This window comes from Rhizobium sp. AAP116 (assembly GCF_001295785.1).
Taxonomy (GTDB): Bacteria; Pseudomonadota; Alphaproteobacteria; order Rhizobiales; family Rhizobiaceae; genus Allorhizobium.
On sequence record NZ_LJIB01000002.1, the window covers coordinates 113966 to 229308 of the forward strand.

Below are 115343 nucleotides of genomic sequence, written 5' to 3' on the forward strand. Positions count from 1 at the left end.
GCTGGCTCGATTTTCTCTTCGCGCTCGCTGTCGCGGGCGGCACCCTTGCCTTTACCATGCTGGTTGGCCTCGAGCCGATCGTCGGAATGGTTCTCGCTGGGCTTGTCGCCGGTTCCGCTCGCGACCATATCGCGGAGGGCCTCGATCGCCTGGAAAAACTGGCCGGCACTTTCAGCGCCCCGGTCTATTTCATCTGCGTCGGTTTCAGCATCAACCTGACAACAACGCCCGATTTCGCGATGATCGTCGTCTTCCTGCTTTGGACCTCCGCGATCAAGATCGGGTCTGTCGCCGTCACGACAGGTTTCCTGCGCCAGCCAAGCTGGTCCAGTTTAGGCTTTGGCATCGCCATGAATACCCGGGGCGGACCGGGGCTGGTCCTTGCGGCCGCATCCTATTCCGCCGGCCTTGTCAGCATCACGGGTTTCATGGCGCTGACGCTGACCTCGATTCTCACCGCCGTGATGACGGATCTGTATCTCCGGTCGGAGCTGCGGAACGGTCGAGTGCCATTGCCCCACCAAGGGAACAAACTCTGAATACTAGGGCAGCAAAACCGCGATCGCCGCTCCGTCTGGATCAATCGACCCAGGGCAGAGTGCCCCGCGGCAGACGGTGGGCGGCGGCCGTGGCGATAGCGGCGAGGATGAGGACCAGAAGCGTCGACAGGACGGCGACCGCGGCTGCTGCGGTGGAGTTGCCTTCGTATTGCAGGGCAAAGATCATGACCCCGATCGTTTCGTTGCCGGACGACCAGAGCAGGGCCGAGAGCGTCAGTTCGTTCAACGCCGTCATCACCACGAGGATCGCGCCGGCCGCCGCGGCGGGCAATACACCCGGCAGGAAGATCGCCAGGATGCGGCGCAACAGCCCGGCGCCTGTCACGCGGGCGACTTCGTCAAGCGACGGATCGGCTGACTGTGCCGCGGCAGCAACCGGCCGCAGGACCAGTGGCAGGAAGCGCGCCAAGTAGGCGATGACGAGGATCATCATCGTTCCATAGATCGAGATCCCGACAAGCGGCAGAGGCTTCAGGAAGGCGAGGATCATGCCAAGGGCGACGACTGTTCCGGGAACAACCCAGGGAGCTTCGATGATGATGTCCAGCAGTCGCAATACCGGGTTCTGCCGCCGCCTGGACACAAACGCCAGCGGCACGGCGACGAGCATTGAGATGGCAGCCGTGATCAACGCGAGCAAAAGCGAATTGGCAAAGGCGCGTCTTACAGTCTGATTGTCGAGGACAGCGTGGAACTGATCGAGGCTGATCGTATCTGGCCCGAATGCCACGCCTATGGCCGGCAAGAACGCGGTCATCGTGAGGGCCGCCAGTGGGACCAGAGACAGGATCAGCACAAGGATCCAGATCAGGATCTCGATCACGGGTGCGCTGCGTCGCGCGACGAAGGGGGCGCCCGCCGGCAATGGCACGGCGAGACGGGTTGCAACGACATTGCGCATGACGATCGCGATCGCCGCCATTGCGGTGAGCACGAGGGCCAGCGTTGCCACCTGGCCAGCCGCTGCCGGACCAAAGCCGTTGAGGCGCTGGTAAATCAGAGTCGTCAGGACAGAAATGCGGCCGGGAATGCCGAGCAGTGCCGGCACGCCGAAATTGCCGATCGCGGCGGTAAAGGCGATCAGGCTGCCGGCCAGCACCGAGGGCATGACGATCGGGAGCACGATGCCGGTTCCGATACGCCGTGGCGGGATGCCGAGAATCCGCGCGGCCTCGATCAGGTCGGATGGCAGAGCCCGCAAGGCGGCCCGCACCGCGATGAAGACGAGCGGCATGTGCTCGATGCCCATCACCAGTGCTATTCCGCCCACTGAATAGAGTGGATTGGTAGAACCCGGCGCTGCGGCAAGGCCAAGTGGTTTGAGGATCGGTGATTGTGCGCCGAAGAGTTCGATCCAGGCGAGCGCCATGGTTTGCGACGGCACGATCAGCGGCATCAGGATGAGGAAGGTCAGCGCTGCGCGTGTCCTGAGCTTGAGCAGGCTGACGGCAAAGGCAAGCGCCACGCCGATGAGCGTCGAGACGACGACAGACAGAAGGGCCGTCTGCAGCGTGCCGCAAAGCGCCCTGAGCGTCGAGCGACTGGACAAGGTGGCAAGCATCAACCCGAGCGGTGTACCGTCCTCGCCGGGCTGGAAGGCGCTGGCAAACAGCCGGGCGAGCGGCCAGAGCGTTGTTGCGGCGACGTAGAGAACGAGAAGGGAGACGAGCAGATGCTCGCCTCCCCAAACCGGCATAGCCTTTCGGGTCTTGCCCCAGGCGGTGTTACGCATGGCGGGATCAGCCGCCGAAGAGCTCGGCGAACTTTTCCTTGTTCTCGGTGTCGGCCTTCAGCATGGCGTCGCTGTCGGCAGGTAGGATCTTCAGCGTCGTGAGAGCCGGATAGCCTTCGGGCTGGGTGACGCCGGGCAGGATCGGGAAGTAACCCTGGGCGGTCGCCTGTTCCTGCGCGGTCTTCGACAGCTGCCAGGCGACGAAGGTCTTGGCAGCGTCCACTGCATCCGAGCCCTTCAATACGGCAACCGGCTGGGTGATCGAGCTCACGCCTTCGGCCGGGAAGACGAAGTCGACGGGCGAGCCCTTCTTCTTTGCATTGAGCGCCATGTATTCGATAATGATGCCATAGGCCTTCTCGCCGCGCGCAACGGCCTCGATGACCGTGCCATTGCCCTGACCGGCAACGGCGCCGGCCTCTGCCAGCTTCTCATAGTATGCCCAGCCGAATTCCGGTTGCTGCGTCATGGTGCCGACATGGATGACGGCGGCACCCGAATAAAGCGGGCTCGGCATGATCAGGCTCTTGGCAGCGTCAGCCGCGAGCAGGTCGTTCCAGCTCGTCGGGGCCGTCTTCACGAGGTCGGTGTTGTAAACGATGCCCGTGGTGATCACCTTGGTGCCGAAGAAAGTCTTGTCGGCATCGATGAAGGCAGGATCGATGCCCTCGACCGCAGCGTCGGTGAAGGCGAGCAGGCGGTCGTCGTTCTTCAGCTGGGTCATCGCGACAGTGTCGGCGATCAGAATGACGTCGGCGGGGCTATTGCCGGCGGCATATTCGGCCTGCAGCTTGGCCATGACTTCGGTGGTGCCGGAGCGGAAGAGCTCCACTTTGATTTCCGGGTGGTCGGCGTTGAAGGCTTCGATGACCTGGGTCATCTGATCCTGCGGCTGCGAGGTATAGACGGTGATCGTGTCCTGGGCCTGTGCGGTGAAGGCGAGACCGGCAAGGATCGTCGTGGTGGTGAGGAGCGTGCGGATAAACATGGAAACCTCATTGAAGGGGGCGGAGCAGGCCCGGAAACTGTCGAATGCCGGCCCTTGGGCGGCAGGAGTTGTCGCCTAGCGCAGCGAGATGACGCCCGGACGACAGGTCGATGATCTTCGTGTGACATCGCCGTTGCTGGGCGTGCCCCCGCCTTCGCCGATCACCCAGCCGTCCGTGATGACAAGTTCGATCGGCGTGCCCGGCGCGATCCGCTCGTCGAGTGGCAGGCTGACGACGTCGCCGTCGATCTCGGTCGGCAGGCAATGGCTGAGAAGGCTGCCGTTCTGAAAGACCTGGCCGACGAGTTCGGTCTTCAGATGTCCGCCCTCGTTGACGCGCTTGAGATCCGAGGCATGAAAGCAGAGCCAGCCATAGCCGACGGGTGCATTTCCCGGCATGTCGAGAAGTTGCTGGCCAAGCATCACCCGGGTCCGGCCGCCTTCCGATTTGAGCACCCGGACCGGCAGTGTGCGACCGCGCCCGATGAAGCGGGCGACCATCGGCGAGGCCGGCTTCCGGTAGAGCTCCTCCGGCGTTGCCAATTGCTCCAGCCGACCGTGGTCCATGACGGCTACATGGGTCGCGACCGCCATGGCCTCGTCCTGGTCATGGGTGACGAAGACGAAGGTGGAGCCGGTCAGGCTGTGGATGCGACGGAATTCGGCAAGCATCGCCTCGCGTAGATGCGCGTCGAGGTTGGCGAGCGGCTCGTCGAGGAGGATCAGATTTGGTCGGGTCGCAAGCGAGCGGGCCAGCGCCACGCGCTGACGCTGTCCGCCGGACAGCTCGTGCGGGCGTCTGTCGCCGAGACCCGCGAGGCCGACGACCTTCAGCACCTCCTCGATCCGTGCGGCGCGTTCCCGGGGTTTCAATCCGCCGACCTTCAGGCCAAATTCGATGTTGCCGCGCACGGTCATCGTCGGCCACAGCGCATAGGACTGAAATACCATGCCGATCCCACGCTTCTCTGGAGGAAGGAAGGTACCATCACCGGCGACGATCGTCTCGTTGAAGCGAATTTCGCCCCCGTCAGGCGCCTCCAGCCCCGCGATCAGCCGCAGCACGGTGGTCTTGCCTGAGCCCGAAGGACCGAGCAGGGCGAGAAATGCACCGTCGGGGATTGTGAGCGAGACGCCGTCGACAGCCTGAAAATCGTCGAATCGCTTGGTGACGGTGGAAAGAGTAAGACGCGGCAAGGCTTTGGGCTCCCGAGTTTCCCTCGTCCTTTGCCACGTTCAGATGACGTCTGGATGAAGCCGCTGGCTTAGCTCCTCGGTGGTGAGCTTGTGGCAATCAATTTCAGGGCCTGTCATCCGTGTATTCAAGCAGACGTTTCGCCTGTTTGAGATGCGGTGCGTCGATCATTCGGCCAGCGAAACGGAGCGCGCCTGAATTGGGATTGGCGGCAAATGCGTCGACGATCGCCTGGGCCTCGGCCAATTCCTTTGCGGAAGGCGTGAATGCCTGGTTGATGACGGGCACCTGCGCGGGATGGATCGCCATCATGCCATTGAAGCCGTCGAAGCGGGCGCGCCGCGCATAGGCCGCAAGCCCGTCCGCATCGGCAAGCGCGGGGTAAACGGTCTCGATCGCAGCCACGCCGGCCGCGTGGGCGCCAAACAAGGTCAGGGAGCGGGCGAGTTCGTAAGGGGCGGTGTAGCGGCCCGTCTCGTCGCGTGCGCCAAGCGCCCCGATGGCCGCCGGCAGGTCTTCCGCGCCCCAGGTCAGGCCGACAAGCCGGTCGCTGACGGATGTGTAGGAGCCCAGCTGGAAGATCGCGGCCGGTGTCTCGGTCGCGATCGGCAGGATGGGGATGCCGGGCGCTTTTGCGCTCAGGGCTTCTACCGTTGAAGCCCCCTCCGCCTTCGGCAGCACCAGCCCGTCCGGCGGCACTTCAAGGATCGCTGCGAGATCATCGTCCAGAAGGCCGCTGTCGAGCGGGTTGATACGGACGAGAAGCGGGATCCTGCCTTTGGTCAGGCGGAGGAAGTCCGCCGCCGCCCGCCGGGCCGCAGGCTTGGCGTCCAGCGTCACGGAATCCTCGAGGTCCAGGATCAGGGCATCGGCGCCGCAGCCGAGTGCCTTCTCCATGCGATTGGGTCTGTCGCCCGGCACGAAGAGCAGCGAGCGCAGCCTCATTGCGGTCTCCGCGAGACGAGTGCGGAGCGCAGGCACTGGCAGACCAGCTCGTTGCGCTGGTTGAAGAGCTCATGCCGGAAGGTGACGATGCCAGCGGTCGGGCGTGATCGACTTTCTCTGAGGTCTGCGATCTCGGTTTCTGCCCGCATCGTGTCGCCGATGAAGACCGGCTTCGGCATGACGACCTTTTCGTAGCCCAGATTGGCAACCAGTGTGCCGAGCGTGGTATCGCCGACCGACAGGCCGACCATCAGCGAAAAGGTGAAGGTGCCGTTGACGAGGATCTGGCCGAATTCGCTCGCCTTCGCCGCTTCGACATCGAGATGCAGCGGCTGCGGATTGTGGGTCATCAGCGTGAACATCAGGTTGTCCGTTTCGGTCACAGTGCGCCGGATCTCGTGAGAGATCCTGTCGCCCAGTTTCCAGTCTTCGAAATAGCGTCCGGCCATCATCCGTCTCCCTCGATCCTGACGAGCAGGCTGCCCTCGACCACCTGGTTCCCCAGGCAGGCTTTCAGTTCGGCAACTGTGCCATCGAAAGGCGCATGCAGCACCTGCTCCATTTTCATGGCCTCGATGGCGATCAGCGGCTGGCCGCGTTTGACGAGGTCACCCTTGGCAACGGAAACGGCGATGATGATACCCGGCATTGGCGCGATGATGGCGCCGTCGCTGGGGCCTCCGCCATGACCAGCATGCCCGGCCCGCGGTGTTCCGAACTCCCACGCCTCGCCATCATGGAAAAGAACCCCGTTTTCCATTCGGACCGTCGTTTGAGCGCCATTCACCTGAACCAGATAAGGCCTCTTTCCAATGTCGACGGCGACCTGCCGGTCGATCTCGGCATTGAGGCGAAACCCCGTCAGAGCCGTCCAGACATCCTGCGATTGTTTCGGCAACAGGGCCGTTGCAGCGGCCTGCAAAACCGCTTCAGCCGGTCCACCTGGTGGCACAAGGTCTTCGACATGTCGCTCGATGAAGCCAGTGTCGACGGCACCTGCCAGGAAGTCGGGATGGCGGAGCGTGCGGACGAGGAAACCGGCATTGCTGTGCACCGGCCAGACCTCAACCTTGCCCGTACCTTCGCAAAGCTTGCGGATCGCCTCTTGCCGGCTGGCGCCGTGGCTGATGAGTTTGGCCAGCATCGGGTCGTAATAGGCGGTGATCTCGTCGCCTTGTTCCACGCCACTGTCGATCCGAAGCGTATCCGGCAGTCGCAGATGGTCGAGCATGCCGATCGACGGCAGGAAACCGGTTGCCGGATTTTCCGCATAGAGCCTGGCTTCCATGGCCCAGCCGGTGATGGAAAGCTGATCCTGATTCAATGGCAGAGGCTCGCCAGATGCGATGCGCAATTGCCATTCGACCAGATCCTGTCCGGTGATCGCCTCGGTCACGGGATGCTCGACCTGGAGACGCGTGTTCATTTCCATGAACCAGATGCGATCAGCACGCAGGCCCTCGGAGGCGTCGGCGATGAACTCGATCGTACCTGCGCCGACATAATTGACCGCGCGGGCGGCCTTGACAGCCGCCTGGCAGACCGCATGCCGGGTCACGGCATCCATACCGGGCGCCGGTGCTTCCTCGATCACCTTCTGGTGGCGGCGTTGCAGCGAGCAGTCGCGTTCGAAGAGATGTACGACATTGCCCTTGGTGTCGCCAAAAACCTGCACCTCGATATGACGCGGTGAGAGGATGTATTTCTCGATCAGCACGCGGTCATCGCCGAAGGAGGACGCCGCCTCGCGCCGGCAACTGGCGAGCGCTGTTGCAAAATCCTCCGTCCGCTCGACGCGGCGCATGCCCTTGCCACCGCCGCCGGCCACCGCCTTGATCAGCACCGGATAGCCGATGGTATCGGCTTCGCGCTGCAGTCGTTCCGGGCTCTGGTCTTCTCCGAGATAACCGGGTGTGACCGGCACGCCGGCTGCGATCATCCGCTGTTTGGCGGCATCTTTCAGGCCCATGGCCCGGATGGCCGCCGGTGGCGCCCCGACCCAGACCAGACCCTCGGCCATCGCGGCTTCGGCAAACTCGGCATTTTCCGACAGGAAGCCATATCCGGGATGGATCGCCTGAGCGCCGCTCCTGCTCGCCGCTTCGAGAATGCGGTCCTGCCGCAGGTAGCTGTCGCGGGCCGGCGCCGGACCGATCGGCAGCGCCTCATCGGCCTCGCGCACGAACGCCATGCCAGCATCCACATCCGAATGCACCGCAATCGTTCGGATGCCGAGCCGTTTTGCCGTGCGAATGATCCGCCTTGCGATTTCACCGCGATTGGCAATCAAGAGGCTTTCCATCATCTTCGCCTCACATCCGGAAAATGCCGAACTGCGCCCGTTCTGGGATCGGGGCGTTCAGCGTTGCGGAAAGGGCGACGCCAAGCACGTCGCGGGTCTGGGCGGGGTCGATTATGCCGTCGTCCCACATCCGGGCCGTCGCGTAATAGGGGTTGCCTTCGTCCTCGTATTTCTGGCGGATCGGCGCCTTGAAGGCCTCGGCCTGCTCAGCCGTCCAGCCTTCGGCGTCGCGATGGACGGTCGCCAGCACAGAGGCGGCCTGCTCGCCTCCCATCACCGAAATGCGCGCATTGGGCCAGGAAAACAGGAAGCGTGGCTGAAAGGCGCGGCCGCACATGCCGTAATTGCCGGCCCCGAAACTGCCGCCGATCAGCACGGTGACTTTCGGCACCTGTGCGCCCGCGACTGCGGTCACCAGCTTGGCGCCGTGTTTGGCGATGCCTTCCGCCTCGTATTTCCCGCCGACCATGAAGCCAGAAATGTTCTGCAGGAAGAGCAGCGGAATGCGCCTCTGGCAGGCGAGTTCGATGAAGTGGGCGCCCTTCAGGGCACTTTCGGAAAACAGGACGCCATTGTTGGCGAGGATGGCGATGGGCATGCCCCAGAGACGGGCAAAACCGCAGACAAGGCTTGCCCCGTAGAGCGGCTTGAACTCCTGCAGTTCGGACCCATCGACGAGACGGGCGATCACCTCGCGCACGTCATAGGGTGTGCGCAGGTCCTGCGGGACCACCCCGTAGAGCTCACTCGGGTCGAACAGGGGAGGGCGCGGCTTGGCAAGCTCGATGTCCACCGTCTTTGGCCGGTTCAGTGTCGCCACGACGTCGCGCACGATCAGAAGCGCGTGTTCGTCGTTCTCGGCGACATGGTCGACAAGGCCGGACTTGCGGGCGTGGACATCAGCACCACCCAGATCTTCGGCCGAGATCACCTCGCCGGTTGCGGCCTTGACCAGAGGTGGGCCGGCGAGAAAGATGGTGCCCTGGTTGCGGACGATCACCGTCTCATCGGACATGGCAGGCACATAGGCGCCGCCCGCGGTGCAGCTTCCCATAACGCAGGCGATCTGCGGAATCCCGGCGGCAGACATCTGCGCCTGATTGTAGAAGATCCGGCCGAAATGATCGCGGTCGGGGAAGACCTCGGCCTGATGCGGCAGGTTGGCGCCGCCGGAATCCACCAGATAGATGCAGGGCAGGCGGTTTTCAGAGGCGATCTCCTGGGCTCTCAGGTGCTTCTTTACCGTCATCGGGAAATAGGCGCCGCCCTTCACCGTCGGATCATGGGCGACGATCATGCATTCGCGACCGGAGACACGGCCTATGCCCGTGATCATGCCCGCGCCCGGCGCCTCGTCACCATACATGCCGCCTGCCGCCAGTTGCCCGATCTCCAGGAAAGGGGAGCCGGGGTCGAGGAGCCGCAACACGCGGTCGCGGGGCAGAAGCTTGCCACGCGCGACATGACGTTGGCGATGGCTTTCAGCCCCGCCCAATGCGGCGGTGGCCACCTTCGACCGCAGTTCTTCGGCAAGCGCGGCGTTGCGGGCCGCATTGGCCTTGAAGCCTTCGCTGTCGCGGTCGAGCATGGTCGAGAGTATCGGCATCAGCTTGTCTCTCCCGCGCCGATGACCTCCCGGCCGATCAGCATCCGGCGCACCTCGTTGGTGCCCGCGCCGATATCGAGGAGTTTTGCATCGCGCCAGTAGCGTTCGACCGGCCAATCCTTCGTGTAGCCCGCGCCACCCAGGGCCTGGATCGCCTGTTCGGCGACCTTCACCGCGCTTTCCGAGGCATAGAGAATTGCGCCGGCGGCGTCCTGGCGCGTCGTCTGGCCGGCATCGCAGGCCCGCGCCACGGCATAGACATAGGCGCGGGCGGAGTTCAGCGCCACGACCATGTCGGCGATCTTGGCCTGCATCAGCTGGAAGCTTCCGATCGCTCGGCCAAACTGCCGGCGCTCCCTGACATAGGGCAGGACGACGTCGAGGCAGGCCTGCATGATGCCGAGCTGGATTCCCGAAAGCACGACCCGCTCGTAGTCGAGGCCGGACATCAGCACCTTCACGCCGCCGTTCAGCGGACCCATGATGTTTTCATGTGGGACAAAGCAGTCCTCGAAAACAAGTTCCGCCGTGGGAGAACCACGCATACCGACCTTGTCGATCTTCTGGCCGATCGAGAAGCCGGTGAAATCCTTTTCGATGAGAAAGGCCGTGATGCCTTTCGATCCAGCCTGCGGCTCAGTCTTCGCATAGACCACGAGCGTTTGGGCATAGGGGGCATTGGTGATCCAAAATTTGGTGCCGTTCAGGCGGAAGCCGCCCTCGACTCTGTCGGCGCGCAGCCGCATGGAGACAACGTCGGATCCGGCGCCGGCTTCGGACATGGCGAGACTGCCGACATGGTCGCCGGATATCAGGCCGGGCAGATACTTCGCTTTCTGCTCATCCGAACCCCAGCGTGCGATCTGGTTGATGCAGAGATTGGAATGTGCGCCATAGGACAGGCCCACTGAGGCCGAAGCGCGACTGATTTCCTCGCAGGCAACGACATGGTCGAGATAGCCAAGGCCAAGGCCGCCGTCCGCTTCTGCAACAGTCATGCCATGCAGGCCGAGCGCGCCCATGGCCGGCCAGAGTTCGACCGGGAAACGATCATGCTTATCGACGTCCGTAGCGATCGGAGCGATGCGCTCGCGGGCAAAGCGCGCGGTCGTGTCGCGGATCATCTCCGCTGTTTCGCCAAGCCTGAAGTCCAATTCGGTCATGGGGCTTCCTCTGCGATTTTAGATCATGCGAACCGGAAGGCCGGTCATATGTGCAGTGCGTGTCCCAGCGCCTTGAGTGCTGCTTCCTGCAGGGCTTCGCCGCGTGTGGGATGGGCATGGATGGTGGCGGCTATGTCCTCCAGCCGAGCACCCATTTCGATGGCGATCGCAAAGGTCGAGGCAAATTCGGAGACACCCGCCCCGACGGCCTGCAGACCCAGCACGGCGTGGCTATCAGCGCGCGCCACGACACGAACGAAGCCGTCTTCATCCTCCACCGTCATCGCCCGTCCATTGGCGGTGAAAGGGAACTGGCCGATTTTCACATCGAAGCCATGGCTGCGGGCTTCCTCCGGCAAGAGGCCGGCGCTGACGATTTCAGGGGCGGTGAAGCAGATGGCGGGTATGCAGCGCTTGTCCCAGGCGCGCTTGCGCCCGGCGACGATCTCGGCGACCATTTCGCCCTGCGCCATGGCCCGATGTGCCAGCATCGGCTCGCCGGTCACGTCGCCGATCGCATAGACCCCGCGCATGGATGTGTGGCAGCGGTCATCGACTTGCAGGAACGAGCCGATCCGGTCGAGATCGAGTTCTTCGAGGCCTGAGCCCGTGGTGCGCGGCCGCCGACCGACGGCCACGAGAATGCGGTCTGCTGGCAGTTCGCGCCGTCCCTCGGCGGTCTCGACGACCAGTGCCTCGCCCGTGTCGGATAGCCCCACGGCCCTTGCGTCCGTCAGCACCTTGATGCCGCGTTCGCCAAGCCTGCGCAGAACCGGCTTGACCAGATCGGCATCGTAGAGCGGCAGGATCTGCGATGTCGCCTCGACCACGGTGACTTCAGATCCCATGCGGGCGAAGGCGGTTCCGAGTTCCAGTCCGATATAGCCGCCGCCCACGACGACGAGCTTTTTGGGCAGTTCGGTCAGTGACAGCGCCTCGGTGGAGGAAATGACCTTGCCGCCGAAAGGAAGGGCCGGGAGCTCGACGGGATCGGAGCCGGTCGCGATCACAATGGTTTCTGCGCGGATGACCTGCAGGCCGGTCTCGGTTTCCACCTCCACCGTCTTGCCGTCCCGAAAACGGGCGCGGCCGTGAACGATCTTGACCCGCGCCTTCTGCAGGAGGCCGGAGACGCCACCGGTCAGCCGGCCGACGATGGCGTCCTTCCAGGCCATGGTCTTGGACAGATCGATGGAAGCGCCTTCGACGCGGATGCCAAGCGCGTTCTCGCCGGCGGACAGCGCCCGCGCCTTGTCGAAGGTCTCTGCGGCATGGATCAGCGCCTTGGACGGGATACAGCCGATCGTCAGGCAGGTGCCGCCAGGACGGCCCTCTTCAACGATGACGGTATCGATGCCGAGCTGTCCTGCCTTGATGGCGCAGACATAGCCACCTGGACCGGCGCCGATGACGAGGAGCTTGCAAAAAATCTCTTTCATGGCTCAGCCCTCTATAAAGATCAGCGCCGGGGTCTCCATCAGCACCCGCAGGCGCTGGACGAAGGTCGCAGCATTCCAGCCATCGACGATGCGGTGATCGAAGCTGGAAGACAGGTTCATCATCTTGCGCGGCACAAACTGCGTGCCGTCCCAGATGGGGCGTATGGCGATCTTGTTGACGCCCACGATGGCGACTTCCGGGTGGTTGATCACAGGGGTCGAGACAATGCCGCCAAGCGCTCCGAGCGAGGTGATGGTGATGGTCGAGCCGGTCAGCTCGTCCCGCGTCGCCGTGCCGGCGCGGGTGGCTTCTGCAAGCCGGTTCATCTCGCTTGCGCAATCCCATATGCCGCGCGCCTCGGCATGCTTGACCACCGGCACGGCAAGACCGGCGGCGGTCTGGGTGGCGATGCCGATATGCACCGCGCCGAAACGGGTGAGAACGCCGGCATCGTCGTCGAAGGTGGCGTTGACATCAGGTTGCTCGACGACCGCCTTGGCCATTGCGCGCATCAGGAAGGGCAGGAGCGTGAGCTTTGGCTGGTCAGGCCGGCGTTCGGCATTCATCTTGGCGCGCAGTTCTTCAAGCGCTGTGACGTCCACTTCCTCCACATAGGTGATGTGGGGAATGCGCGAGGTGGAGACGACCATTTTCTCGGCGATCCGGCGCCGAAGGCCGGTCAGTTTGATCTCCTCCCGCGCGGTCTTCTTGGCGAGCCCGGAGACCGCAGGGGCTGGATCGGCACCGCGAGCGAGATAGTGCTCGACATCCTCGCGCAGAATGCGTCCGGCCGGACCCGATCCGCGCAACAGGCGCAGGTCGATGCCGTTCTCGCGCGCCAGCAGGCGGACCGAGGGGGCGGCGAGCGGCTTGTCGAATTCGGGTGAGGGTTGTCGGGCCGGAGGTGTGGCTGGTGCTGCCGGCGTGGCAGACTTGGGCGGCATGAGTGCCGGTTCGTTGGTTGTCGTTGCCTGTTGCGGCTCGGTTGTCGCGTCCACCGTCTCCGGTGTCGCCGGCTTCTCGTCTGCACCATCCGTTGCGATCCGGATGAGGGGCGCCTTGACCGCGATCGTGTCTCCCACTTCGCCGCCAAGCCAGAGCACTGTGCCGCTGACGGGTGTGGGGATCTCCACGGTCGCCTTGTCGGTCATCACGGCGGCGACCATCATGTCCTCGCGCACGGGATCACCGATCTTCACCATCCACTCGACAAGCTCAGCCTCCGCCACGCCTTCGCCGACATCGGGCATCTTGATCGTGAATTCGCCCATGGCTCAGGCCTCCATGACGTCGATGAGCGCGCGGCCGACCCGCGCAGGTCCCGGGAAATAGTCCCATTCCTGCGCATGCGGATAAGGCGTATCCCAACCGGCCACGCGCATGACCGGCGCTTCCAGATGGTAGAAGCAATGCTCCTGCACCAGCGACACGATTTCGCCGCCGAAACCGGAGGTCAGTGTCGCCTCATGCACCACGACGCATCGGCCCGTTTTGGTGACCGACTTGACGATCGTGTCGAGATCGAGCGGCATCAGGCTTCTGAGATCGATGACTTCAGCGTCGATGCCGGTCTCCTCAGCTGCGGCCAGCGCCACATGCACCATGGTCCCGTAGGTGATCACGGTAACGGCGGAACCCTCGCGGCGGATATCCGCCTTGCCGATCGGGATGGTGTAATAGCCTTCCGGCACCTCGCCCAGTTCATGGCGGGACCAGGGCGTCACGGGCCGGTCGTGATGGCCGTCGAAGGGGCCGTTATAGAGGCGCTTGGGCTCCAGAAAGATGACCGGATCCGGATCCGCAATCGCAGCGGTCAGCAGGCCCTTGGCGTCATAGGGATTGGACGGGACAACCACTTTCAGGCCGCAGACATGGGTGAACAGTGCTTCCGGGCTCTGGCTGTGGGTCTGTCCGCCGAAAATGCCGCCGCCGGTTGGCATGCGCACCACGATCGGGCAGGTAAAGTCGCCATTCGACCGATAGCGGATGCGGGCCGCCTCCTGGGTCAGCTGGTCATAGGCGGGATACATGTAGTCTGCGAACTGGATCTCGACGCAGGGCTTCAGGCCATAGGCCGCCATGCCGATTGCGGCTCCCACGATGCCGGATTCGTTGATCGGCGTGTCGAAGCAGCGGGTCTTTCCATATTTTGCCTGCAGACCTTGGGTGCAGCGGAACACACCGCCGAAATAACCGACGTCCTCACCAAACACGACCACGTCGTCGTCGCGCTCCATGGAGACGTCCATGGCGCTGCGGACCGCTTCGATCATCGTCATTCTGGCCATGTCAGTATCCTGCCTTCTGACGCTGGCGGCGCAGGTGCGGCGGCATTTCGGCATAGACACCTTCGAAGATGTCCCGCACCGAAGGTTTGCCGCCGGCATGCAGCGTGCCGTTTTCCTCGGCCTTGCGCTGGGCCGTGATCACCTCGTCCATGATCTCGGCTTCGGCCTGCACATGCCGTTCCTCCGACCATGCGCCTCTGTTGATCAGGTGTTTCTTCAGCCGCAGCACCGGATCCCCGAGAGGCCAGGCTTCGGATTCCGTTTTCGGGCGGTAAGCGCCCGGATCGTCGGATGTGGAATGCGCGCCGACCCGATATGTTACGTATTCGACAAGCGTCGGGCCGAGATTGCGCCTGGCCCTCTCGGCGGCCCAGCATGCGACCGCATAGACTGCGAGATAGTCGTTCCCATCGACCCTGAGCGCCGGAATGCCAAAGCCCAGCCCACGGGCGGCAAAAGTGCCCGAACCGCCGCGGGCAATGCCCTGAAAAGTGGAGATGGCCCACTGATTGTTGACGACGTTAAGGACCACGGGCGCCCGGTAGGTCGAGGCGAAAACCAGAGCCGAGTGAAAATCCGACTCGGCTGTCGAACCGTCGCCGATCCAGGCGGCGGCAATGCGGCTGTCGTTCTTGATCGCCGATGCCATGGCCCAGCCGACAGCCTGGACATACTGGGTGGCGAGATTGCCGGAAATGGTGAAGAAGCCATGTTCCTTGGAGGAGTACATGATCGGCAACTGTCGCCCGCGCAGGGGATCGGCCTCGTTCGAGAAGATCTGGTTCATCATCTCGACCATTGGATAGTCGTCCGCGATCAGAAGTCCGGCCTGCCGATAGGTCGGGAAGTTCATGTCGCCCTTCTGAAGTGCCTTGCGAAAGGCGCAGCTGACGGCTTCCTCACCGAGATGCTGCATGTAGAAAGAGGTCTTGCCCTGCCGCTGTGCCATCAGCATCCGAGCGTCGAAGGCTCGGAGCGTCATCATGTGGCGCAGGCCGGTTCGCAGTTCGTCGTCCGTCAGCAGGCCTGCCCAAGGGCCGACGGCCTCGCCATCGCGGTTCAGAACGCGAATGATCGAATAGGCGAGGTCCCGGATGTCCTCGGCGGCCGCATCGACCGGAGGCCTCGGCACCGATCCGGCCTTGGCAATCTTGACGTTGGAAAAATCGGGCTGGCCGCCCGGCCGAACGGCAGGTTCGGGGACATGCAGGCTCAGATGCGCAGGTTGCACCATCAGTCTCCTCCCGTGAAACCTGCTCCTCTCCCCAGGAGCAGATCAATCGAAGTGAATGGTAAGCGTCTTGTGAGTGGCAAGCCATGACAAAACTGCATCCAATTCTTTGGCCAGTTTTGCCATATGTCTTATGGGACAGCAGATGCCGGCTTCTGGCGTCTAAAGAGATCTGGAACTCTTGCGGAAAGCCTCGGGGCTCACACCCATCCATTTCTTGAAGGCCCGATAGAAGGCGCTCGGTTCCGAATACCCCAGGCGGGCGGCAATATCGCTAACGGTATCATGGGTGTTCATCAGCATGTCCCTGGCAAGATCACGGCGAATGTCGTCCTTGATGCTGGCATAGCTTTGTCCTTCGTCATGCAGGCGGTGGCGCAGCGTCGAAGATGACATGCGCATATCGCGGGCCAGATCTGAAAAGCTGCCCCAATCCGCAGGCCCCTTCTGGTTCAGTCGGCGCCTGACGGCGGCAGCCGTGCCGGCGTCATAGCGATAGCGGATCAGGATATTGGCCGGCGCTCCCCGAAGGAATTGCCGCAATGCCTGCTCGTTGCGCGCGATCGGCAAGGCCAGCATGGAGGAATCGAAGCCGAGGCGGCTCACCGGTTGCGAGAAGCGAATGGGAGCGCCGAAGAAAAGCCGGTGTTCGGCACTCAGTTTCGGTTCGCTGCAGCGAAAATCCACAAGGCGGATCGGAATGCGTCTTCCCACCAGCCAGCAGGTCAATCCATGCAGGATGATCCAGTAGCTGCGATAGGCGAAGGCGGAGCGGGGTTTTCCTGTTTCGCAAAGCTCGATCACTGCGGTGCCGTCGCGGACCTCAAGCCGACCTGTCGGTTCCCCCAGGACGACATTCAGAAAACGCAAGGCCCGCCGCAGGGCTCGCTCCAGCGTTGGCGCATGCAGCACGCAATGGCACAGGAGCGTGAAGCTGCCGCGTGGCATCGTTCGTTCGCCGAGACCGAAACACTCGTCATTCAGCTCCTCGGCAATTGCGAGCCAGAGGCGCCCGAAAGTCTGGGTCGAAACCGGTTGGTCGACGACAGGCGGAAGACCGAGCCGGGACAGAAGCGGCTCTGTGGGCCTGCCTGCGCGTCTGAGGCTGTCGAGTGCCTCCTCGACGAAACCCGTCGAGATCATATGTCGTTCGGTCTCAGCCATGGTCGTCGTTCGACCTCAAGTGCGTCAGTGGCAAAAGTGGCCTCAAGAATGGATCAATTTCGTCATCGGTTGCAACTGTGAAACGCAGTAGAGTTTGCGCCATCGGCAGCTTCAGGCGAGGACTGAAGGGGAGGAGGGTCGATGCGCATCGAGAATGGCTGTTTCATCGTGACCGGCGGTTGCTCCGGACTTGGCGCGGCGACGGTGCGCATGATCAGCGAGGCGGGCGGTCGTGTCTTGATTGCCGATCGTGATCGCGATCGGGGGCCATCGCTTGCGCGGGAGATCGGCGACAACGTTGCTTTTCTTGAAACAGACGTGACGCGTGCGCAGGATGGCGCTGCGGCAATCGAGGCTGCGACGAAAGCTTTCGGCAATGTGCGGGGATTGATCAATTGCGCCGGTGTGGCGCCTGCGGAGAAGGTTGTCGGCCGCGACGGGCCGCATGGGCTGGAGAGCTTCGAACGCACGATCGGGATCAACCTTGTCGGCACCTTCAACATGGTCCGGCTCGCCGCTGCCGCGATCCAGACGAACGAACCCGATGCGGAGGGTGAACGTGGCGTCATCATCAATACTGCTTCCGTGGCCGCCTTTGACGGCCAGGTCGGCCAGGCCGCCTACGCAGCGTCCAAAGGCGGGATCGCCGCCATGACCCTGCCGATCGCCCGTGAACTCGCACGGTTCGGCATTCGCGTCATGGCGATTGCGCCGGGTGTGTTCGAAACGCCGATGATGGCGGGCATGCCGGAGCAGGTGCGCGAAGGTCTCGCGTCCAGCGTGCCCTTTCCGCCCCGCCTCGGCAGGCCGGTCGAATTCGCAGCCCTCGCCCGCCATATCATTGAAAACACGATGCTCAACGGGGAGGTCATCCGCCTCGATGGAGCCATCCGCATGGGCGCGCGCTGATCGCTGCTGAAGGAGAAGAGATGGGAGTTCAGGATCCAATCGTCATTGTCGGTTCTGCCCGAACCCCGATCGGGGGCTTTCAGGGCGAGCTGATGGAGATGACCGCAGCCGCGCTAGGCGCTGCCGCCATCCGGGCGGCGCTCGACCGCAGCGGGCTTCCAGCCGAGGCCGTCGAAGAGATCCTGTTCGGCTGTGTCCTGCCGGCAGGCCAGGGCCAGGCGCCTGCAAGACAGGCCGCGATCGGTGCCGGTCTGCCTTTCTCGGCGGGGGCTACGACCGTCAACAAGATGTGCGGTTCGGGCATGAAGGCCGCCATGCTCGCCCATGACTTGCTCGTCGCCGGGAGCGCCTCTGTCGCGGTTGCCGGCGGCATGGAGAGCATGACCAATGCGCCCTATCTGCTTGACCGCGCCCGCGCCGGCTACCGGCTTGGACATGGGCGTGTGCTCGATCACATGTTTCTCGATGGCCTTGAGGATGCCTATGACAAGGGCCGGCTGATGGGCACCTTCGCGGAAGATTGCGCCGAGGCCTACCAGTTTACCCGTGAGGCGCAGGACGCCTATGCCATCGCCTCGCTCACGCGGGCAACAAAGGCTATCGCCGATGGCAGCTTCGAGCGCGAAGTCGTGCCGGTTAACGTCAAGGCCGGCAAGGCGGAACAGGAGATCAGCCGCGACGAGCAGCCGGGCAAGGCAAAGCCGGAGAAGATCCCGACGCTGAAGCCCGCCTTCCGCGATGGCGGTACGGTGACGGCTGCCAATTCCAGCTCGATTTCCGATGGTGCGGCTGCACTCGTCCTGATGCGCCGCTCGGAAGCGGAGCGGCGCGGTCTTGTCCCGCTTGCCACGATCCTCGGGCACGCCACGCATTCGCAGGCGCCTGGCCTGTTTGCCACCGCGCCGATCGGTGCCCTGCAGAAGCTCTCCGATCGCATCGGCCTGCCGCTATCTGAGGTCGATCTGTTCGAAATCAACGAAGCCTTTGCGGTCGTCGCCATGGCCGCGATGCGCGACCTCGATCTGCCGCATGACAAGGTCAATATTCATGGCGGTGCCTGCGCGCTGGGCCATCCGATCGGCGCCTCGGGCGCGCGGATCCTGGTGACGCTGATCGCCGCACTCGAACGGTACGATCTGAAACGCGGCATGGCGGCTCTCTGCATTGGCGGTGGCGAAGCCACGGCGATTGCCATCGAGCGGGCGTGATTGGAGGAAGACGGGATGGTTCTTTCAGAGCTTCAACAGCAGATCCTCGAGATGACGCGCAGCTTTGCCCGGGAGCGGCTTGCCCCAGGTGCCGCCGAACGCGACCGGCAACACCGTTTCCCACGCGAGGAACTGACCGAAATGGGTGAGCTTGGGCTGCTTGGCATGCTTGTGCCGGAAGCCTATGGGGGCTCGGACACCGGTGTGCTCGGCTATGCGATCGCGGTCGAGGAAATTGCCGCGGGCGACGGCGCCTGCTCGACGATCATGAGCGTCCACAGCTCGGTGGGGTGTGTGCCGATCCTGAAGTTCGGCACGGAAGAGCAGCGGCAGCGCTTCCTGCCGAAACTGGCTTCGGGAGAATGGATCGGCGGCTTTGCCCTGACCGAGCCACAGGCCGGATCGGATGCCTCCAACCTCAAAACCCGCGCACGGCGCGAGGGTGATCATTACATCATCGACGGTGCCAAGCAGTTCATCACCTCGGGCAAGAATGGTCATGTCATCATCGTGTTTGCCGTGACTGATCCCAGTGCGGCCAAGAACGGGATCACGGCCTTTATCGTGCCGACGGATACACCGGGCTACGAGGTCGTGCGCGTCGAGGAGAAGCTCGGTCTCAACGCGTCAGACACCTGCCAGATTGCCTTTAACGGGATGAAGATTCCCGTCGAGAACAGGCTCGGCGAGGAAGGGGAAGGTTATCGTATTGCGCTTTCCAATCTGGAGGGAGGGCGCATCGGGATTGCGGCCCAATCGGTCGGCATGGCGCAGGCGGCCTTCGAGGCGGCGCGCGATTATGCAGGTGAGCGAAAGGCTTTCGGCAAAGCAATCGCCGAGCATCAGGCGGTTGCCTTCCGCCTCGCCGATATGGCGACACAGATCGAGGCCGCACGACAGCTCGTCTGGCATGCAGCTTCGCTGCGCGAGGCCGGCATTCCCTGCATTTCGCAAGCCTCGATGGCCAAACTCTTCGCGTCCGAGATGGTCGAGCGCGTCTGCTCGGATGCGATCCAGATCCACGGTGGCTATGGCTATATGCGGGATTATCCGGTTGAGCGGATCTACCGGGATGCGCGCATCTGCCAGATCTACGAAGGGACCAGCGACGTTCAGCGCATGGTGATTGCGCGAAACCTGTAGGATGCCACATTGGGAGCGCTCGGGGACGGACGTGAAAACAGGGAGGAAATGCTATGCTTGAGACGATAGCCTTCATTGGTCTTGGCAATATGGGTGGGCCGATGGCTGCCAATCTCGTCAAGGCGGGGTATCCGGTCCGGGGCTTCGATCTTTCTGAAACAGCGAAGCTCGCCGCGAGAGAAAGCGGCATCACGCTCTGCAATACAGCGGCAGAAACCCTGAGTGGCGCTACGATCGTCATCACCATGCTGCCTGCCGGTCATCATGTCCTGTCGGTCTGGAGCGAACTCGTCGCGGTCGTCGATCAGGGGACACTGATGATCGACTGCTCGACGATCGATGTGGACAGCGCCCGAAAATGCCATGCGCTTGCCAATGGGGCCGGCTGCCTGTCGCTCGATGCGCCGGTCTCCGGTGGAACAGCCGGGGCAAGTGCGGGCACCCTGACCTTCATGGTTGGCGGGGAGGCGGATGCTTTGCACCGGGGCCGCACTATCCTGGAAGCCATGGGACGACGGGTCGTCCATTGCGGTTCGGCCGGCGCCGGTCAGGCTGCCAAGATCTGCAACAATATGATCCTCGGGATCACCATGGCAGGGGTCTGCGAGGCCTTCGTGCTTGGCGAGAAGCTCGGGCTGTCGCATCAGGCCCTGTTTGACGTGGCCTCGACATCATCGGGCCAGTGCTGGGCGATCAGCACGAACTGCCCGGTGCCCGGACCCGTTCCGACATCGCCGGCAAACCGGGACTACAAGCCGGGTTTCGCCGCAGCCTTGATGCTCAAAGACATGCGGTTGTCGCAGGAAGCGGCAAAATCGACCGGTGCGGCTACGGCTCTCGGCGCGCATGCGACTGAGCTTTACGAGCTCTTCGACCAGCTAGGGCATGGCGGCGAAGATTTTTCGTCGATCATCAACACCATCAGAGACAGGTCTCCCTGAAGAACAAGTTGCGGAGGCCCTCAAGCGACCAGCGGCATCAAGCCACCAGTACAGAGCTTGAGCTGCCGTGAACTCACGCGCTTCAGCAAGGCGGCATCATGGCTGATGGCAAGGATGCCGAGGCCCTGGCGACAACGGTCCATCAGGAAGGACCAGATTTCCACCTGGGTGATCGGATCAAGCATGGCGGATAGTTCGTCGGCGACCAGGAAGCGGGTGTCGGGGCCAAGCGCCCTCGCCAGTACAACCCGTTGCAGTTCGCCGCCCGAGATTTCGTGCGGGTAGCGATCAAACCAGGCACGCGACACGCCGATGGCATCCAGCGTCTGATCATCCGGCTGCCAGGCTTCTGTGATGATCCGGCCCAGCCGCCATCGCGGATTGACGGCGAAGATCGAGGACTGGTGGATGTGTTGAACCCCGCAATAGCCCGGGGCAGGGGCTGCACCGTAGAGGAGAACCTCACCCTTCTGGGGCTTCAGATAGCCCGCCACGATGCGCCCGAGCGTCGATTTGCCGGCGCCGGATGGGCCGGAAAGACCGAGGATCTCGCCCGGATTCAGCGTCAGCGATACGCCATCCAGCAGGGGCTTTGCTTTGCCAAAGCCGAAGTCGACACCTGTTACCTCAAGCACGCGCGGCCTCCCGCGCAAGCGGTGCGGCCGAGAACTGGTTTCCCGGCATGGCAAGCCAGAGCGCCCGCGCATAAGGCAGCGTCAGGCGTTTGCCATCCTCGGAAAAAGCATTGGCCGGCTCGATGCCGAGCAATCTGCCTTGTTCCAGAATCGCGACCCGGTCGGCAGGGGAGACGGCGGTGACGAGATCATGGGTGATCAGAAGCACTGCCTTGCCGCGATCGGCGAGGCGGCGGAGATGTCGAAGCACGTTGTCCGCAGCGTTAGGATCAAGCCCGCTTGTCGGTTCGTCGGCGACGATCAGATCCGGCTCTCCGATGGTGGCTATGGCGAGAAGCAGGCGGCGCGCCATGCCGCCCGAGACCTGATGCGGATAAAGCCGCATGACCTCGGCGCCAAGACCGAAGCTCTCAAGCGTGTCGATCAGGTCTGCCGTCGTTTTCACTTTGCCGCTGCGTTTTGCGGCCCACAGCAATTGTTTGCCACAGCGGGCCAGCGGGTCGAGATGGCTGAGCGATTGCGGAACCAGCGCCATGCGAGGGCCTTGGCCTTTACCGCCATTCGCCGCTTCAACCTGCTCCCCGTTCAGCGATATGTTGCCGCGCACCACAGCATTTTCCGGCAGAATGCTGAACAGTGCATGGGCAAGCAGGCTCTTTCCTGCGCCCGAAGCGCCCACCAGAGCCAGGATCTCACCGCGATCCACCTTGAGGTCGATGCCGTCGAGGGCCGGTACTTCGCAGCGATGGATCAGGCCGTCATAGCGCAGGAAACCGATGGACAGGGATTCGACTGAAAGCATCACGTCTGCTCCTGCCGGGGATCGGTCAACAGCCGGAGCCCGTTGCCGATGGCATCGAAACTCAAGACCACGAGTAGCAGTGCCAGCCCCGGAAACAGACCGAGCCACCATTTGCCGGCGGAGAGGTAGCGCATCGAATCCGACAGCAAAACGCCGATTGCGGGGTTGGACGGTTCAAGCCCAAAGCCGATGAAGGTCAGACCCGCCTCATGCAGGATGGCATGAGGGAACAGAAGTACGAGGCCGACAAGCAGCTGCGGCACGAGATGCGGCAGAAAGTGATGCCGGCCGATGTAAATCCAGGATTTACCGAAATGCCTGGATGCCTGCACGAACTCGGCCTGGCGCAGTTGCAGCAGTTCCGCCCTCAGAATGCGGGTGAGCCGCGGCCAATGGGTGACGGCAACCGCAATGATCACCGCAGTGGTGCCGCCGCCAAGACCGAAGGAGATGAGGATCAAAAGCACGAAATGCGGCAGTCCCATCGCAGCATCGATCAGGAAGGACACGGCTTCATCGGCGAGGCGCCCGCCTGTTGTCGCCACAAGTGCAAGCAGCATGGCGATGACGACGGACCCTGAAGCCGCAATCAGGCCGACCCAGAAGCTCAAGGCGAGGCCATGCAGCGTGCGGGCGAACATGTCGCGTCCGAGCTGATCGGTACCGGCTAGATGGGACAATGACGGTTCGAGCAGGCGCGTGGAAAAATCGGCATCAATGCCGTAGCGCCCGTAGAGATGGGTGGAGACGAGCACGGCAGCCAAAGCGAGCGCTGCTACGGTTGCGACCGCGAGCGTTCGTATCCTGTGTCCGTCTGGCGCGCGATCGGGGGCGGAGGGCGGGAGATCGAGGATGTCGCTCATGCGATGCGCACTCCCGACGCCATGCGCGGATCGACCAGCCTGTAAAGGAGATCGGCAATCGAGTTGCCGAGGAAGACGACAAAGGTCAGCGCCAGTGTGATCGCAAGGAGCAGGGGTACATCGCCACGGATGCCGGCTTCCACGGTTGCTTTGCCAAGCCCCGGATAGGAGAACACCTGTTCGGCGAGAACCGAGCCGCCAAACAACTCGCCAAGCGAGGCAAAGAGAACCGTGATCGCAGGGAGCGCTGCATTGCGTGCGCCATGGCGCAAGGCAATGTCCATGCGCGAGGCGCCTTGCGCCTTGGCATAGAGCGCATAATCGGACTGCATGATCTCGATCATCTTGGCACGCGTGTGCAGCGCGATCTGGGCAATGCCGAGCACGCTGAGCGCCATCAGCGGCAGGGCAAGATGCCGGGCGCGATCAGCCAAGGTCACTTCTTCAGGCAGGACGCCAATCGGGGCAGCACAGCAGATGGGTGCCCAGTTGAGCCCGACTGCAAAGACGACAAGCAGCATGATCGCCAGCCAGAAGGTGGGCGTTGAAGCGAGCACATAGGAATAGAGCCGGATCATCCTGTCCGCCCAGGAGCCGGAAAAGGCACCGGCGGTCACGCCGAGGGCGAAGCCGAGCACGCCGGAGAGGAGCCAGGCAAGCCCCATCAGGGGAAGCGACGCCTTGAACCTCGAGACGAGGACGTCGGCGACCGGCGCGTTATAGGTCATGGAATAACCGAGGTCGCCGGCCATCAGATTCTTCGCCCAGCGAAAGAACTGTGTGGTCGCTGGCTGGTCGAGCCCCCATTTTTCGGCAATCAGGGCGCGCTGCTCGGGCCCGACACGCGCGATGTCGGCCCCGAGATAAGCATTGATCGGATCGACAGGTGAATTCTTCATCAGCGCAAAGGCGACGATCGCGACCGTCAAGAGGACGAGCACAAGCCGGAGCGCCTTTGCGGCGATCAACCCGACCCAGCCCAATTGGCCCGCCTTACTCACACGTCCATTTCCAGTTCTGGATCATCGCGGTCATCGGCCATCCATGGCCATGCGGTTCGATCTGGGTGGCGCCAATCTCCAGGCATTCGTTCACGTAGTAGATGTGATCGAGGTTGACGAGCCAAGCCCATGCGGCGTCGCCCTTGGCACCAAACCCAGTCGTCCCGTCCCATTCGGCTTGTCGCCAGTCTGGGAAGGATGCTTCCAGGCTTGGCGCACCCTGCGCTGCGGCAAGATGCCGATCGACGGCGGGGTTTGCATAGAAGCCGGCGTTAAAGAATTCCACGCCGCCAAGGCTCGACTGGTAGAGATTGTAGACCTCGAGCGGCGAATGGCTGCCCCAGCCAAACATCACCGGCTCGGAATGCATGATGCGGTCGATTTCGTCCCAGCTCTTGCCGGTAGCCGTCGCTTCGATGCCGAGGCCCTTCAATTGTGCCGACACGGTTTCAGCCAGCATGCGTCGTGTGGAATCCGAAGCGGGGTAATTGATTGGGAAGGCTGCCCGGAGGCCATCTTTCACACGGATGCCGTCGTTGCCGAGCGTCCAGCCAGCGCTCTCCAGCTCGGTTTTGGCCTGCTCGAGATCGAAGCTTACCGCTGCGTCCGGATTGGACCAGGCGAGCCCGTCGGCCGGGCCCGCTGCCGGGCTCCCGTGACCGAGCAGGGCGACGTCTACCAACTGATTTCGATCGATCCCGAGATTGACGGCACGGCGGATGGCAGGGTCGGCGGTAACATCATTGCCGAGTTTCTTGCCCTCGCCGACGACCTTGCCCTCGTCTTTCACCATCGGGAAGACGATGCCTCTGTTGTCGACGGACCGGGTAACGATCTGCTTGAAGCCCTGTGGCGGCGTATCGGCGGCCGTTGCCGGCACGGAGACCATGTCCACCTGCCCGGCCTGTGCTGCCGCGAGACTCGTATCTTCTTCGGTAAACAGGAAGGTGATCCGCTCGAATGGCCCGGTCTCGCCATAATAGTTCGGGTTTTTCTCGACGATCAGCTGCTGGCCTTCGGTCCAGGAGACAAGCTTGTAGGGACCAGATCCGATCGGATTTCGCGCGTAGCCCTCGCCATAGCCGTCCGAGGGTACGATGCCGAGCGCATAGAGGTTCTCGGTGAAGGTGATCCAGGGCTTCTTCAGCTTGATCTCGACGGTCTGATCGTCAATGACGCGGGCGGCCTCGAGTGCGGTCAGGTCAGCGGCGCTACCGATCTTGGCCGCCTCGTTGAAGGTGAAAGCGACGTCTTCGGCGTCAAGCGGCGAGCCGTCGGAAAACCGTGTGTCCGGCCGGAGCCTGATGGTCCATGTGAGCCGATCATCGGAGAGCAACCATTCCGTCGCCAGATCGGGACGGGTCTTCAAATTGGCATCGCGGGTCAGGAGGGTCGATTGAAAAAGCGGATGACCATAACGTCCCCAGCCCGTCAGAGGGTCGTAGCCGCCTTCGGGTTCGCCGCCGATGGCGAGCACCAGTTGCGATTTCGGCGTGGCAAGGGCGGTGCCTGACAAGACGGCGGCAGCGAAAGCAGTCGAAACTGCAAGCCGCAGAATTGCCTTGGTCATGAAAATTCCCCTATACCCAATCAGATGGTGTCGTAAGCACCCCCTAAGTGGCAGGACAATAATGCTGGGTGTGTATGATGTCTATATCAAAACATCATACGAAGGGAGTTTGATATGCAGCGCGTGACGATCACCCTCGATGACGACCTGATGCAGGAGCTTGATGCGCTGATTGAGACACGCGGAGATCAGAACCGGTCAGAGGCGATCCGTGATCTCGTGAGAACGGGTCTGAAGGAAGCCACCCGAAATGCGAAGGGTGATGAACCCTGCATCGGCGTGCTGAGCTATGTCTACGATCACGCGGCCCGCGACCTTGCAAGGCGGCTGACGAACAGCTTCCATCATCATCACGACCTGACGATCGCGAGCCTGCATGTGCATCTCGATACCGAGAATTGCCTCGAAGTCGGCATCCTGAAGGGGTCGATGAACGAGGTGCAGCATTTTTCCGACCATATCACTGCAGAGCGATCGGTGCGCCACGGGAGTGTCCAGATCATACCACTGCAGGGCAGCGAAGACTGACCGCTCGATTGGGTGGTCCATCCTTCGTCCCAGCCTCAGGCTCCGACAGGTCTCACCGAGCCTGGCGTGATGCCTTGATGACCTCGGCTCTGATTTCCGCCCCATGCTCGTCCAGTCGCGGTGGAGGGGAGACCGCAAATTCCGGCGCGCCGTCAAAGCTGTAAGGTGGCCGGACGGTCGTGAAGTCTCCCATCTCGGCGTTCGGAACGGTGACGGCAATTTGCAGATGCCTTGCCTGTGGGTCTTCGAGCGCCTCGTCGCTGTCGTAGGCCGGCGCATAGGGCACTTCGTTCTTTTCCAGCAAACCGCACCATTCGTCACGCGGTTTGCTTCGAAATACCGGAGCGAGAATGTCGATCAGCTCATCCTGATGCCGGATGCGATCCAGGCGCTCGCTGAAGCGGGGATCGTCTGCCAGATGGCGCTGCTGGGTCGCATCAAGCAAACCTTCCCAGAACTTCTGTGGCGAGGAGAGATGGAAGGCGATCCATTTCCGGTCGGCGCATTCGAAGGTGTAGGATTGGCTGACCACCGGTCGCGACAAGGGCCCCATGACCTCTCCGGCGCTGTAGTAATGGGTAAAACTGTCCAGATTGAAGTGGCTCATCGCCTCCAGCATCGAGATATCTAGCCTGCGGCCCTTGCCTGTCTTTCCGCGCTCGATCAGGGCCGCGAGGATGCCGGTTGCCGCATAGTGTCCCGTCACCGCATCGGCCAGAGCCGGGCCTATGACGCGGGGTCGGTCGGGTGGTGTCACGAGGCGCAGAAAGCCGCTGGCCGCCTGTGCCACAGTGTCGTAGGCCGGTCTGTCCCGCGCTGGCCCTGAGGTTCCGAAGCCTGAAATCGCGCAGTAGACGAGCCTCGGATTGAGTGCTCTCAGGTTGGTTTCGCCCGCGCCGAGCTTTTCCGCGACCCCCGGCCGGAAGTTTTGGATGAACACATCTGCCGAAGCGATCAAGGCGAGAAAGACCTCGAGATCTTCGGGGTTTCGTGTGTCGAGGGCGATGGAGCGCTTGTTACGGTTGTAGGTCTGGAAATGCGGCGAGTAGAGCCCGCCTTTAAAGGCCCGGAATGGATCGCCTTCTCCGGGGCGCTCGACCTTGATGACGTCGGCACCGAGGTCTGCCAGTTGCATCGCTGCGGCCGGACCGGTGATGTAGGTCCCCATCTCGATGACCCGAATGGACTGAAGCGGCTTCATTCGGATGTCTCTCCGTCATAGGAAATGGCCAAATCCGCATGGTGGGACAGGATGAAGCCGATCGGCCGTTCGCTTTCTTCATAGAGATGGGCGGCAAGGCCTGCTGCTCGGGCAATCAGGGGGATGGCCTTGAGGGCTGCGAGTGGCCATCCGGCATCGAGCATCACGGCGGGGATGGCGCCTGAGACATTGATCGGCAAGGGTCGGTTCATGATGCCGGGCGCGAGGTTGCCCAGCAGTCTGAGGGTGGCGATGTGCTGCCCGGAAATCTGCAGTTCGTCGGCCACGGCCAGCAGACGGTCCGCGCGGGGATCTCCGCCTGCATGCTGGGGGTGGCCAAGCCCCGGAACCTTCCGGCGCTCTTTCAGGAAAACGTCAAGCGAGTCGCGGACCGCCGCCTCGTTTCCGCCAGCGGCGACCAGTTCGGCCAGATATCGTCCCGCAACCTCCGATGAGCCGGCAACGACGGTGCCCATGCCGAGAAGACCTGCGGCCATGGCGCCCTGCCAGGCCTCCGGGGCTGCTGCAAGCGTCATGCGGGCCGCTTGCACCGACGGAACCAGTCCGTGCTCGGCAATCGCGACCAGGCAGGCGTTGAGGGCTGTGATCTGTCGCTTGTCCGGCCGTTTGCCGCAGACCAGCAGCCAGAAGTAATCGGTGAAATCGATCTTGCCGATCAGGTCATCACACAGATCATGGCCTCTGACAGTGATGGATGTCGCATCCGATGTGGCGATCGCGGTGAAAGCCTGGTCCTGCTTGCCAATTCTCATTCAAAGTTCCTTTTCGCATAGCGAAAATAAATTCACTTGCCGAATAATAGAACCTGTTCTAGCTTTGCGTCAACCCGCCGGGAGACGGGGCAGTCGAGTGGAGGATGTCGATGGGTCAGATCAATCAGTTCACGATCACCGAAGCGGTGAAGGAAAGTTTCCAGACCGAGGAGGGCAGTCGTTTCAAGTTCCTCCTGGAGACGTTCATCGATCACCTCCACGACTACACGCGTGAAGTGAACATGACCCATGACGAGTGGATGGGCATGCTGATGTTCCTCTATGATTGCGGGAAGATCTCCACCCCGGAACGGCACGAGTTCATTCTGCTGTCCGACGTCGTGGGCCTGTCCGCGCTGGTCGACATGATCAACACCCGCGGCGGGGCGACCGAAGGCTCCAATCTCGGTCCCTTCTACCTTGATGATGCACCGGAGCTCGAACTGGGCGGCGACCTCGCCCGGGGGCGTGACGGCACAACGCTGCTGGTGCATGGCATCGTGCGTGACTCTCTTGGCAATCCGCTTCCGGGCGCGATCGTCGATACCTGGCAGGCAGATGGCAGCGGCACCTATCCGATCCAGGAGCATGGGCAGGACAAATACGACTTGCGTGGCAAGATCACTGCGGACGGCGAAGGCCGCTACTACTACACCACGGTCCTGCCGAAGCCCTATACCGTGCCTTATGACGGTCCGGTCGGACGGCTGCTTCGTGCCGGCAACCGGCATGCCTGGCGGGCAGCGCATCTGCACTTCATCATACGTGCCGAAAAAATGCGGGCGATCACGACGGAACTGTTCTTCGAGAATACGGAATACATCGACAATGATGCGGTTTTCGGAGTGCGAAAATCGTTGATCGCCAAACTGGAACCTGTCAAGAAATCCGAGGAATTCCCGTTTGCCCTCGAGAAGCGTCCGGACGCGAAGTGCAGGTTCGATTTCGTGCTTGCGCCCGAGGGCTGAACTTTGCTGGACAGGGTGGACATGGTTGAGGATCCGAAGCGATCGGCGGAGTTCGTTGAAGCGCTGGCAAAGGGGATCGCCGTCATCGAATGTTTCGATGCAGCGCATCCTGACATGACCCTGAGTGAGATCGCGCGGCGCGTCGGTCTTTCACCGGCTGCTGCCCGCCGAAGTCTGATCACGCTGTCGGCGCTCGGTTACGTCGGCTCGGTCGGAAAGCGGTTTTTCCTGAAGCCAAAGGTTATGACGCTCGGCTCCGGCTTCTACTTTGCCGCCCGCATCGATGAGATCCTGTTGCCGGAACTTAGGCAGATCGTCGAAACCCATGGTGACGCGGCCTCCATCGCCATGCTCGATGGGCACGACGTCATCTATATCGCGCACCATTCCACCCAGCGCGCGAGAAGGGCGACGGCCGTGGTCGGCGCGCGCTATCCCGCTCACGCAACCTCGCTGGGGCGCGTTTTGTTGGCGGGCCTGCCGAAGACCGAGCTCGAGCGCTACTTCGCGAGGGTGGAGCCGAAGGCGCTCACTTCACGCACAGTCACTGACAAGAATGCCCTGCGTGCGCTGATCGACGAAGCCGGGGAGCGCGGATATGCGACGACTGTCGATCAGCTAGATTACGGTATCACGGCTCTCGCGGTGCCGATCCGCAATGCAGAAGGCAGGGTCACGGCTGCGGTCAATTCCTCCGGCTATTCGGGGCTTGTCAGCCCGGAACAGATGGTGACGGATCGGCTCGGCGATCTTCGGGTTGCTGCCGGCCGGATCAGCGCGGCTGCGGCCCGAACGCCAGCGCTATCGGCAGCACTGAACGGATAAGGGAGCCGAAGGGCCTGCGCAGACTTTGCGCGCCCCAGTCAGGACGCGAACTAAATTTCGTATTGCGAAAAATGGGAGGTGGGCATGTGTAAATTCTGCGACGTAAGACTGAGATCCCCTGCAGATTCCGGCGGTGGATCCGTTCCGCAGCTTGGTCGCTCCAGCGCGACGCAGCCGCTGCCGGCTGGACTGGGCCAGCCCGGTCGCAAGACCTTGATCAAGGGCGGGGCCGTCCTGTCCATGGATCCGTCCGTCGGCAATTACACCATCGGCGATGTGTTGATCGAGGGGGCGAAGATCCTCGCCGTCGGCGCCCACCTGGACTCTGCGGATGCGGCCGTCATCGATGCCAGTGGCATGATCGTCATGCCGGGTTTCATCGACACCCATCACCATCAGTTCGAGACCGCTCTGCGCAGCCTCTTGTCCGATGCCATTCTGGTGAATGACGGGCGTCCGGAAAGCACCGCCAATTATTATGAGTGGATGCTGCAGAAGTTTTCGGTCCTCTATCGCCCGGAGGATGTCTACATCTCCGAACTCTTCGGCGGCATTGCCCAGATCGATGCCGGCGTGACGACCGTGATGGACGTGAGCCAGATCCATCACTCGCCGGTGCATTCGGATTCCGCGATAGCTGCCCTCAGGGATGCCGGCCGCCGCGCCGTTTTCGGCTATTTCGAAGGCTGGGGCGACCTTGCCAAGTATCCGGGCGACGCGCGGCGGATCAGGGCCGAACATTTCTCCAGCGATGATCAATTGCTGACCATGGTGATGGGCGGGGAGATCTACCTGCCTTTCCACGAAGAGGCGTGGGCGACGGGCCGCGAGCTCGGTCTGCCGATCGCGCTGCATGTTGTCGGAACCTTCGGCATGCAGCCGACATTCGACGGCCTGGCCATGGCCGGCAAGTTCGGCCCGGACAATATCTTCATCCATATGACCGGCATGAGCGACATGGCCTGGCAGCGGGCGGCGGATGCCGGCGCGCATATCTCGCTCTCCGTGCCGATCGAGATGCAGATGCGTCACGGTGAACCGCCGCTTCAGAAGGCCCTCGACCTCGGTCTGCAGCCATCGCTTTCCACCGATGTCGAATGCACGATGACCGCAGACATGTTCACGCAGATGCGCTCGACGATCACCCTCCAGCGGATGATCGCCAATGAGAAGGCGCTGCGCGGCGACGACTATCCCAAACTGCTCTCGGCCATGGATGTGATCCGGTTCGCGACCATCGAAGGCGCGCGGGGCCTGAAGCTTGAGCACAAGACGGGAAGTCTCACGCCGGGGAAGGATGCCGATATCATTCTGCTCGATGCAACCGCGCTCAATGTGGCGCCCCTCAACCATGTGCCCGGCGCCGTTGTCACGCTGATGGAGCGGAGCAATGTCTCGACGGTCTTCTGTGCGGGGCAGGTCAAAAAGTGGCAGGGAAGCCTGATCGGTCACGATATCGGGAAGCTGCGGCGGGAGCTGGAGGCGAGCCGCGACTATCTGTTCGAGAAGGCGGGCGTGGAGCAGGATCTGTTTCGCCACTAGCGTGGAAGCTGGCGCAAAAAAAGCTGACGGGCGCATCCGATATGGGCGTGCCCGTCAGCGGTGAGGAAAAGAAGATGCGACCCGGACCTCAGCTGCGGGTCCAAGGGCCTGATTGATCCGCGGTCAGGCTTGGTTCTTTTGCACCAGCACGAAGTCGTGTTTCACTTCCCAGAATTCCTCGCTGAAACCGTATTCGGCGGCGCGCTGCGGATCCCTGCGGCGGTCGAATTTCGCCAGCAGGCTTTCCTTGACGCCGAAGACGGCATCCGAATGGATGTACTGATCATCCGGATCGAAGATATGGGTGACAAGCGTCTCGTATCCATTCGCCTTGATAATGTAGTGCACATGGGCCGGGCGATAGGGATGGCGGCCGAGCTTGCCGAGCAGCTGGCCGACCGGACCGTCGTCGGGGATCGGATAGAATTTCGGCTTCACCGCGCGGAACCAGTAGTGTCCGTCCGGCCCTGTGCGGAAGACGCCGCGCAGGTTGAAATCCGGCTGGATGCCCTTCTGCTGTACATCGTAGAAGCCCTCGTCATTGGCCTGCCAGACATCGATCACGGCATTTGCAATCGGCTTGCCCTCGGTGTCGAGGATGCGGCCTTCGATCACCATGTCCTCGCCCTTGCTGTCCAGGCAGATATTGGCACCCATCGGTAGTTCAGGTGCGTCTGCCACGTGGAAGGGGCCTAGCACCGTGCTTTCCGAAGCGCCCGAGGGTTTGCGGTTGTTGACGGCGTCGACCAGCATCGAGACGCCGAGCACGTCTGACAGCAAGATGAATTCCTGGCGCCATTCGTTGCACATCTGACCGGTGCGGGTGAGGAAGAGGATCGCGTCCATCCACTCGTCCTGGGTCGGCTCCAACTCCTTGACCGCCTCATGCAGCTTGCGGGTGATGACCTCCATCACCTGTTTCAGTCGCTCGTCCCTGGCATTGGCGTTTCGGCCGGTCACGACCTCGACGGAGGTCTCCTCAGTGAAATAGCCCTTTTCGTGCGCGTGCATGGTCTTGCCTCACCGGTCCAGAATAGTTTTCAGGACGCGCCGCAGCTCGCCTTCGGGGTCTTTGATGGCTGCTTCCGCGCGCCATGCAACGTGATGATCGGGGCGAACGAGGAGCGCGCCGGAATCGCGGACTTCGCGGGCGCGGGCCCAATCGCCGGAGAAGTCCTGCCAGGTCTGGCGAGGACCGATCTTGTGAACCGTGATCGGCAGGCCGAACTCCTTGGACAGGGACTTTGCGGCCGCCACCCATCCATCGCCGCCGATGCCGGTCAGAACGGTGAAGACGCCATGGCCAGTCAGGTCGAGGCTCGAGACCTTTTCGCCTTCCGGGCCGAACAGCCAGACATGCGGCAGGCGGGCGCCGGGCCAGCTTGTCGGCTGGTGATGCAGCTCGGCATCCTTTTCGAAGGCCGGTTCCGGCTGGCCATCGGTGACGATGGCGCCCGACTTGTAGCGCTGGTTCATCTCCACGCCGTGAGCGTCGAATTCATAGACCTTGTGCGCAATCGCTTGGCGGATGGCCTCACGCTGCTTTTCCGCATCCGCCGTGTTGTCGCAGCGGGCGTCCATGTTTTCCTGCATCTTCACCGGGTCGACGGAATCGAGCATGCCGAGCGCCTTGAAGATCGGACCGAATTCCTCGATCGACTTGTTGGCGCGGGTGACGATCTGCTTGGCGACGGGCGCGCGCTCTGCCTGGTAGCTGTCGAGCAGACCCATGCCGGCCTGGCCGCGGATGACGGCGGCGAGCTTCCAGGCGAGGTTGAAGGCATCCTGGATCGACGTGTTGGATCCCAGGCCGTTGGACGGCGGATGGCGGTGGGTGGCGTCACCCATGCAGAAGACGCGGCCGTTCGACATCGTGGTCGCGTACATGTTGTTGACTGTCCAGGTGGAAACCGACTTGATTTTCGGCTGCAGGTCCTGGACGCCGACGAGATCGCGCACGACCTTGGTGGCAAAGGCATCATCGACCGCCGGCGCCGGCTGGTTGATGTCGTAACCCCAGACGATCAGCCACTCGTTCCACGGGCGGACCATGCGGACCAGACCCATGCCGATGCCGCCGACATCGGCACCCGGCTGCAGCACCCAGTAGAGCACCGAGGGGCGGTGGGCGACGTAGCGCGAGAGATCGCACTCGAAGAGGATGTTCATCGAGCCGGCGACGCCCATCTTGCCTTCGAAGGAGAGGCCGGCATGTTCGGCGACCTTGGAGTTGCCGCCGTCGGCGCCGACCAGGAACTTCGAGCGGATCGTGATGTCCTTGCCCGTCAGCCGGTCGCGGCAGGTGGTGGTCACGCCGTCTGCATCCTGCACATGGCTCAGATATTCCGTCGACATGCGTGACTGCGCACCGCGCGAACAGGCGGTCTTGAAGAGCAGCGGCTCCATATAGGTCTGCGGCAGGTCGTTCATCCGCCCGGGCGAGGAGAGGAGATGTTCGGCGCGGGAGAGCGGATGGTTGCCCCAACTCTGCATTCGGCCGATCTCTTCGCCGGCGACCGCCGTGCAGAAGACGTTCTGGCCCATCAGGTCCTGTTCTGTCGCGAACATATAGGCTTCGTCCTCAACGTCGCGGCCAAGATCGCGCAGAACCTCCATGGTGCGCTGGTTGGTGATGTGGGCGCGCGGCGTGTTGGCGAGCCAGCGGTAACGGTTGATGACCATGGGCTCGAGGCCGTAGCTCGCGAGCAAGGCGGCGGTTGCCGAGCCGGCCGGCCCGGTGCCGATGATCAGGACGTCGGTTGTGATGTCAGCCATGTGGCCCTCCCTTTTTCGTTTGTTCAAGCGATCCACCCCTCAAGGTGCGGCGGACCGGAAAGAGTTCGATGCCGGTGCGGTCGGTGATCAGGCCCCAGATCCCGCGCGGTGCAAAAAGCATGGTGACGATGGCGAGCGCCCCGAGCAGCAGCAGGTACCAGGACCCATAGCTCGACAGCGCATTCTGCATCAGGAAGAAGATGATCACGCCGAGGATCGGCCCTTCGATGGTGCCGATGCCGCCGATGATAACGATGAACAGCACATAGGCCGTCCAGTCGGTGAGCGAGAAGGCGGCGTCCGGGGAGATGCGGGCCTTCTGCAGGTAGATGAGTGCGCCGACGACGCCGGTGATGAAGGCGGTCGAGAGGTAGATGATGAGCTTCAGTCTTTGAGCATCGACCCCCAGCGCCCCGGCCGCCGTCTCGTTGTCGCGCACGGCGGCAAGGCCAAGACCCTGCTTGGAGCGCAGCAGGCGGTAGACGAACCAGATGGTCAGCACGAGCACGATCAGCGCCAGCCAGAAGGCGATGGCGTCGGCGGCGGCGGCGGTCCGCATGCCGAACCAGTCTTCGAGCAACGACACCCCGAACATCTCGCGCGTCGCGTCGCGCGGAAGTGAGGTGCCGGTGCCGCCGCCAAGCGCTTTCCACTGGGCAAAGAGCAGGCGGCCGACCTCGGCGATGACCCAGGTGCCGATGGCGAAATAGGGGCCGTAGAGGCGGAAGGCGAAGAAGGCGGTTGGTATTGAGACCAACACGGCGAAGAGGCCGGCAAGCGGAATGGCCAGGATCGGATCGATACCGAGAAGGATGACGAAGCCGAAGAGCGCATAGGCGCCGCAGCCGACATAGAGCTGCTGGCCGACGGAGATCAGACCGGCATAACCCGCCAGCAGGTTCCAGCTCTGCGCGAGCGCCAGCATGGTGAGGATGAAGAAAAGGTCCTGCACCACGCCGCGCGAGACGACGAAGGGGGCTGCTGCCAAGAGCAGCACGAAGAGGATGGCTGCAAGCGAGAACAGCGTGGAGAGGCGGGTGCGCGTCTCGACCCGCCAGGATGGCGTCGGGCGCATGACCTTCGACAGCATTTCTCTGTTGGCGTTCATCGTCACCTCAATCGACAGCGCGCGGGAAGAGACCCCGCGGACGGAACAGCAGGACCAGCAGGAAGGCGATATGGCCCGAGAGGATCTGCCATTCCGGATTGATGGCGGCCCCGACGGTCTGGGCCACACCTAAAATGATGCCGCCGGCGAGCGTGCCCCAGAGCGAGCCGAGCCCGCCGATGATGACGGCTTCGAAGGCGTAGATCAGACGTGCCGGCCCGGCTGTCGGATCAAAATTGGCGCGAGTGCCGAGATAGAGAGCGGCGATCGTGACGATCACCATGGCAAGGCCCGTTGCGATGGCGAAGATCTGGTTCGGGCGGATGCCCATCAGGCCTGCTGTCACCACGTCGTCTGATGTGGCGCGGAAGGCACGGCCGAGGGCGGTCTTGTAGATCAACTGGTTCAGGCCGACGATCACCAGGATCGCGGAGGCGAAGGTTAGCAACGGCATCACGCCAGCATTGATACCGCCGAGCGACAGCGATGCCTGTTCCAGCGCGCCTGCGGGGATGCGCTGGCTGTCGGCCGTGAAGGCTTCGAGAAGCCCGTTCTGGATGACGATCGACAGGCCGAAGGTGACGAGCAGCGGCGGCAGGATATCCTTGCCCAGCGTCCGGTTGAGCAGGTGATATTGCAGCAGGTATCCAACCCCGAACATCAGCGGACCGGCGATCAGGGCTGCGACAAAGGGATTTAGGCCGAGTGTCGAGACGAGCAGCAGGATCAGGAAGGCGGCAAAGACGATCAGGTCGCCATGGGCGAGATTGACGAGCCGCATGATGCCGAAGACGAGCGAGAGGCCCGCGGCGAAGAGGGCATAAAGCCCGCCGAGCAGAATGCCCTGGAGAATGGTATCAAGCCAGTTCATGGGGTTCCGCTCCGAAATAGGCTGCGTGGATATCGGCGCGGTCGAGGTCTGCGGGACGCCCTTCAAGGGTGACCCGGCCTTCCATCATGCAATAAACGCGGTCTGCGACCTTCAGCGCCTGGGCGATGTCCTGCTCAACGATGACGATGGCCGCACCCGTTTCGCGGATGCGCGGGAAGGCGGCATAGATGTCCTTGATGACGACAGGGGCGAGGCCGAGGCTGAGTTCGTCGCAGAGCAGCACTTCCGGATTGGACATCAGCGCCCGGCCGATCGCGACCATCTGTTGCTGGCCACCTGAGAGTGCCGTCGAGGGGTTACGGCGACGCTCCTTCAGGATCGGGAAGAGTTCATAGACTGTTTCGAGCGACCAGGGACCGCTCACCTTTCGGCCGTGGCGACCAACGAGAAGGTTCTCCTCGACCGTGAGCGAAGGGAACAGCCGGCGCCCTTCCGGCACAAGCGCGATGCCTCGGGCCATGACGTCGGGTGATGCAAGCGCGCCGATCGGCTGGCCGCGATGCAGGACGGCGGCAGGATCATTGCGCAGCACGCCTGCTATCGAGCGCATCAGCGTCGATTTGCCCGCGCCATTTGCGCCGATCACGGCGATCGTCTCGCCGGGATTGAGGACGAGATCGACACCGAACAGGGCCTGGAAGTCGCCGTAGAAGGCGGTGAGGTTCTTCGTTTCGATGAGGCTCATGGTTCAGACCTCCATGCCCAGATAGATTTCGCGCACCTCGCGCGAATTCATAATGGTCTGCGGATCGCCATGGCCGATCATCCGCCCGAAGTTCAGGACCAGGATCTTCTCGGCGACCGCGTTTAAGGCGTGTAGAACATGCTCGATCCAGATGATCGCCATACCGCGCTGGTGAACGCGCTTGATCGTTGCGACGAGCTGCCGGCACTCGCCTTCGGTCAGCCCGCCGGCGATCTCGTCGAGCAGGAGAAGCTTGGGCCTGGTGGCAAGGGCCCGGGCGAGTTCCAGCCGCTTGCGCTCGAGCAGCGTCAGGCTGCCCGCTGGGCGGTTCGCCTTTGCGATCAGGCCGGTTTCGACGAGGATTTCGGCGCAGAAATCGGACACCTCGGCTTCGCTGCTTTCACTGCCGAAGGCGCCGGCAACAAGCAGGTTTTCGTAGACCGTCAGCCGCTCGAAGGGCTGAGGGATCTGGAAGGTGCGGCCCATGCCGGCAAAGCAGCGCTGCATCGGCGGGACATTCGTCACGTCACGGCCATCGAAATGGACAGTCCCTTTGGCGACGGAGAGGTTGCCGGTGATCAGGTTGAACAGCGTCGACTTGCCGGCGCCGTTCGGTCCGATGACGCCAAGCGCCTCGCCGGCTTCGACGGAAAAGCCGATATCCTCGGCGACCACGAGGGCCCCGAAGGATTTCGACACACCATTCAGTTCCAGGATCGGCATGGACACTCCTCCGTCAGGCTTGCGGCGCCCCGACAAGCACGGGGCACCGCAGCCACATGCTTCACAGGGTTCAGCTCAACGCTTCCATCTTGCCGCCGAGCGGGATGTTCGGTGCCTGGCCGTTTTCGACGACGACCAGATCGTAACCACCGCCGGATTTCAGCCGCCACTGGCCGCCGACGAGCGGGGTCTTGGCGACGTTCTTCTGGGCGAAGGGCGGCAGGTTGGCGTTGTTCCAGGCGATGGGACCGACCAGCGTGTCGAGCTTGGTTTCGCCGATCGCCTTGGCCACGGCATCGCCGTCCGTCACGTCTTCCGCGCGCTTCATCACGTCGACGGCGAGTTCGAAGAGCGCATGGGCAAAGCCGATCGGCTGTGTCCACGGGCGGCCGGTTGCCGTGGTGAAGGCGGCGGCCACATCGGAAGCCGTTTCGCCTGTCAGCGAGGACTTGAAGGGATGAGACGGCGTCCACCACACTTCGGTCGAGAGGTTGTGGCCGGCATCACCCAGGGCTTCCACGGTCTGCGGGAAAAGCAGCGCCTTGCCGATCGAGGCGATCTTGGGTTTAAGGCCCTGCTGCTTGGCCTGATTCCAGAAGGTGGTGAGGTCAGGCGGGATCATCACGCCGGTCAGGATCTCCGTCTCGGCCTGCTTGAAGGCGTTGATCTGGGCGGAGAAATCGTCGGTCAGGTTTTGATAGCGGCCGGTGTCGGTCAGGCCATAGCCGAGCTTTTCGAGCACCGGCGGGAAGCCGACGACCTTGTCGCCCCAGGCATTGCCGTCGCCGTCGTTCGGGAAAAGGCCGCCAACCTTCTTATTGGTTTCGATCTGACCCCACATGCCGGTGAAGACGGCAATGATGTCCTCAAGACCCCAGAAGAAGTGGTAGGCATAGTGGAATGGCTTCCAGCTCGCAGGGGCGCCGGGATTGCCCTGCTGTCCGATGAACCAGGGCTGCCAGGGGGCAACCGTTGACAGGCAGGGGACCTCCTCGGCTTCGCAGGTGGTGGAGACCGGATTGGTTGTTTCCGGCGTCGAGGAGACGAGCATCAAGTTGATTTCGTCGTCGACGATCAGTTCCTTGGCGACTTCGGCGGCACGGTTCGGATTGGACTGGCTGTCCTTGACGATGACCTCGTAATTCAGGCCCATCTTCTTCGTCGTGGCGAGGAAGCTGTCGATAACAAACTTGTCGGCCTCACCGAAGGCCGCGAGCGGGCCCGTCTGCGGGCTGACATAGCCGAGCTTGACCGCCGCTGACTGCGCAATCGCCGGGGCGGCAAGGCCCGAGGTTGCCAGCACGGCGCCACCGGCTGCCGTCGTCTGCAGGAATTTGCGTCTCGTGAACATGTTTCCTCCCATCATCGTCTCTCCTCCCAAAGAGTGCGCAGCGCGCGAGATGTCGTCTCTGTCAGTCGGGCCTGACGCCCTCCCAGGCCTTTTGCAGAAGTGTGCGGATCGACGAGCGGTCGATCGGACGCGGGTTCCAGTAGGGGTTTTCGGTGGCGATATTGGCCGCTCGATCCAGATCGGCTTCAGTGAGACCGAAATCCTTGAGCGATAGGGGCGCGCCGATCGACTTGGCAAAGTCCCAGAGACCGCCGCCGATGGAGCCGCCGAAGAGTTCGGCTGCTGCCTTGAGCTCTTGTTCGGCGGCCTCGGCATTGAAGGCGGCCGTGTGTGGCAGCATGACCGCATGGGTTTCGGCATGGGGCGTATCGAAAGAGCCGCCCAGCGTGTGGCAGATCTTGTGGTGCAGCGCCATGCCGACAGTGCCGAGCACCGTGCCGCAAAGCCAGGCGCCATAGAGCGCTTCCGCCCGCGCCTCGGTGGCTTCAGGGCTCTTTACCAGAACCGGAAGGCTATCCCTAAATGCGCGTAGACCGTCGAGCGCCATCAGCGTCGAGACCGGGTTGCGATCCCTAGCATAGAGGCCCTCCACGGCATGGGCCATAGCGTTGAGACCGCTGGTGACGCTCATGCCGACCGGAAGACCTAGGGTCAGGTCCGGATCGTATATCACCACTTCCGGCAGGATGCTTGCGTTCCGGACCGTCGTCTTGTGACCACCCTCGGTCTGGCCAAGGATCGGGGTGACTTCGGAGCCGGCATAGGTCGTGGGGATGACGACCTGCGGCAGATCGGTGCGATAGGCGATTGCCTTGCCGAGCCCGGTTGTGGAGCCTCCACCGAGCGAGACCACGCAGTCGGCTTCGGTGTCCCTGACAACCTTCAGCGCTTTCTCCGTCACCTCGACGGGCGTGTGCATGACGGCACCGGAGAAGACGCCGACGGAGAGGGTACTCAGCCGATCAGAAAGCGCTTCCGCATCTGCCCTCTGGTGCGCCGTTGCCAGGACCAGCGCACGGCGACAACCGAGGGATTCCACCGCGCTGCCCACGTCTGCGCTGCGGCCGGAGCCGAAAAGTATACGCGCCGGGCTGCCAGCATAGGTGAAGCTCTTCATTTTCCCCTCCCGGGCCGTGCGCGGACCATGACGAACTTGACGCTGATGCGCGAGGTGGGTTTTCCGTCGATCTCCGTCTGCTCGAACGGATGCACCAGTTCGGGTCGGACGCCGAACAGCGCATCTTCACCGAGTCTCGGATCCTCAGAATCGTAGATATGTGTGGTGATCGTCTCGAAGCCGGGTGCCCGCACGACGAAATGCAGATGCGCTGGACGGTGCAGCGGATAGCCCGCCTGGGCGAACAGCCGCCCCACAGGACCGTCACCGGGGACGCCGTAACCTGCCGGCCTCACCGTGCGATAGTGGAACCTGCCGTTCTGATTTGGGCGGAACAGACCCCGTAGGTTGAATTCGGGCTGCAGATCCGGCTGCTGGTTCTCGTAGAAGCCTTCGGCATTCGCCTGCCATGTTATGATTTCAGCCGTGGTGATCGGCAGCCCGTCCAGATCTTCGACGCGGCCCTCGACCAGCAGCGGCTCGCCTTCGCCGTCGAGCGAGATGGAACTGCCGAGTGCCCGCTCCGGGGTGTCGGGACGGAAGAAGGGACCGCGGATCGTGTTGGGAGTGGCGCCGGACGGGCGGCGGGAGTTGATCTCTTCCACAAGCGCCGAAGCGCCGACGAGATCCGAAAACAGCACCCATTCCTGGCGGCGTTCGTCCGAGGCGTGGCCCACTTCGGTCAGGAAGTCGAGCACTTTGCGCCATTGCTCCGGTGTCGGGCGGAATTCCTTGACGAGATCGTGCACATGGCAGACCACGGCAGAGAGCAGGCGCGCGTTTGCGTCATCGGTTGTGCCGAAGCGGCTCGTGAAAGCCTCGGCAGAGGTCGCTTCATTGAAGGTGATGAGGTCTGCGGCCCGCGACATGCATCTCCTCCCAAATCCGCATTGCTGGTCGAGAGGAAACTAGCAGGGCTCGCATGCAGGATTGATGATTTGTTTGGGAGCCAATATAACAATCCGTTATGAAGTTCGACGAGCGACACCTCATCCAGCTGGCTGCCGTGGTCAAAACCGGCGGTGTAACCGAAGGCGCAGCCCTGCTGGGGCTGGCGCAGCCGGCTGTGTCGCGCACTTTGTCGATGCTGGAAAAGAGAATTGGCGAACCGCTCTTCATCAAGGGTAGGCGCCCAATGCAGCCAACGCCGCTCGGGATTGCGCTCGCCGAACATGGGCTTGCCATGCTGGCTGCCTCACGCAAGGCTTCCGATCTGATGGAAAGTTTCCGGGTTGGCAAAAGTGGCGTCGTCCGGGTCGGCGGCAGCCCCTTCTTCATGGATTCGCTGATCGCCGGGATGTGCGCCGAGTTCCAGGTGACGCATCCGGATGTGCGGATCGACCAGTCCTATGGCTATTTTCCGGATTTGCGTGCTGCTCTGAAGGCCGACCAGATCGATCTGGCGATCTGCCCGATTGACATTCTCGACGAGGGTTCGGGGCTCGCCTTCCAGCAGATTTTGCCCGGCCGCAATGTCATTGCCTGCCGCGTGACCCATCCGCTGCTCCTGAAACGTCGCCTGCAGCCGGCCCATCTTCTCGACTATTCCTGGGTGGCCCCGCCGCCTGGCAGTCCGCTGCTGGCAGACCTGCGTGCCCTGCTGCTCTCGTTCGGCGCGACTGAGATCCGCATCCGTTATTCGGGTGGGTCGCTTGCGAGTGTGGTCAATTATCTGAAAGCGGCGGACGCGCTGACCGTGATGCCGCATAGCGTGGTCTTTGCGCAGCGCAAGGAAAAGACGATCACGGCCCTGCCGATCAACATTCCACATCCGGAGCGCGCGCTTGCCATCCTCAGGCGTGTCGATGCGCCGCGGTCTCCGGCGGTCGAACAGTTTTCAGCCTTCATCCGCTCAGGTTTCGACAACCTGAAGCACCTGATCAAACGGCACGAGGAAGCCGTGGTCTGGGGCAGTTAACGGGCCCGCGAGGGCGGGCCCATTTGTTCATGCAAGCGCTTCCATCTTGCCGGCGGTCGGAATGTTCGGTGCCGTCTTGTTGTCGACGATGACGAGATCGAACGTGCCATCGTCCTTGCGACGCCATTGACCGCCGACAAGCGGCGTCTTGGTGACGTTCTTGGCTGCAAAGGGCGGCACGCCCTGGCCGTTCCATTCGACGCGGCCGACGATCGTGTCGACCCTGGAGGAGGCGATTGCCGCTGCAACGGCTTCGGCATCGGTGACGTCGCTCACCCGTCCCATCACATTGGTCGCCATCTCGAAGAGCGAGTGGACGAAGCCGATCGGCTGCGTCCAGGGGCGACCGGTTTTGGCGGTGAAGTCGGCTGCAAGTTCGCCTGCACTCTGGCCCGTCAGCGATGACTTGAACGGATGCTGCGCCGACCACCAGACTTCCGAGGAGAGGTTGTGGCCGGCCGCGCCAAGCGTCTCGACCGATTGCGGGAAAAGGATCGCCTTGGCGACGGTCACTGCTTTCGGATTGAAGCCTTGTTGTTTCGCCTGGTTCCAGAAGGTCGTAAAGTCAGGCGGAATGACGACGCCGGTTATGATGTCGCACTGGCCGTCCTTGAAGGAATTCACCTGGGCGGTGAAATCGTCGGTCAGGTTCTGGTAACGGCCCGGATCCAGGAGATCGAAGCCGGCCTGGGCGAGACCCGGCTTCAGGCCGACATTCGGATCGCCCCAGGCATTGCCGTCGGCATCATTGGGGAAGAGCCCGCCGACCTTCTTGTTCGAGTCCAACTGGGCCCACATGTTGGTGAAGACCGCGATCACGTCTTCCAAGCCCCAGAAGTAATGGTAAGCGAATTCGAACGGTTTCCAGCTCTGCGGATCCCCGGGATTGCCCTGCTGCCCGATAAACCAGGGCTGCCACGGCGCCTTGGTGGATATGCAGGGGATGCCTTCGGCCTCGCAGGTGGTGGCGACCGGATTGGTGTTTTCCGGCGTCGAGGCGACCAGCATCAGGTTGATCTCGTCGGAGAGGATGAGCTCCTTCGCCACATCCGCTGCCCTGTTCGGGTTGGACTGGCTGTCCTTGACGATGATCTCGAAGTTCTTGCCCGCCTCGGCCGCGAGGAAGGAGGCGATGTTATAGGCGTCACTCTCGCCGAAGCTTGCCAGCGGCCCGGTCTGCGGGCTGACATAGCCGAGCTTGATCTTTGCCCCTTGGGCGATCGCCGGTGCGGCGAGGCCCCCGAAACCATAGGCGAGACCGGTAGCAGCCCCCGCCTTCAGCAGTTTTCTGCGCGTAATCATGCTGTCGTCCTCCCAGTTGTATGTGTGAACTATGCCGCGACGCGGTGAAATGGCCGGCTTCCCTCCGCAAGATCCTGCAGGATCGCGTCCAATGCTGCGACTTCCATCTCGGACGCCTGGTGTGTTCGGCCCGGAAACAATTCGCATCGGAGCCTCGCCCGCGCCCTCCCAAGCGTTTCCGAGGCTTCTGCGAAAGCCGAGACAGGGATCCAGGGATCCTGATCGGAGCCGGTGAGATAGACGGGCATGCCGTCGAGATCGCGTGCGGGACGCTGGTCCGCCGCCTGACCCACACGGCAGCCGGTGAGATTGACCATGGCCCCGTTCCATGGCCCGAAGGCCATGGCGTATTCGAGCGACAGGCAGGCGCCCTGGCTGAAGCCGCCGATCAAGAGCGGTTTTTTCGCACCGCCTGCCTGTCGCAGGGCCCCCACAAGCCCGTTGATATAGTCGAGTGAGGCCGTCAACTCGGTGCGTGTCGGGCCTGTTAGCGCATCCGTGGCGCGTGCCGCATACCAGGAATTGCCCGTCGCGCGCGGCAAACAGAAAGACACGCCGCGCACCGATAGTTTCCCGACGACCTGCTCGATCATGTCCTCGGGCGATTGGGTTCGCCCATGAACGAAGACGCAGAGTACCTCGGCCTCCGCGGGTGCAACTCCTGCGGATAGCGGCTCGCCGTGAATGGCCATGCTCGCCTCCGGATCAGAAGTTGGCGGGTTCGAGACCGGCGATCAGCTCTTCGCGGCGATCCTCGAACCATGGCGGGAAGACGAGCGTCGAGCCGATGGCGTCGGCCGGCTCGTCCTTCGCCCAGCCGCCTTCGACCGACCAGGCGATCTCGAAGAGCGCCCCGCCTGGCGAGCGGACGTAACAGGATTTGAAGTAGTTGCGATCCTTCTGGTCGGAGACGTCGGTGAAGCCGAGGCCTTCGATATGCGCCTTGAGCTTCAGCTGGTTCTCCTCGTTGACCGTGTTGAGCGCAAGGTGATGGATGGTGCCACCCGATAGCGTCCAGGTGCCCTGCGGCCCGGTTGGCTGGTGAAGCACCTCGACCATGCTCGTCGGACCACCATTGTTCGGCACCGAGAACATCAGGCCCTCGTCGCTGTCGGCTTCCTTCTTCATGCCCATGCCAATCGTCAGGAAGTCGTCCATCGAGGTGCGGTCGAAGACGGCGATGGCTGCGCCGTAAATGCCGCGGATGCCCTGTACCTCGCCAATGCCCTCGGCCTCGTTGGTGATCGGCGGGCGGGTGTCCGCCGGGCTCTCGACCAGTTCATGGTCGATGCCGCAGGGATGGGCGAGCGCCACGCGGGTGATGCCGAAGCGGCTGGTCTTGGCGGCAGGAATGCCGCGCTCGTTCAGCCTGTCGACCCAGAAATCGGCCGAACCGACGGGGATCGACAGCTGGATGATCTTCGACTGGTTCGTGCCGCGTTTGCCGAAGATGCCGGGCTTCTTGAAGGGGAAGGTGGTGACGATGGTCGAGGGGTCGCCGCTCTTGGCACCGTAGTAAAGGTGGTAGACCGGGATCGTGCCATCGAAAAGCACGGTGCGCTTGATCGAATGCAGGCCAAGTGTCTTTGTATAAAAGTCATAGTCCTCCTGAGCGCCGTCGGTGCTCAGCGTGAGGTGATGATAACCCGAGATGAACGACATGTTTCTTCTCCTCCAGAAACTGCAAATATACGGATCGCGCCGTTCCCGACACGCGGGCCCTCCAGCGGCTTGACTTGCCGCACCCGTCTTCTCGTGTCGGAGCGGATCTGCTCCAATTGTCAGACTATAGAGGGCGCAAGGCCGTCTGTTGATAAAATTGCTTATGCTCGATATAGCAGATCGCTATGAAGATCGATGAGCGTCATCTCGTCCAGCTTGCAGCCGTCGCCGAAACCGGTGGTGTCACGGAGGGTGCTGCCATGCTCGGCATGACCCAGCCTGCGGTATCGCGGACACTGTCCATGCTGGAGCGCCGGGTGGGTGAACCACTCTTCACGCCAGGCAAGCGCCCACTGCAACTGACACCGCTCGGCCAGCAGCTGGCCATCCAGGGTCGCTCGATCCTGGCCGCATCGCGCAAGGCGGTGGAGATCGTCCGCAGTTTCCAGTCAGGCACGACCGGGCGGATCAAGGTGGGCGGTGTGCCTTTCTTTATGGATGCCGTCATTTCCCAGATGATCGCGAGTTTCCAGTTGCGCGAGCGCGACATCATGGTCGAGCAGTCCTACGGCAACCTGCCAGATCTGCTGACCGAGCTCGATTCCAGCCAGATCGACGTTGCCATCACCCCGATCGGCAGCACGGACCTGAAGAGCGACTTCGAGTTTCAGCCGATCCTGCCCGGGCGCAACGTACTGACCTGCGCCGTCGGGCATCCGCTGCTGAGGAAGCGGCGGCTGAGCATCGAAGACATCATGACCTATCCCTGGGTCGCGCCGCTTCCTGGCTCGCCTCTGGTGCTTGATTTGCACAATATCCTGATCACTCTGGGGATCAGCGAGTTGCAGGTCCGCTATTCCGGCGGCTCCCTGTTGTCGGTCGTCAACTACATCGCCTCGACCGATGCGCTGGCGATCCTGCCGCATTCGGTGGTCTTTTCCTTCAAGGGTGAGAACAAGATCTCCATCGTGCCCGTCGATATCCCGCAGCCGGAGCGGACGCTTGGCATCATCACCAAGCGCAAGACCTATCCGAACCCGGCCTGTCGCAAGTTTCAGGAACATATCGTCCGGGAATTCACCGACCTGAAGAAGGTGATCGAGCGCCACGAGAGATCGATCGTCTGGGGTGAGGGGCCCTTCCTTCCGGAACGGGATCGGTGATCCATTCCCGAGCCTATCCTCGGTGCCTGCGAAAAAAATGTTCTAAAGAGCGTAACGAAACGCAGTCTGCGCCGTCTAATCCGTGTAACCCCCAACGCGTCAGCGGAACCGTCAATGACAAGCACAGACCAAATGCCAGGCGCTTTAGCAACTGGCTGGACAAAGCCCAAGCGCTTCGATCGCAACCTCGTCGTGATCGGTGCGGGCTCGGCCGGGCTCGTCTCTGCCTATATCGCAGCCGCCGCCAAGGCGAAGGTGACGCTCGTTGAAGCCAACAAGATGGGTGGCGATTGCCTGAACTTCGGCTGTGTTCCGTCCAAGGCTCTGATCAAGAGTGCCAAGGTGGCGCATCAGATGCGCCATGCCGATCATTACGGTCTTGAAGCGGTCGAACCCAAGGTTCCCTTCTCGGCTGTTATGGAGCGGATCCACAAGGTGATCGCGGAGATCGAACCGCATGACAGCGTCGAGCGCTATACGGGTCTCGGCGTCGAGGTTCTCCAGGGCTATGCGAAGCTGATCGATCCGTGGACGGTGGAGATTGCGCTGAGCAGCGGCGGTACACAGCGGCTGACGACGCGGGCGATCGTGATCGCAACCGGCGCGCAACCCTTCGTGCCTCCGATCCCGGGCCTGGCTGAAGTCGGTTATCTGACCTCCGACACTTTATGGGAGCGGCTGCGCGACCGGCCGGAGGTGCCGCGTCGTCTCGTCGTTCTCGGCGGCGGGCCGATCGGGTGCGAGCTCGCACAAAGTTTCGCCCGGCTGGGCTCGCAGGTCGCTCAGATCGAGATGGCCCCGCGTGTGATGATGCGCGAGGATCCAGACGCGGCCGGCTTTGTCGAGGCGTCGCTTAAGGCCGATGGTGTGCAGGTGCTGACTGGCCACAAAGCGGTCTCCTGCGGCACGGATGGCGACGACAAATGGATCGAGGTGGAGCATCCCGGCGGCCGGGACCGTATCGGCTTTGACGAGATCATCGTCGCCGTCGGACGCGCGCCGCGTCTGAAGGGCTTCGGGCTCGAGGAACTCGGTATCAAGGTCGATCGGGTTGTCGAGACCAACGATTATCTTCAGACGCTCCACCCGAACATCCTGGCCGCCGGTGACGTGGCAGGGCCTTATCAATTCACGCATGTTGCCGGGCATCAGGCCTGGTTTGCCGCGATCAATGCGCTGTTTGGTGATCTCAAGCGCTTCAAGGCCGACTACTCGGTCATCCCCTGGGCGACCTTTACGGACCCGGAAGTGGCGCGCGTCGGCCTCTCTGAAACGGATGCAAAGGAGAAGAACATCCCCTACGAGGTGACGCGCTTCGGCATCGATGATCTTGATCGGGCAATCGCCGACAGCTCTGCACATGGCTTCGTCAAGGTGCTGACTGTACCCGGCAAGGACAAGATCCTCGGCGTCACCATCGTCGGCGAACATGCAGGCGATCTGCTCGCGGAATTCGTCTTCGCCATGAAGCACGGCCATGGGCTCGGAAAAATCCTCGGCACGATCCACATCTACCCGACGCTGGCCGAAGCGAACAAGATGGTGGCCGGGCAGTGGCGGCGCGCGCATGTCAATGGTTTTCTGCTGTCGCTGCTTGAGCGCTTCCAGACCTGGAGGCGTGGATGATCGATGCGAAGATCCTGCCCCTGCAAAAGGCGGCGCTCCAGCCAATGGCCGAGTTTCTTGCCAGGCGCGGCGTGCGGGCGGATCAGATCAGCGTCGTCGGTTTTATCGCCGGGTTCGGTGCCTTTGCGGCCCTCGGCTTCGGATACTGGCTGGCCGCGCTTCTACTTATCCTCGTCAATCGCGGCTTTGATGGCCTCGATGGTGCGGTTGCGCGTATTCAGGGGCCGACGGATCGCGGTGCCTATCTCGATATCGCGTTGGACATGGTCTTCTACGCGTTGATGCCGCTCGGCTTTGCGATTGCCTCGCCAGAGGACAACGCTCTGCCGGCGGCGATACTCATCGTCTCCTTCGTCGGCACGGGCTCTTCGTTTCTCGCCTTTTCGGCGGTCGCAGCAAAGCTTGGCCGCAACGCGCCAGAGTTTCCGACCAAGGGCATCTATTATGCGGGCGGTCTGGCGGAGGGTTTCGAGACGATCGCCGTCTTTGTCGCCATGTGCCTTTTCCCCGAGAGCTTTGCGCTGATCGCCTACGGTTTTGCCGCGCTTTGTGCGCTGACCACTGTCATTCGCTGGCGTCAGGGATGGGTCGCTTTCTCTCAGGGGCCGCGATGAAGGCTCGACACGCCGTTTCAGCTGACCGCGTTCAAGCGGTCGAGTGCGTTGCGGACCGCCAGCCGGGCGCGATGCAAGAGAACGCGCATATTGCCTTCGCTGATGTTGAGCAATGCGCATACCTCGCTGGGGTCGAGTTCCTGCTGGCCGCGAAGGATGAGCACGGCCCGTTGCGTCGGCGGCAGAGTGTCGATCACCTCTTCGACGTGCTGCAGCACGCTTCGACCCTCGATGTGACGTTCCGGGGTCAGGTTCTCCCAGAGTTCCGGGATCTGGCGCCAGTGGCCGCGACCGTCAAATGCGTCTGCCAGGCTGTCGCCACTGGCGTGATCGTCGAAGAAGACGGTGCGTCCTTCGCGTCTGGCGCGGCTGCGCGCCTTGTTGATGAGGATGGTGTAGATCCAGCTGGCAAGCGAGCTGCGGCCCTCGAAAAGGTCGATGCGACCGAGCACGGCGATCCATGTGTCCTGAACGACCTCCTCGGCAAGGTGCCGGTGCTGGACGATGCCGGTGCAGAAACGGATAAGCGCGGCATTGTGGCGCCGATAAAGAATGTCGAAAGCCGCAGCATCGCCATCCACCAGGCGCAAAACCAGAGCCTGATCATCCCCTTCGACCTGCGTCACGCCGCCCCTCACATCAATCCGGCGGCCATTAGCGAAACAATCATCTTTAAAGTCCAGCCGCATTCGCCCCCATCAAGTCATAGTGACCATGCCGTGTCTGTCGTCGCTGGCGATGCGGTCTTACAGCGCGTCGACTGCTTTTCTGGAGATGTCCATGACTGAACGCAACGCGTCTCGCCCCGGCCATCTATCGTCGGATGCGAACGAGCCCGCCTCACCAACCACGGCCCGCAGAAGCAAAATCTGGCGGTTTACGCCTGTGGTCGTCGTCCTTGCTGGCCTTGCTCTGGGCTATGCCTTTGGCCTGCAGGACTATCTCAGTCTGGCGTTTCTCGCTGAACAGAGGCAGGCCCTGAGGGCCTATGTCGATGCCAATTTCCTCTGGTCGGCATTGCTTTTCCTTGGGATCTACATTGCCGCCGTCGCCTTCTCCTTCCCGGCCGCTTCGGTGTTGACCATCTTCGGCGGCTTTCTGTTCGGCTGGATGATCGGTGGCGCACTCGTCGCGGTCGGTGCCACGGTCGGGGCCTCGATCCTCTTCCTTGCGACGCGATCGGCCTTCGGCAGTTTCCTTCGCCATCGCGTTGACGGTGTCGTGAAGAAGCTTGCCGACGGCTTCCGCGAAAACGCTTTCGGCTACCTCTTCGTCATCCGTCTGGCGCCAGTCTTTCCGTTCTTCGTGGTGAACATTGCCGCAGCTCTTTTCGACATCAGCCTTGGCCGTTTTTTCGCGGCGACGTTCTTCGGCATCCTGCCCGGCACCTTTGCCTATGCCTATCTCGGGCAGGGTGTCGACAGCGTCCTCCTTGCCGCACAGGAGAGCGGCCAGGAAGCGAAGATCTCGGATCTTGTCACCCCGGAAATCACGCTCGCCTTTTTCGCGCTGGCGCTTGTCGCGCTGATCCCGACCGTGGTGCGGCAGATCCGCAAGCGGGGTGCTTCGCGATGAACAGTGAGATCACAGGGTTGGGGGAAGCTTAAGCCATGTTTCGATGCAGCGAAGTCGCCGAACGGGCGAGCCTTCTGATCGATGGCGAACTGGGCTTGTGGCCACGATTGAACATCCGTCTTCATCTGGCGATGTGTCGGGGATGCCGGGCATTCGTCGAGCAAATGCGGATAACCCGCGATCTTGCCGTATTGGCTGGGGCTGCGGAGGATCCGCTGCCGAGTGCCGAGATCGAGGCCGCGCTGGCCAGACGACGGATCCAGTCTGGACGACCATCATGAAATCCGACGGACATCACGAGCGTAGTTCCAGAAAAAAGAGCCAATGTGCTCGAATGCCATAAGGTCAATTTCAGGGAGAAGGGCAGATCATGCGATTAATGACAGGGATTTTCGCCGCAGGGTTCATCGCGGCCGCCAGCGGTTTGCCAGCACTTGCGTCCGGCCCGGATCTTTCCGATTGGGCTGCCATCGAGAAGAGCGCTTCCGGCCAGACGGTCTATTTCAACGCTTGGGGTGGGTCGGAGAACATCAACGCCTATCTCGAATGGGTCGGCGCCGAGATGCAGTCGCGCTACGGAGTGACCGTCATCCAGGTGAAGCTCGATGACACCGCGAGTGCGGTCGCCAAGGTGATTGCCGAGAAAGCCGCCGGCAAGGACGCCGGTGGCTCCGTCGATCTCATCTGGATCAACGGCGAGAACTTCGTTTCGATGAAGCAGCAGGAGCTGCTTCTGACACCGGGCTGGGCGACTTCCTTGCCGAACTGGGTTTATGTCGATGTCGACAACCAGCCGACGATCCTCACCGACTTCACCGAGCCGACGGAGGGGTTGGAAAGCCCCTGGGGCGGCGCGAAGATGGTCTTCTTCTATGATAGCGCCCGGACCGACGCCTCAACCCTGCCTGACAGCGCAAGCCAATTGCTCGACTGGGCAAAGAAGAACCCCGGGCGCTTCTCCTATCCGGCTCCGCCTGATTTCATCGGTTCGTCCTTCCTCAAGCAGGTGCTGAGTGAAGTGATCGACGATCCGGGCCAGCTTGCCGAACCGGTGAACGAGGCAAGTTTCGAACGGGACGTCGAGCCGCTCTTTGCCTATCTCGACCAGCTTCATGACGCCGCATGGCGGTCGGGCAAGGCCTTTCCGCAAAACTATCCGGACATGAAGCAGAAGCTCGCCGATGGCGAACTCGACATCATCTTCGCCTTCAATCCGTCGGAAGCCTCTGCCGGCATCAAGGCAGGGGAGCTTCCCGACACGGTGCGATCCTTCACCTTCTCCGGCGGCACGCTCGGCAATACCCATTTCGTTGCCATTCCCTACAATGCGAATGCCAAGGAAGGTGCGCTGCTGACGGCGAATTTCCTGATTTCGCCGGAGGCGCAGCTGCGCAAGCAGGATCCGACCTATTGGGGTGACCCGACCGTCCTTTCGATGGCGAAGCTGCCGGATGCCGATCGTTCTGCTTTCGCAGCACTCGATCTCGGCGTTGCGACGCTTTCGCCGGACAAACTCGGACCAGTTATCGCCGAGCCGCATGCCAGCTGGATGGAGCGGATCGAAGTCGAGTGGCGTCGACGCTATGCCAGCGGCAACTGAGCCGTGCAGGGAAGTCTGAAGGCTCGCAGTTTTGTCGATCGTTTGACCGCGCTTCTTCCCAGAGGCGCGGTCTTGCTGACGCTCGGCCTGTTGCTGCTGCCAATCGCCTTCGGCCTTCTCGGAACGCTCCTGCCAGCCTTTGGCTACCTGCCGGCGCTCGGCGGTGTGGGCCTCAGCCTTGATCCTTTCCGAGCTCTCGTTGCTACGCCGGGGCTTGTTCCGGCTGCCGTTCTCAGTCTGGTTACTGGGCTTGTCGCCACCATCCTCTCGCTCGGTATAACCCTGTTGTTTGTCGCGGGCTTTGCCGGGACACCCGTTCTTGCGCGCATCCAGCACATCATCTCACCGCTTCTCGCCGTGCCGCATGCTGCCGCGGCCTTCGGGCTCGCCTTCCTCATCGCGCCCTCCGGCTTTCTCATTCGGCTCGTGGCGCCGCTTTTCGGAATAGAGCGGCCGCCCGACATTCTCATTCCGCATGATCCCTGGGGGCTGGCCATGATCGCCGGCCTTGTGATCAAGGAAACGCCCTTCCTGTTCCTGGTGACCTTGGCGGCTCTGCCGCAGGTCGACCTCACTGCTGCCCGCAGGCTGGCAGCCTCTTTCTGCTATGGGCGGATTGCGGGTTTCGTCTATCTGCTCTGGCCAGCGCTCTACCGGCAAATCCGTTTCGCTGTTTATGCCGTCATTGCCTACTCGTCCTCGGTCGTCGACGTTGCCGTGATCCTCGGCCCCAATCTGCCCGGCACACTTGCTACGCGTCTCGTGCAGTGGATGAACGACCCTGACCTTTCCGTGCGTTTCCTCGCATCGGCCGGCGCAGTATTGCAGCTCGGCGTCACCCTCACCGCACTGCTTGCATGGTTCGGTCTGGAAAGACTTGGCGCCATGCTGCTGAGATCGTTCGGCGATCGCGGCTATCGTTTCGTGCATGACCTGACGGTCCGCAGGCTCGCGATGATCGCAGTCATCATCATTGGCGCAAGCGTGTTTGCGGGTCTTCTCCTCCTCGGGCTGTGGTCACTTGCCGGCCTCTGGCAGTTTCCAGATCTCCTGCCGCGCGATTTCACCCTGCGCAGCTGGATGACGATCCTTCCGCGCATCGGCGATCCTCTCGTGACGACGCTGATCGCGGGGCTTGCCTCGACGCTGATCGCGGTGGTGCTGACGGTCGGCTGCCTTGAGCGCGAGATCCAGACGGGACGACGGGGCGGCGACAAGAGCCTGCTGCTCCTCTATCTGCCGCTCATCGTGCCGCAGATCGCCTTCGTTTTCGGCCTTCAGCTGCTCTTTGTCGGTAGCGGTAGTGATCAACGCCTCACCGCTCTCATCCTGGTGCATCTTGTGTTCGTGCTGCCTTACGTATTCCTGTCCCTTGCCGATCCGTGGCGGGCGCTCGATCGCCGCTATGAAATCATCGCCACCGCGCTCGGCCGCTCACGTCTCTCGGTGGTCCTGTCGATCCGCCTGCCGATGCTGATCCGCCCCATCCTGACCGCTCTTGCTGTCGGCTTCGCGGTCTCGGTTGGGCAATATCTGCCGACGGTTCTGATCGGGGAGGGGCGGCTGACTACCATCACCACGGAAGCTGTCGCACTCGCCTCCGGCAACAACCGCCGCGTCATCGGAGTCTATGCCCTGTTGCAGACCATTCTCCCCTTCCTCGCCTTCGCGCTTGCCGCGCTCTTGCCTGCTGTTCTCCATCGCAACCGTCGTGAGATGAGGGTGTGATGATGCCGCAAAGTCAGGTCGCCACGGGCCTTCGCCTCTCCAGCATCGTGATCTGCCTCGGAGATTTCAGGCTGATCGCGCTCGATACAGAAGTGCCCCCTGGCTCGATTTTCACAGTCATGGGTCCTTCGGGCTCAGGGAAATCGACACTGCTTTCCTTCATCGGCGGTTTTCTCGAGCCTGCCTTTCATGCGGAGGGTGGCGTCTCGGTTGGTGATGTTGATCTTCTGGCGCTTGCGCCGGAGCAGCGACGGGCTGGTATCCTCTTCCAGGATCCGTTGCTCTTTCCGCATATGTCCGTCGGCGCCAATGTTGCCTTCGCCATTCCCGGCGAGGTTTCGGACCGGAAGCTCAGATGGCGGATGGCAGCCGAGATCCTTCGGGAGATGGAGTTACCGGGCTTCGAGGATCGCGATCCGGCGACGCTTTCAGGTGGCCAGAAGGCGCGCGTGGCGCTCGCCCGTGTCCTGGTCTCGCAACCCCGCCTGCTGTTGCTCGATGAACCCTTCTCCAAACTCGACATGGCGCTTCGCAACCAGATGCGCTCACTCGTCTTTGACCGCGCTCGCAGCGCCGGTCTGCCGGTCATTCTTGTCACGCATGACGAGGCCGATGCGGAGGCGGCGGGCGGACCGGTACATCGGCTTGGCGATCAGGAGAACGATCATGGGTGAAGACGACGGCATCCACGCGGAGATCCTGCTGCTCGGTGGTGGCCATGCGCATGTCGAGGTGATCCGGAGGCTTGGCCAGTTGGGTCTCGGGGCGAGGATGATGCTCGTCTCCCCCGGCCGATTTGCGCCTTATTCCGGCATGCTCCCAGGCTATATCGCCGACGTCTACAGTTTTGACGACTTTCATATCGATCTGGCCGCATTGTGCTTGCGCTTCGGTGTGACCTTTCTCGAAACATCTGCCAGGCACATCGATCCCGAAGAACGCATCGTGCGCCTCGCAGAGGGCGGCGCCGTCGGCTACCGCTACCTTTCCGTCGATATCGGTTCCACGCCGTCGTTGCCGCTGGGGATATCGGCCGGCATTTCCGTCAAGCCGATTTCAAGCTTCACCGATCGCCTCGGACGGCTCGACGCTCTCATCGCTGCAGGCGAGCGCGTGAGGCTCGCAGTCGTGGGGCAGGGGGTGGCGGGGGTCGAGGTCGCTTTCGCCCTGAAGCAGAGATTTGCCGGCCGGGATGTCGAGATTGCGCTGATCGGTAGGTCTACGGTACCAGTGCCGGAGCGTAGCGTTCGAGCACGGCAATTGGTGGAGAGAGAATTGCAGGTGGCAGGGATCGCCCACCATCCGACTTTTGACGTGGTCGGTTTTCAAAACGGCGAAGTCGTCGCGCGAGATGGTCGGAGGCTTGTCGCCGACGAAGTCATCTGGACGACCTCGAGCGGTTCACAAGGGTTCCTGCGGGAGACCGGGCTTCTGCTCGATGCAGGAGGTTTCATCCGCGTCGACGAAAGCCTTCGCTCCCTGTCGCACCCGGATATCTTCGCCGCCGGTGACGTGGCATCTCTGGCTGATCCACGTCCCAAGGCGGGTGTCTTTGCAGTCCGTCAGGGCCCAGTCCTTGCGGACAACATCCATCGCAGTCTGAAGGGGGAGCCGCTCGAAGCCTATCGCCCGCAGCGATCCTGGTTGGTGCTGATATCGCTGCCGAACGGCCAGGCGATTGCCGACAAATGGGGATTGGCCGTTGTTGGGCGCTGGGTTGCCCGCTGGAAGGACCGGATCGACCGAGGTTTCATGCAACGCTACAAGTCGGATATGTGATCGCGCACTCCGTCACCTGGACGTGGGCTGTTTTCGGCGTGAAAAAAGCCCCGCACACCGAAGTGTGCGAGGCAGGCCAGGGAGACCCGGGGGAGTTGGGCAGGGATTAGAGGTCGCCGAGCAGTTCGTTCACGCGGCTTTCTGCCGAAGCGAGCGCTTCGTCGACCGACTTGTCGCCATTGACGGCAGCGCCGATTTCCTCGCCAATGATGTCCTGGATCGGGAACTGGCGCTGGACCTCAGCCGGCAGGGAGCGGCCAGTGTCGGCAATCTTCGCGATGTTCTCGCGATGCGGCAGGTCCTTGAACTCGGCCATGTCGAAAACGGCCTTGGAAGCAGGCAGGTGACCGGTGCGTGCCCACTGGAAGTCGTTGTCAGAGAGGAACTTAAAGAGCTTGCCGATGGCATCCACCTGTTCCGGTGTGCGGTCCTTTTTCGGCATGACCCAGCTGTGGCCATCGGCATAGGTGCTGTCCTGCGCCGCAAAGAGTTGCGGTACGGGATAGACGGTATAGCTGTTCGAGAGCGCCGTGCCTTCCTTCTCGGACTGCGCGACATAATCCCCGATCAGCCAGGTGCCGTTGATGGCAATCCCGCCTTCGCCGTTGGCAAAGCCCGAGACGGCGGCAGCATAGTCGAGGCCGGTCGTCGAGATGCCCTCATCCTTGGTGGCCTTCATCAGCTCGACGGCAGCCTTGGCTTCCGGCGTGTTCAGCTTGATTGCCGTTGGATCCGAGAAGAAGTCGGAGTTCTGCTGCTGCAGCAGGGTGTAGAGAATGCGCGCGTAGGAGGCCGTCTCGTTGGCCATGATCTGGATCAGATAGGGTTTTCCGGTCTTTTCCTGGAACTGCTTGCCCTGGGCGATCAGTTCTTCACCTGATGTCGGGAGCATCGGCGTGCCGTCCGCGTTGACGAGACCTGCCTCCTTCATGAGGTTCAGGTTGACGTGGAAGAGCATTGTCCAGTTGTCGAAGGGCAGCCCATAGAGCTGGCCTTCCTTGGTGACGCCATTGCGGCCCGCATCGGTAAAGTTCTCCGGCGACACGCCCTGAGCGGCCAGGACTTCGTCGATCGGCTCGATCAGGCCACGGCTCTGATAGTCTGAGATCGCGGAGTAATGCATTGAGACGACGTCGGGTGCTGCACCGGAAGCCAGCTGGGCGTTCAGCTGGTCGTAACCCGGCCATTCGACCGTGGTGACGTTGACGTCGATATCCGGATTATCGGCTTCGAACTTGTTGACGAGTGCGGTGATGATGCCGCATTCGCCGACAGCGGCCGATACGTCGGTCACGCTGCCATAATCCGCCTCGCAGGCGCCGAAGAAGCGTTGCAGCTCGATTGTGGTTTGCGCCTGCGCCGAGGCGCCGTAGCCCAGCGTAGCGATCGCAACGGTGGTCATCAGAATCGTTTTCATCGTGTCTCACTCCCTTGTGTCGGGCTCTTGGCCCTGTTGGAATAAAGCCGGCCGGCTCCTCTCCGGCCGGGTAGGCTTCACTTCACCGCGCCGCCGGAAACGGCCGTCACGATGTGTTTCTGGAAGATCACGTAGACGATCAGCGCCGGGACGCTGGCGAAGACCGCCTGGGCCGCGAGAAAGCCCAGGCCCTCGCTCTGGGCAAAGTTGGATTGCGACGAAGCAAGCCCTACCGTCAGGGTGTACATTTCTTTCTTGGTCGCAGAGATCAGGGGCCACCAATAGTCGTTCCAGCCGCCCAGGAAGGTGAAGATACCGAGCGTCGCCTGTGCGGGCAGGGTCTGCGGCAGCATGACCTTCCAGAAGATCCGCCATTGCGAGGCGTTGTCGAGCAGGGCCGCCTCGTCGATCTCCTTGGGGATCGCCCGGAAGAACTGTGTCATCAGGAAAACACCGAAGGCGCCAGAAAGGCCCGGCAGCATCAGGCCGAGATAGGTGTTGTGCAGGCCGAACCAGTTGAACATCTGGTGGCGGGCGATGATGACCGCCTGTTCGGGTACTGCGAGGCCGAAGAGGACGATGATGAACAGCGTCCGGCGGAAGGGGAATTCGAGCCGCCCAAATCCGTAGCCGGCGAGCGACGACAGCACCAGAACCAGCAGGGTCTGACCGGTGGCCACGACCAGGCTATTGAAGAACCAGCCGAAGACCTGAGAGGAATGCCAGATGTTCAGGTAGTTGGCGATCGTGTAGGGCGCGCGGAAAACCGAGTCAGTGCCTACCATCAGATCCTGGTTGCTCTTGATCGACAGGCCGATCAGCCAGGCCACCGGCGCCATCATCACGATCGAGAGGAGAGCAGCGCCCCAAAGCAGCGGCCTGTAGGTCGTCAGCACTTCCGGCTTGTAGGTGTCGTCTCGGGCGGTCATGCGCCGTCCTCCGTCTTGCGCGTGGACACGATGTACTGCGCCATCGCCGCCACGAGGATGATCAGGAAGAGGTATTGCGACGCTGCTGCCGCACGACCGACATCCCATCGGATGAAGCCGACTTCGTAGATGTACATGACCAGCGGACGCGAGGATCCGTTAGGGCCGCCGTTGGTCATCAGTTGGGCCTGTCCGAAGAGCTGGAACTGGAAGACGATCTGGATGATCGTGACCAGCATGATGGTGCGCGCAATCGACGGCAGGGTAATGCGTGTCAGGACGCGCCAGGGGCCGGCATTGTCCAGGGAGGCTGCTTCATAGAGATCCTGAGGGACCTGCTGGAGTGCCGCCAGAAAGAGCATCATCGGCAAGCCGACACACCACCAGACGGTCGCGACACCGACGGCGAACAGCGACCAGCCTTTGGTCGAGATGAAGTTGATCTGGTCGATGCCCGCCTGCGCGAACAGCACGGACAACAACCCGTCTCCCGGAATGAAGACGAAGCGCCAGATCAGGGTGACGATGGTGACCGAGAGCACCGAGGAGGAAAAGAAGAGCCCTCGGAAGAAACTGGTCGTGCGCGTTGTCCTGTTGAGCGCCAGCGCCAGGAACAGGCCCAGCGCCACGAGTGTCGGCACGCTGACCAGCACGAAGACGATGGTGTTGCGCAGGGCCTGCAGGAAGACGGCATCGCCGGCGACCCTGAAGTAGTTGGTCAGGCCGACAAAGCGGCCCGGACCGAAGAGGTCCACCTTGTGCAGGCTGAGCCACATGCCCCAGAAGAGGGGAAACACGAGTAGGGCGATGAAGACCAGCAGATAAGGCAGAACGAAGAGCCCGTGGCTCCACTGACTGCGGCGATAGCTCTCGGCCATGTCACTCCACCTCCCTGCAATAGGCGCGACCATCGGCGCCGAAGAGGTGGAAGGCATGCGGATCGGCCGAGACCATGACCCGGTCTCCGGCCTTGATCAGCGAGCGGCCGTCTGCTTCCACGACAAGCTTGCTGCCGTCGTCGAGCACGCCGTAGACGAGAGATCGATCGCCAAGGCGCTCGACCACTTCGGCCGTCAGCGGCACGCCGCTGGCTCCGTCGGTGACGATGCCGACATCTTCCGCGCGAATGCCGAGTGCTGCACCTTCAGGACTGGAACCATCCGCGACATGGAAGCCGGTGTCGACAGTTCCAAGGCCTGCCGTACTGACGGCAAGGCCTGTCGCGGTGTTCTGCCAGGCGGCAACGGGCAGGAAGTTCATGGCCGGAGAGCCGATGAAACTTGCGACGAACTTGCTCGCGGGACGCTGATAAACATCCATCGGCGTCCCGATCTGTTCGATCTTGCGGGCGTTCATGATGACGATCCGGTCGGCAAGCGTCATCGCTTCCACCTGGTCGTGGGTGACGAAGATCATCGTCGAGCCGAGGCGGTGGTGCAGTTGCGCAAGCTCGAGACGCGTGCGGCCACGCAATGCAGCGTCGAGGTTCGACAATGGCTCGTCGAACAGGAATGCCTTGGGCTCCTTGACGATGGCGCGACCAATGGCGACGCGCTGGCGCTGGCCGCCCGAGAGCTTCTGCGGCTTTCGGTCGAGCAGGTGGCCGATTTCAAGCGTCTCGGCGGCGGCGAGCACGCGGCTCTCGATCTCGCCATTTGCCATGCCGATGTTTTCGAGCCCGAAAGACATGTTCTGCTTCACTGTCATATGCGGATAGAGCGCATAGGACTGGAAAACCATGGCGACCCCGCGCTTGCCGGGCGGCAAGGTGTCGACGCGCTGGCCGGCCACCGAGATGGTGCCGCCCGTGACGTCTTCGAGGCCCGCGATCATGCGGAGCAGGGTCGACTTCCCGCAGCCCGAAGGGCCAAGGAAGACGACGAATTCGCCGGCTTCGATGGACAGTGAAATGTCCTCGAGTACGGTCAGCGCGCCGTAGCGCTTGGTGACGTTGTCAATTTCAATCGAAGCCGACATGGTTTCTCCTCCCCGTCGTCGATTGGTTACTGGCCCAGCCGGATCATCCGGTAGCTGAGCGGCGCGATCTCTCCCGTGAGGCGTCCGCTTTCGATGATTGCTCCATCGCCATCTACCGGCGCGACGGTCTGCTGCTCTGGGCCATTGACGGCTTTCAGCGCATGGCCTGCGATCACCTTGTCCATGATCACCTGGCGATCGCCGAAGCCTTCGAGCGCGACATCAAGAGTGATGGCGTCGGTCTCGTGGCGGTTGACGATGAAAAGGGTCAGCGCGCCGTCCGTTTCGCTCTCGACGGCAGAGACGTCGAGATAGGGAACGGCGTCTGCAAAGTCGGTCGAATAACCAGGGCAATCGATCGACAGCTGGTAGGAGGTGCCGCGTCCATAACGCGAGGCGAAGAGGTAAGGGTAGTAGGTCGTCTGGCGCCAGGCCGGGCCGCCGGGTACGGTCATGATCGGGGCGATGACGTTGACGAGCTGCGCCAGGCAGCCGACCTTCACCATGTCTGCGCGGCGAATGAAGGTGTTGAGGATGCAGCCGACCTGCAGCACGTCCTCGAAATTGTAGATGTCTTCGAGAAGCTCAGGCGCATGCGGCCAGCCATCGCGGCCTTCGAGAACCTTCCGGTCGGCTTCGTTGGAATGATACCAGACGTTCCACTCGTCGAAGCTGATATAGACGTCCTTCTTCGAGCGCTTCTTCGCCTTGGTCACCTTGATCACGGAAGCGATGGTCTCGATGTAGTCATCGAGGCGGGCGTTCTGCGCCAGATAGGCGGCCGTGTCGCCGGCATGGTTCTCGAAATACATATGGAGGCTGATGTAATCGACGCTGTCATAGGTGTAGTCGAGGACGGTCGCTTCCCAGGCCGGATAGGTCGGCATCTTCGGGGAAGAGGAACCGCAGACGACGAGCTCGATCGACTTGTCGAAAGCGCGCATGGCCTTGGCGGTCTCGAAGGCGACCCGGCCATATTCTTCAGCCGTCTTCTGGCCAATCTGCCAGGGACCGTCCATCTCGTTGCCGAGGCACCAGAGCTTGACGTTCCACGGCTCCTCGCGTCCGTTCTTGCGGCGCAGATCCGACCAGTAGCTGCCGCCGGGGTGGTTCACATATTCGAGGAAGGCGCGGGCTTCATCCAGGCCGCGTGAGCCGAGGTTCACAGCCAGCATCATCTCGGTGTTGGCGGCCTTGGCCCAGTCGGCGAATTCGTGGATGCCGACCTGGTTGGATTCCGAGGTATGCCAGGCGAGGTCGAGGCGAACGGGGCGCTCTTCCTTCGGCCCGATGCCATCTTCCCAGTTATAGGCCGAGACGAAGTTGCCGCCGGGATAGCGGACTACGGGGACGTCGAGTTCGCGGACGAGATCGATGACGTCCTGGCGCATGCCGTTTTCGTTAGCGGTCGGGTGATCGGGCTCATAGATGCCGGTGTAGACCGCGCGACCGAGGTGTTCGACGAAGGATCCATACAGACGTGGATCGATCGTGCTGATCTTGTAATCGCGGTGAACGGTGCCGACAGCCCGCATGTGCATTTCCTCCAAATATATCCGTTTTTCGGATATCTATCATAATTGAGGATATGATACACGGGATCGACCGGAGGTCAATCCGGCAACATGCAGGGGGAATAGGAGGGGGCGCTTCAGGTCTTGATGCGCAGGACAATGTCCTGGTCGTAATTGCCGAAGCCTCGGCCGAAGATGTTGATTCCGCCGGGATGTTCGGCCGTTTCCGGCACTTCGATCCGAACGCGGATCGATCGGTGATCGAGCAGTTCGAGGTCGCCGAGTGTCGTCTCGGAGACCCGCATGCCATCGATGAAGGTGCCGTTGTCCGTCACCCGGAAACTTTTGAGAACGCCATACTGGCTGCCGCGCAGCTTCCACCAATCAGGCGTGAACTTGCCGCGCCGGTCACCGAAATCGCCGGGTGAGGTCCAGGTCGCGACCGCCTTGCCATTGATAGAAATGGTGATGTCGGACGGCCAGTTTTCGGAGGTGCCGGGCACTTCCGAGGAGAGCTCCATGAGCAGCTCGAGTTCCCGGATCGGTACGCCCTTGATCCTTGCATTGTTGGGAAACTGATAGTCCACATAGCCGCGCGTAAACCAGAGCAGTCCGGCCTTCATGCGGTCCGGAGACAGGAAGGTGTCGGGGCTGTCGAGATAACCGATGATCGCATCTGGGCCGCACATGCCGCAGGGAGCGTAGACGTCGTAGCCGCTATAGAGGCCGACCGGCATGGAGACTTCGATTGCCTCGTCCGTCGCCTCATTGGGGCGCGTAAACGTGAGGACGATCTCGTCATGAACGGCATGACAGATCTTCTGACTGCCCTTGCGTGCCTTCTGAACCTCGGTGCGAACCAGGCCCGCTTCTTCCATCTGGTTGAGGTGTGTGGATGTGGTCGATTGCGGGAGTTCCAGTACCTCGGCAATCTCGTTGACGTTGAGTGGGCCTCTGGCGTGAAGCAGTTCCAGGATCGCCAATCGTGCCGGCGCGGCGAGGCTCTTGAGGACATCCTTGCCGTCTTCCGGCGTGATCATCAAAAAACGGCTGCTCAAATCGGCTCCCCCTGCATTTCTCAATGCGTATCAGAATTCTTGATTAAAACAAGTCTAGGGAGAGCGCTCCGGTGGCTCCTGAGCGTGATGCGGTTGTTTTGGAGCCCCAGTTTCCGGTTGATGGTGCGTGTATACATCTGGCGCTAAAGGGGCGGGTTTCCTGCGCCGATGGAGTGTCTCACCGCAGCTGTTGTTGACATGATGTATACATTGTGGCTCTCTAGCGTTCGATAGAGGAGGAGCTGTCATGTCCAAACCCACCTTTCCGCTGAATGCCTGGTACGCGGCGGCCTATGATGTCGAGTTGAAGCGCCAGCTCTTGCCGCGGACGATCTGCAACAAGCCGGTTGTCCTGTATCGCAAGGAAAATGGCACCCCTGTCGCGCTCGCTGATGCCTGTTGGCACAGGCTCGTGCCGCTGTCGCTCGGGCGGCTCGAGGGTGACAACGTCATCTGTGGCTATCATGGTCTCGAATTCGACGAGACGGGGCGCTGTGTATACATGCCGTCGCAGGACACGATTAATCCGTCGGCCTGCGTCAAGTCCTATCCGATCGCCGAGAAGCATCGCTTCATCTGGATCTGGCCGGGCGATCCAGCGCTCGCCGATCCCGCACTCATCCCCGACATGCACTGGAACCAGGATCCCGCCTGGGCCGCCGATGGCAAGATGATCGAGGTGAAGTGCGATTATCGTCTGGTTGTCGACAATCTGATGGATCTCACCCATGAGACCTTCGTGCATGGCTCTTCGATTGGCAATCGCGCCGTTGCCGAAGCGCCGTTCGAAGCAAGCCATTCGGATCGGTTCGCTTACATCACGCGCTGGATGGAAGACATCGACCCGCCGCCCTTCTGGCGAAAGCAGTTTGGTCGCCCGGGCAAGGTCGACCGCTGGCAGATCATCCGCTTCGAGGCGCCTTGCACTGTGACCATCGACGTGGGCGTTGCCGAAGCGGGAACGGGCGCTAAACAGGGCGACCGCTCGAAGGGCGTCAATGGCTATGTCCTCAACACGATCACGCCGTCGACGGACAAGACCTGTCTCTACTTCTGGGCCTTTGCCCGCAATTACGACCTCGGCAATCAGGCGCGAACGCATGAGCTGCGCGAAGGCGTGGCCGGTGTCTTCCGTGAGGACGAAGAGGTGCTCGAAGCCCAGCAGCGGGCGATCGATGCCAATCCCGATCACCAATTCTACAACCTCAACATCGATGCCGGATCGATGTGGGCGCGCAAGCTGATCGACCGGATGATCGACGCCGAACTGAAGCCACAGGCCGGGCCTCATGCGGTCGCTGCGGAGTGATGGCATGACGGCTGATAACGAACGCGCTCCGAAACAGCAGACGGCAAAGGCGCTGCTTGGGCTGCGCGACCTCATCCTGACGGGTGAAATCGAACCGGGCGAGCGGCTGTCGGAAGTCGCGCTCGCAGAGCGTCTTTCGGTGTCGCGCACGCCGCTTCGTGCCGCCTTGCAGCGGCTCGAACAGGAGGGCCTGGTCGCGCTCATCCCGTCAGGTGGTTACGCCGTGCGTTCGTTCAGCCGGCAGGAGGTGATCGATGCCATCGAGTTGCGGGGCGTGCTGGAAGGCACTGCCGCGCGGCTTGCTGCCGAACGCGGTGCGACGCCGGCCCGGATGAAAGCCATTCGCGAGGTCGTCGCCCAACTCGACGATGTCTTGTTGGCCGAGCCGTCTGCCATGGATTTCGAGCGCTACGAGGCGCTGAACGGCAGGTTTCATCGCCTGCTCTGGGACCTTGCCGGCAGCGAGGTTCTGCGCCGGGAGATCGAGCGGATGACGAGCCTGCCCTTTGCGAGTCCGAATGCCTTCGTCAACACCGAGTCCGATGCGCCAGCCTTCTACAGGACCCTTGTCGTCGCGCAGGCGCAGCACAAGGCAATCGTATCAGCCATCGAATTGCGGGAGGGGGCGCGGGCCGAGGCGCTGGCGCGGGAGCATGCGCGGCTTGCCCGGCAGAACCTCGATTTCGTGCTTGAGGAGCAACCCGATCTGCGCCGCAAGGTTCTGGCGCTTGCCCTGATGGCGGGCTGATCGGATCTGGGATCAATTTATCTGGGAGGATTTCATGCGTTCCAAGCTGGAATGGCGCGCGGCGCGCGTCATATCGATCGAAGCCCCGGCGGAGGATGTCCGGGCCGTCACCTTCGCGGTGGATGGGCTGCGGCAGGCCTTCGATCCGGGGTCGCATACGAATATCAAAGTCGTCATCCGGGGTGAGCCGGCAATTCGAACCTATACAGTGCTGCCGAGCGCGCCGGACACGCTGAAGATCGCGGTCAAGCTGCATCCCAACAGTCGGGGTGGCTCAGCCTTCGTCTGGAACATGGCTGTCGGTGACGAGACCGAGATGACCGAGCCGGAGAACCGTTTCGAGCTCTCCTGGCGGGCGTCGCGTTATCTGCTGATCGCCGGCGGTATCGGGATCACGCCGATCTATGGCATGGCAAAGGCGCTGGTCGCGCGCGGTCATTCCGTGCGGCTGATCTATGGGGCGAAAAGCCGGGCGCAGATGGCTTTTGTCGATGAGTTGCAGGCTTTGCTGGGGGATGGTCTCGAGGCCTTCGCGCAGGACGAGGGCCAGGCCTTCGACCTCGCAGCTGAATTTGCCGCGCTTCCTGTCGATGGCGAGGCCTATATCTGTGGTCCGCACGGTCTGCTGGAAGCCGCACGCAATACCTGGCGCGAGAGTGGTCGCTCGATGAGCCGGTTGCGCTTCGAGGTCTTCGGCGACAGCGGGCGCTTTGCCGAGCAGCCGTTCTCGGTCACGGTTCCGCAATACGGCCAAACCGTCGAGGTGCGCGCCGACCAGACCATGCTGGATGCGCTGATGGAGGCGGGGATCGACATGGTATATGACTGTCGCCGCGGTGAATGCGGATTGTGCGCGGTCAGCATCGTCGACGCATCCACGCCGATCGATCATCGCGACGTGTTCTTCTCCCCGGAAGAGCGACACGAGGGAGAGAAGATGTGTGCCTGTGTCTCGCGTGCCGTTGGGGGAAGCGTGACGATCGACACCGGCTATCGGCAAGAGGCATTGCGGGCCTGAGCCGGCAGTTGCATCAGTCGCTCTCACCCTCGATCAGGATCATCGGCCAGAGCCGGCGGCGCACCGCATCGGGATAGTGGTGGGCGAAGTCCGGCATGGTCGCAAGCAGGCTTTCTGCCAAGGCAATCCCGAGCCCCCTCAAATCAGGGCGAAAGCAGGTGAGAACCGGGTGCAGGAACTGCGCCTGGGGGCTGTATTGGCCGATGACCGCGATATCCTTGCCCGGCTTCAATCCCACCTCCTGCAGGCCGCGATAAAAGCCGACCACGGTCGCCTCGTTAAGGAGGATGATCGCTGTGGGGCGGTCGCGTGATTTCATCACCTGCTGGGCGACGTGGTAGCCGCCCGGCTCGTTCGGGCCGGAGCGATAGACGTGCGCCGGGTCGAGCTCCAGGCCGTGGCGGGCGAGCACGACGCGGCAGTGGTTCTCGAAGACATGGCCGAGATTGATGTCGCCATGGGGGCGGCTGATCGCAATCCGCTTGTGGCCGCGCGCCACAAGGCGTTCGATTGCGTCTTCCGCCATGCCTTCGAAATCCAGATCGTACCAGGGCTGGCCGACATCCGTCTGGCTTCGGCCGAGGGTGATGAAGGGTATCTTCGTCTTGTGCAGGAGCTCGAAGCGGGGATCCTGGTGGCGCGTGGCCGACAGGATGATGCCATCGGCGAACCCCCGGGCGACGATTCGCTTCAGGTAAGCGTCCGGATCTTCTTCCGACGAGCAGAGCAGGGCGACGAGGTCGAGCTTGTGGCGGGCGAGCACCGTCTGCATGCCGTCGAAGACGCGCATGAAGAAGGTATCTCCCTGACCGGTAATGTCATGGCCGGTCTGCATCATGAAGCCGATTATGCCGGTTGCGCCCTTGCGTAGCGAGCGGCCGGCCTGGTTGGCCACGTAACCCAGCTTCTCTGCGGCTTCCAGAACGCGTCGGCGTGTCTCCTCGTTGACGTCGGGCTTGCCATTCAGCGCGCGCGAAACCGTACCGATGGAAATATCCAGATGTTCGGCCAGCTCGCGAATGCCTGCCATTTCCCCTCCCCCAAGCGGTGGTCCGTAATCGTTTACGAAAAACTATTGACACATGCAGGGTCTCGTTCATAGTGTCGTAAACGTTTACGGGATGTGCGGAAGAGGAGTTTCACTCATCCCTTGGGAGGATATCAGTGACATCAAGAGCCGTTTTGTGCGGGTGCGGAGCTATGGCTAAAGGCTGGCTTCGAGCGCTTCAGTCTGCTTCCGATTTGGGCCGAGAGGTCGAAATTGTCGGTCTCGTCGACCTCGACCCGACGACGGCGAAGGCGTTCGGGGCTGAATTCGCCCTGGAAAACGTGACCATCGGCACGGATCTCGCGTCCGTCATCGATGCTACGCGAGCAAACATGGTGTTCGACGTGGTGGTGCCGTCCGCACGCTTCAACGTCGTCTCCACAGCTCTCAAACTCGGCTGCCATGTGCTGTCCGAAAAGCCGCTCGCCACGTCCATGGATGAGGCCAAGGCGCTGCTTGCGCTCGCCGCAGAGACTGGCCGAGTTCATGCCGTGGTCCAGAATCGTCGTTTCATCTCCGGTGTCCGCCGCCTGCGTCGCGCCGTCGAGGATGGCTTGATCGGCGAGCTCTCCGGAATTCATTGCGACTTCTTCCTCGGTCCGCATTTTGGCGGCTTCCGCGAAGCCATGGACAATGTGCTTCTGCTCGACATGGCGATCCACACCTTCGATGCCGCCCGCTTCGTATCCGGCAAGCAGCCGCTTTCGGTCTATTGCGTCGAGAGCAATCCGTCCGGCTCCTGGTATGCCCATGGCGCGTCGGCGAACGCGATTTTCAAGCTCTCTGGCGATGCAGTCTTCACCTATCGCGGCTCCTGGTGCGCCGAAGGGCGCCGCACCAGCTGGGAGAGCGCCTGGAGGCTGGTTGGCTCCAAGGGCATGATCACCTGGGACGGTGAGGAGACCTTTGAGGCGACGGTCGCTGGCCACGAGCCCGGCCTGCTGCGCGGTCAGCAAGTTTTGCCTGTGCCGTCGGCGCCTGATGAATACGACACGCACGGACATCAGAGCGTGCTCGCCGAATTCATCGACGCGGTGAAGTCCGGGCGCAAACCGGAGACTGCCAGCGACGACAATATCAACAGCCTGTCCATGGTGTTCGGCGCAATCGAGAGCGCGCGAACCGGACTTCCCGTCAGCATTTCAGTCGAAGGACATTAAACCCGTGAGCATTTCCGCAAAATCGATCCGCATCGGAACCATGGTCAGCGCCAGCGGCGGCAAGGCGGCCGAGCGGATCGGACAGATCGCCGATATGGGCTTCGAGAGCTTCGAGCCCTTCTTCTGGCAGACCACCAACGGTCAGGATCTTGCCGATCTCGGCAAGCGTTGCGTCGAGGCGATCGGCGATCGCGACATCACCATCTCGACGCTCGGCATGTTCGGCAATCCGTTGGAAGAGACCGACATGGATCTCCAGACCCTTCAGGGCTGGAAGGATTGCATCGACAATGCCCATCATTTCGGCGCGACCTGCGTCGCCGGTTTTACGGGTCGTATCCGTAACCGCCCACTGACGGAGAGCCTGCCGCGCTATCGCGAAATCTGGAGCGAGCTCGCCAAGCGTGCTGCCGACAAGGGCGTGAAGATCGCGTTCGAAAACTGCGCCATGGACGGCAACTGGCAGACCGGCGACTGGAACATCGCGCACAATCCGGATGCCTGGGAGCTGATCTTCAACGAGACGCCGGACGATCACATCGGGCTCGAATGGGAGCCCTGCCATCAGATGGTCTATCTGATTGATCCGATCCCGCAGATCCGCAAATGGGCGCACAAGTTTTTCCATGTGCATGGCAAGGACGCGACGATCCGCTGGGACGTGATCCGTGAACACGGCGTCTTCGGCAAGCATCCCTTCGTCTTCATGCGCACGCCGGGCTTCGGCGACACCAACTGGACCGACGTCATCTCGGAGCTCCGGCTCGCAGGCTGGTCCGGTTCGATCGATATCGAGGGCTGGCATGATCCGGTCTATCGCGACGCGCTGGAGATGACCGGCCAGGTGCATGGCCTGAATTACCTGAAGAATTGCCGGGGCGGGGATTTCGTCACCGATCCGGTCTGAGCTTTCGGAAATATGGGTCTTGTGGAGGACAAGGCCCATGCAAAAACCCAAGAGGAGGAAACCATGGGTATTCGCAAGCATATCGCCTTCGGCGCCTTGGCGCTGGCCAGTGTCTCCTTGTTCGGGCTATCGGCCCAGGCAGAGGACGTGAAGATCACCGTCTGGTCGCTCGACCGCGACATCCAGCCGGCACCCAATCTGATCAAGGACTTCAATGCACTCGGCAACGGCATCACGGTCGAATACCGCCAGATCCAGTTCGACGACGTCGTCAGCGAGGCGATGCGGGCCTATTCGACCGGACAGGCGCCCGATATCATCGCGATCGACAACCCCGAGCATGCCTTGTTTGCCTCACGTGGCGCCTTTCTCGACCTGACGGACCGGATCGCGAAATCGGAAGCCATCAAGACCGAAAACTACTTTGCCGGACCGCTTAATTCGGTGACCTGGGACGGGAAGCTCTTCGGTGTGCCGAAGGCCACCAACACGATCGCCCTCTACTACAATGCCGACATGTTCAAGGAGAAGGGCCTCGATCCGGACAAGCCCCCGCAGACCTGGGCGGAACTCCTCGATGCCGCGCGTAAGCTCAACGATCCGGCGAAAAACGTCTACGGCCTCGCTTTCTCGGCCAAGGCCAGCGAAGAGGGGACCTTCCAGTTTCTTCCCTGGGCGCAGATGGGCGGTGGCGGCTACCAGGCAATCAATGCCGAGGGCGCTGTGAAGGCGCTCGAGACTTGGCAAATCCTGATGGACGAGAAGCTCGCCTCTCCTGACAGCCTGACGCGCGGACAGTGGGATTCCACCGGCACCTTTAACTCTGGCAATGCGGCCATGGCGATCTCCGGGCCATGGGAGCTGAACCGGATGAGCGATGAAGCCAAGTTCGACTGGCGCGTGGCGCTTCTGCCGGTGCCGGAAGCCGGTGCCGAGCGCTCGTCGGCCATGGGTGACTTCAACTGGGCAATTTTCGCCAACACGAAGCAACCGGAAGAAGCCTTCAAGGTCCTGGAATACTTTGCCGCACAAGATGACCAGATGTTCGAGAAATTTGGCCAGCTGCCGGCCCGTTCCGACATAACCTTGCCGGCGACCGGCAACGAGAGGAAGGACGCGGCCCTCAAGGTCTTCCAGGAGCAATTGCAATATGCCCAGCCGCGCGGGCCGCATCCCGAATGGCCGAAGATCTCCAAGGCGATCCAGGATGCCATCCAGGCGGCGCTCACGGATCAATCGTCGCCTAAGGAAGCGCTCGATCAAGCGGCTGAAACCATCGCGGCCATCACCGGTTGACCCCATCCGCAGGGCTCCGAAGACCTGCTCTCAACGTGTCGGATCCCTGTTCAACCTATCTCCCGGAGGGCCGTCCTCGTTCCGACAAGTGGCGGGGGCGGCCTGACCGGAGATGCCAATCGCGATGCGGAGACCAGCATGCGCAAGATACTGTCCAGCCTGACTGATGGCCGCGGTTTCGATATCGGCCTGATGGCGCTGCCGCTCGCCTTTCTCTTCGTTCTGTCCGGCTTGCCGTTGCTCTACAACGTGCTGATGAGTTTCCAGGAAGTCGACATGTTCTCGCTCGGGACGTTCTTCCGGCCCTTTGTCGGCTTCAAGAACTATGTCTCCTTGTTCGCTCAACGCGAGACCTGGCCGATCCTGAGCAACACGGCGATCTTCGTCGTGGCTTCGATCGCCGGGCAGTTCGTTATCGGCTTTGGTCTTGCTCTTTTCTTCTGGACGAATTTTCCAGGCGCGTCCTGGCTACGCGGTCTCTTTCTCGTCTCCTGGGTCATGCCCGGTCTCGTCGTCGGGGCGATCTGGAACTTGATATTGTCGGGTGATTTCGGCGTCTTGAACTACGTCCTGCGGGAAGCAGGCATCATCTCGCAGAACATCTTCTGGCGCTCGGATCCGAACTACTCGCTCTGGGCCGTGATCATCGCCAATATCTGGCTTGGGACATCCTTCAACATGATCCTGCTTTCCGTCGGTCTTTCCGGTATCCCGAAAGATCTCTACGAGGCAGCGGAACTGGATGGTGCCAATGTCTGGCAACGGTTCTGGACGATCACGCTGCCGATGATGCGCTCGACCATCGGGGCGATCATCTCGCTCGGGCTGATCTTTACCCTGCAGCAGTTCGACCTCTTCGCCGCCATCACATCGGGCGGGCCGAACAATTCGTCCAATGTCGCGCAATACTGGGCCTGGGATCAATCCTTCCGGCAATATGACTTCGCCCGTGGAGCCACGATCTCTGTCCTGATGATCGTCGTCGTGATGTTCGCTTCGGTGGTCTATGTCCGCTCGACCAAGCAGGAGGTACGCGGATGAGCGAGACCTGGCGCAACCGACTGATGCTGGCGATCGCAATCGTGCTCGCCGCAATCTATCTCTTCCCGCTCTACTGGATGTACATCACCACCTTGAAGAGCGGTTCCGCGATGTTCGCCACGCCGCCCAGCTTTTGGCCGTCCGATCCGCAATGGTCGACCTATGCCTATGTCTGGGAGAGCCGCAACCTTGCCCGCTATATGTGGAATTCGCTGGTCATCGCGTTCGGCGCGGTCGCTCTGATCACGGTTCTCGGAACCGGTTGCGCTTACGTGCTTGCTCGCTATCGCAACGGATGGATCGATATCGGGCTCTTCCTGATCCTGATGCTGCAGGTGCTGCCGGCCTCCTTGATGATTACCCCCATCTTCGTCGGCTTCTCGCAGCTCGGCATGCTCGAATACCCGCGTACCGCCGTGATCATCGCGATTGCTGCGAAGAGCATGCCCTTCTTCGTCGTTTTGGTGCGCGCCACTTTCATGAGCGTGCCGATGGAGCTCGAGGAGGCGGCGCTGGTTGATGGGAATTCGCGGATCGGTGCCTTCTTCCACATCGTTCTGCCGCTCGCGCGCAACGGCATCCTGGTGTCCGCCATCCTGATCTTCATGCAGGCCTTCGGCGAGTTCGTCTATTCGAAGTCGATCATCCAGGCGGTCGAATACCAACCCGCAAGCGTCGGCCTTAATTCCTTCATGGGCCCCAATACCAATGAGTGGAACAACATCATGGCCTTTGCCACGATCTATGTGACACCCATCCTTGCCGTTTTTGTTCTCTTGCAGCGCCGGATCGTCTCCGGGCTCACGTCTGGAGCTCTCAAATGACCCATCAGATCGAATTATCCGGCGTCAACAAATATTACGGCGCCTATCACGCGCTGCGCGACATCGATCTCAAGATTCGCAAGGGCTCCTTCGTGGCGCTGGTCGGACCGTCCGGTTGCGGCAAGTCTACCTTGCTGCGGTCGCTGGCCGGGCTCGAAAACATCTCGGCAGGTGACCTGATCATTGCAGGCGAGCGCATGAATGGCGTACCGCCGCGCAAGCGCGACCTTGCCATGGTCTTCCAGTCCTATGCGCTCTATCCGCACATGACGGTTGAAGAGAACCTCACTTATTCACTGCGTATTCGGGGTGTGAAGAAGGCAGAGGCGAAGAAGGCAGCGGAAGAGGTGGCGGCGACGACGGGCTTGTCCAATCTGTTGCACCGCTACCCGCGTGAACTCTCCGGTGGCCAGCGCCAGCGCGTGGCGATGAGCCGGGCGATCATCCGGCATCCCAAGGCGTTTCTGTTCGATGAGCCGTTGTCCAATCTCGATGCCGCCCTTCGCGTGCACATGCGCAAGGAAATCCGCTCGTTGCATGACCGGCTGGGTGCTACTTCCGTCTATGTCACCCATGACCAGATAGAGGCGATGACCATGGCCGATCATGTCGTCGTCATGCGGCAAGGCGTGATCGAGCAGCAGGGGCCTCCGCTCGAGCTCTACGATCGGCCGGTCAACAAGTTCGTTGCCGGCTTCATCGGTTCACCGGCGATGAACTTCATCCCGGCCAAGGTGGGAGCGGATGGGCGGTCTCTGGTTTTCGAACTCGGCAATCCACAATTCGTGACCCTGGATCGGCCTCTGCCAACAGCCTCCAAACTGATCGTCGGCCTGCGGCCAGAGCATCTCAGGCTGGTCCAGGAAGCAGACGCACAGATCCGACTGCCGGTCGGTGTCGTCGAGAGCACCGGCTCGATGACCTACATCACGTCTGCCACGACACCTGAGATCAACGTGGTCGTGACGGATCGCCAGCCGCTCAGGTCGGGCGAGATGATGTCGCTTGGCTTCGATCCGGCGCATCTGCACCTGTTCGATGCCGACAGCGAACGACGGATCGACATCGCCGGCTGATCAGAGCGTCAGACGTCCAGTGTCGTCTGGCGCTCCCAGGCCGTGAAGTGCCCGCAATAGCTGTTCCACTCGTCATGCTTGAGCTTGAGATAGGCGTCTGAGAATTCAGACCCAAGCGCTGCTTTCAACACGTCGTCCAGTTCGAAGGCTCGTAGGGCATCGAGGAGGTTCAGCGGTAGCCGGGGCGCATCCTTCACCGTATGGCCGTCGCGGTACATGTCGATGTCGTAATGCGGGCCGGGATCGGCGTTGCTCTTGAGCCCGCTCAAGCCTGCCGCGATGATGATCGACTGCAACAGGTACGGGTTTACGGCGCCATCTGGCAGGCGCAGCTCGAAGCGCCCGGGACCGGGCACTCGCACCATATGGGTGCGGTTGTTGCCGGTCCAGGTCACGGTGTTCGGTGCCCAAGTGGCGCCGGAGATCGTGCGCGGGGCGTTGATGCGCTTGTAGGAATTGACCGTCGGGTTGGTGATCGCGGCGAGTGCCGAGGCATGTTTCATGATGCCGCCAAGGAAGGTCTTGCCCTTGGCCGACAGGCCGAAAGGCATGTCCTTGTCGGCGAAGGCATTCACCTTGCCATCGATGTCCCAGACCGAGATATGCGCATGGCAACCGTTGCCAGTGAGACCCTTGAAGGGTTTCGGCATGAAGGTGGCGCGCAGCCCGTGTTTCTCGGCGACCGACTTCACCATGAACTTGAAGAAGGAATGCTTGTCGGCCGTCTTCAGCGCGTCGTCATACTCCCAGTTCATCTCGAACTGGCCGTTCGCATCTTCGTGGTCGTTCTGGTAGGGCTTCCAGCCGAGCTCCAGCATGTGGTCGCAGATCTCGGCGATCACATCATAGCGGCGCATCAGCGCCTGCTGGTCGTAACAGGGCTTTTCGGCCGTGTCGTATTCATCCGAAATCGTCTCGCCGTCTGCAGAGATCAGGAAGAATTCCGGTTCGACGCCGGTTTTCACGCGCAGACCCAGATCTGCCGCTTCCGCGACCAGGCGCTTGAGCATCACGCGCGGCGCCTGAGCGACCGGTTCGTCTTCCATCATGCAATCGGCGGCAACCCAGGCGACCTCAGGCTTCCATGGGAGCTGGATGACGGAAGAGGCATCCGGAATGGCGAAAAGGTCGGGATGGGCCGGCGTCAGATCGAGCCAAGCGGCAAATCCCGCGAAACCGGCGCCGTCCTTCTGCATCTCTGTGATCGCCTGTGCCGGGACCAGCTTGGCACGCTGGGCGCCGAAGAGATCGGTGAAGCTGATCATGAAGTATTTGATGCCTCGCTCCGCAGCGAAGCCTGCCAGATCCTGTGTCACGTCGTTCCCCTGTTTTTATGGATTGAGACACATGTGTTGAAAAAGAATGGCCGCATCCGTGGGATCAGGATGCGGCCATCAGGGCTTTTAAAAACCTCCCTTGCCGGGATACCAGCTGGTGCCGGCGAGGGGCACCTGGGCCATGGCGGCAGCCTCCATCGTCAGTGCGCAGAGATCCTCCGGCTCCAGATTGTGCAGCTTGTTCTTGCCGCAGGCACGGGCGATCGTCTGCGCTTCCAGCGTCATGACATTCAGGTAGTTGGCAAGGCGGCGACCTGCGGCGACCGGATCGAGGCGTGAGGCGAGCTCTGGATCCTGGGTGGTAATGCCGGCCGGGTCCTTGCCTTCGTGCCAGTCGTCATAGGCCCCGGCCGTGGTGCCCAGCTTCTGGTATTCCTCTTCCCACTTCGGGTCATTGTCGCCGATGGCGACCAGCGCTGCCGTGCCGATCGAGGCGACGTCTGCACCGAGCGCCAAGGCCTTCGCCACATCAGCGCCCGAGCGGATGCCGCCGGAGATGATCAACTGCACCTTGCGGTGCATGCCGAGGTCCTGCAGTGCCTGAACGGCCGGGCGGATGCAGGCGAGCGTCGGCATGCCGACATTTTCGATGAAGACGTCCTGCGTCGCCGCCGTTCCGCCCTGCATGCCGTCGAGCACGACGACATCGGCGCCAGCCTTCACGGCAAGAGCGGTGTCGTAATAGGGGCGGGCGCCGCCGACCTTCACATAGATCGGCTTTTCCCAATCGGTGATTTCGCGCAGTTCGAGGATCTTGATCTCGAGATCGTCGGGGCCGGTCCAGTCTGGGTGGCGGCAGGCGGAGCGCTGGTCGATGCCCATCGGCAGGTTGCGCATCTGGGCAACGCGGTCGGAGATCTTCTGGCCGAGCAGCATGCCGCCGCCGCCGGGCTTCGCCCCCTGACCGACCACGATTTCGATCGCATCGGCGCGGCGCAGATCCTTCGGATTCATGCCGTAGCGGGAGGGAAGATACTGGTAGACCAGCTTTTCGGAATGGCCGCGTTCCTCATCGGTCATGCCGCCGTCGCCTGTTGTCGTTGAAGTGCCAGCGAGCGTCGCGCCACGCCCCAGCGCTTCCTTGGCATTGCCCGAAAGCGCGCCAAAACTCATGCCGGCGATGGTGATCGGGATCTTCAGTTCGATCGGCTTCTTGGCAAAGCGGGTGCCCAGAACGACGGATGTGTCGCACTTCTCGCGGTAACCTTCGAGCGGATAGCGGGAGATCGAGGCGCCGAGGAACAGCAGGTCATCGAAGTGCGGCACCTTGCGCTTCGTGCCGCCGCCTCTGATGTCATAGATGCCGGTAGCTGCCGCTCGGCGGATTTCGGCGAGCGTATGATCATCGAAAGTGGCGGACTTGCGCGGCGGGGTAAACGGGTTGTGGTAGCTCATGGCTGTTCCTCGCCTCAGTACGCGTCGGCATTGTCGATGTTGAAGTTGTAGAGCTTGCGGGCCGAGCCGTAGCGCTTGAACTCTGCGGGCTGCACGTCGGTCACGCCGGCCTTGGTCAGCAGTTCGGCGAGCTTTTCGAGATGTTCGGCGCGCATTTCCTTTTCGATGCAATCGGCGCCGAGGCTTTTCACCGAGCCGCGTACGAAAAGTTTCGCTTCATAGATGCTGTCGCCCAGGGCCTCACCCGCATCGCCGCAGACGACGAGGTGGCCAGACTGGCCCATGAAGGCCGACATGTGGCCGATCGAGCCGTGCACCACGATGTCGATGCCCTTCATCGAGATGCCGCAGCGGGAGGCGGCGTTGCCCTTGATGACGAGCAGGCCGCCGCGACCGGTGGCGCCAGCATATTGCGAGGCGTCGCCCTCGATCACCACCGTGCCGGACATCATGTTTTCAGCCACGCCAGGACCAGCCGAGCCATGGATGGTGACGGTGCCACCGTCATTCATGCCGGCGCAGTAATAGCCGACCGATCCCTTCACCTCGACGGTGACAGGCGCATCGATGCCGACGGCAACAGCATGATGGCCACGCGGGTTCACCACCTCGAATTCGAGGTCGTTTGCGCCGGTGCCGAGATTGTGGAGCGCGCTGTTCAACTCGCGAAGCGGGGTATGGGAGAGGTCGAAGATTGGCATTGTGCAAGCTTTCTCGGTGTCGCGGTTCAGGCGGCCTTTTCATGGTCCCAGAAATAGACGGTCGCCGGCTCCGGCTCCCAGACGCGGGCGGTGTCGATGCCCGGCAGGTTGACCAGGGCGCGGTATTCCGAGCCGAAGGCGACATACTGGTCGGTCTCGGCCATGACGGCTGGCTTGCAGGCGATCGGGTCGCGCACGACGCCGAAACCGGTCTTGGTCCCGACAACGAAGGTGAAGAAGCCATCGAGATCATCAAGCGCACCGGTCAGTGCTTGCCCCAAATCCTTGCCCTTGGCCATTTCCGCCGTGAGATAGGCCGCTGCCACTTCGCTATCGTTCTCGGTCTCGAAGGACATGCCTTCGCGGATCAACTCGCGGCGCAGATTGTTGTGGTTCGACAACGAGCCGTTGTGCACGAGGCATTGGTCTGCGCCTGTCGAAAAGGGGTGGGCGCCGAGCGTGGTGACAGCACTCTCGGTGGCCATACGGGTATGGCCGATACCGTGGGTGCCACCCATGGCACGCACACCGAAGCGCTGCACGACGTCCTTGGGAAGGCCGACTTCCTTGAAGATCTCGACGCTTTCGCCGGAGCCCATAATGCGGACGTGAGGGCGGATTTCGGCAAGGGCCGCGCGGATCTCGGTCAACTGGGCTGCACGGATCGAAATGACCGCGTGAGTGCTCTTGAGGGAGACGGCTGCGTCGATCCCCGCCTTGGCCAGATCTTCGGCGAGGCCCGTAAAGTCACTTTCCGGCGTGGCGGACTGGATCGTGACCTTGGCGGTCTTGCCGTCGACGCCGCCATAGATGGCGATGCCGGCCGAGTCCGGTCCTCGGTCGGTCATGGTGATCAGCATGTCCGAGAGGAGGTCGCCGAGCCGGGGCTCCAGCGCCTTGTCCTTGAGAAACAGACCTACAATGCCGCACATCGCCACGCCCTCCAAAGTCTCTGGAGAAAGGGCTAGCAGCGGCGATCACGAAAATCAATCGAAGGGAATAAAGTTTTCCTGTTGGGCAACTATCGGCGTTGTGGATAGGAGATGATCGAGAGGTAGCGCGCCGGCAGGCTTACGAGCTCTTCCGGGCCGTGCGGGGCGTCGGCGTCGAAGAAGAGGCTATCGCCTGCCTGCATCCGGTAGAGGCTATCCCCGTGGCGATAAACTACTTCGCCCTCCAGCATGTAGAGGAACTCCATGCCTTCGTGCTGGAAAGTCGGAAAGACGTCCGATTCCGCGTTCAGCGTGATCAGATAGGGCTCGACGACGACGCCCGAGGTATTGTTTTCGATATGGCCAAGCAGGCTGTAGTGATGTCCGGCGCGGGTTCCCCGGCGCTCCAGGTTCACGCCTTCGCCCGTCTTGACGAAGCTCGCCGATTTCGGCTCCTCGAAGCCACGGAAGAAGGCGGTGATCGGCATTCCCAGCGCCTTGGACAGCGCCTGAAGGGTGGTCAGCGAAGGCGATATATTGCCGTTCTCGATCTTTGAGAGCATGCCGACCGACATGCCCGTTGCCGCGGCGAGATCGGCAACTGTTATACCGAGCTTCTTGCGATAGGTGCGCACCTCATGGCCAATCGCCATTTCGAGATTGTTGGCGCGGGGCTCGCGTACGGCATGGGGATCCTGCGTCAGCGCCGGCTTCAGGCCGTTCGCCGGTGTCTTGGTTGTCTTTGCCATGGATCCTCCTCGCACTCCGCCGATTTTGCCTGATGCTGTAACGGATTCTGCGCCGCTGCCCAATGGGCGAAGAGCAGGCGGTCACAGTCCGACAAAGACCAGGACGGCGAGCACGATGGCCGCCAGGAAGACGGTGTCGGCAACCAGGAGGCCTATTGCCCGTCCGCCGATCTTGAAAACCTCGGGCAGGGAGGTCTTCACACCGACGGCGGCGATTGCCACGAGCAGCGCCCAGCGCGAGATCATGCCCGCCCAGTCGCCGACCACTGGTGGGATGCTGACGAGCGAGTTCAAGGCAGCCAGCAATAGGAATGCGACCACGAAGCCAGGCAAGAGGGGCGGGCGCTTGACGTCGCCGGAGACCGTGCGGCGGAAGGCGAGTGCGGCGACCAGCACGACTGGGGCCAGCATGGTCACACGGATGAGCTTCACGAAAACCGCTGTCTCGCCTGCAGGGACGGAGACCGAGAAACCGGCGCCTGCGACTTGAGCGACGTCATGGATCGTCGAGCCCAGAAAGATACCGGTCTGGTGGTCGTCGAGACCCGCAAGGCTTGCCAGGATCGGGTAGAAGATCATGGCGAGCGTCGACAGCATGGTGACGCCGATGACCGTGAAGACCATCTGCTGGTCGGCTTCCTTGCTGCGGTTTCCAAGCGTGGCGGAGATCGCAAGGGCTGCCGAGGCGCCGCATATGGCGACCGCGCCGCCCGTCAGCACGCCGAACTGTGTGCCTTGGCCAGAGAGGCGCGAGGCGAGGATGCCGAAGAGGATGGTGAGCAAGACTGCGCCAACGATCATGACGATCACCGCAGCACCCAGTTCGGCGAACATCGCGACACTCACCCTGAGGCCGAGCAACGCAATGCCCACCCGCAGCACCGTGCGCGACGCGAAGTCCAAGCCTGCTGCCGTCTTCGGATCTTCTGCAAGGAAGTGCAAGGCCAGCCCGATCAGGATCGCCAGCAGCATGGCCGGTGCGCCGTAATGTTCAGACAGAAAGGCGGATGCGAGAGCGATCAAGACCGTGACGGACAGACCGGGAAACAAGGCTTGCCAGCGCTCGCGCAGGGTCAAGGGGCGGCTGTCCCGCTCCTGCTTGGGCGAGGCAATGGACGGGTCTGGCATGGATCACCTCTGGTAGAGCGCCCCGTGCATGGTGGTGTCAGATGACGCGGAGGGCGGAATGAAGGGATGCGCGGCGTACCGCGCACCCCTGATGTCGTCAGTTCAGATCAGCTGCGCGTTCGGCGTCAACCTTCTTCTGGGCATCGGCAACCGCTGCTGTGAACAGGTCGAACACTTCGGCTCCGCCTGTCACATTCGTCTTGAACCAGTCGAAGACGGGCGAGACGGCGGTCTTGAAGGCTTCCTTCTCGGCAGGCGTCGGCACGTAGATCTCGCCGCCGGCCTTGGCAAAGTCCTGATAGGCGGCGATTTCCTTGCGCTTTGGCGAGGCGAAGGTCGCCTGCTGAAGGGCTGCGAATCCGTCAACGACGATCTGCTTCTGATCCGGCGTCAGGCCCTGGAAGCGGTCATTCGACATCCACCAGAAGGCGCCCATGTAGCTGTGGCCGTCGAGTGTCAGATATTTCAGGCCGGCATCCGGGAACTTCATGGACATGATGTCGGTGATGCCGTTTGCCGTGCCTTCGACCACGCCGGTCTGCAGCGAGGTGAAGAGTTCCGGCCACGGGATCGGGGTCGGCGCGGCTCCCACGGCGGTCGCCACCTGCTGCGGCAGATCGGCCGGGACGGTGCGCATCTTCAGACCCTTCAGATCTTCCGGTGTCTTCACCGCCTTCTGAGTATTGGCGTAGTTGCGCCAGCCGCCGGTGTTGCCGATGGTCATCAGGCGGATCTTGTTGTCGCTATCGGCCAGGGCCTTTTCGCGCAGCTTGCGTGTGAAGTCGCCGGTCAGCACGGTCTCTGCCACGCGGTCGTCGCTCATCAGGTAAGGCAGGTCGAGAACCTGGATATAGGGGAAGAGGCCGGCTGCCCCGCCCGAGGTCGAGATGTAGATATCGAGCGAGCCGTCGGCGACGCCCTGGAGGCATTCTTCACCCGTGGCGCAGAGCTGGGTACCGATGAAGAGTTCGACGGCGATCGCGCCGTTCGAGGCGTTCTCGACATAGTTCTTGAAGACGACAAGGCCATCATAATCCTCGTCGTTTTCGTTGGAGTTGGCGGTGGCGCGCAGCGTGATGTCTGCTGCCTGCGCAACACCGGTGATGGTGAGTGCGCTGGCCAGCAGCAAGGTTTTCAACATGGACTTGAGCATTCTGGTTCCTCCCTTTTCTCAAGTTAGTCGACGAAGCCCGCAAGGCGCGGGAGCGTGAGCGTCAAAGCGGGGAAATAGGTGATCAGGAAGATCACAACGATTTCCGCCGCCAAGAACGGCAGTGTGGCCTTGGCGATCGTCTCGACCTTTAGGCCGGAGACGGACGACGAGACGAAGAGTACCAGGCCCATGGGTGGGGTCAGAAGGCCAACCGTCAGGTTGACCGCCATGATGATGGCGAAGTGGACGGAATCCACACCCATCTGTGTGAATATGGGGCCGAGGATCGGGCCGAGAATGATGATTGCCGGACCTGCATCGAGGAACATGCCAACGACGAAGAGCAGCAGATTGATCAGCAGCAACAGGACCAGCGGATTTTCACTCAGGCTCAGGATGATCGAGGCCAGCAGCTCAGGCGTGTGCGAAAGGCTGGCGACCGTCTTGAAGGCCATCGCTGCGCCTACGAGAAGCAGGACAACCGCCGAGGTCATGGCGGCGCGCATCAGAATTCTCGGCATGTCGCCGAGTTTCAGACTGCGCAGCACGAAGAGGCCAATGAAGATTGCGTAGCCGACGGCAACGGCAGAGGCTTCCGTCGGCGTGAAGATGCCGCCGAGAATACCACCCATGATGATGACCGGTGTCATCAGCGGCCAGAAGGCATTGAGGCTTGCGCGGCCACGTTCGGACCAGGTTGCTCGGGTCGTCGCAGCGGGCAGGTTCTCGCGATCGGCAAGCAGGTAGACGATCGCCATGAGGCTGAGGCCGATCAGGACGCCCGGAACGATGCCGGCCAGGAAGAGGGCAGCCACGCTTTCGCCCATCACATAGGCATAGATGATCATGATGCCGGACGGTGGGATGATCGGGCCGATGATCGAGGATGCCGCCGTGACGGCGGTCGCAAATTTACGGCTATAGCCCTGCTTTTCCATCGCCGGGATCAGCATCGAGCCAAGTGCGGATACGTCCGCCACGGCCGAGCCGGACAGGCCGGCAAACAGCATTGAGGAGAGGATGTTGACGTGCGCGAGGCCGCCGCGCAGATGGCCGATCACCGCCTGGGCGAACTCGACGAGACGCATGGTGATGCCGGCCCGGTTCATCAGTTCCCCGGCCAGCATGAAGAAAGGGATCGCCATCAGCGGGAAGCTGTCCATCCCGTTATAGACATTGCGATAGAGAAGCACGATGTCGCGCTCCTGGCCGTTCAGCCAGAGCAGAATGCCGGGCGCTGCGATCAGGCCGAACACGATCGGAAAGCCGAGCAGCAGAAGTATCATGAAAAGGGGGAGGAAAAGGGTCAGCATCACTCGGCTCCCAGTCCTGCGAGCGAGGCGACCGGCTCGAGCTTTTCTTGATGTCCTGTCAGTTCGATAAGGCTGCGCAGGATCAGTTCGATGCTGACCACAAACATCATGGTTACACCCGTTGCGAGCGAAGCCATCATCCAGCCGCGCGGCACCTTCATCCAGGTGCTGAGGTCCAGAGATGTTGGTACGGAAATCGCCGGCATGGCAAATCGTCCGCCGAGCCCTGTCACTTCAGCCCAGCCGATGCGCATGGCGACATAAAGCAGGACCGCCGCCAGTCCAAGGAAAAGCAGGTTGATCAGGCCGCCGATCAGACGCGGAAAGATGTCGAGGATCATCGTGATGGCGACAAAGCCGCCCTGGCGGAATGCCGTCGGCACCATCAAGCCCGTCATCCAGAGCATCAGGAAACGGGAGCCTTCCTCACTCCAGGGCAGAGCATTGCCGAGGACGTAGCGAAAGAAGACCTGAACGAGAATGAACACGAGCATGATGCCGAGTGCGCCGGCCCCAAGCCACAATCCGACCGTCAACACGGCAGCGTTCAGCCGGCCGAGCAGATTGGTCAGGTTCGAAAGTGCCGTCATGTCTCCACCCGTTTCTTGTCATCGGTCAATTCGGCGTACTATCGAAGACTTGTTCCCGCCGCACAAACACGGCTGTTCCCCATTCAGATCCGCGCGGAGCAATTTTCTACTCGCAGACTTGTTCCGGATCGTCTTCGACCGTCGCGCCGCAGCATGTATTTCATGCTGCCGACGACCTCCTCCCAAATTCAATTCAGACGGCGAAGCGTCCGAACCGTCCCCCCGAGAAGCACAGCGGTTCTCCCTGCCGATGTGCAACCCTTAACACCTTGCCGATGATGATCGTGTGATCCCCGGCGTCGTGCTGCGCCTGTTCGGCGCATTCGAAACGCGCGAGCGTGCCCGGCAAAACCGGAACGCCTTCGTCGTTGCACCTGACCTCGATCCCGTCGAAGCCATTCCCGCCGCGTGTGAAGGCGGCGCTCAGGTGATCCTGATCCGCGCCGAGCACGTGGATCGCGAAATGTCGGGCGCCGGTAAATGCGCCGTATCGAGATGAACTCTTGGCCGGCGACCAGAGCACCAGAGGTGGATCGAGCGAAACCGAGGCAAAGCTGTTCACCGTCATGCCGATCGGACCGTCTGAGGTCGTCGCGGTCACCACGGTCACACCCGTGGTGAAGCTGCCCAGTGCATTGCGAAAAGCACGATGGTTGTCGGCACCGGGAACGAAGACGGCCTCCAAAGCATGAATGTCATTAGCAGCCATCATCAGGCGACCTCCTGTCCGATCGCAAGAGTATAAAGCTCGAACCAGGTCTGGCGATCCATCTCCACCTTGGTTGCGTCTGCAATCTTTGCGACGCGCTCGAGCGAATTGGTACCCATGACCGGCAAAATGGTGGCGGGATGACGCAGCAGCCAAGCCACGGCGACAGCCGTTTCGTCGACGCCGTGTTCTGCACCGATCCGCTTGAGGGCCGACAGGAGTTCCGGCTTCGATCCGTCGAGGAGGCGTCCGCCACCCAGCGGCGACCAAGCCATCGGCGACACCATGCGCTCCTGCAGATAGGCGAGATCGCCATTCACGAAGGTGTCGGTCGCGAGAAGGCTCATCTCGATCTGGTTGGTGACGAGGTTGTTCTCCATCGACGACTGCAGCAGCGAGAAGTCCCAGGGACGGAAGTTGGAGACGCCAACTGCCAGCACCTTGCCGGACGCGACCAGCGCATCGAGAGCCGGGCCCGTTTCATCGGGATCAATCAGAGGGTCGGGGCGGTGGATCAGCAGCAGGTCGACATGATCGGTGCCCATGTCGGTGAGCGAGGCTTCGACCGAGGCGGTGATATGAGCGGCCGAGGTGTCGTAATACTTGACGCGGGCTGCCGAATGGCGACCGACCGGGGCGACGATATCGCATTTGGTGACGATTTCGAGCTTGTCGCGCAGGCCGGGGGAGGCCTTCAGCGCGTTGCCGAGGATCGCTTCTGCCGTGTAGCCGCCATAGATGTCGGCCTGGTCCATGGTGGTGATGCCCTGGGCGAGGCAGGCCTCGATCTTGGCCTGTACATGCTTGGCCGAGGTGTCGGCATCGTCGCCGATGCGCCACATGCCGTAGACCAGGCGGCTGAAGGTGAGATCAGGGGTAAGATTGACGCGCTGCATCAGCGGCGAACTCCATTTCCGAGAGGTGTGGGCGGCGTTTCCGAGGGGACGCGGCCATAAGCGTGGGGAAGCGAGACAGTCTTGAGTTCCGGCAGCACCTTGGTGCCGAAGTGAACCGCCTCGTCGATATGCGGATATCCTGACAGGATGAAGGCGCGGATGCCCATCTTCCTATACTCTTCCAGTTCCGAGAGGATCTGGTCGGTGGAGCCGACGAGGGCTGCACCACAGCCGGAGCGGGCGCGACCGATGCCGGTCCACATATGCGGCTCGATATAGCCAAACTGGTCGGCGAGTTCGCGAGCGCGGGCCTGATGGGCGACGCCGAGCGAGATCGAGTCATGTGCACGATCGCGGATCAGCTTGCCATATTCGTCATCGAGCTTCGAGACGATGTATTCGGCGTATTCGCGGGCTTCCTTCTCGGTGTCCCGCACGATCATGTGGACGCGCAGACCGTAATCGAGGGTCCGGCCATGGGCTTCGGCGCGCGCATGCACAGCCTTCATCCGCTCGGCGAGCTGGTCCTTCTTCTCCGGCCACATCAGATAGACGTCGCATTGCGCGCCGCAGAGCTCCAGCGCGTCCGGGGAGTAACCGCCGAAATAGAGAAGGGGGCCGCCGTTCTGCTGGTATGGGCGGGCGGGCTCGGTGGACACGCCCTTGAACTGGTAGACTTCGCCTTCGTGGTCGATCGTGTCACGCGTCCACGCCTGGCGGAGGATCTCGACCACCTCGTGGCTGCGCTTGTAGCGGAAGGCGCTGTCTGCGACTTCGCCGGGAAAATCCGAGCTGATGACGTTGAGCGTCAGGCGGCCCTTGAGCATGTGATCGAGGGTGGCGACCGTGCGCGCCAGCATGATCGGCTGCATCTCGCCGCAGCGGATGGCGGCGAGCATGTTGATCTTGGACGTGATCGGCGCACAGCCGGCGACGAAGCTTAGCGTGTCCTGGCCTACCTGATAGGAGGAAGGGCAGAGGATGTTGCGGAAGCCGAGTTGCTCGGCCTTCTGGACGATGTCGGAGCAGTGCTCGAAGCTTGAGCGCAGGGCACCATCGGGCACGCCGAGAAATTGATAATCGTCAGAGCAAAGGGCTGCGAACCACGACACTTCCGCGCCATCGATATCGGCCGATGTGACAGGTACGACAGTCATTGAGGTCTCCTCCAAGGCTCCAACTTTCCTCTTGCCTAACACTCGATTTGATGTAGATCAATAGTGTATCAATTTTTTCTCGGCGATACCGAAGTGCCACAAAACTCCGCAACGCAGCCGCCCGGCAGCCTTCCCATCTATGTGCAGATTACCGAGCTTCTGGTGCGTGATATCGCGGCGGGACGGCTGATCGACGGTGAAAAGCTGCCGCCAGAGCGGGATATGGCCGAAGAACTCGGCATTGCCGTCGGCACTTTGCGCAAGGCATTGGCAGAGCTGCAAAATCGCGGGCTGCTGGAGCGCATTCAGGGCTCCGGCAATTACGTGCGGGCGATCTCCGATCCGAAATCTGTTTATTCGATGTTCCGGCTTGAACTCCCGGGCGGCGGCGGTTTGCCGACCGCCGAGATCCTGTCGATCGACCGACTGCCGAAACCGGACGGGCTGCCGACATTCGGCACGTCCGCGGAGGCGCATCGGATCCGGCGTTTGCGGCGTCTTTCCGGCCGTCCGGCGGCGCTCGAGGAGATCTGGCTCGACGGCTCTTATGTCGAGACGATTGACTCGGAGGCGGTGTCGGAATCCCTCTATCTGTTCTATCGCACCAAGCTCTCGCTCTGGATTGCGAGGGCCGAGGACCAGATCGGTCTCGACGTGGTGCCGGACTGGGCGCCTGCGAGCTTCGGTCTGAGGCCAGGCGCGCCCGCCACACATATTCAACGCATCAGCCAGGATCAGGAGGGAGCCCGTGCGGAAGTCTCGCGGACCTGGCTCGATCACACCGTTGCCCGATACGTGTCGCGGCTGAAATGACATGACCGCGAGGAGCGGTTCAATTGAGGAGGAAAGCGTGGCAGGACTTCAATACGGGATCATCGGTTGCGGCATGATGGGGCAGGAGCACCTGCGCAACATCGCCCTTCTGCAGGATGCATCGGTGGTCGCGATCTATGAGCCGGATGCCGGCATGCGCGCGCTGTCAGCGGAGGCTGTCCCGACGGCAAAGATGGTCGCCTCGATCGAGGAGCTGCTTGCTGTCGAGGCCGTGAACTGCCTGCTGATCGCAAGCCCCAACTATCTGCATCTCGAGCAATTGGAAAAGATCGCTGGGATCCGGCCGCTGCCGGTGCTGGTGGAGAAGCCGTTGTTCACCGATCCTGCCGATGCTCCGCGCCTTGCCGCCCTGCGAGCTGCCTATCCGGCGCCGATCTGGGTCGCCATGGAATACCGCTACATGCCGCCGGTCGCGCGGATGATCGAACAGGCGGACGAGGCCACCGGTGGCATCCGCATGTTGACCATCCGCGAGCATCGTTTTCCGTTTCTCGAAAAGGTCGGCGACTGGAACCGGTTCAATCGCAATACGGGTGGGACCCTCGTCGAGAAATGCTGCCATTTCTTCGATCTGATGCGGCACATCCTGAAATCCGACCCGGTTCGCATCATGGCTTCGGGTGGACAGACCGTGAATCATGTCGACGAGGTCTATGACGGAAATCGCTCCGACATTTGGGACAATGCCTATGTGATTGTCGACTTTGCCTCCGGGGCGCGGGCGATGCTCGAGCTCTGCATGTTTGCCGAAGGTGCCCGCTATCAGGAGGAAATCTCGGCAGTTGGCCCCACCGGCAAGATCGAGTGCCTGGTGCCAGGACCCGGCCGCTTCTGGCCCGAACATCTCGGCGAGCCACCGATTGCTCAGGTCATCATCTCACCGCGTGATCCGAAAGGGCCGCGCGTCGTCGAAATTCCGGTTGATCCGCACCTGCTGGAAGCCGGTGACCACAACGGCTCGACCTTCTATCAGCACCAGCGCTTCCAGAAGGCGGTAAAGGGCGAGCGGCCGGTCGAGGTTGCGCTCGATGACGGCTGGTGGGCGGTGGCCATGGGGCTCGCAGCACAGAAGTCTGCAGAAACGGGGCAGGCGGTCACCTTTCCGCTGCCATTTTCACCCCAGGGATCATGACGCGATAACCGTCCTTCCACCTTTCGCGCTGGGGGGGCGAACCATTCACCGCTTCCTGCGTTGCCTCCTCGTGGCAGCGTAGGAGAAGCAGCGGTGACAGACTATCTTTTTGGCCCCGTCATTGAAGATGACGGGGTTTTGTTTCGATTGTGGGCGCCGCATTGCAAATCGGTGACGCTCGAAATTGACGGCGCTCCTGCGAAGGACATGGATCGGCAGGCGGATGGCCTGTTTCGCCTCAAAGTCACTGGGACACGGCCGGGTACCCGCTATCGGTTTCGACTGCCGGATGGCCTCTTTGTCCCGGATCCTGCAAGTCGGCACCAGCCCGAGGACGTTTTCGGGCCGAGCGAGGTCGTCGATCTTTCGACGCAGAAGACCCGCGACGCCATTTGGCGCGGGCGGCCCTGGGCGGACATGGTCATCTACGAGCTGCATGTCGGCACATTCACGGATGAGGGTACCTTCCAAGCTGCGATCGACAGGCTGGATCACCTCGGCAACCTTGGGATAACGGCCATCCAGCTGATGCCGATCGCCGATTTTCCCGGTCGTTGGAACTGGGGTTATGACGGTGTCATGCCGTATGCGCCGGACAGTCGGTATGGACGACCGGACGATCTGGCGCTGCTCGTTCAGGCGGCCCATCAAAGGGGCATCTCCGTGTTCCTCGATGTCGTCTACAATCACTTCGGCCCGTCCGGAAACTTCATGCCGGCTTATGCGCCGCTGTTCTCGCCGCATCATCAGACGCCGTGGGGCGACGGCATCAACTTCGATGATGCGCAGAGCGAGATGGTGCGCGCATTCCTGATCGAAAACGCGCTCTTCTGGATCGGGGAGTTTCATGTCGATGGACTGCGGCTCGATGCCGTGCACGCCATCCGCGACGACAGTGAACCGCACTTCTTGCACGAACTCGCGGCGCGTGTGCGGGAGCGTTTTGCCGATCGCCACATTCATCTGATCGTCGAGAACGAGGAGAATGACCCGCTTCTGCTCGAGCGGGGCCAGCCCAGTACCGCCACGTTCGACGCTCAGTGGAATGACGACGTCCATCACGCCTTGCATGTGGCCACGACCGGCGAGACCTTTGGCTACTACGCCGATTACCGGGATGCGGGTGCGGCTCTTGCAAAGGCTCTGGCGGAAGGCTTCGTGTATCAGGGTGACGTGATGCCCTATCGCGGTGAACGGCGCGGCCGTCCGAGCGCACATCTCCCACCTTCGGCCCTCGTTTCATTCCTTCACAATCACGACCAGATCGGCAACCGTGCCCAGGGTGACAGAGTGATGGCCGCGCTTCCCGAACAGGCGCTCGCCTTCGCCGTTTCGCTGATACTGCTCTCACCGCAAATTCCCATGCTATTCATGGGCGAGGAGTGGTGTTCAAAAAAGCCATTTCCCTATTTTTGCGATTTCGACGAGGAGCTCAACGCAGCCGTACGCAACGGCCGGCGGAATGAGCTCTCGAAGTTGCCGGGTTTCGACGGGGACCATGTGCTCGAGCCGACATCGGCGGAGACATTCCGCTCTGCGATCCTCGACTGGGAGCAGGCAGGTTCAAAGCATGGTTCGACCTGGATCGAACGCTACCGCCAGCTCATTGCGCTTCGGCGAGAGCGTGTCGTGCCGTTGCTGGCGCGGATGCGTCAGGGCGGGCGTTATGCTGCCGAGAATGGCGTCATCCGTGTCGAGTGGCCGCTTGAGGACGGACGGCACTACATACTTGTCGCCAATCCCACATCGCATGCCGTGAGTGCCGCCTTTGAGGTGGATCCTATCGAGATCATCTATGCGCTTGGCGAGCGCCGAACTGACGCTCGCGGGCCGTGGTCTCTGGTCTTTGGTGTCACGGGCTGACACTAGACACAACAGCGTCTGCGGTGCGGTCAGGCACCCATCCGGTCCGCCAGATGCATGACCTCGAGTGCCGATTTCGCCACCATGTCGGCGCCGATATTGCCGAAGGCGCGCGGGTCCTTCATGACGGCCGGACCACCGACCGCAATCTTCATCGGACCCGGGCTGCGCCTGGACTGAACCCGGCGAATGGCAGAGGCGCATTCATCGACTTCGTCGACACGGCCGACCGAGATACCCAAAAGAGTGTAGGAGGAATTTGACAGGCGCATGTAGAGGCTGTCGTTGAGTTCGAGGTCCGCCCCACCTTCGACGTCCCAGCCCATGTCGCGAAAACAGGAAGCAACGATCGATACGCCAATGGTGTGGAGGGCGCCCGGGGTCCGCGCCAGTAACACGCGGCGCGCCTTTTGGCGATCGCGAATGGTCTGGCTGCGGTTCTGCGACAGATGGTTGACGATCATGCCGAGCCTGGTTGAGGCCACGGCAACCTGGATGAAATCGGTTTCGTCATTGCACCAGAGCCGACCGAGTTGCGCGGCGACAGGCGAAAAAAGCTGGATCGCGAGCGTGTGCATGGGCAGGTCAGTGCGCTGCAATTCCTCGATGATCTCCCGGTGACCACGAGGATCTGCCTGGACGAGGGCCTCAGTGAGCGCGGATCGGTAGGTGATCGCCTTGTCGGTTCCCGGCAACTCGCGCGCCTTCGGATCCAGTTCCGGATGCAGGTGGAAATCGATTTCCGGCGGCATCTCGCTAACGCGCGGACCTTTTGTCATATCCGCATGGCTCGCTCCCACGAGCCGCGGCACGGCATCCCGGATCGCGCCTTCGAGAATGCGCTGCTCCAGGCTTGTCAGCCGCGTGTCCGACTTTGACAGCGAAGACCTACCATCACCATTGTACGGAGGTTCGTCCGCCCCGCCGGGTGGTCCCCCGTTCTTTTCACCCGCCATATCACCCTCCCGGTCATCGGCTTGGGCAGATCCGCTCATCCCGATGGGATATTAGTGCATTCTTGCGCCGACGCCAAACCTCTCGTAGTCGAATACGCCCGATGCCGTCTTGTGATTTAGTTCAGCGGTCCTCCGCGCGGTGGAGGCGCGTCGGCAGTTCCTGCTGTCCGGCCCTTGCGGACCTGCGAATATCGGCATTAGGCCTTGCCACCGTAAGACCGTTGCGCGCTGCAGCCGCAATGTGGCGGGCTGTCAGCTTCGCTTCCTCGTACATGTCCTCGGGGCTTGCCTGGGCAATGAACGTGTCCGGTAGCGTCAAGGTGCGGACGGCACAACGTCCGTCGAGCATGCCGTGATTGGCGAGGTGGTGAAGGACGAGGGCGCCGAACCCGCCGGTCGCGCCTTCCTCGACCGTCACCAGCATCGAATGGTTGTCGACGAGTTCAGCCAGAAGCGCGGTATCGAGCGGCTTGGCAAAACGCGCGTCGGCGACCGTCACGGATATTCCTTCAAGTGCCAGAAGGCGGCGGGCCTTGAGACAGTCGGCAAGCCGGGTGCCGAACGAAAGGAGCGCGATCTGGCCTCCCTGCTCGATGATGCGACCGCGGCCGATCGGCAGAACTTCGCCACGGATCGGAAGCGGGACGCCCGTGCCCTCGCCACGCGGGTAGCGAAATGCAATAGGGCCGTGATCATGGGCTGCCGCCGTCGCAACCATGTGTACGAGTTCAGCCTCGTCGCTTGCGGCCATCACTGTAAAGCCGGGCAGGTTGGCAAGGTAGAGAATATCGAAGGCGCCGGCATGGGTCGGGCCGTCAGCCCCGACCAGCCCGGCTCTGTCGATCGCGAAACGGACAGGCAGCTGCTGCAGGGCCACGTCATGGACGATCTGGTCATAGGCGCGTTGCAGGAAGGTCGAATAGATCGCGCAGAATGGTTTCATGCCGCTGGCCGCGAGACCGGCAGCAAAGGTGACGGCATGCTGTTCGGCAATGCCGACATCGAAGGTGCGATCGGGAAAGGCGGCTCCAAAGCGGTCGACACCGGTGCCGGCTGCCATGGCGGCCGTGATCGCGACGATGCGGTCATCCGTTTCCGCTTCCGCAATCAGGGCGTCGGCGAAGACCCGCGTGTAGCTCGGCGCCTTTGCTTCTGCCTTGTTTTGCTTGCCCGTTGACACATCGAACGGGTTCACGCCGTGATACTTGTCCTCGGCTGCTTCGGCCGGTGCGTATCCGGCTCCCTTGCGCGTGATAACATGCAAGAGGATCGGACCATCCTTCTCGTCCCGCAGTTCTGCCAGAAGTGGAACCAGCACGTCGAGATCATGCCCGTCGACCGGTCCACGATAGTCGAAGCCGAAGTTCTCGAACACGTTGCCGACATTCGTCCCGGCTTTCCGGCGGACGTCCGACAGGTGGCGGTTGAGCGCTCCGGTCGAGGCTGAAATCGACATGTCGTTGTCGTTGAGAATGACGATCAGCGGGCGGCCTGATGCCCCGGCATTGTTCATCGCTTCGAAGGCCATGCCGGCGGACATCGCGCCGTCACCGATGATGCATACGACGTGGCCGTCTTCCCCCTTCAAGTCCCGGGCAGTGGCAAAGCCGAGGCCCGCCGAAATCGACGTGGACGAGTGAGCGGCGCCGAAGGGGTCGAAAGGGCTCTCGCCACGACGGGTAAAGCCGGACAGGCCGTCCTTCTTGCGCAGGCTGCGCATGCGGTCCCGCCGTCCGGTCAGGATCTTGTGCGGATAACACTGGTGGCTGACATCCCAGATGATCGTGTCGCGCGGGGCTGAGAAAGAGGCGTGGATGGCGACAGTCAGCTCTATCACGCCAAGACTGGAGCCGAGGTGACCGCCGGTTTCGGAGACAACCCGAAGTGTCTCGCCGCGCAGTTCCTGCGCGAGACGACAGAGCGCCGCCTGGTCCATGCTTTTCAGGTCGTCAGGGACGCGCACCTGGTCAAGCAGAGGGGTGGCGACGTCATTCGCAAAAGAAAAACCCACTGTGCTCTCCTTCCACGAAAGAGCCCAATTCTCCTGGGTCCGCTGTCGCTGCGAGCGCCGATTTGGCGCATCCGGTGGGCGGTTGCCTGAGACTGGTGCAATATCTGCATATTCGGAGAAGAAGAGCGATATGTAAACTTTTTTTTACACTTTTTCGCGAAATTCCGCCGGAATCTGCATCCCGGCGGAAGGAGCCCCCAGAGATCAGGGGGCCGGGAAGGTTTTCATATAAGCGATTACGTCGGCGATTTCCTTCGGATCCTTCAAGCCGGCAAAGGCCATGCGCGTGCCCTTGACCACGCCACGGGGGTTCTCGAGGTAAGCGGCCAGCTGTGCGTCATCCCATACCTTGCCGGCGCCGAAATCGGTCATTGCCTTGGAGTATTTGAAGCCTTCGGCTATGCCGGGCTGGCGCCCGATCACGCCCTGGAGAGAGGGGCCAACCTTATGTTTGGCGTCGGCGACGTTGTGACAGGCCGCGCATTTCTTGAACACGGCCTCACCGGCTGCAGCGTCTCCTTCCTGCGCGAAAGCGTTCTGAGACAGCAAAAGGGCTGCGACGGTGCAAGCGGCTGCAATTATCCTCGACATGTGTATCCTCCCATGGCATCGCGGATGAAGTAACAAATCATGCTGGCATAAAATTGACCCGTCCGGTTCACTCGCCGGGTGGTTCGCCTCTCATTCTGAAGCCAAGCTTGGAACCAGAATGCAGGCGATATGCTTCAATATACGGAAACCAACCCGGAGCTGGATCATGGCCGCAGTCGTCTTTCTCGTCATTGTTCTCGCAGCCGCCTCGAGCGGCGCGGTCTTCAAGCCCGGCGAGTGGTACGAGAACCTGCGCAAACCGAGCTGGACACCGCCCAAATGGGCCTTTCCCGTCGTCTGGACGATCCTTTATGTGCTGATCGGCTATGCAGGCTGGCTGATCTGGGATGTCGCCGGCTGGTCCCTGCCCATGGCCGTGTGGTCAGTGCAGATTGTGGCCAATGCTCTCTGGTCCTATTTCTTCTTCGGCATGCGGCGTATGGATCTCGCGCTCGTGGATGTTTCAGTTCTCTGGCTTTCCGTTGCGCTGTTCATCCTGGTTGCCTGGCCTGTGGCGCCGCTCGCATCGGTCTTGTTCGTTCCCTATCTCGTCTGGGTGACGGCTGCCGGCGCACTCAATCAATCCGTTCGCCGCCTCAACCCGGAGTCCTGAGCCGCAAGCCTGATCCGTAAATCGATCAGGAAGGCGACCAGCGAGATAGCCAGCAGCAGGGCCAGCCACAGAACCTGTGTCTGGCGCATGGCCAGCCCGAAGGCGGCGAGAAGAGCGCTGCCCGAGATGGCATTGGGCGCGAGATTGACGAAAGTCGATCGTGGCTCTGGTGATCGCCGGGCGACGATCAGGGTGATTGCCCACAACAGCGCAATCGCCACCGCACTGATCCAGCCCGACGCGAAGAGGAAGACCAGCGATGCCGTCATCTTTGCCCTGCAGGGATGCCGAACAGCTTGGCGAGATCTTTGAAGAAAACGCGCAAATGGGCGAGGGGGTCACGGCGCACGAGTTTCTTGTTGAGATAGGATTCCCAGGTCAGCCGCTGCACGTCGGGATCTGCGCACATGGCCACGAACTTCTCGCGCAGCCTGTCGTTGCGATACCAGATCTTCTGCATGATGCCGAGGATCAGGAAGACCCTGCCATGAGCCCGCATGAAGGTCCGGCGCGCATCGGCCAATGCCCGCCCGCTATTCGACAGCAGTGAGTGGTGCACGGCGTCTGCCGATAGCCTTCCGCAGAGCATGGCGTAATAGATGCCTTCGCCAGAAGACGGGGCGACGGTGCCTGCGGCATCGCCAGCCAGCAGAATGTTGCGGCCGTTGTCCCAGCGCTTCATCGGCTTCAAGGGCAAGGGCGCGCCTTCTCTTCGGATGACCCGACAGTCGCCAAGGCCGGCCGCAAGCTTCAAGGCCCGCGTCGCCTCCCGGATGTTGTGACCCTTGACGGCCGTGCCTGTGCCGATGCTGGTGTGGCCCCCATGGGGGAAGACCCAGCCATAGAAGTCAGGCGAGATGCGGCCATCATAGACGACGTCACAGCGGTCGGCCTTGAAGACGGCCTCATCGGCGTTGGACGGGCTTTCGACGATCTCGTGATAGGCAAAGACATAGGGCGGCTTGCGGGAGGCCGGGAACATCAGGCGCCGCACGGCCGAGTTGGCGCCGTCTGCACCGATGACGCGTCGGGCCCGGATCGGGATCGGTTCCGGACCGGCATCCTTGGCCGTCGATTCCACTGTCAGTTCGAGCAGGCCGCCGTCTCCTTCCGCCATCTTGTCGAGCTTGCCGCAAAGTCTCTCCGCTCCGGCGTCGGCGGCGCGCTGACGAAGATAAGGGTCGAAGGCTGCGCGATCGACCATGCCGACATAACCGATGTCGCCGATCGTCATGTCCACGGTCCGACCTGATGGTGCGATGATCCGCGCCGCATTGGCGCGCGCCACCAGCTGGGCCTCGGGAATGGCGAAATCGGCCAGCGCTCTCGACGGGATTGCCCCACCGCAGGGCTTGATCCGGTTGTCCGGGTCGACGAGGAGCACGCTATGCCCCTTCTCGGCCAGCCGCTCGGCGGCCATGGCACCACAGGGGCCTCCACCGACAACGACAACGTCATAAATCTTCGACATGCGCGTCTCCCTGCCGGGCATCCGGCCTCAGGGTTCATTCTCCAGGCATGATAGCAGCGTCTTGAATCGGGGCTTGCGATCGCATCGACTGATGTCCGATACGCGTTGCGACGAGTGCCGACACGAGGAAAAGGCCCGCCTCAATCGAGAAGACCGCCGCGAAAGCATGTGCATCACTCGCCATCAGCCAGCGGCCGAGATCGAGCGCCACCGTTCCCAGGACGCCGCCGAGTCCAAAGGCGATAGCCTGTGCTGCACCCCAGACGCCCATCCGCATTCCGTAGTTGGATGTCCGGCCCTGTCCCGCAAGGATCATCATCGTGCCGACGGCTGCTACCGCAAAGGCGCCGTTGGTCGCGCCGAGCAGGAAGATGTTGAACTCCAGCGGCCAGAAGGGTGCGGCTTGCGTGGACAGCGCAAGGGCGCCCAAAGCCACGGCCGAGCCGAAGCAGCCCCAGGTGATGAAATGTCTCGCCAGATTGGGATAGTGTTTTCCAAGGAGCGCGCCCGAAAGCCCAACCGTCATCATGCCAAGCAGCACGCCGCCATGCTGGATGCCTGAGAGCGCCGTCGTTTCGCCCGGCGTCATGCTGAAGAGAAGGCCGGCATAGGGCTCAAGGATGAGGTCCTGTGTGGCGAAGGCCAGCATGGAAAGGAAGATGAACAGTGTGAAGAGCCGCGCCTCGCGGTCATCGAGCACGTCTCGCAAGCTTTCCCGGAAGCCTGCAACCGCGGGGCGCTCTTCCGATGCCCCCACCGTCGGTCGGGCCTCCATGCCCGCCACTCCGACGATGCCGATGAGGAAGGCAACCACGCCGGTCGCTGCCGTGACGGCGACCAGGCGCTCGTGGGAATAGGGATCGAGCTGCGCGCCAACGACGATGGATGTCACGATGATGCCTGTGATCATCAGCATCCAGGTGATCGTCGCGGCTGCTGCGCGTTTTTCGACTGCCGTCTTCATGGCGATCAGCGCAAGCAGAGATGTTCCAGAGGCGCCAATGCCGATGCCGATCAGGATATAGGCGACGATCGCTGCCATGATGCCGGCGAGAACCGACTGCTCGAAGAGAAGTGTCGTTGCAGCCGCGCCCGTTCCAGAAACGGCGAGGAGGGCAAGGCCGCCGAGGATCCAGTGTGTTCGGGATCGGCCGGTATCGGACTTGTGGCCCCAGATGGGGCGGGTGATCTGGACGCCGTAGTGCAGGCCGACCAGCAGACCCGGGATGACGGCGGCGAGACCGAGTTCGACGATCATCACCCGGTTCAGGGTCGAGGTCGTCAGCACCACGATTGCGCCGAGTGCTGCCTGGACGAGGCCCAGCCGGATGATCGCGAACCAGCCGAGGCCCTCGTCTGCGGAGCGGCTGGATTGGGGCTTGATGGCAAGCTGACGCATGATCGCGCTTTCTATCCGAGGGATGGCGCGGGGGGCGTCAGTGATCCGAGCGCCACAGCTGCCGCCATCATACCGGTGACATAGAGACCCACACCCACCGCCGAGTACCAGACCGCCTTGCCTTCGGGATCACGCAGGAAACGGATCATGCAGAGGAGTTGCAGGGCGAGAACGCCGCCGACGAGGATTGCCCCTGTCTCTAGGCCGGCCTGTGCGAGCAGAAGGATGACGCAGGTCTGTGGGACGGCCATGACGAGGCAGGCAATCCGGGCAGCGTTGAGGGCGCCGTGCAGAACCGGCAGCGTGTCGACGCCCATCTGCTGATCGCCCTTGATCGATTTGAAATCATTCAGCGTCAGGATGCCGTGAGCACCGACGCCGTAGAGAAGCGCAATCAAAAGGGTGCGGGTGGACGGCGCATGGCCGAGCGCTGCCGTCGCGGCCGTGATCCAGGGCAGGGTCTCATAACTCAGGCCGACAACGCCATTGCCGATCCAGCCATTTTGCTTGAAGCGGAAGGGTGGCGCGCTGTAGCCCCAGGCGAGCGCGAGGCCAACCAAGGAAGCGGCAAAGACGAGTGGCCCAAGAAATGCTGCAACGGCCATGGACAGAATGGACATGGCTATTGCGATGGCCAGTCCCCATTGGCCGGGCATTCGGCCCGATGGAATGACCCTATGCGGCTCGTTGATCGCATCGACATGGCGATCGAACCAATCGTTGACTGCCTGGCTCATGCCACACAGCAGCGGTCCGGCGAGGAGCACGCCGAGCGCGATCGGAAACCACCGGTCGCCTATGCCAGCTCCCGAGGCAATCGCGCCACAGGCAAAGGCCCACATCGGCGGAAACCATGTAATCGGCTTCAACAACTGCACCACCGCCTTAGGCGACGGGTAGGAGGCTGCCGGGACATGGGAAGGGATCTGAGCCATGGGAGGAAGCTAGTCCGCACCCTGGAATGTGTCAACTAAAATTGACAGTCTTTATCGTCTGTCAGGCGTGACGATCGGAGCCGGGACGGTAGTCCTCAAGCCCGTGGCGCCGCAGCTTGATATAGAGGCTCTGGCGCGAAAGGCCTAGGATCTCCGCTGCATAGGCGCGGTTGTTGCTGGTTTGATCGAGTGCCGCCTCGATGCAGATCTTTTCGATCACATCGAGGGATTCCCGGATCAGGTCCTTGAGCGGAACCTTGCCCACGAGTGCGGAAAAGCCCTCGGCCTGGTCGGACATGCCCGGAGACGGAATGGTCAGGCGCTCATTGCCCGTCTGCTGTGGGATCACGATCAACTGGATCGTGTTGCTGCTGGCATTGAGCCGGGCAGAGATGCTGACAGCGCTTTCGCCGGAAAGGTTGTCGGTCAGGGTCGAGGTGAAGCCGCGAATGGACGGCTCGTCCAGGAGGCGCGTGTAGAGCACGCGGATATCGATGGCGGCGCTCGTGAACCAGGATCCGATGTTGCGGCCGAGAACCTGGGTCAGGGACGGCGCATGAATGAGGTCTAGAAACAGGGTATTGGCCGCGAGGACCACACCTTCGGCATCCGTCAGCAAGACGGCCTCAGGCAGATCTGCAATCTCGACCCCCGTGCCGCCGACCGGCCGCTCCGTACGCTGGCGCTTGCTTTCCTTGTCCTGGTCGGCTGGCCAGATCGCCAGAAGAACATTGGTGATGCCGTTTTCCCGATAGGAGCGGATCGTGAGCGAAACGGGCTCGCCCTTGGCGACGCTTACGCCATCCACATTGACCGGATTGGGACTGTGGCGTGCCTCGCTGATCGCGTCTCCAACCCGATCGCGGTCTTCCTTGGCGAAGAGGTCGCGGATGGACTTGCCGGACAGGGGGGCGCCGGTCGAGGACAAAAGCGTGCTGGCAGCCGGATTGGCATCCAAAATCGTACGCCGTTCGCCATCGAGCATGACATAGGCGACGGTTGCGACCTTGAAAGCCGTCCGATAACGGGTCTCGGCTTCCTTCAGTTCGCGGTAGTCGGCCTCCAGTTCCATCTGCGTCTGGACGAGGCGCTGCTGGTCGAGCATCTGCTGGCGCAGCTCGCGGCCAACCACGATGGTATAGGGAAAGTCTCGGGCGGTGTAGGCGGAGTAGACGACCGGAAGATCGGGCTTCCCGCTGCACTTGTGGTTGACCTGGTAGCCGCGCAGGGGGCGGTGGCTGGTCTCTGCCGACAGCATGGAGTCGATCTTCGGTACCGACTCGATCGTCACGCAGTCCTGAAGCCGCTTGCCAACCGTCTTTGACAAGCCATAATCGGCAAGATCTTTGTTTGTGAAATAGACTTGTGAGATAATTGAGGACTGGTCGACGAGCAGAACGACGTCTGCGCCGAGGCTCACCAGCGAGCCTATCGAATCCGGATCGAGCGTCTTCAACAGGCTGTCTGCAACCGCGAAGCCATCTGTACCGCTATGACCGTTCAGTGGCTTCATGGAGTGAGCCAATCGATTCCGCTGGGTGTAACCACTGCCGTTCGGCCGGCGGCGCTAGCCTGCTGGCTGATTCTTTCCAATTCATAGTAACTTTCGCAGATCTTAACGGCGGAGTAAACGCTGTCACAGATGCAGTCAATCCCCAAACCTACAAGAAAATCAACGGAATCCAGCGCTGCTGCGCCGCCGACGATGAGGGGTAGGCGCGGCCCGGGGCGAAGCTTGCGCACATCCTGAACCAGGGTCTTGAATTCTGTAGCAAGCCGGATGTTGCTCCAGCCGATGCAGGCGACATCCGCCTCTTCGACGGCACGTGCGAAGGTCGGCGTTCTCAAGGCCGAGGGCTCAAGCACCTCGCTTGTCCAGCCAAGGCTGTCGAAGAGCAGGCCAATCAGGTGCGGCATCAGCGTATGCTGCTCGCCAGACGGCGTCATGATCAGCGCTGCGGGCGCATTTCGATTGCGATCGGCTTCCCGCAGGTCGAGCGACAGGGAGATTGCCAGCGCCTGCAGACGGGAGGTTCCTATTGTGACGTCGATGAAGTCGCAGTCATCCGAGACCCATTCCCGGCCGAGCAGGCGCGCGACGGTTTCCAGGAACAGAACCTTGACATAGTAGGGCCGGCCCCGCGGAAGTTCGTGATCGAGAAACGCGCGCAGGGACGCCATGCGCGTGCGCGGGTGAAGAACGAGAATACGAAACTCAGCGAGCGCCCTTTCGTAGAGGCGATCGTGCTCCAGACCTCGGTCGTAACGTGTCGACAGCTTTTCGGCGGTCATCGAAGCCACCGTTCCCTCGATTAGGCGGCGGAGCTTCTCCCCGTCGCTTTGGGCTAGGTATGCTCTCTTGCCTTCCACGGCAACCCTTGTGAGCGGCTGCAGGCCCTCGCAATGCGACGGGGCCGTGCCATTTGGCCTCTCATTCATCCCTTGAAGTGATCCGTCCATCATCCCGCGCCGTGCTCCCCGCCCGCGAAACCGTTTCAATGCGGCGTCAGGCGTGGACGGCAGGCATCACGTCAGACGAGCAGGGGTACAATGTACTCACTTTTCATTTCTGTAAATAAAAATATACGTCAACCTAAGTTGACACTTCTGCTGTGGCGGGCGTAGTCTTGACCCAATCCGATTTCCTTTGGGAGGGGATGGGAGAAGGGATGACCGCCATGCGCATACCCACACCATCGGCATCAAGCCGAGCCCTTTACACACCGGACGAGCGCCGCAGGCGCGACGAAAGTGTCTGGACCTTGGTGCAGGGTATTCTTGCTCCCGTGCAGTTCTTTGTTTTCCTTGTCAGCCTCGGTCTGATCTTTCGCTTTCTGGCGACGGGTGAAGGCCTGTTTGCCGCCCAGGTGTCCATCGTCGTGAAGACGCTGACGCTCTATGCGATCATGATCACCGGCTCGATCTGGGAAAAGGTCGTGTTCGGCCGCTATCTGTTCGCCCGCCCGTTCTTCTGGGAAGACGTCTTCTCGATGCTGGTCCTGGCGCTGCACACCGCCTATCTCATCGCCCTGTTTGCCGGTTCGCTGACCTCGGACGCGTTGATGGCGCTCGCGCTTGCAGCCTATGTCACCTATGTGATCAATGCAGGCCAGTTCCTCTGGAAGCTGCGGCTTGCGAGGCTCGATCATGCCGAAAAGCTGAGATCGTCTGCTGCACTTGGCAATGGCTCCTCTCTGACTGGGGGCGCGTCATGAACCAGCCGCTCGTCTCTTGCGCGACACCTTCGGCCACCATCCGGCAGCGCGGCCAGCATGAAGTCTTCTGTGGTCTGACGTCCATCATCTGGCTGCATCGCAAGGTGCAGGATGCCTTTTTCCTCGTGGTCGGGTCGCGCACCTGCGCCCATCTCATTCAGTCGGCTGCCGGCGTGATGATCTTCTCCGAGCCGCGTTTCGCAACGGCCATCATGGAGGAGCGCGATCTCGCCGGCATGGTCGACATGCATGACGAACTCGACCGCGAAGTCGCTCGCCTGCTCGAGCGCCGTCCCGATATCCGGATGCTGGTGCTGGTCGGCTCCTGTCCGTCGGAGGTCATCAAGTTCGACCTCAACCGCGCCGCCGAACGGCTAGACAAGCGTTTCGGCTCGAAGCCGCGCGTCCTTTGCTATTCCGGCAGCGGCATCGAAACGACCTTTACCCAGGGTGAAGACAATTTTCTCGCGGCTCTGGTGCGCGACCAGTCCGTGCATGGCGCAGGCGACAAGGTCGCCAAGCTCGTTGTCGCCGGCTCGGTTGCCGATGTGGTGGAAGACCAGTTTGCCCGGCTGCTCGATGATCTCGGTTTGGAAGACGTCGTCTTCCTGCCAGGCCGCAGCAGCGAACGTCTGCCTCAGATCGGCCCCCACACCCGCTTCATCCTCGCTCAGCCCTATCTTGGTGCCACAGCCGCCGCACTCGAAAGCCTCGGCGCAACGCGCATCAATGCAATCTTCCCGCTCGGCGAAGAGGGTACCACGGCGTGGCTTAAGGCGATTGCCGATACGTTTGGCGTGTCGCCGGCCCGTTTTGCTGCCGTCACCGAAGCTCCGCGCCGCCGCGCGCTCGAAGCGACCGCGCATTACCGCAGTGCCCTCCAGGGCAAGCGTGTCTTCCTCTTCCCCGACAGTCAGATGGAGCCGTCTCTCGCTCGCTATCTCAGCCGCGAGCTCGACGCCACGATCATCGAAGTCGGCAGCCCCTATCTGCACCGCGAACATGTGGCGGGCGAGCTTGCCATGCTGCCGCCGGGTGTCTCCATTTCCGAGGGCCAGGACGTCGAAATCCAGATCGACCGCTGCCGCGCCGCCAAGCCGAACCTCGTGGTCTGTGGCATGGGGCTTGCCAATCCGTTCGAAGCCGAGGGTATCGTCACCAAGTGGTCGATCGAATTCGCCTTCACCCCGATCCAGGGCTACGAGCAGGCCGGTGATCTCGCCGAGCTCTTCGCCCGTCCGCTGACGCGCAAAGCCATGATCGCGGGCGACCGCTCCGGCAACCGGAGGGCCGCATCATGAAACTCACCATGTGGACCTATGAAGGACCGCCGCATGTGGGTGCCATGCGGATCGCCGCCTCGATGAAGGGCGTGCACTATGTGTTGCACGCGCCGCAGGGCGACACCTATGCCGACCTGCTCTTCACCATGATCGAGCGGCGCCCGTCGCGGCCGCCCGTCACCTACACGACGTTTCAGGCGCGTGATCTCGCCGGCTCGACGGCTGATGTGTTCAAGAACGCCTGCCGCGATGCTGTCGAGCGCTTTCAGCCGGATGCGCTTCTGGTCGGTGCTTCCTGCACCGCCGAACTTCTGCAGGACGATCCGGCGGGCCTCGCCAAGACGCTCGACGTGGCAATTCCGGTGGTTCCCCTGGAGCTTCCTTCCTATCAGAAGAAGGAAAACTGGGGCGCTGCCGAGACCTTCTATCGGCTGGTGCGCAACTTTGCCGGCGGTCGCGAGCGTCCCACTGAGATTGCCCCGAACAGCTGCAACATCCTCGGTCCTTCAGCCCTCGGTTTCCGTAACCGTGACGACGTCACCGAAATCTGCCGACTGCTTGCCGCGAACGGTATCGACGTGCGTGTCGTGGCACCCCTCGGTGCAACCGTAGCCGACCTCGCCCGCCTGCCGGACGCCGCCTTCAACATCGTGCTCTATCCCGAGATCGGCGAGAGTGCGGCGCGCTATCTGAAGAAGACCTTCGGCATGCCCTTCGTCTCGACCGTGCCGATCGGCATCGGCGCGACGCGCACCTTCCTTGCGGAGGTCCGAGCGCTAGCAGGCCTTTCGAACGATGAACCTGTCGGCGAGGCTGAGGACCGGGCAACCTGGTATGCCCGCTCGGTCGACAGCAATTACCTCACCAACAAGCGCGTTTTCGTCTTCGGTGACGCGACCCATGCGATCGCTGCTGCCCGTATCGCAGCCCGAGAACTCGGCTTCAAGGTCTGCGGCATCGGCACCTACATGCGCGAGTTCGCCCGCGAAGTGCGTGAGGCTGCGGAAGAGTTCGGCGTTGAGGCGTTGATTTCCGACGACCATCTCGATGTCGAGCAGGCCATTATCGACGCCCGCCCGGAGCTTGTTCTCGGCACGCAGATGGAGCGCCACATCGCCAAGCGGCTGCGCGTTCCCTGCGCCGTCATCTCGTCCCCCGTGCATGTCCAGGATTTTCCGGCCCGCTACTCGCCGCAAATGGGCTTCGAGGGCGCGAATGTCATCTTCGACAGCTGGGTTCATCCGCTGATGATGGGGCTTGAAGAGCACCTTCTGCAGATGTTCCGGGATGACTTCGAGTTCAACGATCAGGCGCAGGCATCGCATCTGCATGCCCACGCCCCGGCAGCCGCGGCTGCTGCGACCGAAGTGGTCTCCGACGATGAGACGCTTGTGCTTGCCGAGGTACCCGCCGATGAGGCGGCCTGGACGCCAGATGCCGAGCGCGAGCTGAAGAAGATCCCCTTCTTCGTGCGTGGCAAGGCCCGCCGCAACACCGAACTCTTCGCCGCCCGCAAGGGCATCCGCCCCATCACCGTGGAGACGTTGTATGACGCGAAAGCCCATTTCGCCCGCTGACGCGACCCCGGTCCGGGTGGTGTTCGTGACACTCGATAATCATATTGTCGCAGCTGTCGATGATGCGCGGCGCAGCCTCGCACAAGACCTGCCGGGGCTCACACTCTCCGTGCATGCCGCAACCGACTGGAACGACAACCCGGCGAGCCTTGAAGCCTGCCGCGCGGCGATCCTTGGTGGCGACATCATCATCGTCTCGATGATCTTCGTCGAAGAGCATGTGCGCGCCATCGCAGACGTGCTGGAAGCACGCCACCTCGAATGCGACGCCATGGCCTGCTGCATGTCGGCCGGCACGATCATGAAATACACGACCATGGGTCGCTTCAAGATGAGCGAGGAGCAGAAGGGTCCGCTCGCGCTCCTGAAGAAGCTCCGTGGAAAAAGCTCGCGTGGTGGCAAGGACAGCGGCCGCACAGCTGGGGAACGCCAGCTCGCCATGCTGCGCCGCCTGCCGCAATTGCTGCGCTTCATTCCGGGGACCGCGCAGGACGTGCGCAACTACTTCCTGACGCTGCAATACCGCATTGCGGCTTCGGACGAGAATATCGCCAACATGGTCCGCCTGCTTGTCGGTAAATATGCCAAGGGCGAGCGCAAGGGCCTCCAGGGCCGCATTACGGTTGGAGATCCGGTCGAATATCCCGACATGGGTCTCTATCATCCTGGCCTGAAGCCACGGGTCACGACGCAGCTCTCCAGCCTGCCGCACAAGGCGGGTGCGCGCGGGACGATCGGGCTTCTGCTTCTGAGAACCTACATCCTGTCTGGCGACACCGGCCACTATGATCGTGTCATCCGCGAGCTGGAACTGCGCGGCTTCAATGTCGTACCGGTTTTCTCCAGCGGTCTCGACATGCGCGGCGCAATCGAACGCTTCATGACGCCAGCTGCCGGTGGTTCCCGCATCGATGCACTCTGCTCGCTGACCGGTTTCTCGCTGGTTGGCGGACCGGCTTATAGCGATGCCGCTGCCGCTGCCCAGACACTTGCGGCGCTCGATGTTCCCTATTTCTCCGCGATGGCAACCGAGTTTCAGAGCAAGGAAGTCTGGTTTTCGTCGACGCAGGGGCTGACCCCGATCGAAACCACGCTGATGGTGGCAATCCCGGAACTCGACGGCTCCATCGGTTCCATGGTCTTCGGCGGTCGCTCTGACGCGGGTGGTGAGGCGAGAGCCTGCATCTGCTCGAGAGAGCTTGCCTCCTGCCCGTCCGGCAGGGCCTGCATGCAGCCCGATGACGAACGCGTCGTGCTGCTCGCCGATCGCCTCGCGGCCATGGTCGACCTGCGGCGCAAGGAACGTGCCGAGCGCCGTATCGCCATTGCGATGTTCAACTATCCGCCGAACAGCGGCAGCATCGGCACCGCCGCCTATCTCTCCGTCTTCGAGAGCCTGTTTGAGACCATGCGCCGGCTGAAGTCGGAAGGGTACGATGTCGACTTGCCCGCCGATGCCGAAGCGCTGAAGGACGGCATTCTTGAAGGCAATGCAGCTCTTTATGGCGTCGAGGCGAATGTCCACACGGTCATCCCCGTCGACCAGCATGTGCGCAATGAAAAACACCTCGCCGATCTCGAATCAAAGTGGGGACCGGCTCCGGGACGTGTTCTCAGCAATGGGCGTGGCATCTTCGTGCTCGGCCGCCAGTATGGAAACCTGCTGATCGCGATCCAACCGCCCTTCGGTTATGAGGGCGACCCGATGCGCCTGTTGTTCGAGGGCGGCTTTGCCCCGAACCATGCCTTTGCCGCCTTCTACCGCTATCTGCGCGAAACCTACCGCGCCGATGCCGTCTTGCATTTTGGCACTCATGGTGCACTGGAGTTCATGCCGGGCAAGCAGGTGGGCCTCTCTGCAGATTGCTGGCCGGATCGCCTCCTGGGCGCGCTTCCCAACTTCTATCTCTACGCCGCCAACAACCCGTCCGAAGGCACGATCGCCAAACGACGGTCGGCTGCAACGCTGATCTCCTATCTGACGCCGCCGATCACGCATTCCGGGCTCTACAAGGGCCTGACGGAGATCAAGGGCAGCCTGGACCGCTATCGAAGTGCAGCGCCCGAGGCGCGCGTCGAGCGCGAGAGGCTGTTCCAGCTCATTCAGGTGCAGGCCGAGCAACTGGACCTGGGCAAGAATGGTATCGCGCTCGCCGAATCCGACGTGGTGCTGGCGCTCGTGGCCGAGGTGGCTGAAGTCGAATACGCGCTCATTCCGCACGGTTTGCACATTGCCGGTCGCGCAATGGAAGAGAACGAGCGTTTGGAAATGCTCGACCATGTCGCCGCCAACATGCCGCCTGCCGTGCGTCCGCACCTTCAGACTGAGTTGATCGCCGCGATCGCCAAGGGTGACGCCGCGACGATTACGCGGATGACGAAGAATGCCGTGGGTGAGCTCAAGGACAGTATCGACAAGCTGGTGACGATGAACCGCGAACTGGCGCACAACGGCGAGATCGATGGCCTCGTCAGGGCGCTGGACGGCCGCTATGTCTTGCCGTCGCCCTCTGGTGACCTGTTGCGCACGCCGGAACTGCTGCCAACCGGTCGCAATATTCACGGTTTCGATCCCTTCGGCATTCCGAGCGCCTTTGCCATCCAGGATGGCGAACGCCAGGCAGCGAAGGTGCTCGAACGCTATCTCGCGACCGATGGACGCCTGCCGGAAACGGTGGCCGTTGTTCTCTGGGGCACCGACAATCTGAAGACCGGCGGCGCGCCGCTGGCGCAGGCCATGGCACTCATGGGTGCGCGGCCTAGACTTGATGCCTATAACCGCGTCTGCGGCGCCGTTCTGGTGCCACTCGAAGAGCTGCAGCGTCCGCGCATCGATGCGGTCATGACGCTGTCTGGCATCTTCCGGGATCTCCTGCCGATCCAGGCGAGCATGCTGGCCGAGGCGAGCTATCTCGCAGCTGTCGCAGACGAACCGGTCGAGATGAACTTCATTCGTAAGCATGCGCTCGCCTATTGCGAAAGCCATGGCTGCGACATCGAGGCGGCGGCTTACCGAGTGTTTTCGAATGCCGACGGCGCCTATGGCTCCAACGTCAACATGCTGGTCGCCTCGTCCTCCTGGAGTGACGATGACGAGATCGCGCAGACCTACAGCAATCGCAAGAGCTTCGCGATCAACCGTCGCGGCAAGACCAGCGCGCAGGCCGAGGTCTTTGATGCGATGATCGGGCAGGTCGACATGGCCTACCAGAACCTCGATTCCGTCGAGATCGGGGTGACCACGATCGAGAACTATTTCGACACGCTGGGTGGCCTGACCAAGGCTGTCAACAGGGCCAAGGGTGGCGGTTCGCTGCCGGTCTTCATCTCCGACCAGACGCAGGGCGAGGGACGTGTCCGCACTCTCGGCGAGCAGGTCGCGCTGGAGACACGGACACGCACGCTGAACCCGAAATGGTTCGAGGGCATGCTGAAGCATGGCTACGAGGGCGTGCGCAATATCGAGACGCAGGTAACCAACACATTCGGCTGGTCGGCCACGACAGGCGATGTCGATCCCTGGGTCTACCAGCAGATCACCGAGACCTTCGTGCTCGACACCGAAATGCGCGAACGGCTGGCCACACTCAATCCGGCTTCTGCCGCCCGTGTGGCCAACCGGCTGATCGAGGCGCATGAGCGCAACTATTGGCAGCCGGATGCAGAAACGCTCGCCGCTCTGAAACAGGCCGGTGAAGAATTGGAAGACCGTCTCGAGGGGCTGGTCAGGGAGGCTGCCCAATGAACATCTACACCCATGGCAAGATTGCCGAACGCGAGGCACGCATCGCCGAGAAGCTCCGGGAGCGCGCAGATGGCGAGGGCAGCGTTCAGGTGCATCTCGACCCGACGATGGAAATCGACGGCGCCAAGGTCTTCGCGGTCTACGGCAAGGGTGGAATCGGCAAATCGACGACATCGTCGAACCTCTCGGTTGCCTTCTCCATGCTCGGCAAGCGCGTGCTGCAGATCGGCTGTGACCCGAAGCATGATTCGACCTTCACGCTGACCAAAAGTCTGATCCCGACCGTCATCGACGTTCTCGAAAAGGTCGATTTCCATTCGGAAGAACTCCGTCCGGAAGACTATATGGTCGAAGGTTATAACGGCGTTCAGTGCATCGAGGCGGGCGGTCCGCCGGCAGGCACCGGCTGCGGCGGTTACGTCGTTGGCCAGACGGTGAAGTTGCTCAAGGAGCATCATCTGCTCGACGACACCGATGTCGTGATCTTCGACGTTCTCGGCGACGTGGTCTGCGGCGGCTTTGCCTCGCCGCTGCAGCATGCCGAACGCGCGGTCATCGTCGCCGCCAACGACTTTGATTCCATCTTCGCGATGAACCGGATCGTCGCCGCCATCAAGGCGAAGTCGAAGAACTACGATGTGCGCCTCGGCGGCGTGATTGCCAACCGTTCGCGCGAAACGGACCAGATCGACCGCTACAATGCGGCGATCGGGCTGACGCGCCTCGCCCATGTGCCGGACAGTGACCATGTGCGGCTGAGCCGGCTGAAGAAGAGCACGCTGTTCGAGATGGGCGACAGCCCGGAGATCCTCGGCATCCAGAAGGAATACATGCAACTGGCCGAGCGCCTCTGGGCAGGCACCCCTGCGCTTGAGGCCGAGCCTATGAAGGACCGGGAAATTTTCGAATTTCTCGGTTTCGAGTGAGGTTGTCATGAGCCAGACCGATTACATCAGACGCACAGGCGAGATCGAACACTACTTCGACCGCACCGCGCTCGATGCCTGGAAGCGGCTGACCGGCGACCAGCCGGTGAGCGGCATTCGCGCCACCGTGCGCAAGGGGCGCGAAGAGATGCGTGGCACGCTTGCTTCGTGGCTGCCGCAGGACCTCACAGGCTGGCGCATCCTCGATGCAGGCTGTGGCTCGGGAGTTCTGTCCTTCGAGCTCATCGCACGTGGTGCCGAAGTCGTCGGCATTGATCTGTCCGCGCAAATGATCGCGCATGCCCGCCAGCGGGCGCATGACCTCGAAGCCGCCCATGGTCGTTTCAAGGGCTCCGTCACCTTCCACAGCGGCGACATGCTCGACCCACGCCACGGGCGTTTCGATGCCGTGGTCGCGATGGATGTACTGATCCACTACCGCCCGGCAGACGCCGTGCGTGTGCTTCACACTTTGGCCGAGCGCACCTCCCGCCAGATGATCTTCACGCTGGCCCCTGGATCCCGCCTGCTGCGGGCGATGCTTGCTGCCGGCAAGGTTTTCCCGCGCGGCAATCGTGCGCCGGCGATCTACCCGGTCGATCCGGAGCGACTCGTCGCACAGATGGTCAACCATCCGGAGTTTGCCCATTGGCAGGCCGGTCGCAGCCACAAGGTTGCCGTCGGCTTCTACACATCGCAGGCCATGGAGGTGATCCGGTCATGACGATCGCTGCCGCCAACCGCAAAATGATCTCGTTCTGGCAGAAGCTCGGAACGCGCTTCATGCCGTTTGCGGATGCTGCGTCGGCGGAGATGCCTTTGTCGAGGTTGTTGCGGCTGTCGCTCTTCCAGATCTCTGCCGGTTGCGTACTCGTCCTTTTGACCGGGACACTGAACCGCGTGCTGATTGTCGAACTCGGCGTTTCCGTCGCGCTCGTCTCGGCGGTGGTTGCCATTCCGGTTCTTGCCGCTCCGCTCAGGCTCCTCTTCGGTTTCCGGTCGGACACCTATAAATCGGTGCTGGGCTGGCGGCGTGTGCCCTATGTCTGGCTCGGCAGTCTGCTGCAGTTCGGTGGTCTCGCGATCATGCCGTTCGCGCTGCTTCTGTTGCAGTCGCAGACGCTTGGCCCTGAATGGGCTGGCGCTGCGGGCGCGAGCCTCGCCTTCATTCTCACCGGCTTCGGCATGCACATGTCGCAGACGGCGGGTCTGGCGCTCGCCAGCGACCTCGTGCCCGAGGAAAAGCGCCCGCGCGTCGTCGCGCTTCTATACTTCATGCTGCTCACCGGCATGATCGGGGCCTCCAGCTTCTATAGCATCTTCCTGGTCGATTTTTCCCCGAAGGTGCTGATCCAGGTCATCCAGGGCACGGCGCTGCTCACCATCATCATCAACGTCATCGCCATCTGGAAGCAGGAAGCCCGCGACGTGCGCCGCTCGGCCGTTGACCGGGATCTGTCGAGCTTCTTCGATGCTCTCGACGATTATCGCAGTGCCCCTGGTGTCATGCGTCTGCTGCTGGCTGTTGCCATCGGATCTGCGGCCTTCTCCATGCAGGACATCCTGCTCGAGCCCTATGGCGGCGAAATCCTCGGCCTCACTGTCGGCGAGACGACGCGCCTGACCGGCATTTGGGCGTTCGGCACCATGGTCGGCTTCGCCTGGGCCGCCCGCAGCCTGCAGCATGGTGCTCAGATGTACCGGGTGGCGGCGCGGGGCTTGCTGATCGGTCTCGGCGCCTTCTCGGCCGTCATCTTCGCCTCGCCGCTCGGCGTCACCGCGCTCTTCCATCTTGGTGCCTTTGGCATCGGGCTCGGCGGCGGACTGTTTGCTGTCGGCACGATGCTCGCCGCAATGGGTATCGCCGAGCGGTCGGACAGTGGCCTCGTCGTGGGCGCCTGGGGTGCCGTGCAGGCCACCGCCATCGGTGCGGCCATGCTGGCCGGCGGCGTGATCAAGAACACGATCAATTCACTGGCGCTCAATGGCTCGCTGGGTGACGTCATGATGACGCCGGCTGCTGGCTATCTGGTCGTCTACAGCTTTGAAATCATTCTCCTCTTTCTGTGCCTGGCGGTTCTCGGTCCACTGACCGGCCGGCGCTATCAGAGGGACTATCTGCAAGACATGCGTTTTGGATTGGCGGAGCTGCCCGGCTGATTGCCGGCAGATGCGCTTTACACGGGAGGGTCTGGATATGACCGGGTCGCTGGTTGGGAATATCGATGTCGCACAAGTGGTGCTCTATGTGTTTTGGCTCTTCTTCGCGGGGCTGATCTGGTATCTGCGCCAGGAAGACCGCCGCGAGGGCTATCCGCTCGAAGAAGATGTCTCGGGCCGTTACAACAAGAGCCCCTGGCTCTTCGTGCCGCCGAAGAAGACCTTCATCCTGCCGCATGGCCAGGGCGTCCGGCATGCTCCTGACTTCAAGCGTGACGAACGCACCTTCTCGAGCCGCCGCATCGCGCCGGCCCCGGGCTATCCGATCGAGCCGGTTGGCAATCCGCTGCTCGCGGGCATCGGCCCCGGCTCCTGGGCCGAACGCTCCGACAAGCCTGACGTGACCGCCCATGGCGATGCCCGCATCGTGCCGCTCCGTGTCGCCGAAGGCTTCGGCCTTGCTGAAGGCGCTGCCGATCCGCGTGGCCTTGCCGTTCTCGGTTGCGACAAGCAGATTGCCGGCACCGTCAAGGATATCTGGGTCGACCGGGCCGAGCATCTGATCCGCTACTATGAGGTGGAACTCGCCGATGGTGGACGCACCGTGCTTTTGCCGAACAACTTCGTCGTCTTCCAGACCGGTCGCGGCAATGTCCGGTATCTCTACGTGCATGCTGTCACCGCCGCGCAGTTCGCCGATGTACCAGCCACCGCTCGTCCGGAACTCGTGACCCTGCTCGAGGAAGACAAGATCGCCGCCTACTTCGGTGCGGGTCTCCTCTATGCGGATCGCTTTCGTCAGGAGCCACTGCTGTGAAACAGTTCGTCACACGAGAACATGAGATCGAGCCGCTGCCAGGCCTTCCAGGCGTGCCTCCGGCCGGCGAAGTCATTCTCTGGCAAGGGCGGCCATCGTCTGCCCTTGTCGCCCGCCATCTTTTGAAAGTCCGCTGGATCGTCGGCTATTTCCTGATCCTCGCCAGCTGGGCCGTGCTTGCCGGCTTGAACGATGGTCAACCTGTCGGCGGCATCGTCTTTTCGGTGGCTGTCCTGACCGCCTTGGCCGGGGTGCTGATCGGCATGATCGAGCTCTTCGCCTGGGCCGTTGAAAAGACGACCCTCTACACGATCACCACGGAGCGCATCGTCATTCGCTTCGGTGTGGCAATTTCGATGACGCTGAACCTGCCGTATCGGCAGGTCGACGGTGTGGCTCTTGCACGGCTTGGCGAAAAGGCGGGCATGATCGCCATTGCCCTTCTGCCAGAGCAGCGCCTGTCCTGGCTCATTCAGTGGCCGCATGTGCGGGGCTTCCGTTTCTCAAGGCCGGAGCCAAGCCTGATCTGCCTGCCCGACGCGGACAAGGTGGCGAATGTGCTGTCGGCCGCGATCGGCCAGTATCGTGGCGCGCGTGCCGAGCAGCCACGGATTATCATGCAAGAGACGGCCGGAAGCGCCATGCCGCCTTCCGTCGTTGCAGCCGAATAGGAGCCGTGTGATGGGATCGGCCTCGCATCTCGGTTACTGGGCGGACCGCAAGGGCAAGACGCCCAATCGTGTGCCTCGCGGCGTGTTTCTTGGTCTTGTCGGTCTCCTTGCTTTCACGGCAGGCGCAATCCTTTTCGGAACAACGACAGGGATCGGGCTCGTCAAGCAGCAGCAGGCTGCACCGATCGCCATCCGCGATCTCACCATCACCCGCACCACTTCAGATTTCGTCGTGGTGAGAGACGCTGCGACTGGCCAGGAGATCGCAAGCTATGCGCCACAGGCCGGTGGCTTTGTGCCAGGCTCCTTGCGCGCATTCGAGCGCATGCGCCAGGTCTCCAAGGTACCGTTCGATACGCCATACCGACTGATCAAGTGGGATGCGGGTGGACTCAGCCTGTCTGATACGGGCACCGGCGAGCGAATCTATCTCGATGCATTCGGCCCGGACAACGTGGCTGCATTTGAAGCCCTTCTGGGCTCACAGGGAGGAGAAAACCAATGAACCCGGTCTTTGCCTTGATGCGACGGAAGGAGACGGTCGATTGTACCGTTGAGATCAACAACACCTTCGAGGCGCTCGGTGCGCACTTACGGTTCGACAACGGCGTGGTGGTCCATCCCGGTGACGAAGTGCAGGTGCATGGCGCACCGGTCTCCATCCCCTATGGCTCCTGCCAGAATTTCCGCCGCAAGGCGACCATCACCCGGGCGGGTTTCCTGGAGCGGGCCTGGACCCGCGCAACCGGGGATCTCGACATGATGGAATTGTGCGAATTCAGCTTCACGGAGAGGGCACTGTCATGAACAACCATGTTTCGCCTGTTGATCTTGCCGATCACGAGCCGACCGTCGAAGAACGCATGGCCGGGGTCAGCGACACGACCCGCAGCGCTCTCGTCTCCACGATGCTGACACCGCGCTTCTACACCACCGATTTCGAGGAGATGGACAAGATCAATGTCGAGCCTGTCAGGGCCGAATGGGACGTGCTGATCGCGCAGATGAAGAGCGATCCGAACCGCGGGCACTTCAAGCGCAACGAACAGTGGGACGATATCGACATCGACGCCCTGCCGGACGATCTTCGCGAGGAGTTCATCGATTTCCTGGTTTCCTCGCTCACCTCGGAATTTTCCGGCTGCGTGCTCTACAAGGAGATGAAGCGACGCGGCAAGAACCAGGAGATCTGCGAGCTCTTCGGCTATATGAGCCGCGACGAGTCGCGCCATGCCGGCTTCATCAATGATGCGCTGAAGGAATTCGGCATCGGCGTGAACATGGGCTTTCTGGCAAAGGCGAAGAAGTACACCTTCTTCAAGCCGAAGTTCATCTACTATGCGACCTATCTCTCCGAGAAGATCGGCTATGCCCGCTACATCACCATTTACCGGCATCTCGAAAAGCATCCGGACAAGCGCTTCCACCCGATTTTCAAGTGGTTCCGTGAATGGTGCAATGACGAATTCTCCCATGGCGAGGCCTTCTCGCTGATCATCCGCTCCGACAAGCGGCTGATGGAGGGCATGAACAAGTACTGGATCAAGTTCTTCCTGCTTGCCGTCTTCGCTACCATGTATGTGCGCGACCACATGCGGCCGGCCTTCCACAAGGGTCTCGGCGTCGATATCGACGACTACGACATGAAGGTCTTCCGGCTGACGAGCGAGATCTCGCGCCAGTGCTTCCCGCTCGTGCTCGATCTCGACAATCCGGCCCTGCATGAAGGCTTCCGCCGGATGGAGCGGATCAACCGCAAGGTCATGGCGGCTGACGCAAAGGGTGGCCTCTCGGGCAAGATCGCCAAGGGTTTCTGGTCGGCGGCCGCAACGGTCAATTTCGTCCGGATGTATGCGATCCCGACCAAGTCGAACGCCATCCCGGCGACGTCCCGCCTGCAGCCGGTCTGGTGAGGAGATTGCCATGACCTTCACGCACCCGCTCGCTGTCGTTCTGGTCGCCATCTCCGTATGGTGGCTTTCGACCGGGCTGGTGCTCGCCATGGTCAACCGATCCGACGGGCCGCGGCGCAGGGGCCTTGTTCTGATGGGGCTGATGACCGTGATCGGCGCATTCGGTTTCGGGCTGATGCTCTGGGGCGCACAGGAGCCGACGGTGTTCGGCTCCTATGTCGGCTTCTTCGGAGCGCTGCTCGTCTGGGCTTGGCACGAGGCTGCTTTCCTGACAGGGCTACTGACAGGACGACGGACGGGTGAGTGCCCGCCAGGGCTGACCGGCTTCAGCCGATTCCGGGCGGCCTGGGAGGCAGTCAGCGATCACGAGATCGCCATTCTGGTGACCGCGATTGCCTTGTGGTTAACGCTCGAGGGATCGGCCAATCTCTTCGGGCTCGCCGCCTTCGGTTTGCTCTGGGGTATGCGGATCTCCGCCAAGCTGGTGATCTTCCTCGGCGCACCGCATGCCGTCAGCGAGCTGATGCCGAAGGGTATCCGCCATCTCAAAAGCTATTTCAAGACCGACCGGATGACGCCGCTGTTTCCGATCTTTCTGGCGATCGCGGCCGGCATCTTTGCCGTCCTCGTCGTCGGTGCCAACCGCGCGACACATGCGCATTCGGTGGTCGGACACACATTGCTCGCCACCTTCATGGCGCTTGCCATCGTTGAGCATCTGGTTCTCGTCCTTCCCGTCTCGGACACGGCGCTCTGGCGCTGGGCGATGGCGCGCCAGGATCGGGCCAATCTTGCCATCCGCCCTGCGGCGGACGGCGTTTCCGCACTCAAGGAGGGTGGGCCGGTGTCCGTGCCGCACACCTCCTGGACAGCAATTGCAAAAGACACGATCGGGAAGAGGAAAGACTGATGACTGTTTTCCAGCACATGGAAGAGGCGCTTGCCGGCCTGCATACTGCCGGCAATTACCGCGTGTTCGCGGATCTTGAGCGTCACTGCTCGGCCTTTCCGAAAGCCGCGTTTCACCATGGTGACGGGACGGCCCGCGACGTCACCGTCTGGTGCTCGAACGATTATCTCGGCATGGGCCAGAACCCGCTCGTTACGGAACGGATGATCGAGGTTGTGCGCAAGTGCGGCGCCGGTGCCGGCGGCACGCGCAACATCTCCGGTACCAATCATTATCATGTCCTGCTCGAGCAGGAGCTGGCGGACCTGCATGGCAAGGAAGGCGCGCTGATCTTCACATCAGGTTACGTGTCCAACTGGGCAGCGCTCGGCACGCTGCTCGCAAAGATCCCCGGCATCATCTGCTATTCGGACTCGCTCAATCACGCCTCGATGATCGAAGGCATCCGTCATTCCCGCTGCATCAAGCGGCAGTTCCGGCACAATGACTACAAGCATCTGCGCGAGCTGATGGCGGCCGACGATCCGGCCGCGCCGAAACTGGTCGCCTTCGAGAGCGTTTACTCGATGGACGGCGATATCTCGCCGATCAAGGAGATCTGCGATGTCGCCGACCAGTTCGGTGCCCAGACCTATCTCGACGAGGTGCATGCGGTCGGCATGTACGGGCCGCGCGGCGGTGGCGTGGCTGAGCGCGAAGGCCTCATGGACCGGTTGACGGTCATCGAGGGGACGCTTGGCAAGGCTTTCGGCGTCATGGGCGGCTATATCACCGGTCCCGCCGTGCTGGTGGATTTTGTTCGCTCCTTTGCGTCAGGCTTCATCTTCACCACCGCGATCCCGCCGGCGCTTGCGGCTGGGGCGACTGCGTCGATCCGCCATCTCAAGGAAAGCCCCTTCGAGCGCCATATGCATCAGGCGACGGTCGCGAAGGTCCGGCGGGCGCTCGACGTGCGGGGTATCCCGCACATGCACAACCCGAGCCACATCGTGCCCGTCATGGTCGGTAATGCGGCCAAGTGCAAATGGATCTCGGACGTGTTGCTCGACGACTTCGGCATCTATGTCCAGCCGATCAACTATCCCACGGTCGCCGTTGGCAAGGAAAGACTGCGCATTACACCGACGCCGCTTCACACAGACGCGGATATCGAACACCTTGCCGAAGCGCTCTGTTCGCTGTGGTCGAAATGTGCATTGGCCAGGGCGGTTGCCTGAGGATTACAAAAGCCGTATCGGCACGGCGCAGCCAGGAGTTTGGAGCCGGACAGGATGACGGACAGCATTTACATTCCGGCGATTGCCGGCGACGGATCGCTCTATCCGATCGAAAAGATGCAGGCTCATCTCGATGGCCAGCTGCATCTGGCCGTGTCCGTCTTCGTCTTCGACGGTGACCTGTTGCTCATTCAGAAACGTGCATCGACGAAGTATCACTGCGCCGGACTCTGGGCGAATACCTGCTGCACCCATCCCCATTGGGACGAAACGGTCGAGGACTGCGCTGAGCGCCGCCTGACCGAAGAGCTCGGGTTTACCTTATCGCTCACTCGCCATCAGACCGTGGAATACGCTGCCGATGTGGGCCAAGGGCTGAAGGAGCACGAGCGTGTGACGCTGTTCAGCGCCCAGGTCGACAGCCGGACACTGCAGATCGCGCCTGTGGAAGGTGAAGTCGAGGAGACCCGCTGGATTGGCCCTCGTGAGTTGATGCGCGAGGTGCTCGAGCGTCCGCAGGATTTCACACCTTGGTTTCGCATCTACTTGCAGCGCTTTCCGGGCTTGAGTTTCGCCGAAGC

At 62.1% G+C, this 115343-nt stretch carries 108 protein-coding genes (2 of these 108 running past the window's edge); 47 read left to right on the plus strand and 61 right to left on the minus strand.

Annotated features, from left to right (window positions below; genetic code table 11):
* On the plus strand, positions 1-539 hold the final stretch of the coding sequence (locus IP85_RS00570; RefSeq protein ID WP_054147719.1) for a cation:proton antiporter. Its footprint begins 766 nt before the window's first position; the window shows 539 of its 1305 coding nt (coding positions 767-1305); its start codon lies beyond the left edge, outside the window; its stop codon occupies positions 537-539.
* 40 nt (positions 540-579) lie between these two features.
* Here IP85_RS00570 and IP85_RS00575 read toward each other — a convergent pair whose 3' ends face one another.
* From IP85_RS00575 to IP85_RS00635, 13 genes are all read right to left on the minus strand, one after another.
* Positions 580-2292, minus strand: coding sequence for an iron ABC transporter permease (locus tag IP85_RS00575; protein ID WP_054147720.1), 1713 nt, complete (start codon positions 2290-2292; stop codon positions 580-582).
* Between the two features lie 7 nt (positions 2293-2299).
* A complete protein-coding gene (locus tag IP85_RS00580) occupies positions 2300-3280 on the minus strand; it encodes an ABC transporter substrate-binding protein (protein ID WP_054147721.1) in 981 nt (326 codons plus the stop codon).
* A gap of 75 nt (positions 3281-3355) precedes the next feature.
* Positions 3356-4477, minus strand: coding sequence for an ABC transporter ATP-binding protein (locus tag IP85_RS00585; protein WP_082347532.1), 1122 nt, complete (start codon positions 4475-4477; stop codon positions 3356-3358).
* Positions 4478-4580: 103 nt separating this feature from the next.
* Positions 4581-5420: a CoA ester lyase gene (locus IP85_RS00590; RefSeq protein WP_054147722.1), complete on the minus strand. Its 840-nt coding sequence runs from the start codon at positions 5418-5420 to the stop codon at positions 4581-4583.
* The gene (locus IP85_RS00595; RefSeq protein ID WP_054147723.1) at positions 5417-5869 is read right to left on the minus strand and encodes a MaoC family dehydratase; all 453 of its coding nucleotides are present in this window, start codon (positions 5867-5869) and stop codon (positions 5417-5419) included. Before IP85_RS00595 ends, IP85_RS00590 begins: the two co-directional genes overlap by 4 nt.
* Positions 5869-7725, minus strand: coding sequence for a biotin carboxylase N-terminal domain-containing protein (locus IP85_RS00600; protein WP_054147724.1), 1857 nt, complete (start codon positions 7723-7725; stop codon positions 5869-5871). Before IP85_RS00600 ends, IP85_RS00595 begins: the two co-directional genes overlap by 1 nt.
* 7 nt (positions 7726-7732) lie before the next feature.
* Entirely contained in the window at positions 7733-9328 is a 1596-nt protein-coding gene (locus tag IP85_RS00605; protein ID WP_054147725.1) for a carboxyl transferase domain-containing protein, read from the minus strand.
* Entirely contained in the window at positions 9328-10491 is a 1164-nt protein-coding gene (locus IP85_RS00610) for an isovaleryl-CoA dehydrogenase (RefSeq protein WP_054147726.1), read from the minus strand. The genes IP85_RS00605 and IP85_RS00610 overlap by 1 nt, the downstream gene beginning before the upstream one ends.
* Before the next feature lie 44 nt (positions 10492-10535).
* Positions 10536-11930, minus strand: coding sequence for a dihydrolipoyl dehydrogenase (lpdA, locus tag IP85_RS00615; RefSeq protein ID WP_054147727.1), 1395 nt, complete (start codon positions 11928-11930; stop codon positions 10536-10538).
* Between the two features lie 3 nt (positions 11931-11933).
* The gene (locus IP85_RS00620) at positions 11934-13202 is read right to left on the minus strand and encodes a dihydrolipoamide acetyltransferase family protein (RefSeq protein ID WP_054147728.1); all 1269 of its coding nucleotides are present in this window, start codon (positions 13200-13202) and stop codon (positions 11934-11936) included.
* Positions 13203-13205: 3 nt separating this feature from the next.
* Complete coding sequence (locus tag IP85_RS00625; RefSeq protein WP_054147729.1) at positions 13206-14219, minus strand: alpha-ketoacid dehydrogenase subunit beta; 1014 nt, start codon at positions 14217-14219, stop codon at positions 13206-13208.
* A 1-nt stretch (position 14220) separates the two neighbouring features.
* Entirely contained in the window at positions 14221-15453 is a 1233-nt protein-coding gene (locus IP85_RS00630; RefSeq protein WP_054147730.1) for a 3-methyl-2-oxobutanoate dehydrogenase (2-methylpropanoyl-transferring) subunit alpha, read from the minus strand.
* A gap of 159 nt (positions 15454-15612) precedes the next feature.
* Positions 15613-16614: an AraC family transcriptional regulator gene (locus IP85_RS00635; protein WP_054147731.1), complete on the minus strand. Its 1002-nt coding sequence runs from the start codon at positions 16612-16614 to the stop codon at positions 15613-15615.
* 141 nt (positions 16615-16755) lie between these two features.
* Between IP85_RS00635 and IP85_RS00640 the strand changes: the two genes are divergently transcribed.
* The 4 genes from IP85_RS00640 to mmsB are packed head-to-tail and all read left to right on the plus strand — an operon-like array spanning position 16756 to position 20815.
* Positions 16756-17523 (plus strand): 3-hydroxyacyl-CoA dehydrogenase, encoded by a 768-nt coding sequence (locus IP85_RS00640; protein ID WP_054147732.1) that lies wholly within the window; start codon positions 16756-16758, stop codon positions 17521-17523.
* Between the two features lie 20 nt (positions 17524-17543).
* Positions 17544-18731: an acetyl-CoA C-acyltransferase gene (locus IP85_RS00645; protein ID WP_054147733.1), complete on the plus strand. Its 1188-nt coding sequence runs from the start codon at positions 17544-17546 to the stop codon at positions 18729-18731.
* A 15-nt stretch (positions 18732-18746) separates the two neighbouring features.
* Positions 18747-19874: an acyl-CoA dehydrogenase family protein gene (locus IP85_RS00650; protein ID WP_054147734.1), complete on the plus strand. Its 1128-nt coding sequence runs from the start codon at positions 18747-18749 to the stop codon at positions 19872-19874.
* Between the two features lie 53 nt (positions 19875-19927).
* The gene (gene mmsB, locus IP85_RS00655) at positions 19928-20815 is read left to right on the plus strand and encodes a 3-hydroxyisobutyrate dehydrogenase (protein ID WP_054147735.1); all 888 of its coding nucleotides are present in this window, start codon (positions 19928-19930) and stop codon (positions 20813-20815) included.
* Between the two features lie 20 nt (positions 20816-20835).
* Here mmsB and IP85_RS00660 read toward each other — a convergent pair whose 3' ends face one another.
* Genes IP85_RS00660 through IP85_RS00680 form a run of 5 tightly spaced genes read right to left on the minus strand, consistent with a single transcriptional unit; the run spans position 20836 to position 25686 of the window.
* Positions 20836-21450, minus strand: coding sequence for an ATP-binding cassette domain-containing protein (locus IP85_RS00660; protein ID WP_054147736.1), 615 nt, complete (start codon positions 21448-21450; stop codon positions 20836-20838).
* Positions 21443-22252 (minus strand): ATP-binding cassette domain-containing protein, encoded by an 810-nt coding sequence (locus IP85_RS00665; protein WP_054147737.1) that lies wholly within the window; start codon positions 22250-22252, stop codon positions 21443-21445. Before IP85_RS00665 ends, IP85_RS00660 begins: the two co-directional genes overlap by 8 nt.
* Positions 22252-23115 carry an ABC transporter permease gene (locus IP85_RS00670; protein ID WP_054147738.1) on the minus strand — a complete coding sequence of 288 codons (864 nt, stop codon included), beginning with the start codon at positions 23113-23115 and terminating at the stop codon, positions 22252-22254. The genes IP85_RS00665 and IP85_RS00670 overlap by 1 nt, the downstream gene beginning before the upstream one ends.
* A complete protein-coding gene (locus tag IP85_RS00675) occupies positions 23112-24116 on the minus strand; it encodes an ABC transporter permease (RefSeq protein WP_245280781.1) in 1005 nt (334 codons plus the stop codon). Before IP85_RS00675 ends, IP85_RS00670 begins: the two co-directional genes overlap by 4 nt.
* Positions 24109-25686, minus strand: coding sequence for an ABC transporter substrate-binding protein (locus IP85_RS00680; RefSeq protein ID WP_054147739.1), 1578 nt, complete (start codon positions 25684-25686; stop codon positions 24109-24111). The genes IP85_RS00675 and IP85_RS00680 overlap by 8 nt, the downstream gene beginning before the upstream one ends.
* A gap of 114 nt (positions 25687-25800) precedes the next feature.
* On the opposite strand from IP85_RS00680, the gene nikR reads away from it, so the two are divergent.
* Complete coding sequence (gene nikR, locus IP85_RS00685) at positions 25801-26214, plus strand: nickel-responsive transcriptional regulator NikR (protein ID WP_054147740.1); 414 nt, start codon at positions 25801-25803, stop codon at positions 26212-26214.
* Between the two features lie 52 nt (positions 26215-26266).
* On the opposite strand, the gene IP85_RS00690 is transcribed toward nikR, so the two are convergent.
* Positions 26267-27415: a CaiB/BaiF CoA-transferase family protein gene (locus tag IP85_RS00690; protein ID WP_054147741.1), complete on the minus strand. Its 1149-nt coding sequence runs from the start codon at positions 27413-27415 to the stop codon at positions 26267-26269.
* Complete coding sequence (locus IP85_RS00695; RefSeq protein ID WP_054147742.1) at positions 27412-28188, minus strand: citryl-CoA lyase; 777 nt, start codon at positions 28186-28188, stop codon at positions 27412-27414. The genes IP85_RS00690 and IP85_RS00695 overlap by 4 nt, the downstream gene beginning before the upstream one ends.
* 110 nt (positions 28189-28298) lie before the next feature.
* Here IP85_RS00695 and IP85_RS00700 point away from each other — a divergent pair, with 110 nt between their 5' ends.
* The 3 genes from IP85_RS00700 to IP85_RS00710 all read left to right on the plus strand — a co-directional run bounded on the left by IP85_RS00700 (position 28299) and on the right by IP85_RS00710 (position 31523).
* Complete coding sequence (locus IP85_RS00700; RefSeq protein ID WP_054147743.1) at positions 28299-29156, plus strand: dioxygenase; 858 nt, start codon at positions 28299-28301, stop codon at positions 29154-29156.
* Between the two features lie 21 nt (positions 29157-29177).
* On the plus strand, positions 29178-29981 hold the full coding sequence (locus tag IP85_RS00705; protein ID WP_054147744.1) for an IclR family transcriptional regulator C-terminal domain-containing protein: 804 nt from the start codon (positions 29178-29180) through the stop codon (positions 29979-29981).
* An 84-nt stretch (positions 29982-30065) separates the two neighbouring features.
* The gene (locus IP85_RS00710; RefSeq protein ID WP_054147745.1) at positions 30066-31523 is read left to right on the plus strand and encodes an amidohydrolase family protein; all 1458 of its coding nucleotides are present in this window, start codon (positions 30066-30068) and stop codon (positions 31521-31523) included.
* A 123-nt stretch (positions 31524-31646) separates the two neighbouring features.
* Here IP85_RS00710 and IP85_RS00715 read toward each other — a convergent pair whose 3' ends face one another.
* The 9 genes from IP85_RS00715 to IP85_RS00755 form a co-directional block, all read right to left on the minus strand.
* A complete protein-coding gene (locus IP85_RS00715; protein ID WP_054147746.1) occupies positions 31647-32534 on the minus strand; it encodes an intradiol ring-cleavage dioxygenase in 888 nt (295 codons plus the stop codon).
* A gap of 9 nt (positions 32535-32543) precedes the next feature.
* Positions 32544-34298 carry an FAD-dependent monooxygenase gene (locus tag IP85_RS00720; protein ID WP_054147747.1) on the minus strand — a complete coding sequence of 585 codons (1755 nt, stop codon included), beginning with the start codon at positions 34296-34298 and terminating at the stop codon, positions 32544-32546.
* The gene (locus IP85_RS00725) at positions 34291-35406 is read right to left on the minus strand and encodes a branched-chain amino acid ABC transporter permease (protein WP_197277971.1); all 1116 of its coding nucleotides are present in this window, start codon (positions 35404-35406) and stop codon (positions 34291-34293) included. The genes IP85_RS00720 and IP85_RS00725 overlap by 8 nt, the downstream gene beginning before the upstream one ends.
* A gap of 7 nt (positions 35407-35413) precedes the next feature.
* Positions 35414-36277, minus strand: coding sequence for a branched-chain amino acid ABC transporter permease (locus IP85_RS00730; protein WP_054147748.1), 864 nt, complete (start codon positions 36275-36277; stop codon positions 35414-35416).
* On the minus strand, positions 36264-36983 hold the full coding sequence (locus tag IP85_RS00735) for an ABC transporter ATP-binding protein (RefSeq protein ID WP_054147749.1): 720 nt from the start codon (positions 36981-36983) through the stop codon (positions 36264-36266). Before IP85_RS00735 ends, IP85_RS00730 begins: the two co-directional genes overlap by 14 nt.
* Positions 36984-36986: 3 nt before the next feature.
* Entirely contained in the window at positions 36987-37706 is a 720-nt protein-coding gene (locus tag IP85_RS00740; RefSeq protein WP_054147750.1) for an ABC transporter ATP-binding protein, read from the minus strand.
* A gap of 70 nt (positions 37707-37776) precedes the next feature.
* Positions 37777-39057 (minus strand): ABC transporter substrate-binding protein, encoded by a 1281-nt coding sequence (locus tag IP85_RS00745; protein WP_054147751.1) that lies wholly within the window; start codon positions 39055-39057, stop codon positions 37777-37779.
* Positions 39058-39118: 61 nt separating this feature from the next.
* Positions 39119-40174 (minus strand): maleylacetate reductase, encoded by a 1056-nt coding sequence (locus IP85_RS00750; protein WP_054147752.1) that lies wholly within the window; start codon positions 40172-40174, stop codon positions 39119-39121.
* Positions 40171-41043 carry a dioxygenase gene (locus IP85_RS00755; protein WP_054147753.1) on the minus strand — a complete coding sequence of 291 codons (873 nt, stop codon included), beginning with the start codon at positions 41041-41043 and terminating at the stop codon, positions 40171-40173. Before IP85_RS00755 ends, IP85_RS00750 begins: the two co-directional genes overlap by 4 nt.
* A 98-nt stretch (positions 41044-41141) precedes the next feature.
* On the opposite strand from IP85_RS00755, the gene IP85_RS00760 reads away from it, so the two are divergent.
* Complete coding sequence (locus IP85_RS00760; protein WP_054147754.1) at positions 41142-42092, plus strand: LysR family transcriptional regulator; 951 nt, start codon at positions 41142-41144, stop codon at positions 42090-42092.
* A 27-nt stretch (positions 42093-42119) separates the two neighbouring features.
* Here IP85_RS00760 and IP85_RS00765 read toward each other — a convergent pair whose 3' ends face one another.
* The 3 genes from IP85_RS00765 to IP85_RS00775 are packed head-to-tail and all read right to left on the minus strand — an operon-like array spanning position 42120 to position 45056.
* Positions 42120-43394: an ABC transporter substrate-binding protein gene (locus tag IP85_RS00765; protein WP_054147755.1), complete on the minus strand. Its 1275-nt coding sequence runs from the start codon at positions 43392-43394 to the stop codon at positions 42120-42122.
* Positions 43395-43423: 29 nt separating this feature from the next.
* The gene (locus IP85_RS00770) at positions 43424-44086 is read right to left on the minus strand and encodes a phospholipase (RefSeq protein WP_054147756.1); all 663 of its coding nucleotides are present in this window, start codon (positions 44084-44086) and stop codon (positions 43424-43426) included.
* Positions 44087-44099: 13 nt separating this feature from the next.
* Positions 44100-45056, minus strand: a complete 957-nt coding sequence (locus IP85_RS00775) for a VOC family protein (RefSeq protein WP_054147757.1) — start codon at positions 45054-45056, stop codon at positions 44100-44102.
* A gap of 185 nt (positions 45057-45241) precedes the next feature.
* Between IP85_RS00775 and IP85_RS00780 the strand changes: the two genes are divergently transcribed.
* From IP85_RS00780 to IP85_RS00790, 3 genes are all read left to right on the plus strand, one after another.
* Complete coding sequence (locus tag IP85_RS00780) at positions 45242-46219, plus strand: LysR family transcriptional regulator (protein WP_054147758.1); 978 nt, start codon at positions 45242-45244, stop codon at positions 46217-46219.
* Between the two features lie 132 nt (positions 46220-46351).
* A complete protein-coding gene (locus tag IP85_RS00785) occupies positions 46352-47845 on the plus strand; it encodes an FAD-dependent oxidoreductase (protein WP_054147993.1) in 1494 nt (497 codons plus the stop codon).
* Positions 47842-48459 (plus strand): CDP-alcohol phosphatidyltransferase family protein, encoded by a 618-nt coding sequence (locus tag IP85_RS00790; RefSeq protein ID WP_054147759.1) that lies wholly within the window; start codon positions 47842-47844, stop codon positions 48457-48459. Before IP85_RS00785 ends, IP85_RS00790 begins: the two co-directional genes overlap by 4 nt.
* Before the next feature lie 17 nt (positions 48460-48476).
* Here the strand turns inward: IP85_RS00790 and IP85_RS00795 are convergent, their stop codons facing one another.
* Positions 48477-49085, minus strand: coding sequence for an RNA polymerase sigma factor (locus IP85_RS00795; RefSeq protein ID WP_054147760.1), 609 nt, complete (start codon positions 49083-49085; stop codon positions 48477-48479).
* A 154-nt stretch (positions 49086-49239) separates the two neighbouring features.
* On the opposite strand from IP85_RS00795, the gene IP85_RS00800 reads away from it, so the two are divergent.
* The 6 genes from IP85_RS00800 (at position 49240) to IP85_RS00820 (ending at position 55141) form a co-directional block, all read left to right on the plus strand.
* On the plus strand, positions 49240-50034 hold the full coding sequence (locus IP85_RS00800; RefSeq protein WP_054147761.1) for a TVP38/TMEM64 family protein: 795 nt from the start codon (positions 49240-49242) through the stop codon (positions 50032-50034).
* Positions 50035-50069: 35 nt separating this feature from the next.
* Entirely contained in the window at positions 50070-50315 is a 246-nt protein-coding gene (locus tag IP85_RS21805; RefSeq protein ID WP_082347534.1) for a zf-HC2 domain-containing protein, read from the plus strand.
* A gap of 89 nt (positions 50316-50404) precedes the next feature.
* A complete protein-coding gene (locus tag IP85_RS00805; protein ID WP_156322685.1) occupies positions 50405-51634 on the plus strand; it encodes an ABC transporter substrate-binding protein in 1230 nt (409 codons plus the stop codon).
* 72 nt (positions 51635-51706) lie between these two features.
* Positions 51707-53362, plus strand: coding sequence for an ABC transporter permease subunit (locus tag IP85_RS00810; RefSeq protein WP_245280782.1), 1656 nt, complete (start codon positions 51707-51709; stop codon positions 53360-53362).
* A complete protein-coding gene (locus IP85_RS00815) occupies positions 53362-54036 on the plus strand; it encodes an ATP-binding cassette domain-containing protein (RefSeq protein ID WP_082347535.1) in 675 nt (224 codons plus the stop codon). Before IP85_RS00810 ends, IP85_RS00815 begins: the two co-directional genes overlap by 1 nt.
* Positions 54029-55141, plus strand: a complete 1113-nt coding sequence (locus IP85_RS00820) for an FAD-dependent oxidoreductase (RefSeq protein ID WP_054147764.1) — start codon at positions 54029-54031, stop codon at positions 55139-55141. Before IP85_RS00815 ends, IP85_RS00820 begins: the two co-directional genes overlap by 8 nt.
* 106 nt (positions 55142-55247) lie before the next feature.
* On the opposite strand, the gene IP85_RS00825 is transcribed toward IP85_RS00820, so the two are convergent.
* From IP85_RS00825 to IP85_RS00850, 6 genes are all read right to left on the minus strand, one after another.
* Positions 55248-56558: an extracellular solute-binding protein gene (locus IP85_RS00825; protein WP_054147765.1), complete on the minus strand. Its 1311-nt coding sequence runs from the start codon at positions 56556-56558 to the stop codon at positions 55248-55250.
* Positions 56559-56635: 77 nt separating this feature from the next.
* The gene (locus IP85_RS00830; protein ID WP_054147766.1) at positions 56636-57487 is read right to left on the minus strand and encodes a carbohydrate ABC transporter permease; all 852 of its coding nucleotides are present in this window, start codon (positions 57485-57487) and stop codon (positions 56636-56638) included.
* Complete coding sequence (locus tag IP85_RS00835) at positions 57484-58365, minus strand: sugar ABC transporter permease (protein WP_054147767.1); 882 nt, start codon at positions 58363-58365, stop codon at positions 57484-57486. Before IP85_RS00835 ends, IP85_RS00830 begins: the two co-directional genes overlap by 4 nt.
* Before the next feature lies 1 nt (position 58366).
* On the minus strand, positions 58367-59464 hold the full coding sequence (gene ugpC / locus IP85_RS00840; protein ID WP_054147768.1) for a sn-glycerol-3-phosphate ABC transporter ATP-binding protein UgpC: 1098 nt from the start codon (positions 59462-59464) through the stop codon (positions 58367-58369).
* Positions 59465-59490: 26 nt separating this feature from the next.
* The gene (locus IP85_RS00845) at positions 59491-60999 is read right to left on the minus strand and encodes an alpha-N-arabinofuranosidase (RefSeq protein ID WP_054147769.1); all 1509 of its coding nucleotides are present in this window, start codon (positions 60997-60999) and stop codon (positions 59491-59493) included.
* A 116-nt stretch (positions 61000-61115) separates the two neighbouring features.
* Positions 61116-62036, minus strand: coding sequence for a metalloregulator ArsR/SmtB family transcription factor (locus IP85_RS00850; RefSeq protein WP_054147770.1), 921 nt, complete (start codon positions 62034-62036; stop codon positions 61116-61118).
* A gap of 247 nt (positions 62037-62283) precedes the next feature.
* On the opposite strand from IP85_RS00850, the gene IP85_RS00855 reads away from it, so the two are divergent.
* Genes IP85_RS00855 through IP85_RS00865 form a run of 3 tightly spaced genes read left to right on the plus strand, consistent with a single transcriptional unit; the run spans position 62284 to position 65111 of the window.
* A complete protein-coding gene (locus tag IP85_RS00855; protein ID WP_054147771.1) occupies positions 62284-63345 on the plus strand; it encodes an aromatic ring-hydroxylating dioxygenase subunit alpha in 1062 nt (353 codons plus the stop codon).
* Positions 63346-63349: 4 nt separating this feature from the next.
* Positions 63350-64093, plus strand: a complete 744-nt coding sequence (locus IP85_RS00860; RefSeq protein WP_054147772.1) for a GntR family transcriptional regulator — start codon at positions 63350-63352, stop codon at positions 64091-64093.
* A gap of 34 nt (positions 64094-64127) precedes the next feature.
* The gene (locus tag IP85_RS00865; protein WP_054147773.1) at positions 64128-65111 is read left to right on the plus strand and encodes a PDR/VanB family oxidoreductase; all 984 of its coding nucleotides are present in this window, start codon (positions 64128-64130) and stop codon (positions 65109-65111) included.
* A 13-nt stretch (positions 65112-65124) separates the two neighbouring features.
* Here IP85_RS00865 and IP85_RS00870 read toward each other — a convergent pair whose 3' ends face one another.
* Positions 65125-66141 (minus strand): LacI family DNA-binding transcriptional regulator, encoded by a 1017-nt coding sequence (locus IP85_RS00870; RefSeq protein ID WP_054147774.1) that lies wholly within the window; start codon positions 66139-66141, stop codon positions 65125-65127.
* 134 nt (positions 66142-66275) lie between these two features.
* Here IP85_RS00870 and IP85_RS00875 point away from each other — a divergent pair, with 134 nt between their 5' ends.
* The 6 genes from IP85_RS00875 (at position 66276) to IP85_RS00900 (ending at position 72463) form a co-directional block, all read left to right on the plus strand.
* A complete protein-coding gene (locus tag IP85_RS00875) occupies positions 66276-67319 on the plus strand; it encodes a Gfo/Idh/MocA family oxidoreductase (RefSeq protein ID WP_082347537.1) in 1044 nt (347 codons plus the stop codon).
* Positions 67320-67323: 4 nt separating this feature from the next.
* Positions 67324-68226, plus strand: coding sequence for a sugar phosphate isomerase/epimerase (locus tag IP85_RS00880; protein WP_054147776.1), 903 nt, complete (start codon positions 67324-67326; stop codon positions 68224-68226).
* Between the two features lie 63 nt (positions 68227-68289).
* Positions 68290-69522, plus strand: a complete 1233-nt coding sequence (locus tag IP85_RS00885; RefSeq protein WP_054147995.1) for a sugar ABC transporter substrate-binding protein — start codon at positions 68290-68292, stop codon at positions 69520-69522.
* Between the two features lie 138 nt (positions 69523-69660).
* Positions 69661-70563: a sugar ABC transporter permease gene (locus tag IP85_RS00890; protein WP_054147777.1), complete on the plus strand. Its 903-nt coding sequence runs from the start codon at positions 69661-69663 to the stop codon at positions 70561-70563.
* A complete protein-coding gene (locus IP85_RS00895; RefSeq protein WP_054147778.1) occupies positions 70560-71387 on the plus strand; it encodes a carbohydrate ABC transporter permease in 828 nt (275 codons plus the stop codon). Before IP85_RS00890 ends, IP85_RS00895 begins: the two co-directional genes overlap by 4 nt.
* Positions 71384-72463, plus strand: coding sequence for an ABC transporter ATP-binding protein (locus IP85_RS00900; RefSeq protein ID WP_054147779.1), 1080 nt, complete (start codon positions 71384-71386; stop codon positions 72461-72463). Before IP85_RS00895 ends, IP85_RS00900 begins: the two co-directional genes overlap by 4 nt.
* A gap of 8 nt (positions 72464-72471) precedes the next feature.
* Here IP85_RS00900 and glnT read toward each other — a convergent pair whose 3' ends face one another.
* The 12 genes from glnT to IP85_RS00960 all read right to left on the minus strand — a co-directional run bounded on the left by glnT (position 72472) and on the right by IP85_RS00960 (position 84523).
* Entirely contained in the window at positions 72472-73779 is a 1308-nt protein-coding gene (gene glnT, locus IP85_RS00905) for a type III glutamate--ammonia ligase (RefSeq protein WP_054147780.1), read from the minus strand.
* 87 nt (positions 73780-73866) lie between these two features.
* A complete protein-coding gene (locus IP85_RS00910; RefSeq protein WP_054147781.1) occupies positions 73867-75195 on the minus strand; it encodes an FMN-binding glutamate synthase family protein in 1329 nt (442 codons plus the stop codon).
* A 14-nt stretch (positions 75196-75209) separates the two neighbouring features.
* On the minus strand, positions 75210-75896 hold the full coding sequence (locus tag IP85_RS00915; protein ID WP_054147782.1) for a GXGXG domain-containing protein: 687 nt from the start codon (positions 75894-75896) through the stop codon (positions 75210-75212).
* Between the two features lie 26 nt (positions 75897-75922).
* Positions 75923-76828, minus strand: a complete 906-nt coding sequence (locus IP85_RS00920) for a glutamine amidotransferase family protein (protein WP_054147783.1) — start codon at positions 76826-76828, stop codon at positions 75923-75925.
* A gap of 89 nt (positions 76829-76917) precedes the next feature.
* On the minus strand, positions 76918-77577 hold the full coding sequence (locus IP85_RS00925; RefSeq protein WP_054147784.1) for an XRE family transcriptional regulator: 660 nt from the start codon (positions 77575-77577) through the stop codon (positions 76918-76920).
* Between the two features lie 81 nt (positions 77578-77658).
* Entirely contained in the window at positions 77659-78705 is a 1047-nt protein-coding gene (locus IP85_RS00930; protein WP_054147785.1) for a putative sulfate exporter family transporter, read from the minus strand.
* Positions 78706-78802: 97 nt separating this feature from the next.
* Positions 78803-79858 carry a TRAP transporter substrate-binding protein DctP gene (gene dctP / locus IP85_RS00935; protein ID WP_054147786.1) on the minus strand — a complete coding sequence of 352 codons (1056 nt, stop codon included), beginning with the start codon at positions 79856-79858 and terminating at the stop codon, positions 78803-78805.
* Positions 79859-79881: 23 nt separating this feature from the next.
* Positions 79882-81171, minus strand: a complete 1290-nt coding sequence (locus IP85_RS00940; RefSeq protein ID WP_054147787.1) for a TRAP transporter large permease — start codon at positions 81169-81171, stop codon at positions 79882-79884.
* The gene (locus IP85_RS00945) at positions 81171-81761 is read right to left on the minus strand and encodes a TRAP transporter small permease (RefSeq protein WP_054147788.1); all 591 of its coding nucleotides are present in this window, start codon (positions 81759-81761) and stop codon (positions 81171-81173) included. Before IP85_RS00945 ends, IP85_RS00940 begins: the two co-directional genes overlap by 1 nt.
* A gap of 193 nt (positions 81762-81954) precedes the next feature.
* Complete coding sequence (locus IP85_RS00950; protein ID WP_054147789.1) at positions 81955-82473, minus strand: flavin reductase family protein; 519 nt, start codon at positions 82471-82473, stop codon at positions 81955-81957.
* Positions 82473-83366: an aldo/keto reductase gene (locus IP85_RS00955; protein WP_054147790.1), complete on the minus strand. Its 894-nt coding sequence runs from the start codon at positions 83364-83366 to the stop codon at positions 82473-82475. The genes IP85_RS00950 and IP85_RS00955 overlap by 1 nt, the downstream gene beginning before the upstream one ends.
* Positions 83366-84523 carry an LLM class flavin-dependent oxidoreductase gene (locus IP85_RS00960; protein WP_054147791.1) on the minus strand — a complete coding sequence of 386 codons (1158 nt, stop codon included), beginning with the start codon at positions 84521-84523 and terminating at the stop codon, positions 83366-83368. Before IP85_RS00960 ends, IP85_RS00955 begins: the two co-directional genes overlap by 1 nt.
* A gap of 63 nt (positions 84524-84586) precedes the next feature.
* Here IP85_RS00960 and IP85_RS00965 point away from each other — a divergent pair, with 63 nt between their 5' ends.
* From IP85_RS00965 to treZ, 3 genes are all read left to right on the plus strand, one after another.
* Positions 84587-85336 carry a GntR family transcriptional regulator gene (locus IP85_RS00965; RefSeq protein WP_156322687.1) on the plus strand — a complete coding sequence of 250 codons (750 nt, stop codon included), beginning with the start codon at positions 84587-84589 and terminating at the stop codon, positions 85334-85336.
* 37 nt (positions 85337-85373) lie between these two features.
* Positions 85374-86489 (plus strand): Gfo/Idh/MocA family oxidoreductase, encoded by a 1116-nt coding sequence (locus IP85_RS00970; RefSeq protein WP_082347552.1) that lies wholly within the window; start codon positions 85374-85376, stop codon positions 86487-86489.
* 93 nt (positions 86490-86582) lie between these two features.
* Entirely contained in the window at positions 86583-88352 is a 1770-nt protein-coding gene (gene treZ / locus IP85_RS00975; RefSeq protein ID WP_054147792.1) for a malto-oligosyltrehalose trehalohydrolase, read from the plus strand.
* A gap of 29 nt (positions 88353-88381) precedes the next feature.
* Here treZ and IP85_RS00980 read toward each other — a convergent pair whose 3' ends face one another.
* The 3 genes from IP85_RS00980 to IP85_RS00990 form a co-directional block, all read right to left on the minus strand.
* Entirely contained in the window at positions 88382-89308 is a 927-nt protein-coding gene (locus IP85_RS00980) for a cobalamin B12-binding domain-containing protein (protein WP_236759280.1), read from the minus strand.
* A 121-nt stretch (positions 89309-89429) separates the two neighbouring features.
* Positions 89430-91319, minus strand: a complete 1890-nt coding sequence (dxs, locus tag IP85_RS00985) for a 1-deoxy-D-xylulose-5-phosphate synthase (RefSeq protein WP_054147793.1) — start codon at positions 91317-91319, stop codon at positions 89430-89432.
* Positions 91320-91523: 204 nt separating this feature from the next.
* Complete coding sequence (locus IP85_RS00990; RefSeq protein WP_054147794.1) at positions 91524-91910, minus strand: cytochrome c family protein; 387 nt, start codon at positions 91908-91910, stop codon at positions 91524-91526.
* Between the two features lie 166 nt (positions 91911-92076).
* On the opposite strand from IP85_RS00990, the gene IP85_RS00995 reads away from it, so the two are divergent.
* Positions 92077-92523 carry a TspO/MBR family protein gene (locus tag IP85_RS00995; RefSeq protein ID WP_054147795.1) on the plus strand — a complete coding sequence of 149 codons (447 nt, stop codon included), beginning with the start codon at positions 92077-92079 and terminating at the stop codon, positions 92521-92523.
* On the opposite strand, the gene IP85_RS01000 is transcribed toward IP85_RS00995, so the two are convergent.
* The 6 genes from IP85_RS01000 to IP85_RS01025 form a co-directional block, all read right to left on the minus strand.
* Entirely contained in the window at positions 92490-92792 is a 303-nt protein-coding gene (locus IP85_RS01000) for a hypothetical protein (protein WP_054147796.1), read from the minus strand. The two genes, IP85_RS00995 and IP85_RS01000, sit on opposite strands and share 34 nt — an antisense overlap.
* Positions 92789-93994, minus strand: coding sequence for a geranylgeranyl diphosphate reductase (locus IP85_RS01005; RefSeq protein ID WP_156322689.1), 1206 nt, complete (start codon positions 93992-93994; stop codon positions 92789-92791). Before IP85_RS01005 ends, IP85_RS01000 begins: the two co-directional genes overlap by 4 nt.
* Before the next feature lie 34 nt (positions 93995-94028).
* A complete protein-coding gene (locus tag IP85_RS01010; protein WP_054147798.1) occupies positions 94029-95393 on the minus strand; it encodes a BCD family MFS transporter in 1365 nt (454 codons plus the stop codon).
* Positions 95394-95404: 11 nt separating this feature from the next.
* Positions 95405-96328: a chlorophyll synthase ChlG gene (gene chlG, locus IP85_RS01015; RefSeq protein WP_054147799.1), complete on the minus strand. Its 924-nt coding sequence runs from the start codon at positions 96326-96328 to the stop codon at positions 95405-95407.
* Positions 96329-96389: 61 nt separating this feature from the next.
* Complete coding sequence (gene ppsR / locus IP85_RS01020) at positions 96390-97841, minus strand: transcriptional regulator PpsR (RefSeq protein ID WP_054147800.1); 1452 nt, start codon at positions 97839-97841, stop codon at positions 96390-96392.
* Positions 97838-98620 carry a cobalamin-binding protein gene (locus IP85_RS01025; RefSeq protein ID WP_054147801.1) on the minus strand — a complete coding sequence of 261 codons (783 nt, stop codon included), beginning with the start codon at positions 98618-98620 and terminating at the stop codon, positions 97838-97840. The genes ppsR and IP85_RS01025 overlap by 4 nt, the downstream gene beginning before the upstream one ends.
* Positions 98621-98997: 377 nt before the next feature.
* Here IP85_RS01025 and bchF point away from each other — a divergent pair, with 377 nt between their 5' ends.
* The 15 genes in view from bchF to idi are tightly spaced (at most 56 nt apart) and all read left to right on the plus strand, a layout consistent with a single transcriptional unit that may run on beyond the window.
* A complete protein-coding gene (gene bchF, locus IP85_RS01030; protein ID WP_082347538.1) occupies positions 98998-99543 on the plus strand; it encodes a 2-vinyl bacteriochlorophyllide hydratase in 546 nt (181 codons plus the stop codon).
* Positions 99540-100844, plus strand: a complete 1305-nt coding sequence (locus IP85_RS01035; RefSeq protein WP_054147802.1) for a ferredoxin:protochlorophyllide reductase (ATP-dependent) subunit N — start codon at positions 99540-99542, stop codon at positions 100842-100844. The genes bchF and IP85_RS01035 overlap by 4 nt, the downstream gene beginning before the upstream one ends.
* The gene (gene bchB / locus IP85_RS01040) at positions 100841-102403 is read left to right on the plus strand and encodes a ferredoxin:protochlorophyllide reductase (ATP-dependent) subunit B (RefSeq protein WP_054147803.1); all 1563 of its coding nucleotides are present in this window, start codon (positions 100841-100843) and stop codon (positions 102401-102403) included. The genes IP85_RS01035 and bchB overlap by 4 nt, the downstream gene beginning before the upstream one ends.
* Positions 102375-106148, plus strand: a complete 3774-nt coding sequence (locus tag IP85_RS01045) for a magnesium chelatase subunit H (protein WP_054147804.1) — start codon at positions 102375-102377, stop codon at positions 106146-106148. Before bchB ends, IP85_RS01045 begins: the two co-directional genes overlap by 29 nt.
* Complete coding sequence (gene bchL / locus IP85_RS01050) at positions 106145-107074, plus strand: ferredoxin:protochlorophyllide reductase (ATP-dependent) iron-sulfur ATP-binding protein (protein WP_054147805.1); 930 nt, start codon at positions 106145-106147, stop codon at positions 107072-107074. Before IP85_RS01045 ends, bchL begins: the two co-directional genes overlap by 4 nt.
* Before the next feature lie 7 nt (positions 107075-107081).
* Positions 107082-107798 carry a magnesium protoporphyrin IX methyltransferase gene (gene bchM / locus IP85_RS01055; RefSeq protein ID WP_054147806.1) on the plus strand — a complete coding sequence of 239 codons (717 nt, stop codon included), beginning with the start codon at positions 107082-107084 and terminating at the stop codon, positions 107796-107798.
* Complete coding sequence (locus IP85_RS01060; RefSeq protein ID WP_082347539.1) at positions 107795-109234, plus strand: MFS transporter; 1440 nt, start codon at positions 107795-107797, stop codon at positions 109232-109234. Before bchM ends, IP85_RS01060 begins: the two co-directional genes overlap by 4 nt.
* Positions 109235-109271: 37 nt before the next feature.
* Positions 109272-110051 (plus strand): photosynthetic reaction center subunit H, encoded by a 780-nt coding sequence (puhA, locus tag IP85_RS01065; RefSeq protein WP_054147807.1) that lies wholly within the window; start codon positions 109272-109274, stop codon positions 110049-110051.
* Complete coding sequence (gene puhB, locus IP85_RS01070) at positions 110048-110722, plus strand: photosynthetic complex putative assembly protein PuhB (RefSeq protein WP_054147808.1); 675 nt, start codon at positions 110048-110050, stop codon at positions 110720-110722. Before puhA ends, puhB begins: the two co-directional genes overlap by 4 nt.
* 10 nt (positions 110723-110732) lie before the next feature.
* Positions 110733-111227, plus strand: coding sequence for a photosynthetic complex assembly protein PuhC (gene puhC, locus IP85_RS01075; RefSeq protein ID WP_054147809.1), 495 nt, complete (start codon positions 110733-110735; stop codon positions 111225-111227).
* Positions 111224-111529 carry a hypothetical protein gene (locus IP85_RS01080; protein ID WP_082347540.1) on the plus strand — a complete coding sequence of 102 codons (306 nt, stop codon included), beginning with the start codon at positions 111224-111226 and terminating at the stop codon, positions 111527-111529. Before puhC ends, IP85_RS01080 begins: the two co-directional genes overlap by 4 nt.
* 56 nt (positions 111530-111585) lie before the next feature.
* On the plus strand, positions 111586-112635 hold the full coding sequence (gene acsF, locus IP85_RS01085; RefSeq protein WP_156322704.1) for a magnesium-protoporphyrin IX monomethyl ester (oxidative) cyclase: 1050 nt from the start codon (positions 111586-111588) through the stop codon (positions 112633-112635).
* Between the two features lie 10 nt (positions 112636-112645).
* Positions 112646-113545, plus strand: a complete 900-nt coding sequence (gene puhE, locus IP85_RS01090) for a putative photosynthetic complex assembly protein PuhE (RefSeq protein WP_054147811.1) — start codon at positions 112646-112648, stop codon at positions 113543-113545.
* On the plus strand, positions 113545-114762 hold the full coding sequence (gene hemA, locus IP85_RS01095; RefSeq protein ID WP_054147812.1) for a 5-aminolevulinate synthase: 1218 nt from the start codon (positions 113545-113547) through the stop codon (positions 114760-114762). Before puhE ends, hemA begins: the two co-directional genes overlap by 1 nt.
* 54 nt (positions 114763-114816) lie before the next feature.
* Positions 114817-115343 carry the 5' portion of an isopentenyl-diphosphate delta-isomerase gene (gene idi, locus IP85_RS01100; RefSeq protein ID WP_054147813.1) on the plus strand. 7 nt of this gene lie beyond the right edge of the window, so only the first 527 of its 534 coding nucleotides appear in the window; its start codon is at positions 114817-114819; its stop codon lies off the right edge, out of view.

Bases quoted from the DNA above. Each gene is read 5' to 3' on its own strand.
- IP85_RS00575 (WP_054147720.1), bottom strand. From the start codon at position 2,292: ATGCGTAACACCGCCTGGGGCAAGACCCGAAAGGCTATGCCGGTTTGG.
- IP85_RS00580 (WP_054147721.1), bottom strand. From the start codon at position 3,280: ATGTTTATCCGCACGCTCCTCACCACCACGACGATCCTTGCCGGTCTC.
- IP85_RS00590 (WP_054147722.1), bottom strand. From the start codon at position 5,420: ATGAGGCTGCGCTCGCTGCTCTTCGTGCCGGGCGACAGACCCAATCGC.
- IP85_RS00595 (WP_054147723.1), bottom strand. From the start codon at position 5,869: ATGGCCGGACGCTATTTCGAAGACTGGAAACTGGGCGACAGGATCTCT.
- IP85_RS00600 (WP_054147724.1), bottom strand. From the start codon at position 7,725: ATGATGGAAAGCCTCTTGATTGCCAATCGCGGTGAAATCGCAAGGCGG.
- IP85_RS00605 (WP_054147725.1), bottom strand. From the start codon at position 9,328: ATGCCGATACTCTCGACCATGCTCGACCGCGACAGCGAAGGCTTCAAG.
- IP85_RS00610 (WP_054147726.1), bottom strand. From the start codon at position 10,491: ATGACCGAATTGGACTTCAGGCTTGGCGAAACAGCGGAGATGATCCGC.
- lpdA (WP_054147727.1), bottom strand. From the start codon at position 11,930: ATGAAAGAGATTTTTTGCAAGCTCCTCGTCATCGGCGCCGGTCCAGGT.
- IP85_RS00620 (WP_054147728.1), bottom strand. From the start codon at position 13,202: ATGGGCGAATTCACGATCAAGATGCCCGATGTCGGCGAAGGCGTGGCG.
- IP85_RS00625 (WP_054147729.1), bottom strand. From the start codon at position 14,219: ATGGCCAGAATGACGATGATCGAAGCGGTCCGCAGCGCCATGGACGTC.
- IP85_RS00630 (WP_054147730.1), bottom strand. From the start codon at position 15,453: ATGGTGCAACCTGCGCATCTGAGCCTGCATGTCCCCGAACCTGCCGTT.
- IP85_RS00635 (WP_054147731.1), bottom strand. From the start codon at position 16,614: ATGGCTGAGACCGAACGACATATGATCTCGACGGGTTTCGTCGAGGAG.
- IP85_RS00640 (WP_054147732.1), top strand. From the start codon at position 16,756: ATGCGCATCGAGAATGGCTGTTTCATCGTGACCGGCGGTTGCTCCGGA.
- IP85_RS00645 (WP_054147733.1), top strand. From the start codon at position 17,544: ATGGGAGTTCAGGATCCAATCGTCATTGTCGGTTCTGCCCGAACCCCG.
- IP85_RS00650 (WP_054147734.1), top strand. From the start codon at position 18,747: ATGGTTCTTTCAGAGCTTCAACAGCAGATCCTCGAGATGACGCGCAGC.
- mmsB (WP_054147735.1), top strand. From the start codon at position 19,928: ATGCTTGAGACGATAGCCTTCATTGGTCTTGGCAATATGGGTGGGCCG.
- IP85_RS00665 (WP_054147737.1), bottom strand. From the start codon at position 22,252: ATGCTTTCAGTCGAATCCCTGTCCATCGGTTTCCTGCGCTATGACGGC.
- IP85_RS00670 (WP_054147738.1), bottom strand. From the start codon at position 23,115: ATGAGCGACATCCTCGATCTCCCGCCCTCCGCCCCCGATCGCGCGCCA.
- IP85_RS00680 (WP_054147739.1), bottom strand. From the start codon at position 25,686: ATGACCAAGGCAATTCTGCGGCTTGCAGTTTCGACTGCTTTCGCTGCC.
- nikR (WP_054147740.1), top strand. From the start codon at position 25,801: ATGCAGCGCGTGACGATCACCCTCGATGACGACCTGATGCAGGAGCTT.
- IP85_RS00690 (WP_054147741.1), bottom strand. From the start codon at position 27,415: ATGAAGCCGCTTCAGTCCATTCGGGTCATCGAGATGGGGACCTACATC.
- IP85_RS00695 (WP_054147742.1), bottom strand. From the start codon at position 28,188: ATGAGAATTGGCAAGCAGGACCAGGCTTTCACCGCGATCGCCACATCG.
- IP85_RS00700 (WP_054147743.1), top strand. From the start codon at position 28,299: ATGGGTCAGATCAATCAGTTCACGATCACCGAAGCGGTGAAGGAAAGT.
- IP85_RS00705 (WP_054147744.1), top strand. From the start codon at position 29,178: ATGGTTGAGGATCCGAAGCGATCGGCGGAGTTCGTTGAAGCGCTGGCA.
- IP85_RS00710 (WP_054147745.1), top strand. From the start codon at position 30,066: ATGTGTAAATTCTGCGACGTAAGACTGAGATCCCCTGCAGATTCCGGC.
- IP85_RS00715 (WP_054147746.1), bottom strand. From the start codon at position 32,534: ATGCACGCGCACGAAAAGGGCTATTTCACTGAGGAGACCTCCGTCGAG.
- IP85_RS00720 (WP_054147747.1), bottom strand. From the start codon at position 34,298: ATGGCTGACATCACAACCGACGTCCTGATCATCGGCACCGGGCCGGCC.
- IP85_RS00725 (WP_197277971.1), bottom strand. From the start codon at position 35,406: ATGAACGCCAACAGAGAAATGCTGTCGAAGGTCATGCGCCCGACGCCA.
- IP85_RS00730 (WP_054147748.1), bottom strand. From the start codon at position 36,277: ATGAACTGGCTTGATACCATTCTCCAGGGCATTCTGCTCGGCGGGCTT.
- IP85_RS00735 (WP_054147749.1), bottom strand. From the start codon at position 36,983: ATGAGCCTCATCGAAACGAAGAACCTCACCGCCTTCTACGGCGACTTC.
- IP85_RS00740 (WP_054147750.1), bottom strand. From the start codon at position 37,706: ATGCCGATCCTGGAACTGAATGGTGTGTCGAAATCCTTCGGGGCCCTC.
- IP85_RS00745 (WP_054147751.1), bottom strand. From the start codon at position 39,057: ATGTTCACGAGACGCAAATTCCTGCAGACGACGGCAGCCGGTGGCGCC.
- IP85_RS00750 (WP_054147752.1), bottom strand. From the start codon at position 40,174: ATGAAGAGCTTCACCTATGCTGGCAGCCCGGCGCGTATACTTTTCGGC.
- IP85_RS00755 (WP_054147753.1), bottom strand. From the start codon at position 41,043: ATGTCGCGGGCCGCAGACCTCATCACCTTCAATGAAGCGACCTCTGCC.
- IP85_RS00760 (WP_054147754.1), top strand. From the start codon at position 41,142: ATGAAGTTCGACGAGCGACACCTCATCCAGCTGGCTGCCGTGGTCAAA.
- IP85_RS00765 (WP_054147755.1), bottom strand. From the start codon at position 43,394: ATGATTACGCGCAGAAAACTGCTGAAGGCGGGGGCTGCTACCGGTCTC.
- IP85_RS00770 (WP_054147756.1), bottom strand. From the start codon at position 44,086: ATGGCCATTCACGGCGAGCCGCTATCCGCAGGAGTTGCACCCGCGGAG.
- IP85_RS00775 (WP_054147757.1), bottom strand. From the start codon at position 45,056: ATGTCGTTCATCTCGGGTTATCATCACCTCACGCTGAGCACCGACGGC.
- IP85_RS00780 (WP_054147758.1), top strand. From the start codon at position 45,242: ATGAAGATCGATGAGCGTCATCTCGTCCAGCTTGCAGCCGTCGCCGAA.
- IP85_RS00785 (WP_054147993.1), top strand. From the start codon at position 46,352: ATGCCAGGCGCTTTAGCAACTGGCTGGACAAAGCCCAAGCGCTTCGAT.
- IP85_RS00790 (WP_054147759.1), top strand. From the start codon at position 47,842: ATGATCGATGCGAAGATCCTGCCCCTGCAAAAGGCGGCGCTCCAGCCA.
- IP85_RS00800 (WP_054147761.1), top strand. From the start codon at position 49,240: ATGACTGAACGCAACGCGTCTCGCCCCGGCCATCTATCGTCGGATGCG.
- IP85_RS21805 (WP_082347534.1), top strand. From the start codon at position 50,070: ATGTTTCGATGCAGCGAAGTCGCCGAACGGGCGAGCCTTCTGATCGAT.
- IP85_RS00805 (WP_156322685.1), top strand. From the start codon at position 50,405: ATGCGATTAATGACAGGGATTTTCGCCGCAGGGTTCATCGCGGCCGCC.
- IP85_RS00815 (WP_082347535.1), top strand. From the start codon at position 53,362: ATGATGCCGCAAAGTCAGGTCGCCACGGGCCTTCGCCTCTCCAGCATC.
- IP85_RS00820 (WP_054147764.1), top strand. From the start codon at position 54,029: ATGGGTGAAGACGACGGCATCCACGCGGAGATCCTGCTGCTCGGTGGT.
- IP85_RS00825 (WP_054147765.1), bottom strand. From the start codon at position 56,558: ATGAAAACGATTCTGATGACCACCGTTGCGATCGCTACGCTGGGCTAC.
- IP85_RS00830 (WP_054147766.1), bottom strand. From the start codon at position 57,487: ATGACCGCCCGAGACGACACCTACAAGCCGGAAGTGCTGACGACCTAC.
- IP85_RS00835 (WP_054147767.1), bottom strand. From the start codon at position 58,365: ATGGCCGAGAGCTATCGCCGCAGTCAGTGGAGCCACGGGCTCTTCGTT.
- ugpC (WP_054147768.1), bottom strand. From the start codon at position 59,464: ATGTCGGCTTCGATTGAAATTGACAACGTCACCAAGCGCTACGGCGCG.
- IP85_RS00845 (WP_054147769.1), bottom strand. From the start codon at position 60,999: ATGCGGGCTGTCGGCACCGTTCACCGCGATTACAAGATCAGCACGATC.
- IP85_RS00855 (WP_054147771.1), top strand. From the start codon at position 62,284: ATGTCCAAACCCACCTTTCCGCTGAATGCCTGGTACGCGGCGGCCTAT.
- IP85_RS00860 (WP_054147772.1), top strand. From the start codon at position 63,350: ATGACGGCTGATAACGAACGCGCTCCGAAACAGCAGACGGCAAAGGCG.
- IP85_RS00865 (WP_054147773.1), top strand. From the start codon at position 64,128: ATGCGTTCCAAGCTGGAATGGCGCGCGGCGCGCGTCATATCGATCGAA.
- IP85_RS00870 (WP_054147774.1), bottom strand. From the start codon at position 66,141: ATGGCAGGCATTCGCGAGCTGGCCGAACATCTGGATATTTCCATCGGT.
- IP85_RS00885 (WP_054147995.1), top strand. From the start codon at position 68,290: ATGGGTATTCGCAAGCATATCGCCTTCGGCGCCTTGGCGCTGGCCAGT.
- IP85_RS00890 (WP_054147777.1), top strand. From the start codon at position 69,661: ATGCGCAAGATACTGTCCAGCCTGACTGATGGCCGCGGTTTCGATATC.
- IP85_RS00895 (WP_054147778.1), top strand. From the start codon at position 70,560: ATGAGCGAGACCTGGCGCAACCGACTGATGCTGGCGATCGCAATCGTG.
- IP85_RS00900 (WP_054147779.1), top strand. From the start codon at position 71,384: ATGACCCATCAGATCGAATTATCCGGCGTCAACAAATATTACGGCGCC.
- IP85_RS00910 (WP_054147781.1), bottom strand. From the start codon at position 75,195: ATGAGCTACCACAACCCGTTTACCCCGCCGCGCAAGTCCGCCACTTTC.
- IP85_RS00915 (WP_054147782.1), bottom strand. From the start codon at position 75,896: ATGCCAATCTTCGACCTCTCCCATACCCCGCTTCGCGAGTTGAACAGC.
- IP85_RS00920 (WP_054147783.1), bottom strand. From the start codon at position 76,828: ATGTGCGGCATTGTAGGTCTGTTTCTCAAGGACAAGGCGCTGGAGCCC.
- IP85_RS00925 (WP_054147784.1), bottom strand. From the start codon at position 77,577: ATGGCAAAGACAACCAAGACACCGGCGAACGGCCTGAAGCCGGCGCTG.
- IP85_RS00930 (WP_054147785.1), bottom strand. From the start codon at position 78,705: ATGCCAGACCCGTCCATTGCCTCGCCCAAGCAGGAGCGGGACAGCCGC.
- dctP (WP_054147786.1), bottom strand. From the start codon at position 79,858: ATGCTCAAGTCCATGTTGAAAACCTTGCTGCTGGCCAGCGCACTCACC.
- IP85_RS00940 (WP_054147787.1), bottom strand. From the start codon at position 81,171: ATGCTGACCCTTTTCCTCCCCCTTTTCATGATACTTCTGCTGCTCGGC.
- IP85_RS00945 (WP_054147788.1), bottom strand. From the start codon at position 81,761: ATGACGGCACTTTCGAACCTGACCAATCTGCTCGGCCGGCTGAACGCT.
- IP85_RS00950 (WP_054147789.1), bottom strand. From the start codon at position 82,473: ATGATGGCTGCTAATGACATTCATGCTTTGGAGGCCGTCTTCGTTCCC.
- IP85_RS00955 (WP_054147790.1), bottom strand. From the start codon at position 83,366: ATGCAGCGCGTCAATCTTACCCCTGATCTCACCTTCAGCCGCCTGGTC.
- IP85_RS00960 (WP_054147791.1), bottom strand. From the start codon at position 84,523: ATGACTGTCGTACCTGTCACATCGGCCGATATCGATGGCGCGGAAGTG.
- IP85_RS00980 (WP_236759280.1), bottom strand. From the start codon at position 89,308: ATGGCGGGTGAAAAGAACGGGGGACCACCCGGCGGGGCGGACGAACCT.
- IP85_RS00990 (WP_054147794.1), bottom strand. From the start codon at position 91,910: ATGTCGAGGATAATTGCAGCCGCTTGCACCGTCGCAGCCCTTTTGCTG.
- IP85_RS00995 (WP_054147795.1), top strand. From the start codon at position 92,077: ATGGCCGCAGTCGTCTTTCTCGTCATTGTTCTCGCAGCCGCCTCGAGC.
- IP85_RS01000 (WP_054147796.1), bottom strand. From the start codon at position 92,792: ATGACGGCATCGCTGGTCTTCCTCTTCGCGTCGGGCTGGATCAGTGCG.
- IP85_RS01005 (WP_156322689.1), bottom strand. From the start codon at position 93,994: ATGTCGAAGATTTATGACGTTGTCGTTGTCGGTGGAGGCCCCTGTGGT.
- IP85_RS01010 (WP_054147798.1), bottom strand. From the start codon at position 95,393: ATGCGTCAGCTTGCCATCAAGCCCCAATCCAGCCGCTCCGCAGACGAG.
- chlG (WP_054147799.1), bottom strand. From the start codon at position 96,328: ATGGCTCAGATCCCTTCCCATGTCCCGGCAGCCTCCTACCCGTCGCCT.
- ppsR (WP_054147800.1), bottom strand. From the start codon at position 97,841: ATGAAGCCACTGAACGGTCATAGCGGTACAGATGGCTTCGCGGTTGCA.
- IP85_RS01025 (WP_054147801.1), bottom strand. From the start codon at position 98,620: ATGACCGCCGAAAAGCTGTCGACACGTTACGACCGAGGTCTGGAGCAC.
- bchF (WP_082347538.1), top strand. From the start codon at position 98,998: ATGACCGCCATGCGCATACCCACACCATCGGCATCAAGCCGAGCCCTT.
- IP85_RS01035 (WP_054147802.1), top strand. From the start codon at position 99,540: ATGAACCAGCCGCTCGTCTCTTGCGCGACACCTTCGGCCACCATCCGG.
- bchB (WP_054147803.1), top strand. From the start codon at position 100,841: ATGAAACTCACCATGTGGACCTATGAAGGACCGCCGCATGTGGGTGCC.
- IP85_RS01045 (WP_054147804.1), top strand. From the start codon at position 102,375: ATGACGCGAAAGCCCATTTCGCCCGCTGACGCGACCCCGGTCCGGGTG.
- bchL (WP_054147805.1), top strand. From the start codon at position 106,145: ATGAACATCTACACCCATGGCAAGATTGCCGAACGCGAGGCACGCATC.
- bchM (WP_054147806.1), top strand. From the start codon at position 107,082: ATGAGCCAGACCGATTACATCAGACGCACAGGCGAGATCGAACACTAC.
- IP85_RS01060 (WP_082347539.1), top strand. From the start codon at position 107,795: ATGACGATCGCTGCCGCCAACCGCAAAATGATCTCGTTCTGGCAGAAG.
- puhA (WP_054147807.1), top strand. From the start codon at position 109,272: ATGACCGGGTCGCTGGTTGGGAATATCGATGTCGCACAAGTGGTGCTC.
- puhC (WP_054147809.1), top strand. From the start codon at position 110,733: ATGGGATCGGCCTCGCATCTCGGTTACTGGGCGGACCGCAAGGGCAAG.
- IP85_RS01080 (WP_082347540.1), top strand. From the start codon at position 111,224: ATGAACCCGGTCTTTGCCTTGATGCGACGGAAGGAGACGGTCGATTGT.
- acsF (WP_156322704.1), top strand. From the start codon at position 111,586: ATGGCCGGGGTCAGCGACACGACCCGCAGCGCTCTCGTCTCCACGATG.
- puhE (WP_054147811.1), top strand. From the start codon at position 112,646: ATGACCTTCACGCACCCGCTCGCTGTCGTTCTGGTCGCCATCTCCGTA.
- hemA (WP_054147812.1), top strand. From the start codon at position 113,545: ATGACTGTTTTCCAGCACATGGAAGAGGCGCTTGCCGGCCTGCATACT.